We start from the raw sequence: 113,870 nt of genomic DNA, 5'->3' as shown, positions 1-113,870 counted from the left end.
CGGCCGGTCTCCGGGCGGGTCACGGCCGGCGGCGCCGACCTGCTGGCGCTCGCGCCGCACCGGCGGGCCCGGTGGGGGCTGCGCCGCACGTTCCAGCAGGAGCAGGTGGTCGCCGAGCTGAGCGTGGCCGGCAACCTGCGCCTGGCCGCCGACCACCTGGGCGGCCCGGACGAGGGCCTGCTCGCGTTCTGCGGCCTGAGCGACCCCGGACGCCCGGCGGCCGAGCTGACGCTGCCGGAACGGCGGCGGCTCGAACTGGCCCGCGCCCTGGTCGGCACGCCCAGGATCGTGCTGCTCGACGAGCCGGCCGCCGGGCTGTCGGAGGCCGAGTCGCGGTCGCTGGCCGAGGTCGTGACGGCCGTGCCGGACCGGTTCGGGGCGCTCGTGGTGCTCATCGAGCACGACGTGGCCCTGGTCGGCGAGGTCTGCGCCACCACGGCCGTGCTGGACTTCGGCCGGCTGGTCGCGGCCGGCCCGACCGCGGCGGTGCTGGCCGACGAGCGGGTGCGCGCTGCCTACCTGGGGGAGGCGCCGTGAGCCTGGAGGTGCGCGGCCTGCGCGTGCGCAGAGGCGGGCGCGAGGTCCTGCACGACGTGACGCTCGACGTGCCGCCCGGCCGCATCACCGCGCTGCTCGGCGCGAACGGCGCGGGCAAGAGCACGCTCGTGCTCGCCGTGGCCGGGCTGCTGCCGGTCGAGGCGGGCACCGTCACCGCCGACGGCGACGAGCTGACCGGGCTGCGTCCCGAACGGGTCCGGGCGCTGGGCGTGGCCGCCGTGCCCGAGGGTCACCGGGTGCTGCGCTCGCTGAGCGTGGCCGACAACCTGCGGGTGGCCGGCCCCGACCCGGGACCGGCCCTGGCCGCCTTCCCCGAACTGGCCGGGCTGCGCGACCGGCGGGCCGGCACGTTGTCCGGCGGCCAGCAGCAGATGCTCGCCCTGGCCCAGGCCGTCACCGGCGGGCCGCGCTACCTGCTGGTGGACGAGCTGTCCTTCGGCCTGGCCCCCGCCGTGGTGTCCAGGCTCGTCCCCGCCCTGGCCGCGCTCGCCGAGGCCGGCGCCGGGGTGCTGCTCATCGAGCAGTACACCCGGCTCGCCCTGGAGCTGGCCACCCGCGTGCACGTGCTGGACCGGGGCCGGGTCGTCCTGCGCGGCACGCCGGACGAGCTGCGCGGCCGGCTGCGGTCGGCCTATCTGGGAGCGGGCGATGGAGACCTTTGACGTCGTCGTGGTCGGCGCGGGCTCGGCGGGCGCCGCGGTGGCCCGCCGGCTGGCCGACGACGCGGCGCTGCGCGTGCTGCTGCTGGAGGCGGGCGGCCCCGACGTCAACCCCGACATCCATGACCCCGGCGGGGTGTTCCGGCTGTGGGGCGGCCCCGAGGACTACGACTACCGGGTGGCGCCGCAGCGGCGGCTGGGCGGGCGGCGTCCGCACTGGCCGCGCGGGAAGGTGCTGGGCGGCTCGTCCTCGCTCAACGGCATGATCTTCGTCAGGGGCGCGCCGGCCGACTACGACGCCTGGGGGCCCGGCTGGTCGTACCCCGAGGTGTTGCCGTACTTCAAGCGGCTGGAGGACTTCGACCGCGGGCCCGGCGACTACCACGGCGTCGGCGGGCCGGTACGGGTGATCGCCGACTACGCGCCGCACCAGGTCAACGCGGCGATCGTGGCGGCCGCCGTGGAGCAGGGCCTGCCGTTCAACCCCGACTGCAACGGCGAGCGTCCCGACGGCGCCGGGTTCTGCCAGCTCACTATCCGGCACGGCCGCAGGCACAGCACGGCCGACGCCTACCTGCGCCCGCGCTGCGACCGGCCCGTCCTGGAGATCCGCACCGGGGCGCGCGCCCGCCGGCTGCTCCTGCGCGGGCGGCGCTGCGTGGGCGTGGAGTACCGCCAGAACGGCCGCCTGCACCAGGTCGGGGCCGCCGCACAGGTCGTGGTCAGCGCCGGGACCGTCGAGTCGCCGCGCCTGCTCCTGCTGAGCGGCCTCGGCGACGCGGCCGAGCTGCGCCGGCACGGCATCAAGGCGGTGGAGGACCTGCCCGGCGTCGGACGCAACCTGCACGACCACGCGCTCGTCCCGGTGATCGTGGCCGCCCGGCGGCCCGTGCCGCCCGCGATGCCCGGCCTGCAGCCGATGCACAGCCAGCTCTTCTGGCGCAGCCGCCCCGGACTGCCCGGCCCCGACGTGCAGCCGCTGTTCTTCCACATCCCCCTGTACGACGAGGGCATGACCGGCCCGCCGGACGCCTTCACGCTCATGGCCGGGATCGTCCGGCCGGAGAGCAGGGGGCACCTGGCGCTGACCTCGGCCGACCCCGACGCGCCGCTGCACATCGACCCCGCCTACCTGGAGGCGGCCGCCGACCGCGCGTGCATGCGCGCGGCCGTCGAGCTGTGCCGGGAGCTGGCCCACGCCGCCGCCCTGCGCGAATGGGCGGGCGCGGAGCTGTATCCCGGTGACCGCGAACTGTCCGAGCACATAGAGAGGACCTTGGTGACCTACCACCATCAGGTCGGGACCTGCGCCATGGGAACCGTCGTGGACCAGCGGCTCAGAGTCCACGGCATCGACGGGCTGCGCGTCGCCGACGCCTCGGTGATGCCCGCCGTCACGTCAGGGAACACGAACGCGCCCGCCATCATGATCGGCGAGCGGTGCGCGGACATGGTGCGAGAGGAGATCGGCTCATGACCGGCCTGTACATCGGCGGCGCCTGGGGCCCGGCCGCGGACGGCGCGACGTTCGCCACGCTGGACCCGGCGGAGGCCACCGTGATCACCGAGTGCGCCGAGGCCGGCCCCGCCGACGTGGACCGCGCGGTGGCGGCGGCCAGGGCCGCGCTGGACGACCCGGCCTGGGCCGAGATGCCCGCCGCCGCCCGCGCGAGGCTGCTGTGGAAGGTGGCCGACCTGGTGGAGGAGCACGCCGACGAGCTGGCCGAGCTGGAGACCAGGGACAACGGCCAGCCGCTGGCGGTGGCGCGGAACGTGACCGTCCCCGGCACCGCCGAACATTTCCGATATTTCGCGGGATGGTGTACGAAAATCGAGGGCTCGGTGTTGCCCGTCTCGTACCCCGACACCCTGCACTACACCCGGCGCGAGCCGGTCGGCGTGTGCGCGCTCATCACTCCGTGGAACTTCCCGCTGATGATCGCCGCCTGGAAGCTCGCCCCCGCCCTGGCCTGCGGCAACACGGTGATCGTCAAGCCCGCCGAGCAGACCCCGCTGACCACGGTCCGGCTGGTGGAGCTGATGGCGCTGGCCGGGTTCCCGCCCGGCGTGGTCAACCTGCTGACCGGCGGCCCGGAGACCGGCGCGGCGCTGGCCGGGCACGCGGGCGTGGACAAGATCTCCTTCACCGGCTCGACGGCGGTCGGCCGCTCGCTCGTGCACGCCAGCGCGGACAACCTCAAGCGCCTGACGCTGGAGCTCGGCGGCAAGACCCCGAGCATCATCGCGGCCGACGCCGACATCGACGCCGCGGTGGCGGGCAACGTCCAGGGCGCGCTGTTCAACAGCGGCCAGGTCTGCGCCGCGTACTCGCGCTTCTACGTCGACCGCAAGCGCGTCGACGAGTTCACCTCGAAGATGGCCGCCGCGGCCGACGCGCTCAAGGTCGGACCCGGCCTCGACCCGGCCACCGACCTCGGCCCGCTGATCAGCGAGGACCACCTGATGGCCGTGGACGCCCACGTCCGCAGCGCGCTGTACGATGGCGCGCAACTCGTCACCGGCGGCAGGCGCGCCGAGGGCCCCGGCTTCTTCTACCGCCCGACCGTGTTCGCCGAGGTGACCGACGCCATGGCCGTGGCCCGCGAGGAGGTGTTCGGGCCCGTCATCCCGGTGCTGGCCTACGACGACCCCGACGAGATCGCCGGCCGCGCCAACGGACTGGAGTACGGCCTGGCCGCCTCCATCTGGACCAACGACCTGTCGACCGCCCACCGCCTGGCCGCCCGGATCCGGGCGGGAGCCGTGTTCATCAACATGATCCATGTGCCCGACGCCGCCACCACGTGGGGCGGCTACAAGGCCAGCGGGTGGGGGAGGGAGATGGGCCCGTACGCCATCGACGCCTACACCGAGGTCAAGGGCGTCTGGACGCACCTGGGGAGGGTGTGATGGGAGAGCTCGTCCTGGCAGCCAAGATCACGCATGTGCCGTCGATCTGGCTGTCGATCCAGCCGGGCAGGCACTTCGGCATCCGGCGGCCCGCCGAGCTGGCGCTCACCGAGGTGGGCAGGCGGGCGCGGGAGCTGGGGGTGGACACGTACCTGATCGCCGACACCCACTGGATGAACAGCATCGGCTTCCACCTCAACGGCAAGGAGCGCCACCGCGGCTCCTACGCCAGCCACGAGCTGCCGCACTTCATCCACGACCTGGAGTACGACTATCCGGGCGACCCAGAGCTGGCCGAGCTGATCCGCGCCGAGATCGCCGCCGGTGGGCAGAAGGCGCTCGTGCACACCTACCGCGACCTGGGCCTGGAGTACGCGACGCTGGTGCCGATGCACTTCATGAACGAGGACTCCGGCGTGCGGGTGCTGCCGATCGGCTGCAACATCTACTCCTCGATCGACGAGAACCGGCGCATCGGCGAGGCGCTGCTGCGCGGCATCCGGCAGAGCGGCCGCCGGGTCGCCTTCCTGGCCAGCGGCTCGCTCTCGCATGCCTTCCCCTCCAACGAGACCGCCGAGTCGCTGCTCAACGAGGTCAGCAGCCCGCTCAACCGGAAGATCGACATGGCCGTGCTGGACATGTGGGTCGAAGGACGCATCGGCGAGTTCCTGGACATGTTGCCCGACTACAACGTGCGCTGCGCGGGGGAGGGCGCGATGGCGGACACGGCGATGTTGTTCGGGCTGCTGGGGTGGCGGTCGTACAAGGAGCGGGGGGAGCAGTTGTGCCCGTACTTCGGCTCGACGGGAACCGGGCAGGTGGTCGTGGACTTCCCCGTGCCCGCGTACGATAAGATCTAAAATCATATGTGAAATAGGACAGACGGAGGTTCTGGATGGCGGGGCTGATCTCCCGGTGGGCCGTCCCCCGCTCCTCCGGAGCCCCGCGCGGACGGGCCGTCCGCGCGGGGGACCAGGCGCCGCGCGTGCTCGTGGTCGGGCAAGATGAGGGGATGACAGCGGGCGTCCAGCGTATCGTCGAGGTGACTCCGGGGGCGGAGCCGGTGAGGGCTCCGGGCGGTCGCGTCGAAGCGCCGGCGGGCGCGGGCTTCCGCGACGCCATCATGAAGGTCCTGCAGAGGTGATGGTGAGCAGCACGAGAAAACCGGCCCAGGCCAAGCGGCCCAAGGGCTCCAAGGCCGAGATCAGCTACGACCTGCTGCGGGCCCGCATCCTCGACGGCACGTACGGCCCCGGCTACCGGCTGGTCATGGACCAGCTCGCCCGGGAGACCGGCGTCAGCACGATCCCGCTGCGCGAGGCCGTGCGCAGGCTGCAGTCCGACGGGCTGGTCGAGGTCGTGCGCAACATCGGCGCCCGGGTCGCCGTCTTCGACTCGGTGCAGGTCGAGCACACCCTCAACGTGCTGGCCCGGCTGGAGGGCTACGCCACGGCCATCTGCGCGCCGCACATGGACGCGGCCAAGATCCAGGAGTCGCGGGAGATCAACGAGCGGATGAAGGAGGCGCTGGAGGAGTTCGACCCCACCTCCTTCACCGCGCTCAACCGCGAGTTCCACTTCTCCCTCTACCGCCACTGCCCCGACGAGCACCTCAACGCCCTGCTGGAGTCGGAGTGGGCGCGGCTCGACCACATGCGCCGCTCCAGCTTCACGTACGTGCCGGGGCGGGCGCGCAGGTCGGTGGAGGAGCACGACCACCTGCTGAGCCTGATCGAGGGCGACGCCGAGGCCGAGGTGATCGAGCAGGCGGCCCGCAACCACAAGATCGCCACCGCCGCCGCCCTGCACACCGCCCAGGTCTCCCGGCAACACTGACCTCCCGGCAGCGCTGCCGTCCTGCGGCGGTGCTGGGGGGCGCCGGGGCAGGGGTTCAGGTCGATCAGGGCTTCAGGGGGCTTCAGGTCGGGTCAGGGTTACAGAGGGCTTCGGGTCAGGGCTCCAGGGTGAAGAGCGTCCACTCCTCGCCCTGGGCCAGCCCGGCGAGCTCGCGGCCGCACTCCCGCAGCGCCTGCGGGCCCGAGGTGATGTGCTGGGCGCCGGCGTGGGCGTCCCGGAACAGGCGCTGGAGCAGGCCGTCGCGCAGCGCCGTCGTGCCGCCCGAGGCGTAGGCGAACCCGGCGACCTCGGTGAGCGTCGAGGTGGCGTGGTTGAGCGCGAGCCGCACCATCGTCTCCTGACGGGTGGACAGCGTGCCGCCCGCGTCCAGGGTGCGTTCGACGTCGTCCCACGTCTCGCGGACCAGGGCGCGCGCCGCCCGCAGGGCCGCCTCGGCGCGGGCGAAACCGGTGTGGAAGGCGTCGCTGACGGCGAGCTGACCCGGACGTCCGGCGCGGGCCGCGACGTGCCGGCCCAGCTCGTCCAGCAGGCGGCGGCCGAGGCCGAGCGCCCAGGCGGAATGGGCGATCAGCGCCTGGTCCAGCAGGCCCAGCCGGTAGATCGCGCCGCCGCGCAGGGGCTCCCGCTGGGCGAACGGATGCGTGCGCGACTCCGGCACGAAGACGCCGTCGATGGCGTAGTCGAGGCTGCCGGTGGCGCGCAGGCCCAGGACGTCCCAGTTGCCGAGCAGCTCGGCGTCCTCGACGGGGGTGATGAAGATGCGCTCCTCGCCGGTGCCCTCCACGACGCCCAGGCTGTGCACGTACTGGGCGTGCGGCATGGCCGAGGCGAAGCCCCAGCGGCCGGTCAGCCGGAAGCCGCCGTCCTCGCGCACGGCGGTGCCCGGCCGGGTGCCCTGGCCCGCGAACAGCGGCGTGCGTGGGCCGCCGAAGATGTGCTCGACGGCGTCGTCGCCCAGGTAGGCGCCCGCCGTGCCGTTCTCCAGCGTGGTGGCCATGACCACCCAGCCGGTCGAGGCGTCGGCGTAGGTCAGCTCCTCGAAGAGGGCGAGCAGCTCCGACGGCGACAACTCCGAGCCGCCCAGCGGGGCGGGCAGCCAGATGCCGAACAGCCCGGCCTGGTGCAGGGCGGCCACGACGGGGTCGGTCAGCCGGCCCAGCGCCTCGGCCTCGGCCGCCTCGCTCTCGATCAGCGGGCGCAGGTCGCGGGCGCGGTCCAGGTGGGTGGGGCCGGCTGAGTGCAGTCGCGGCTTGTCGCTCATGTCCCGGTGCTCCTGTTCGTGATCGTCGGCGGTCCTTCCTCCGTCAGATCACGTCCCCGCCCGGTTGTCCACCCCGCGCCGGAAATCCCGGTCCCGCACCCGGATGAGGGGCTGGCTTTGCATGAACATGCGTTGCAATGCATAATCTTCTTCTATGTCCAAGGTTCTCACCTCCCTGCCCACCGGCGAGCGGGTCGGCATCGCCTTCTCCGGCGGTCTCGACACCTCGGTGGCCGTCGCGTGGATGCGCGACAAGGGCGCCGTCCCGTGCACCTACACCGCCGACATCGGCCAGTACGACGAGCCCGACATCGCCTCGGTGCCCAGCCGCGCGCTGGCCTACGGGGCCGAGCTCGCGCGCCTGGTCGACTGCCGCGCCGCGCTGGTCGAGGAGGGCCTGGCCGCGCTCACCTGCGGCGCGTTCCACATCCGCTCGGGCGGCCGGGCCTACTTCAACACCACGCCGCTCGGCCGCGCCGTCACCGGGACCCTGCTGGTGCGGGCCATGCTCGAGGACGAGGTGCAGATCTGGGGCGACGGCTCCACGTTCAAGGGCAACGACATCGAGCGGTTCTACCGCTACGGCCTGCTGGCCAACCCCCACCTGCGCATCTACAAGCCGTGGCTCGACGCCGACTTCGTCTCCGAGCTCGGTGGGCGCAAGGAGATGTCGGAGTGGCTGCTCGCGCACGGGCTGCCCTACCGCGACAGCACCGAGAAGGCGTACTCGACCGACGCCAACATCTGGGGCGCCACCCACGAGGCCAAGACCCTCGAACACCTCGACACCGGCATCGAGACCGTCGAGCCGATCATGGGCGTGCGCTTCTGGGACCCCGAGGTCGAGATCCTCCCCGAGGACGTCACCATCGGCTTCGACCAGGGCCGCCCGGTCACGATCAACGGCAAGGAGTTCGGCTCCCCGGTCGACCTGGTCATGGAGGCCAACGCGATCGGCGGCCGGCACGGCCTGGGCATGTCCGACCAGATCGAGAACCGCATCATCGAGGCCAAGAGCCGCGGCATCTACGAGGCCCCCGGCATGGCGCTGCTGCACGCCGCCTACGAGCGCCTGGTCAACGCCATCCACAACGAGGACACCCTGGCCACGTACCACAACGAGGGCCGGCGGCTCGGCCGGCTCATGTACGAGGGCCGCTGGCTCGACCCGCAGGCGCTCATGCTGCGCGAGTCGCTGCAGCGCTGGGTCGGCACGGCGGTCACCGGCGAGGTCACCCTGAGGCTGCGCCGCGGCGAGGACTACTCGATCCTCGACACCACCGGCCCGGCCTTCAGCTACCACCCCGACAAGCTGTCGATGGAGCGCACCGAGGACTCCGCGTTCGGCCCGGTCGACCGCATCGGCCAGCTCACCATGCGCAACCTGGACATCGCCGACTCGCGCGCCAAGCTGGAGCAGTACGCCACGCTCGGCATGGTCGGCACCACCCACCCGGCGCTCATCGGCGCCGCGCAGGCGGCCTCGACCGGCCTCATCGGCGCGATGCCGCAGGGCGGCGCGGAGGCCATCGCCTCGCGCGGCGAGGTCTCCGAGGACGACGAACTGCTCGACCGCGCCGCCATGGAACTCGGCACCGACTGACCCTCCGCGGGCCGTCCCCGGGCCGTCCCCGGGCCGTCCACGCGGCCCGGGACCTCGCTCCGGCTGTGCTACCCGCCCGGCCCCGCCCCGCCCGGCCCCGCCCCGGCCGGTCCCGCCCCGGCCGGGCCACCCGCGAGGGGCGGGGTCAGCCGAAGTCCGGCCGGGGGGCGCGCGGAGCGCTCGCGGCCGTCTCGGCGAAGACGGTCTCCTCGGTGAAGACGGTCGCCTCTGCGTAGACGGTCGCCTCTGCGTAGACGGTCGCCTCTGCGTAGACGGTCGGCTCGGCGTAGGCGGCCGCCTGCTCCGGCACCGCCGGCGGCGGCAGCTCCATGAGCGCCTGGATCGCGGACCTGCGCTTGTCCAGGCCCGCTTCGTCGATGCTGATCCGCCGCCGGTTCCGGCTCTTGTCTTCGGTCATGCTCGGCAACCGTAGTGAGCCGCACGTCAACGCGGGGCAACGGCACCGTCTTGTTTGGGCGCGGCCGCCCCGGCCGGACGGCGCCGCGACCTGGTCTGTTCCGGTTTTCCGCCATCGAGGTCGGCGGCCGGGCCCCATGGTGGCCCGCCCTCCTGCTGCCTAGCGTTGACCCTCGTGATCAGTCTGAAGGGTTTGACCAAGCGGTACGGCGACCGGACGGCGGTGGACGACCTGTCGCTGGAGCTGAGACCCGGCGCGGTGACCGGGTTCCTCGGGCCCAACGGCGCCGGGAAGTCCACCACGATGCGGCTCGTCCTCGGGCTCGACCGGCCCTCGGCGGGCACGGCGCTCGTCGGCGGCGTGCCGTACCACCGGATCAGGAACCCGCTGCGGACGGTCGGCGCGCTGCTCGACGCGCGGGCGCTGCACCCCGGGCGCAGCGGGCGGGCGCACCTGACCGCGCTGGCCCGCAGCAACGGCATCCCCGTGCGGCGGGTGGACGAGGTGCTGGAGAGCGTCGGCATGGCCGGGGCGGCGAACCGCCGGGCCGGGGCGCTCTCGCTCGGCATGAGCCAGCGGCTCGGCATCGCCGCCGCGCTGCTCGGCGACCCGGCGGTGCTGCTGTTCGACGAGCCCGTCAACGGGCTCGACCCCGACGGCGTGCGGTGGGTGCGCCGGCTCATGCGGTCGCTGGCCGCCGAGGGCCGCACGGTGTTCGTCTCCAGCCATCTGATGAGCGAGATGCAGCTCACCGCCGACCACCTGGTGGTGATCGGCAAGGGCCGGCTGATCGCCGACGCGCCCCTGGCCGAGGTCATCGGGCGCAGCTCGCTGACGGCCGTGCTGGCCCGCACCCCGCACGCCGGGGAGCTGGCCGGACGCCTGCGCGCCGCCGGGATCGCCGCCGAGCGCGTCGCCGAGAACGAGGTCGTCGCCACCGGCGCGCCCGTCGAGCGGGTGGGCGACCTGGCCTACGAGGCCGGGATCAGGCTGCACGGCCTGCGCACCCGGGAGGCGTCCCTGGAGCAGGCCTATCAGGAGCTGACGGAGAGCAGCGTGGAGTACGGGACGACGCGCGGGACGGCGCACGGGACGGCGCACGGGACGGCGCACGGGACGACGGAGGCGGGCGCGTGACGGCGGCGTTGTGGCAGGCGGCACGGGCCGAGTGGGGCAAGTTGTGGTCGGTCCGGTCCACGTGGTGGTGCCTGGCCGGCGCGGCGGCGCTCATGGTGCTGACCGCCGTGGCCCTGGCAGCCGCCGCGGCCACCGACGCGGTCCGCGAGGGGGCGCCCGGCGCGCGGGTGACGGCGAGCGAGTCCGTGGTGTCGGCCACGTCGTTCGTGCAGTTCGCGCTGGTCGCCCTGGCCATGCTGGCGATCACGTCGGAGTACTCCTCGGGCGGCATCAGGGTCACGCTGCAGGCCACGCCGGTGCGCGGGCTCGTGCTGGCCGCCAAGGCGCTGGTGGTGGCGCCGGTGATGTTCGCCGCCGGGGTGCTGTCGGGGGCGGTGGCGACGGCGGCGGTCTACGTGGTGCTGCAGGCCGACGTGTTCGGCGGGCTGGTCGTGCTGCCGTTCGGGGAGGCCGTGCGGGACGTGGCGGGCGCGGGCGCGTTCTTCGCCCTGGTGGCGGTGACGACGCTGGGCGCCGGGGCCGCGATGCGCAGCGCGGCGGGCACGCTGACCGTGGTGTTCATGCTGCTCCTCGGCCTGCCGCTGGTGCTGCTGATGACCGGGAGCCAGGCGGCGCTGGACTTCTCGCTGCGCACGCCGACGTTCGCCGGGCTGGCGTTCATGGGCAGCGAGGACAACCTGACCGGCGGGCCCGTCCCGTACTCGGCGGGGGAGGGCCTGGCCTGGCTGCTGGGCTGGGCGGCGGCGGCGCTGGCGGCGGGCTACGCCGTGCTGCGCCGCCGCGACGCCTAGACTTCGGGCCCGTGTCGGACAACTTCGGGCCCATGCCAGGCAACCAGGAGAACACCGGCAGCCGGGCGGTCAAGGCGTTCGAGCCCATGCCGGGCAACCAGGAGAACGCCGGCAGCCGGGCGGTCAAGGCGCTGGCCGGGGTGCTGGCGGGCATGGCGCTCGGCGCGGTCGAGCTGGCCTTCCTCTGCCTGGCCTGGCCCGCCATCCTGGTCCCGGCCGCGCGCCCCCTGGCCCGGCGCGGCGCGGCTCGGCTCATGGCGCTCGAACGCGCCCGGCTGACCCGGTGGTTCGGCCACCCCGCCCCCACCCGCGACGGCGGCTACGCCTACCTCGCCGCCCGCGCCGCCCTGGGCGTGCTCGGCGGGTACGGCTGCGCCGTCGCCCTGTTCGTCGGCGGCCTGCTGCTGGGCGGCGGGGCGTGGGACCTGATCGTGGGCGGCTCGGACCCCGTCCCCGTCGAGCTGCCGGGCGTGCGGATCGTCACCACCGGCGGCATGCTGGGCCTGACCGGCGGCGTGGCGCTGCTGACGGTGACCGCGCTGCTCGCCCTGGCCGCCGGCGTGCTCGAACGCCGCCTGGCCGCCCACTTCCTCGGCCCCGGCGGCCGGGAGCTCATGCGCCGCCGCATCGCCGAGCTGACCGCCACCCGCTCGGGCATCGTCCGGGCCGTGGACGACGAGCGCCGCCGGATCGAACGCGACCTGCACGACGGCGTCCAGCAGCGCGGCGTGGCCCTGGCCATGCTGCTCGGCCGGGCCAGGCACGGCCACGACCACGAACGGACCGCCGAGCTGGTCGACCAGGCCTACGCCGAGTCCCGCCGCCTCCTGGACGAGCTGCGCAGCGTCGCCTGGCGCATCTACCCCACCGCCCTGGACGAGCTGGGCATCGAGGCCGCGCTGGCCGGGGTCGCCGAACGCGCCGCGGTGCCGGTCACCGTCCACTACGGATTGTCGGCCCGGCCCGCCACGGAGATCGAGACCGCCCTGTACTTCGTGACCAGGGAGGCGATCACCAACGCGGTCAAGCACGCCCGCGCCCATGACATCCTGGTCGTCGTGGCCGAGGACGAACGGACGGTGAGCGTGGCGATCTCCGACGACGGCGGGGGCGGCGCCGATCCCGCGGGCGGCGGCCTGTCCGGGCTGGCCCGCCGGGTCCTGGCGCTCGACGGCGCGTTCACCGTGGACAGCCCGCCCGGCGGCCCCACGAAGATCGTTGCCACGCTGCCCAAGGAGCCGCCGTGCGGCTGATCCTGGCCGACGACTCCGTGCTGCTGCGCGAGGGCCTGACCCGGCTGCTCGCCGAGGCCGGGCACGAGGTCGTCGCGGCCGTGGGCGACGCGCCCGCGCTGCTGGCCGCCGTCGCCGATCACCGGCCCGACGTGGCGGTGATCGACGTGCGCATGCCGCCCGGCCACAAGGACGAGGGGCTGCGGGCGGCCCTGGAGATCCGCGCGCGCCGGCCCGAGGTGGGCGTGCTCGTCCTGTCCCAGTACGTCGAGCCCCACTACGCCGCCACCCTGCTGGCCGGGCCCGCCGAAGGGCTCGGCTACCTGCTGAAGGACCGGGTCTCGGAGGTGGCCGACTTCCTCGACTCGCTCGAGCGCGTACGCGCCGGCGGCACCGCCTTCGACCCCGAGGTGGTGCGGCGGCTGCTGGCCCGCACCAGCCGCGCCGACCCGCTGAGCCGGCTCAGCCCGCGCGAGTCGGAGGTGCTGGCGCACCTGGCCCAGGGGCTGGTCAACGCGGCCATCGCCGAGCGCCTGCACGTCTCGGCGTCCACCGTGGAGAAGCACGTCAACGCCATCATGGACAAGCTCGACCTGCCGCGCGACACCGGCTACAGCAGGCGGGTGCTGGCGATCCTGCGCTACCTGGAGGGCTGACCCGGGCCGGCGCTCACACGTCGATCACGCGGGGCAGCGCCGGCGGGTTCGGCCGCGGCCGCCACTCGCGCGGGTAGCCGAGCGAGACCTCGATGAACGGCACGCCGTCGTGGTGGGTCAGCCGCGGGATGTGCAGGTGGCCGTACACGACGGCGGCGGCGTCGTATTCGCGGTGCCAGCGGGCGGTGCGCTCGGTGCCGCACCACTGCGCGAACTCCGGATGGGTGAGCACCCGCGTCGGCTCGCGGACCAGCGGATAGTGGTTGACCAGCACGGTCGGCAGCCCCGCGGGCCGGGCGGCCAGCCGCGCCTCGGTGTACTCGACCCGGGCCGCGCACCAGGCGTCCCTGCCGGGGTGGGGGTCGGGGTGGAGCATGACCTCGTCGGTGCAGACGATCCCCGCGTCGTAGGCCGTGCGCAGGGCCTCCTCCTTGGTCGTCGCGCCCTCCGGACGCCAGGTGTAGTCGTACAGGACGAACAGCGGCGCCACCGTGACCGGGCCGCGCGCCCCCTCCCACACCGGGTACGGGTCCTCCGGCGTGAGCACGCCGAGATCGCGGCAGAGCTCCACCAGGTACCGGTAGCGCTCCTCGCCGCGCAGCCGCACCGGGTCGCGGGCCGGCGTCCACAGCTCGTGGTTGCCGGGCGCCCAGACCACCCTCGCGAACCGGTCGGCCAGCAGCCGCAACGCCCAGCCGATGTCCGTCGTCAGCTCGCCGACGTCGCCCGCGACGAGCAGCCAGTCGCCGTCCGACCCGGGGCGCAGCTCCTCGACGAACGCGCGGTTGTCGGGATGGTGCACGTGCAGGTCGCTGACGGCGAGCAGGCGGGGAGCGGTGATCACGTCTCGGATCGTACGCCGCCCGCGCCGCGACGTGGCGCGCGGTCCGCCGCGCAGGTTGATCATCGTGGCGGCGGGTAGGTACGTCACCTGCCCGCACCAGGAAGAGGACCGCCATGACGACCGCGCCGACCCTCGTGCTCTCCGACGGCCGCGCCATGCCGCGCCTGGGCCTCGGCACCTGGCCGATGGACGACCGCCAGGCCCGCCAGGCCGTCGGCCACGCCCTCTCGCTCGGCTACCGGCTGATCGACACCGCCGCCAGCTACGGCAACGAGCGCGGCGTGGGCGCGGCGGTCGCCGAGTCGGACGTGCCGCGCGAGGAGCTGTTCGTCACCACGAAGCTGCGCGGCGCCCAGCACGGCTACGACCTGGCGCTGCGCGGATTCGAGGAGAGCCGGTCCCGCCTCGGCCTCGACTACGTCGACCTCTACCTCATCCACTGGCCGCTGCCCGGCCACGGGCTGTTCGTCGACACCTGGAAGGCGTTCGTCCGGCTGCGGGAGGAGGGGCTGGCCCGCTCGATCGGCGTCTCCAACTTCACCCCTGAGCAGATCGAGCGGGTGGTCGACGCGAGCGGCGTGTGGCCCGCGGTCAACCAGGTCGAGCTGCATCCTGGCTTCCCCCAGCCCGGCCTGCTCGCCTGGCTCACCGGGCACGGCGTGGCGACCGAGTCGTGGAGCCCGCTCGGCGCCGGCGGCAAGCTGCTCGACGACCCGGCCGTCACCGAGGTCGCCGCCGCGCACGACCGCACCCCCGCGCAGGTCGTGCTCCGCTGGCACGTGCAGCTCGGCGCGGTGCCGATCCCCAAGTCGGCCGACCCCGGGCGGATGCGCCACAACCTGGAGGTCTTCGACTTCGAGCTGTCGCCCGAGGAGATGGCGCGCATCTCGGCCCTGGGCGGCGGCGGCAGCCGCCTCGGCGGCGACCCTGACCACCACGTGGAGCTGTAAACCCCAAGAGTGCCCCCCCGACGCGCCCCCGCGAGCGGCCCCGTCAGCGTTCGTAGACGATCCTGCCGTCCACCATCGTCATCGCGACCGGCACCTCGGGCAGGTCGGCCGGGTGCGCGTCCAGCAGGCTGTCGTCGAGCACGCACAGGTCGGCGACCTTGCCCGGCTCCAGCGAGCCCTTCCACGACTCCGCGCCCTCCTGCCAGGCCGGGGTGCTGGTGTAGGCGCGCAGCGCCTGGTCCAGGGCGAGCCGCTGGTCGCGCGCGCCCTCGACGGCCCACCGGGTGGCGGCCGCGGCCACGCCGTGCCGCCAGTCGGGGGTGAGCATGGGGGCGTCGGAGCTGAGGCTGAGCCGTACGCCGGCGGCCAGCGCGTCCCGCACCGGCCAGGCGTGCCCGAGCGCGGCCTGGCCCAGGGCGTCGCGCAGCATGGGGGAGGCGGCGGCGGCGATGCCCGGCTGGGTGGTCAGGCCGATGCCGGCCGCGGCCATCGTCTTGAGGGTGTCCGGATGCAGGACGTCGCCGTGGACGAGGTAGTGGCGTCGCCCGGGGGCTCCGGCCAGGGCGCGCGTGACCGTCCTGGTCGCGCGGCTGCCGGTGGCGTGCACCGCGACCTGGTGCCCGGCCGCGGCGGCGGTCTCGATCATGGTCGTCAGGGCGGTCTCGCGTTCGTCCTCCGAGTCGCCCTCGACCAGCGGGGCGCCGTGCGTGCCGTCCTCGTACGGCTCGTCGCTCCAGGCCGTGCGCATCGGCGGGATGCCGTCGGCGAAGATCTTCACCCCGGTCACCTTGAACCAGCCCGGCACCTCGGCGGGCGGCGTCAGGTCGCGCAGCCCGGCGACCAGGTCGGGCAGTGAGCTGCGCCCGTCCACCTCGGCGAACAGCAGCAGCGCGCTCACCCGCGCCTTGAGCTCGCCCCGCGCGGCCATCCCGGCGTACTCGCGCAGGACCTCGACGCCGAAGCGCCCGCCGCCGTCGTGCTCGCACGGGCCGAGGCCGGGCTCGGTGTAGCTGGTGATGCCCAGGGAGGCCAGCAGGTCGCCGGCGCGCAGGATCGCCGCCCGCCGCTCCTCCTGCTTGCCCAGCCGGGAGTCGGGGACGAGGTCGGCCGTGCCGGTCAGCCGGTCCAGCAGGAGGTCGGGCCAGCGCAGGCCGAGCCACGCGCCGTGCAGGTGGCTGTCGTTGATGCCGGGCAGCACCGATCTGCCGCGCAGGCGCACGACCCGCGTCCCCGGGCCCACCATGGCCTGGACCTGCAGTGGAGTGCCGACCCTGACGATGCGTCCGTCCTTGATCGCGATGCCGGACGCGAGATGGCCGGCCGCGTTCATCGTGTGGACGACGCCGCCGGTCATGACCAGATCCGCCGACCTGTTGTCAGCCGCAGATTTCATATCCGCTCCGCTCTGGACACTCTCATTTCCATCCGCATAACGTACATGGAATCAGATACGATTTCGTGCCGGGAGGTGACGATGCCTCTACCTTTCGAGGCACGGCGCATCATCGATCGGGCCCCTCGCGGACCGGCGCACGCGCCGCCGGCCGCCGCGGCCGACGACCGCCGCCGGAGCCGCTGATGGGCGCTCCCGCGGACGACGTCCTCGACGTACGGGGCCTCAGCGTCTCCAGGGGAGAGGTGCCCGTCGTGCACGAGGTCAGCCTCGGCGTCGCGCCCGGCACGGTCACCGTGCTGCTCGGCGCGAACGGCGCCGGCAAGACCACCCTGCTCGACGGCATCGCGGGCCTGGCCCCCGCCGCCGCCGGCACGGTCGCCCTCGCAGGCACGCCGCTGACCGGCCTGCCCACCTACCGCCGCGCCCAGGCCGGACTCGGGTACGCCGAGCAGGCCCGCACCGTGTTCCGCACGCTCACGCTGGAGCAGAACCTGCTGGTCTCCGGCGACGGCGACCCGGCCATGGTCTACGACATCTTCCCCGAGCTGGACCGCAGGCGCACCCTGCCGGCCGCCAACCTGTCCGGCGGCGAGCAGCAGATGCTCGTCATCGGCCGGGCGCTGATCGCCGGGCCCAAGGTCGTCCTCATCGACGAGATGTCGCTCGGGCTCGCGCCGGTCGTGGTCCGCCGCCTGATGGGCTCGGTGCGGGAGCTGGCCGAGCGGGGCATCGGGGTGCTGCTCGTCGAGCAGTTCGCCAACCTGGCGCTGGAGATCGGCGCCCGCGCGTACGTGCTGCGCAAGGGCCGGGTGGTCTTCGAGGGCCCGTGCGAGGAGCTGCGCGGGGCGCAGGACCGGCTGCACAAGTTCTACTTCGGCGCCGTCACCGACGACGGCCTCGCCCGGGCGGCCGGCACGGAAGGCGGGAGCTGATGAACACGCTGCTGAAGACCTGGGGTCCGGGGCTGGGGCTGGCCGTCGCGGCGTGCGCGGTGCTGCCCTGGGTGCTGCCGCCGTACTGGATCTACCTGGCGGTCGCGGCCGTGGTCAGCGGCGTGCTCATGCAGAGCTACGGCGTGATCGTCGGGCGGGCCGGGGTCATGTCGTTGTGCCAGATGTCGTTCGCGGCGATCGGGGCCTGGGTGGTGCTGCGGCTGAACCTGGCCGACGCGCCCGGCGGCTTCCTGCTGTGGCTGGTGCTCGGCGGCCTGGCGGCCGTGCCGGTGGGCGTCGCGATCGGGCTGCCCGCGCTGCGCATCCGGGGCGTCAACCTGGCCGTCGTCACGCTCGGCTTCGCCGTCTCCACCGACATCGTGCTGAACGCCAACCAGTTCCCCGGCACGACCGAGCTGAAGACGCTCGTCCGGCCGGAGCCCTTCTCCTCCGACGCGGCGTACTTCGTGCTGGCCATGGCCGTGTTCGTGCTGATCGCGATCGGCCTGGCGCTGGTCAACCGGACCAGGATCGGGCGGTCGTGGCTGGAGCTGCGGCACTCCGAGCGGGCGGCGGCGGCGCACGGCATCTCCGTGGCCCGCAGCAAGCTCACGGCCTTCGCCATCAGCGCGTTCATCGCCGGCATCGGGGGCGGGCTGATGGCGGGGCAGCTCGGCCTCGTCGTCTCCGGCAATTTCGCGATGATGCAGTCGCTGGCGTTGTTCGCGGTCGCCGTGCTCATCGGGCCGCACAACACCGAGGGCGCCGTCCTGGGCGGCATCTTCGGCGCGGTCATGGCCACGGTCCTGGAGAAGCTGCGCCTGCCGCAGGACCTCGGCGGCATCCTGTTCGGCGTCATGGCGATCTTCGCCCTGCGCAGCGGGGTCAGCCAGACCGACTTCACCCGCGCCCGCCGGCGCGAACGGGCCGCCCGCCCCCTGCTGGAGGCCGCGTCCGCCGCGCCCGCCGCGGAGCCGGCCCCGGTTCCCCCGGCGGCGGGCGAGGGGAACGTGCTGGAGATCCGCGGGCTGAGCGTGCGGTTCGGCCAGGTCGTCGCCCTGGACGGGGTGGACCTGACCGTGCCCGCCCTCGGCGTCTCCGGCCTGATCGGCCCGAACGGCGCCGGCAAGTCCACGCTGATCTCCGCGGTCACCGGCTTCGCCGCCCGCTACGAGGGTTCCGTCGTGCTCGCCGGGCAGCCACTGGACCGGCTCAGCCCGAGCGTCAGGGCCCGGCGCGGGCTGCGCCGCACGTTCCAGACCACCGCCATCGCCCCGGAGCTGACGCAGGAGGAGTACCTGGCGATCGTCGCCGGGCGGCGCCTGCCCAGGCAGGAGACGGAGGAGGTGTTGCGCTTCTTCGGCTGCCCGCCCGGCGAGGTGCCGGTCTCGATCCTCGACGCGGGCACCAGAAGGCTGCTCGACGTCGCCGCCGCGATCGCCGCCAGGCCGAAGGTCGCGCTGCTCGACGAGCCGGCCGCCGGCCAGTCCGCCGCCGAGTCGCTGCGGCTCGGCCGCCGCCTGGCCCAGGTCCCGGCCCGCTTCGGCGTGTCGATCCTGCTGGTGGAGCACGACATGGATCTCGTACGAGCCGCCTGCGGCCAGGTCACGGTGCTGGACTTCGGGCACGTGATCGCCTCGGGTCCGACGCTCGACGTGTTGGACGCACCGGCCGTCAGGGCCGCCTACCTCGGCACCGTCTTGGAGGAGACATCGTGAAACGCGTACTCGTGGCCCTGCCCGTCCTCGGCCTGCTGACCGCTCTGACGGCCTGCTCGGGCGGCTCGGGCACCGACGGGCCCATCAAGGTCGGGGCCGTCAACGGCGTCACCGGCCTGTTCCAGACCCCCGAGGTGCCGCAGGCGGTCAAGGCCGTCTTCGAGGAGGTCAACAAGGCCGGCGGGATCAACGGCCGCAAGATCGAGCTGATCAGCAAGGACGACGCGATGAACCCGCAGCGCTCCACGGAGGCGGCGCGCGAGCTGATCGACTCCGAGGAGGTCGTGGCGTTCGTCGGCTCCTCCAGCGCCGTGGACTGCGGGCTCAACCGCGCCACCTACAGCAAGGCCCAGATCGTCTCGATCCCGGCCGTGGGCGTGGACCCGGCCTGCTTCACCAGCCCGAACATCGCGCCGGTCAACCCCGGCCCGTTCAAGCTGCTGACCGCGATGCTCTACTACGCCTCCGAGACGCTCAAGCACGACAAGGTGTGCCTGGCCTTCACCGTGCTGCCCGGCAGCGGCGGCGGCATCGACGCGGCCATCAAGGAGTGGAGCGACATCACCGGCAAGACGCTGACCGTCAAGGACACCTCGGTGGGGCAGGGAGACCCGACGCCGTACCTGGTCAAGCTCAAGAGCGGCGGCTGCCAGGCGGTCGTCTACAACGCCCAGGTCGGGCCCTGGTTCGCCCAGGCCAAGACCCAGGGCATGCAGGACGTCGACTTCATCCTCATGGCCAACGCCTACACCGACGCCAACGCCGCCCTCATCCCGGCCGGCATGAAGGCCCAGGCGGGCACCGAGTGGCAGCCGTACACCGACGAGACGCTGCCGGGCAACGAGCGGTGGGCGAAGATCGTCAACGACAACAAGATCCAGAAGACCGCGTTCAGCCAGGGCGGGGTGATGGCAGCCGACGTGTTCGTCCAGGTCCTCAAGACGATCAAGGGGGACATCACCCGGGAGTCGGTGACCAAGGCGTTCAAGTCGATGCAGCCCATCACCTACCCCATGGTCGGCACGCCCTGGGTGTTCGGCCCCGGCCAGACGCACAACCCCATCGAGGGCAGCCGCTTCGTCAAGGCCGAGAACGGCAAGTGGACGGTGCTGCCCGAGGGCTTCATCGTCCCGAAGCGGAACGGCTGATGCTCGACTCCGTGGTCGCGGGCCTGACCAGCGGCGGCGTGTACGCGCTGCTCGGGCTCTGCGTCGTCCTGACCTACCGGCTCGTCGCGGTGGTGAACTTCGCGATGGCGGCCGTGGGCGCGATGGGCGCCTTCGTCATGGTCACCCTCACCGACGCCGGCCTGGACGTCTGGCTCGCGCTCCCGCTCGGGGCGCTGGCCGGCGGCCTGGTCTCGGCGCTGCTCGGCCTCGGCCTGGTGCGCTGGTTCGGCGAGCACGACCTGCGCACGAAGGCGGCCGTCACCGTGGCGGTGTTCGTCGCGCTGATGTCGGTCGGGCTGCGGCTGTTCGGCAACAACACCAGCGGCGCGCGGCGCTTCCCGCAGCCGTTCGACGCGCCCGCCTTCACCGTGGGCGAGGTGGTCGTGCCGCAGGCGGTGCTGGTGTCGTTGTCGTTCGCGGTGCTCATCACGGTCGGCGTGGGGCTGCTGCTCGGGCGCACCCGGGTGGGGCTGCGGCTCCAGGCGCTGTCGGAACGACCGGCCACCGCGCAGGTCGTCGGCATCCCCGCGCCCCGGCTCGCGCTGGCCGTCTGGGTGGCGATCGGCGCGGTCAGCACCCTGGTCATCGTCCTGGTCGCGCCGCGGCTCGGCGGCGACTTCTCCACGCTGGGCAACCTGGTCACGACCGCGCTGGCGGTGGCCATGGTGGGGGCGTTCAGCAGCCTGTGGCTGACGCTGGCCGGCGGGCTGCTGCTGGGCTGCCTGGAAGGGGTGACGGCCTCGCTGGAGGCGGTCCAGCAGTACCGCGGGGTGCTGCCGTTCCTGGTGATGGTGGCGTTGTTGTGGTGGCGCAGCCGCCACCAGGTCTGGGACTCGGAGGCCAACGTATGACGGTCAAGGTCCCCCAGCGCCAGATCGGCGCGCACGGCCCCGAGGCGTCGGTGTTGTCGCTGGGGTCCTGGCACACCTACGACCGGATGGACTTCGGCGCGGCCGTCGAGCTGCTGCGGCACGCCGTCGAGATCGGCGTCAACCTGTTCGACGTGGGCGTCTACGGCCTGCCCGGGCAGCGGCCGGTCTTCACCGACGTGCTCTTCTCGGCCATGGTCAGGGCCGCCGGCCTGGCCCGCGAGGACTACCTGCTCTCGGTCAAGCTCTGGCTGGACGACTACCCCGGGCGTCCGCTGCGCGACCAGCTCGAACGCGCGCTGCTGCGGGCCGGCACCGACCACGCCGACCTGGCCGTGGTCGGCGACGTGCACCGGGACGACCTCGACCTGCGCCGGCTGGCCCGCGAGCTGGCCGCGCTGGAGGCCGAGGGGCTGCTCGGCTGCTGGGGCGTCAACAACTGGTCGGCCACCTCGATCCTGACCATCCGCAACCACGCCCGCGACCTCGGCTCGCCGGGGCCGCAACTGGCCCAGCTCAAGTACAACCCGTGCCGCCGCTCGATCCCGGAAGGGGTGCCGTTCTCCGAGGTGTTCGACGCCGGCGTCTCGCTGCAGGCCAGCGACGTGCTCGAAGGCGGGCTGCTGGCGGGGAAGGACAGGCCCGCCCGGCCGGTCTTCCCCGACCCCGGCGGCGTGCGCGCGCGGGCCGCGACGGCCGCCGCCGGGCTGGCCGAGGTGGCGGCCGGGCTGGACGCGACGCCCGCGCAGGTGTGCGTGGCGTTCTGCCTCACCCATCCGGCGGTGGCCAGCGTGCTGTTCGGCGTCACGAGCACGGCCCAGCTCGCCGACAACGCGGGCGCGCTCGCCCTGCTCGACCGGGTCGGCGCGGCCCGGCTGCGCGAGCTGGCCGCGCCGTTCTGGGCCGACGCCGACACGGTGGACCCCGAAGGCCCCTGACGGCCTCCCGGCCACCGCGGCCGGGAGACCGGCCGTGCCGGCTCAGCGGGGGGCCTGGACCAGCCCCGCCCCCAGGTCCGCGGTGTCGGCGTCCGGGACGAACACGTCCGTCGCGGCGGTCAGCAGCAACCGGCCGGTGACCGCCGCGGCCCGCGCGCGGTCGCTGCTCGCCCGCAGCTCCTGCCACCACAGCGCCGCCGCCCCGGCCACGTGCGGCGCGGCCATGCTGGTGCCGCTCTTGCTGGTCAGCCCGCCGCCGGTACGGGCCGAGACCACGTCCACGCCCGGCGCGCACACCTGCGGGAAGGTGTTGGAGAAGCGCGCGACCCCCAGCCGCCCGGACGGCAGCCGCTGCACCGCGCCCACGGCCATCATGCCCTCGGCGGCCGACGGCAGCTCCGGCCCGACCTCGAAGTCCGGCCGCAGCTCCCGGTGGCTGGCGTTCCCCGTGGCCGCGACGACGATCGTGCCGGCCCCGAACGCCGCCCTGGCCGCGATCATCCGCATCAGCGAGTCGTAGAGCCGCAACGTGGCCCGGTACGACTCCAGCGCGATCGACGTGGCCAGGAACTGCGGCAGCCCGCGCTCCTCCAGCTGGCGCATGGCGGCCGGGAAGTCGATGCCGAGCGACATGGTGATGACGTCGGCGTCGTTCCCCAGCGCCCAGAGCAGGCCCTTGACCGTCTCGGCGGTCGAGCCCTTGCCGTCGTCGCCGAGCACCTTGCCGATCAGCGCCCGTTCGACGCCGGGCGCGACGCCGATGCGCATGCCGTCGACCGGGCGGCCGAAGACGGTGCCGGCGCAGTGGGTGCCGTGGCCGACCTTGTCGCCCCGGCCGGACCCGGTGAAGTCCTCCTCCACCAGCGTCATCCCGGTGAAGGCCGGGTGCGTGGCGTCGATGCCGGTGTCGAGGACGGCGACCACCGTCCCCGCCCCCGTACGGCTGGAGGCGTCGGCGCCCAGCGCCCGCACCCCCCACGTGACCTGCGCGCCCGCCTCCGCCTCCGGCGGCGGGGCCTCGACGTCCTCGGGCGCGCCCGGGACGGTGGTCGGCATCGGCCGGGCGACCGCGGTCACCGACGGGTCCCGCGCGAGGTCGGCCACCTCGCGCTTGCCGAGCCCGGTGACCTCGACGTGCGGCTCGCTCGGCGGCTCGGCCACGGCGGCGGCCCGCTCGAACGGCGCGGCCATGCGGGTCCTGCTCAGATCACGCAACACGATGAACTGGTCGGCCATCGTCTTCCCCTCCCGGGAGTAGCCCACCCCTGTGATGTCAGGCGTACTCCTGCCGGGGTCGCCTGGCAACAGCCCGTGCTCGCCGGCCCGCGGCGAGCACGGCCACGATCGCCAGCAGCAGCCAGGCCGAGGTCAGGACGATCAGCCAGGTCCATCCGGCGTGGCCGTAGACGGCGCTGCCGGCCGTGCCGCCGGCGCCGCTGCCGAGGTAGTAGCACAGGGTGTAGATCCCGGCGGCGCGCCCGCGGGCGGCCGGCGGGGCCTGCGCGGCGACCCACGCGTTGGCCACGGCGTGCGCGGCGAAGAACCCGGCGGTCAGCACGGCGAACCCGGTCACGACCGCGGCCAGGGGGCCGAGCGCGGTCAGCGCCGAGCCGGCGGCCGTCACGGCCAGGGCGGCGACCAGGGCCGCCCGGCGTCCCAGGCGGTCGGCCAGCCGGCCGGCGGCGGCCGAGGAGGCGGTGCCGAGTGCGTAGGAGAGGAAGACCAGGGAGGCCGCGGCGGGGGAGAGGGACAGCGGGGGCGCGGACAGCCGGAAGGAGGCGGCGTTGTAGAGGGCGACGAACGCGCCGACGCCCAGCGCCCCCACCGTGTACGGCGCCAGCAGCGCCGTCCCGATCCGGCCGCCGCCCCCGGCCCGTGGGGCGCGTCCTGCGGACTCTGGGGCGGGCGCTGGGGTGGGCTCCGGGGTGGGCGGCGGGGCGGGCTCCGGGGTGGGCAGCGTGCGGGCCGCGTACGCCGAGCAGAGCAGCGACCCGCCGGCCACCACCAGCAGCGCGCCCCGCCACCCCCACGGCCCGGCGGCGAACCCGGCGCCCAGCCGGCCCAGCATCCCGCCCACCGAGTTCCCGGCGATCATCACGCCCACCGCCCCGGCCAGCCTCGTCGCCCCCACCAGATCGGCCAGGTAGGCCGCCCCGACCCCGGCGAACCCGGCGACCGCCACCCCCTGCGCCGCCCGCATCGCCACCAGCACGGGGAACGTCGGCGCCAGCGGCAGCGCCAGCCCGATCAGCGCCGAGGCCAGCACGGACCACACGATCATCCGCCGCCGCCCGACGACCTCCGCCAGCGCGGCCAGCGGCAGCACCGCCACCGCCAGCGCCGCCGTGGCCACGCCGACGGCCAGCGACGCGCCGCCGGGGTCGAGCCGGAAGTCGGCGGCCAGCTGCGGCAGGACGGGCTGCGGCGCGTACAGCAGGGCGAAGGAGGAGACGCCGGCCGCCGCCACGGCCGGACCGGCCCGCCGGGTGCCGACTCGTTGAGCTTCGATGACCGCCACGCCTGGAAACGCTAAGCAAGGCTAATAAATACGTCCAATGCGGAAATAGGCGATAATTCATGCTGTGGTGGATGAATACGAGCTCGTGGACGAGCGGCTGGCCGCCGGGCTGGCTCCCACGCTCGCCCTGCTGGCCGCCGTGGGGGAGACCGGGCACGTCACGCGGGCGGCCGAGCTGCTCGGCATGCCGCAGCCCACCGCCAGCCGCCGCCTGGCCGCGCTGGCCGACCTGGTCGGCGCGCCCCTCGTCGTCCCGTACGGGCGGGGCATCCGCCTGACCAGGGCCGGGCGCGTCCTGGCCGCCGCCTCCGGCCGGGCGCTGGCCACCATGGAGTCGGCCGCCCGCGAGGTGCGCGAGGAGATCGACCCCGGCAGCGGCCGGATCGTGCTCGGATTCCTGCACCTGCTGGGCCGCACGCTCGTCCCCTCGCTCATCCGGGGCTTCCGCGAGCACCACCCGGGCGTGCGGTTCAGCCTGGCGCAGGGCTCGCGCCAGGACATGCTGCGCGCGCTCGCCGAGGGCGAGATCGACCTGGTGTTCGTCGCGCCCCTGCCCGACGGCGACCCGGGTCTGGCCGGGCACCCGCTCGCCGACCAGGAGCTGGTGCTGTCCGTGCCGCCCGGTCACCGGTTCGCCGGACGCGCCCGGGTGCGGCCCGCCGAGCTGGCCGGGGAGGAACTGGTGACGCTCGAACACGGCTACGGCGTCCGCCAGATCACCGACGACCTGTGCGCGGCGGCCGGGTTCACGCCCAGGATCGCCTTCGAGGGGCAGGAGTCGGAGACCGTGCGCGGCCTGGTGGCGGCCGGGCTCGGCGTGGCCGTGCTGCCCCGTCTGACGCCCGCCGAGGGCGTCGTGCAGATCCCGCTGTCGCCCCCGGTGTTCCGGACGATCGGCGCGTGCTGGCCCGCCGGAGCCCGGCTCACGCCCGCCGTGCGCGCCTTCCTGGACCACGTGCGCTCCGGCGCGGCCGACGTCGGCCCGGGGTTGCGGCCCTGCCGACACCCGTCCTCGCAGAAGTAGTTGACGGCTCATCGATTCTCTATGGAGGATTCAGCTGCACACGCCCTTCTGCGGATGGGGACGACCATGCCTGCCGAGTCGTTCAACGCCGGCGTCCATCTCACCGACCGCCTGGTCGAGGCCGGGCACGGCGACCGCGTCGCCGTCGCCGGGCCGCTGGGCGCCATGACCTACGCCCAGCTCGCCACGCACGTCGCCGAGCTGGCCGGCGGGCTGCGGGTGATGGGCGTGCGGCCGGAGGAGCGCGTGCTGCTCGTCCTGCCCGACCGGCCCGAGACGCTGATCACGATCCTGGCCGTGCTGCGGATGGGCGCGGTCGCCGTCCCCGCGCCGGCCCTGTACGACGGGGCCGAGCTGGGCGCGCTGATCCGCGACTCCAGGGCGCGGGTCGTGGTCTCCGCGCCCGAGTTCGAGCCGGCCGTGCAGGAGGCGCTGCTGTCGGCGCCCGAGGTCGTGGCGCTCGTGCTCACCGACGCGAGCCAGGCCCCCGGCCACGTCGCGCGCATCGCCACCGCGACCGGAGCGGGCCCGGCGGCGGCGGTCGAGCCCGGCGTGCCGGTCTGCCTGTGGTCGGACGTGCTGGAGGCCGGCCGGGGCGCGACCGGCTCGTACGACACCTGGCCCGACTCGCCCGCGCTGTGGCTCTACACCGCCGGCACCACCGGCGCGCCCAAGGCGGCCATGCACCGCCACGGCGCGCTGCGCGACGTCCACGAGGGGTTCGGGCGGCAGGTGCTCGGCGTGCGCCCCGAGGACAGGTTCCTGTCGGCGGCCCGGCTGTCCTCCGCCAACGGGCTCGGCAACTCCCTGATCCTCCCGCTCGCCGCCGGCGCGACCACGATCCTCGACCCCGCCGCGCCCACCCCGGCCGGCGTGGCCGAACGCCTGCTGGCCGAGCGTCCCACCCTGTTCTTCGCCGGCCCGTCGTGCTACGCCGCGCTGCTGGCCGCCGAGGCCCCGAAGGACGCCTTCGCCTCCGTCCGCCTGGCCGTCTCCGCGGGCGAGGCGCTGCCCGCCGAGCTCCACCGCCGCTTCACCGGCCGCTTCGGCGTGGATCTCATCGACGGCCTGGGCTCGGCCGAGTCGCTGCACGTCTTCCTCTCCGGCCGTCCGGGCCGGGCCCGCCCCGCCGGCTCGGGCGCCGTCGTGCCCGGCTACGAGGTGCGCCTCCTGGACGACTCGGGCGCGCCCGTCCCCGACGGCGAGCCCGGCCACCTGTACGTGCGCGGCGACTCGATCGCCACCGGCTACTGGTGCCGCACCGCCGCCACCCGCCAGGCGTTCCAGGGCGAGTGGCTGCGCACCGGCGACACCTGCGCCCGCGACGCCGACGGCTCCTACCGCTTCCTGGGCCGCTCCGCCGACCTCATCAGGACGGGCGACGCCTGGACGTCACCCCTGGAGGCCGAGGCCCGGCTGCTGGAGCACCCCTCGGTCGCCGAGTGCGCGGTGGTCGCCCACGCCGGCGCTGACGGGCCGGAGCGGCCGGTCGCCTGCGTGGTGCCCAGGCCGGGCCGCCCGATCGACGCGGGCGAGCTGATCGCGTTCTGCCGCGCGGGCCTGGCCGCCGCCCGGTGCCCGCACGAGGTGCTGGTCCTGGACGAGCTGCCGAGGACGGCGACGGGCACGATCCAGCGCGCGGTGCTCCGGCAACTGGCCGCCGACCTGCTCGGCAAGTGACCGGACGCCGGGGGCTCAGAAGGCGTCGCGCAGCTCGCGCTTGAGCACCTTGCCCGAGGCGTTCTTCGGCAGCGCGTCCACGAACACCACGTTCTTGGGCGTCTTGAAGGCGGCCAGCCGCTCGCGCAGGAACGCGTTGAGCTCGGCGGCGGTCAGCCCCGCGCCCTCGCGCAGCACCACGGCGGCCGTCACGGCCTCGATCCACCGCTCGTCCGGGACGCCGAACACGGCCGCCTCGGCGACCGCGGGATGCTGGTAGATGACCTCCTCCACCTCGCGGCTCGCCACGTTCTCGCCGCCGGACTTGATCATGTCCTTCTTCCGGTCGACCACCGACAGGTAGCCGTCGGCGTCCATGACGCCGAGGTCGCCGCTGTGGAACCAGCCGCCGCGGAACGCCTCGGCGGTCTTGTCCGGGTCGTTCCAGTAGCCGAGCATGGCGTGCGGGCTGCGGTGGACGATCTCGCCGACCACGCCCGGCGCGACCGGCCGGTCCTCGTCGTCGACGATCCTGGTCTCGACGTTGAGCGCGGGCCGCCCGGCCGAGCCCAGCCGGGTCAGCTGCTCCTCGGGGCGCAGGATGGTGGCCAGCGGCGCCATCTCCGTCTGGCCGTAGAAGTTGAACAGGCGCACGTCCGGCAGCCGGGCCGAGATCTCCTTCAGCACCTCGACCGGCATGATCGAGGCGCCGTAGTAGCCCTTGCGCAGCGAGGACAGGTCACGGCGGTCGAAGTCGGGGTGGCGCAGCAGGGCGATCCAGACCGTGGGCGGGCAGAACAGCTTGGTCGCGCGTTCGCCCTCGATGGTGGCCAGGATCGAGGCCGGGTCGGCGCCCGGCAGGATCAGGTTGGTGGCGCCCAGATAGATGCCGGGCGTCAGGAAGCAGTGGAGCTGGGCGCAGTGGTAGAGGGGCAGCGCGTGCACCTCGACGTCGTCGGAGCTCATCTCGCCGTCGACGACGCAGCTCACGTACTGGGCCAGCAGGCTGCCGCTGGACAGCGTGGCGCCCTTGGGCCGGGACTCGGTGCCGCTGGTGTACATGAGCTGGATCGGGTCGTCGGCGGCGATCTCCACCTGCGGCTCGGCGTCGTCGCCGCGCCAGGTGGAGAAGGACTCCCAGCCCTCGGCCGCGCCGATCACGCCGCGCACCCGGACCGCGGGCCCGGCCGCGGCCTCGGCCACCGGCAGCAGCGCCTCCTCCGCCAGCATCCCGGTCGCCCCGGAGTGCTCCAGGATGTAGGCCACCTCGCGCGGCCCGAGCATGAAGTTGATCGGCACGGAGATCGCGCCCAGCCGGGCCAGCGCGAAGTAGGCCACCACGAACGCGTGGTTGTTATGGCTGAACAGGGCGAACCGGTCGCCCTTGGCCACGCCCCGCGCCGCCAGCGCGTTGGCCGTGCGGTTGACCTCCAGGTCGAGATCGGCGTAGCTCTGCCGCACGTTGCCGTAGATCACGGCGGTCTTGGCGGGGAACCTGGCGGCCGAGCGCCGCAGGAGGTCGCCGATCGTGTGCTGGCGCGTGGTCATGCTGGGCACCCCCATGCCGAATGATGTTCGGCGATCGTACCCGACGAAGGAGGCGCCCGCCGACCCCCGGCGGGCGCCTCCTCGGGCTCACCCCGGCTGGGTGACGCCGTTGACCTTCAGCGTGTACGGCGCGTACTGCTGGACCTGCTCGGTCGGCTCGTCATAGGCCACGATCGCGACCACCGACGGGAAGACCGCGAACGGCGCGAGCTGCAGCCGGTTGAGGCTGATCGAGCCCTTGCCGTCGAACTGGGCCTGCAGCACCACCGAGTGCTTCTCGTCCAGGCCGACCAGACGCACGTTCCAGTTGCTGACCGGCGTCGGGGAGATCTCGGTCGGGGAGTCGAACGGCTCCAGGCTGGCGCCGTCGCTCACCGCCGTCGCGCCCACCGTGACGTCGTCGATCTTCCAGCCGCCCTCGTTGACCCCGCCGTCGCTGACGTACTGGAAGCCGACGAGGATCTCCTTGCCCGCGTAGGCGGACAGGCTGTAGCTGTGCGGCTGGAAGCCGGTGGTGGTGCCGTTGACGGCCGGGCCGAGCGGGCCGGCCACCGTCTTGTCACCGGGGATCGCGGTGTAGGTCTTGCCGCCGTCGGCGGAGACGATCACGTAGCCGTAGTCGAAGCCGGACTCCGCGCCGTACTTGGCGAGGAAGCGCAGCGTCGGGTCGGCGGCCGGGACCGTCACCTTGGTCACCGCGGCGACGTTGAGGTTGCTGGCGTTGCCCGACCACAGCACCGGGTTGCCCGCGCGGTCGGGGTCGTCGGAGACGACGGTCCAGGCCAGCGGGATCGGCGGCAGCGTCTTGGCGCCCTGGAAGGACAGCGAGGTCGGCGCCGCGCCGCCCGGCTTGCGGATCTGCACGTAGTCGGCGCCGTTCGGAGCCGCCCCCGGGGTGTTGTACGCGGCCGGGTTGGCGAGGTTGACCGTGGAGTTCAGGCTCGCGGTCGTCACCCGCTTCTTCGGCACGCCCAGCACCACGCCGCGGCTGCCGACGACCTTGTCCACCAGCACCATCGTCTGGTAGTCGTGCAGCACCTGGTACAGGTCCGTGCTGCCGAGCGCCGCCTTCACGCTGGCCAGGCCCTGCAGGGAGCCGTCACGGTGCAGCTTGGACAGGAAGTCCGCGCCGTACCGGTCGTACAGGAACAGCATGAACGAGTAGGCGTTGCCGTAGTCGGCCAGCACCGCGTCCGGGTTGCCGCCGTCGCCCCACAGGTTGAGCGAGTTCTGCGGGCCGCCGCAGTTGCGCGGGTTCGGGTTGTACGGCGTCTGGACGATGCCGAAGCCCTGGAAGCAGTTGATGTGGTTGTCGAAGCCCTTCTCGAACACCGTCGCCTTGGGGTTGCCGTAACCCGTCACCGAGATGGCGAAGTCCGACAGGCCCTCGTTCATCCAGGTGGTCTCCAGCGGGTCGGTGTAGTAGTGCAGCAGGTGCTGCCACTCGTGGGCGAAGACGCCCTCGTACTGGAAGGGCCGGGCCGAGCGCGAGGTGCACACGTCGGAGGTCGGGTTGTCCGGCGGGTTCGCGCCGGTCCTGTGCAGCCAGTCGAACGCGTCGATCGTCATCACGTTGCGGTCGAGCAGCTCGTTGTACTGGGAGGAGAAGAAGCCCGCGATGTACGTGGTCGCGGCCGGGAAGGTGTAGTAGTTGTCGTCCCGGACGTTGTCGATCAGCGTCACCGTGCGGTCGCCGGCGCCGGTGTAGACGCCGCCGTTGCCGTTGGCGTCGGGGCCGAGCACGGCGTTCGTGCCGTCCCGGTCCGGCGGCGTGCTGAAGGTCGCGGTCTCCTTCGGGAACATGTTCGTGTCGAACTGCTGCACCAGGTTCGTGACCTGGGCGTCGGTGATCTCCGTCGTCCCGGGCACCTGCATCCGGCAGTCGCCGGCCGGGAAGGCCAGGTCGTTGGCGACCCAGACCTCGATCTTGTCGCCGACGCCGCGCAGCGTGTAGTCCTTGCGGTACAGGCGGCCGTTGTAGTCGTCCGTGGCCAGCCACTGCCGTACGGTGCCGACCGGCGGCGTCTCGGCGGCGGCCTTGGCCGTGGCCTTGCGGGCCTCGTATTTCGCGGGGACCTTGACGGGCTTGCCGTCGAGGGTGAAGTCCTTGCGGGTGAGCTCCTTGACGTCGCTCGGCGGCGCAGCCGTGGCGGCCGCCTGCGGGGACTCGGCCGACGCGGGTATCGCGGTCAGCGTGGGCAGTAAGAGAAGTGCGGCAGCGATTCCGATGATTCGGGTGCGCGCCATTGAACCCCCTAGGTATGGGTGTTGCCCGGATGGAACAGGGGTGACATCCGGTAATTACCGGAACCGAATTAGCGCGCGCAATGGGGGCATTTGCCAACAAAATGCGGTGGAATTGGCGATCAAACCAGAACGGCCAGCCGCCGGTACGACTCCAGCCGCCGTTCCAGGTCGTAGGTGTTCATCGTGACCAGCACCTCGTCGGCGCCGGTGGCCTCAACCAGCGAGCCCAGCGCGACCGCCACCTCCGGCGCGGTGCCGTGGATCTGGCCCTTCAGCGCCTCGGCCAGCAGCGCCCGCTCCCGCCCGGTCAGCTCCAGCCGGGCGATCTCCTCGGCCGGCACCAGCGGCGGGAACGCGCCGCTGGTGCGCGAGCGCGCCGTGGACCACGCCTCGGGCAGCTGGAGTTGCGCCGCCTCCTCGCGCGTCGCCCCGACCGCGACGCTGACCGCCGCCATCACGTACGGCCGCGCCGCCCACTCCGAGGGCCGGAACCCCGCCCGGTAGCGCGCCGCCGCCTCCACCGCCCGCGGCCCGGCCCCGATCACCATGGGCAGCCCGAGCTCCGCCGCGAGCTCCGCCCCCGCCCCCATGGCCAGCACGAACACCTGCGGGCGCAGCCCCTCGGCCGGGACGGCGTGCACGCCCGGATACGCCCGCTGCCCGCCGGTGAAGTACCCCAGCAACTCGCCGACCTGGTCGCCGAACCCGTCCGCGGCCTCCTTGCCCTGGCCGAGCGCCCGCCGGACGCCGCCGGTGAACCCCACCGACCGCCCGAGCCCCATGTCGATCCGCCCGGGATGGAGCGACTCCAGCACCCCGAACTGCTCGGCCACCACCAGCGGCCGGTGGTTGGGCAACATCACGCCGCCGGTGCCCACCCGGATCCAGCCGGTCGCCGCCGCGACGGCCGCGGCCAGCACGGTCGGCGCCGCCCCCGCCACGCCGGGCACGCTGTGGTGCTCGGCCACCCAGAACCGGTGGTAGCCCAGCTCCTCGGCCTGCCGGGCGAACGCGACGGTGTCCCGCAGCGCGGTGGCCGCGTCGGAGCCCCGGCGCAGGAGCGAACGGTCGAGAATCGAGTACAGGGTCACGCCTGCGTGCAACACCGCACGCCCCGGGATCAATCCAGCGGGTCCCACGGGACGGCGTCGTAGCAGGCGAGCAGCCGGGCCAGCGTGGGGCCGTCCTGGCGCAGCGGGACGCCGTCGACCTCGCCGACCGGCACCACGCCGTGGGAGTTGCACAGGAACACCAGGTCGAAGCCCGGCAGGTCGGCGACCCGCAGCGGGCGGCGCTCCTGGGGCATGTCGATGCCCTCCAGCAGGCCCATGGCGGTGCCGCGCAGCATCGGCGCGTCCGGCCACACCAGGCGGCCGCCGGACCAGCAGCCGACGTTCGTGATCGCGCCCTCGCTGATCAGGCCGCCGGCGGTGGTCAGCAGCGCCTCGTCGAAGCCCAGGGGCGCGACGGTCCGCCGCAGGTGCGCCTGGGCGAACCCGGCCGCCTTCTTGATGTGCGGCAGGTAACGCTGGTAGACGACCGCCGTGACACGCTGCGGGCGGGCGGAGACCTCGGTGGGCGGGGCGGCGGTGGCCACGACGCGCGGGCGGCCGTCGTGCTCGACGACGTAGACCCGCACGCCCGCGTCGCGCAGGTCGTCGCCGAGCACCGCCCTGATCGAGCCGAGCACGGCCGCCGGGTCGAGCCGGGCGCCGAACAGCTCCAGGTTGGCCGCCGCCAGCCGCTCCAGGTGCAGGGCCAGGCCGCGGGTGCGCCGGTCTCTGACCTGCATGGCGGTGAAGTGCCCGTAGCGGGCCTCCAGCGCGAAGCGCGCGTCGGCGTCCACCGGCCTGCCCTCGACCACCGCTCGTACGATCATGCGTCCAGCATGTCCTGTCCACCGGCCCCCGCGCGCATGATCGTGAAGGGCGCCAGCTCGCCGAGCCCGCGCACCGACAGCCGGTCGACCGCGCGCAGCAGGAACGCCCGGTCGCCCTCCAGCTCCTCGGCCATCTCGGGGTCGGCCAGGATCGTTCCCGGCAGGGAGAGCGCGGTGAGCCGGCTGGCCAGGTTGACGGTGGTGCCGAACACGTCGCCCATGCGCCAGATCACCGGCCCGGCGGCCAGGCCCACCCGCAGCTCGGGCATGTCCCGGCCGCGATGGGTCTCCACCAGGCGCAGCGCGATCTCGGCCGCCACGTGCGACTTGTCGGCCACGAACAGCACCGAGTCGCCGAGCGTCTTGACCACCCGCCCGCCCGAGGACGTCACGACGTCGGCCGAGCGACCCTCGAACCTGTCGACCAGCCGGGCCAGCTCGGTCGCCGTGATCTGCCGGCTGAGCCGGGTGAAGGCCACCAGGTCGGCGAACCCCACCGCCATGCGCACGGCGCTCATGTCCTGGTCGGCCAGCCGGCCGGCGGCGGCGGCGAGCTGCCGCTGCCAGGCGTAGACCAGCAGCCGGGCCAGGTCGGGCACCACCCGCTCGGCCCGCCGCCGCCAGGCCCGCGGGCGTTCGGCCAGCGGCACGCCGGCCTGGTCGAGCGCCTCGGCGCCCAGCTCGGCCTGCGACTCGGCGAGCCGGGCCGTCGCCCGCCCGATCGAGCGGGCCATCAGCAGCATGTGCTCCTCGTCGTAGGCGCCGGAGCTGACCATCGAGAGCATGGTGCGCAGCGCCTCGACGTCGGAGTCGGTGAACTCGACCGCGTCGTCGGCCACGTTGGCGAACCCCAGCGCCCGCCACAACCGGCGCGCCCGGTAGACCGGGACCCCGGCCATGTGGGCCACCTGGTGGCTGGTGTAGCGGCGCGGCGCGCGCAGGAACGCCTCCGCCACCCCGTCCCCGTCCTCGCGTGACACGCGTGCAACATAACACCCCTGTGGCGGGCGTCACTCCAGGAGGGCGCGCAGGGCGGGCCGCTCGGCGTCGGGCAGGTGGACGGCGTAGTAGTCGTACATGGACCGGCGCAGCAGGCGCGCGGCCGAGGCCCCGTCGCCGGCCCGCACGGCGGCCAGCACCTCCTCGTGGTGCCGGATGCTGCGCCGCATCAGCGACTCGCGGTCGGGCGCGTCGGCGATCTTCCCGGCGATCAGCCCCAGCACGACCGAGCGGACCACGTCGGTGCAGACCCGGATCAGCGTGTTGCCGCTGGCCGCCACGATGACGTCGTGGAAGGCCACGTCGGCCGCGCTGAAGGCGTCGTGGTCGGAGACGTCGTGGTCGGAGGCGGCGGCTGAGGCGGCGGCGGCGCGCATGCCCGCGATGGCCGCCTCCATCTCGGCGAGCTGCTCCTCGGTGCGCAGCCGCGCGGCCAGCAGCACGGCCGAGGAGTCGAGCACCATCCTGAACTGCACCAGCTCGGCCAGCGACAGCTCGGCCACCCGCGCCAGCGTGGTCATCGACTTGTGTAAGGCGGCGGGGGAGAACGGCAGCACCTCCGCGCCGTTGGGATCGCCCGGCCGGGACCGCACCAGGCCGCGCGCCTGCAGCACGCGCAGCGCCTCCCGCACCGTGGAGCGCCCGACCGAGAACTGCACCATCAGCTCACGCTCGCTCGGCAGCCGCGCCCCCGGGCCGAGAGCCCCGCTCTCGATGGCCTCCTCGACCTGTTCCACGACCCGCTCGTAAGCGCGTACGGCCCGCACCGGCTCGAACCGTGCACCCATGGGAAGCCCCCTTGACCCGAGCCGTCACGGACTGGCAATGTGCGTAGCCTACTGGTCAGACCAGTGCACTAGCCAGGAGGCTGTAAGACATGAGGCGAATCGGAATCTGGATCGCCGTGGGCGGTCTCCTGCTGGTCACAGCCGCCTGTGGCGGCGGTTCCGGCTCGGGCGGTTCCGGCACCGGAGGCACCCCCAAGGCCCAGTCCCTGTCCGTCGGGTTCGTGGCCGAGCCGGCCAACCTCGACTTCACCGCCACCGAGGGCGCGGCCATCCCGCAGGCGTTGCTGGTCAACGTCTACGAGGGCCTGGTCAAGCTCGACCAGGACGGTTCGATCAAGCCGCTGCTGGCCGAGAAGTGGTCGGTCTCCGACGACCGGAAGACCTACACCTTCACCCTGCGCAAGGGCGTCACGTTCAGCAGCGGGGCGCCGTTCACGGCCGACGACGTGGTGTTCTCGCTCGACCGGGTCAGGAGCGACTGGAAGCTCAAGATCAAGGCCCAGCTCGACGTCATCGACAAGGTGGCCAAGACCGACGACGCCACCGCCGTCGTCACCCTCAAGCGGCCGAGCAACGGCTTCCTCTACGCCATGGCCACCCGCCTCGGCGCCATGTTCAGCCGCACCGGCGTGGCCGACCTGGCCAACAAGCCCGTGGGCACCGGGCCGTACACGCTGGGGGCGTGGAAGCGCGGCGAGTCGATCCAGCTCGCCGCCAACCCCTCCTACTGGGGCGCCAAGCCGGCGCTGTCGGCGATCACGCTGAAGTACTTCAAGGACGCCACGGCGATGAACAACGCGCTGCTGACCGGCGGCATCGACGTCATCTCCGCCGTGCAGGCCCCCGAGTCGCTGCAGCAGTTCGCCGATCCGAACCGGTTCCAGACGGTCGAGGGCACCACCAACGGCGAGGTCGTGCTGTCGATGAACAACGCCCGGCCGCCGTTCGACGACGTCAAGGCCCGCCAGGCAGTCCGGTACGCGATCGACCACAAGGCGCTGCTGGACACCGCGTGGGCCGGGCGCGGCCAGCTCATCGGCTCGATGGTGCCGCCCACCGACCCCTGGTACGAGGACCGCACCGGCGACTACCCCCACGACCCGGCCAAGGCCAAGGAACTGCTGGGCGGCAAGACGCTGACCGTCAAGATGCGCATCCCCAACCTGCCGTACGCGGTGGCCAGCGCGCAGGTCGTGAAGTCGCAGCTGGCCCAGGTGGGCATCACGGCCGACATCGAGCCGCTGGAGTTCCCGGCCCGCTGGCTGGACGTGGTGTTCAAGCAGGGCGACTACGACCTGTCCATCATCAACCACGTCGAGCCCCGCGACATGGGGATTTTTGCCGATAAATCGTATTACTTCCACTACGACAATCCCGAGTTCGGCAAACTCCTCGCCTCCGCCGACGCCGGCACCGAGCAGCAGCAGACCGACGACCTGAAGAAGGCCGCCAAGCTGCTCTCCGACGACGCCGCCGCCGACTGGCTCTTCCTGTTCCCCAACCTGATCGTGGCGAAGAAGGGCGTCACCGGGCTGCCGAAGAACGCCATCGCGGAGTCCTTCGACTTCACCGGTCTCGCCAAGCAGTGACGCTCTACCTGCTCAAACGGCTGGCGGTGCTGATCGTGAGCGCCGCCGTCGCCGCCGTCGCGGTGTTCGCGTTCATGGCGCTGCTGCCCGGCGACCCGGCCGAGATCGCGCTCGGCGTCAACGCCACCCCCGACGCGGTCGCCGCGCTGCGCCGGCAGTTCGGCACCGACCGCCCGCCGGCCGTGCAGTTCCTCGACTGGGCCGGCGGGCTGGCCCACGGCGACTTCGGCGTCTCCTACGTCACCAGCTCGCCCATCGGCCCGCAGATCGGCGAGCGGCTCGGCGTGACGGCCGTGCTGGTGCTGGGCGGCATGGTGCTGGCGCTGGCCGTCGCGGTGCCGCTCGGCACGTTCGCCGCCGTCCATCACCGCAACCCGCTCGGCGCGGCGATCAGCGCGGCCAGCCAGCTCGGCATCGCCGTCCCCGCCTTTCTCGCCGGCATCCTGCTGGTGTTCGTGTTCGCGGTGAAGGCGCAGGCGCTGCCCTCCGGCGGGTACGTCCCGATCGCCGACAGCCCGCAGGAGTGGCTGCGCTCGCTGCTGCTGCCGTGGTTGTCGCTCGGGCTCGTCCAGGGCGCCGTGCTCACCCGTTACGTGCGCAGCGCCGTCCTCGACGTCATGCGCGAGGACTACCTGCGCACCGCCCGCGCCAAGGGCCGCGGCAGCACCGGCACCCTGTGGCGGCACGGCCTGCGCAACGCCTCGATCCCCGTGGTCACCGTGCTCGGCCTGCAACTGGCCACCCTGCTGGTCGGCGCGGTCGTCGTCGAGCGGGTCTTCGTCCTGCCCGGGCTCGGCGACCTGCTGCTCAACGGCGTCGCCGGGCGCGACCTGCTGCTCGTCCAGGGGGTGGTGATGGTGCTGGTGGCCGCCGTCCTGCTGATCAACTTCGTGGTGGACGTCGCCTACCGCCTGCTCGACCCGAGGCTGCGATGAGGGGCCGCGCGAACGCCGCGCTGCTGATCGGCGGCGCGCTGGTCGGGCTGGTGACGCTGGCCGCGCTGGTCTCGTTCGTCTGGACGCCGCACGACCCGACCCTCGTCGACGCCGCCCGCAAGCTGCGCGACCCCGGCGGCGGCTACCTGCTGGGCGCCGACAAGTTCGGCCGCGACACCCTCAGCCAGCTCATGGTCGGCGCGCGCACCACCCTCTACGTCGGCGTGGTGGCCGTCGGGATCGCCGCCGTCCTCGGCGTGCCGCTCGGCGTGGTCGCCGGGATGACGCCGCGCGGCTGGCTGTCGGAGCTGATCATGCGGGTCAACGACCTGGTGTTCGCCTTCCCCGCGCTGCTGCTGGCCGTCATGCTGGGCGCGGTCTACGGCGCCGGCACGCTCACCGCGATGATCGCGATCGGGGTGGCCACCGTGCCCGCGTTCGCGCGGGTGGCCCGCGCCGCGACGCTCCAGGTCATGGTGACCGACTACGTCCTGGCCGCGCGGGCCGCGGGCCGCCGCCGGGGCGCGATCGCCGTGCGGCACGTGCTGCCGAACATCGGGTCCGTGCTGATCGTGCAGGCGTCGGTGTCGTTCGCCATCGCGATCCTGGCCGAGGCGGCGCTGTCGTTCCTCGGGTTCGGCACCCGGCCGCCGACCCCGTCCTGGGGGCGGATGTTGCAGGAGTCGCAGGAGCTGCTCTTCTCCACCCCGCGTCTGGCGCTGTGGCCGGGCCTGGCGATCGCGCTCGCCGTCCTCGGGTTCAACCTGCTCGGCGACGGGCTGCGCGACCACCTCGATCCGAAGCTCAGGAGGGTCCGTGCTGACGGTTGAGGGGCTTTCCGTACGGGCCGGCGAGGTGGGGCTCGTGCACGACGTGTCGTTCTCGATCGGGCCCGGCGAGCGGGTCGGGCTGATCGGCGAGTCCGGGTCCGGCAAGTCGCTGACCGCGCTGTCGCTCATGGGCCTGCTGCCCGAGGGCGTCACCGCCGCCGGCACGGCCAGGCTCGGGGAGCGCGACCTGGTCGGCGTGCCCGAGAAGCGGCTGAAGGACCTGCGCGGGCGCGAGCTGTCGATGGTCTTCCAGGAGCCGATGACCGCGCTCAACCCGCTCATGCGCGTCGGCGCGCAGGTCGCCGAGGCCATGACCCTGCACGGCGTCGCCCGCGCCGAGGCCGGGCGGCGCGCGCTCGCCCTGCTGGAGCGCGTCCGGCTGCCCGAACCCGGGCAGATCGCCCGTGCCTATCCCCACCAGCTCTCCGGCGGCCAGCGGCAGCGCGTCATGCTCGCCATCGCCCTGGCCAACGAGCCGGGGCTGCTCGTCTGCGACGAGCCGACCACCGCGCTCGACGTCACCGTGCAGAAACAGATGCTGGAGCTGATCGCCGAGGTCGCCCCCGCGCTGCTGTTCATCACCCACGACCTGGCGGTGGTGGCCTCCGTCTGCGAGCGGGTGATCGTCATGTACGGCGGCCGCGTCGTCGAGACCGGGCCCATCCGCGAGGTCTTCACCCGCCCCCGCCACCGCTACACCGAGGGCCTGCTGGCCGCCTCCCGGCTCACGCCGCGCGGCACCAGGCTCCCGACGATCAAGGGCAGCGTGCCGCCCGCGGGCGCCTTCCCCGAGGGCTGCGTGTTCCGCAACCGCTGCCCGCACGCCACCCCGCGGTGCGAGACCCCGCCGGCGCTGACAGGAGACGGCCATGCCCACGCATGCTGGCACCCCACAGAATGAGCCGCAGAACGAGCCGCAGAACGAGCCGCAGAACGAGCCGCAGAACGAGCCGCAGTTTGAGCCCACGGGCGACGTGCTGATCGAGGCGCGCCGGCTCAGCCGCGTCTACCACCGCCCGCGCACCTCGCTCACCAGGCCGGGCGCGCCCGTCCACGCCCTGCGGGAGGTGTCGCTGACCGTCCGCCGGGGCGAGCGGTTCGGCATCGTCGGCGAGTCCGGCTCCGGCAAGTCGACGCTGCTGCGCCTGCTGTGCGGTCTCGACCGGCCCACCGCCGGGTCCGTCGTCTTCGACGGGCGGGAGATCACCGGCCTGCCGGAGCGGCGGCTGCGCTTCCTGCGGGAGAACCTGCAGATCGTCTTCCAGGACCCGATGAGCTCGCTCGACCCGCGCATGCGCGTGCGCGACCTGGTGGCCGAGCCGCTGGTCGCGCTCGGCCTGCCGGTCGGCGGGCGGGTGCCGGAGCTGCTGGAGGAGGTCGGCCTGCCCGCCTCGGCCGCCGACCGCTACCCCCACCAGTTCTCCGGCGGTCAGCGGCAGCGCATCGCCATCGCCCGCGCGCTCGCGCCCCGGCCGAAGGTGCTGGTCGCCGACGAGCCCGTCAGCGCCCTCGACGTGTCCGTCCGCGGCCAGATCCTCAACCTGCTCGCCGACCTGGTGGACGAGCTGGGCCTCACGCTCGTGTTCGTCTCGCACGACCTGTCGGTGGTCCGGCACGTGTGCGAGACGGTGGCCGTCATGAGCGGCGGCGAGATCGTCGAGACCGGCCCGGTGGACGACGTCTGGGCCGCGCCGCGCCACCCGTACACGCGTGACCTGCTGCAGGCCGTACCGACCCTGGAGGGATTGTTGTGATCGAGGTCGACGAGCGGGGAGTCGTGGAGTTCACGCAGGCCCTGGTGCGCATCCCCAGCACCAACGACCCCGCGCGCGGGCGCACCGAGCGGCCCGCCGCCGAGCTGGTCGAGGCCAGGATGCGCGAGTGGGGCTGGGAGCCGGTCGTGAGCGAGGCCGCCGCCGGGCGGCCCAACGTCGTCGCGGTGGTCGAGGGCGGCGGCGGCGACGGGCCGACGCTGATGTTCGAGGGCCACACCGACGTCGTGACCGAGGGCGACCTGTCCACCTGGACCGTCGACCCGTTCGGCGGCGAGATCCGCGACGGGCGGTTGTGGGGCCGGGGCAGCGCCGACATGAAGTCCGGCCTGGCCGCCACCCTCTACGCCACCCGCGCGCTCCAGCTGGCCGGCCCGTTCCCCGGCCGGATCAAGGTGTGCGCGCTGGCCGACGAGGAGGGCCTGATGATCGGCGCCCACCACTTCGTCGCCTCCGGGCTGGCCGACGGCGTGGACGGCGCGATCGTCGCCGAGCCCGAGGCCGGGGAGATCTGCGCGGTGGCCAAGGGCGCGCTGCGGCTGCGCGTCGACCTGACCGGCAAGATGGCCCACGGCGCGATGCCGCAGCACGGCCGCAACCCCGTCCAGGGGGTCGGCACGCTGCTGGTCGCCCTGCGCTCCCTCCAGCGGGAGCTCCAGGAACGGCATCCGGCCCACGAGCACCTCGGCGAGGTGTACGTCACCCCGACCGTGGTCCGGGCCGGCAGCGAGGAGCAGGTCAACGTCATCCCCGCCACCGCGTCCCTCTTCGTGGACGTGCGCACGATCCCCGGCCTGGAGCACAAGGTCGTGGCCGACCGGGTGGCCGCCCTCGCCGCGGCCGAGGACGGGATCGAGGCGTCGGTGTCGGTCCTGGTGGACCGGCCGCCGGTGGACGTCCCGGTGACCGACCCGGTGGTGGCCGCGCTGGCGGCGGCCCACCGTACGGTGACGGGCGAGGAGCCCGTCTACGGCGGTGTGCCGGGCTCGACGGACGGGACCGTGCTCACCCACTGGGGCGGCGTCCCCTCCGTCGTGTACGGCCCCGGCGGAAAGTGGATCGCCCACCAGGCGGACGAGTACGTCGAGGTCGCCGAGATCGTCCGGTGCACCCGGGTGTTCGCCGAGGCGGCGCGGCGCTTCCTGCACCGGGACTTCTGATGCTCGCCGAACCCGCCCCCGGGATGCGTCCCGGGCCGACGAACTCGCTGGTGGACGTCGCCGGGCTGCGCGTCGGGCACGCGCACCGCGTGGGCGGCGGCTACCGCACGGGCACGACCGTGGTGCTGGCGCCGCCGGAGGGCGTGATGGCCGGCGTCGACGTGCGCGGCGCCGCTCCCGGCACCCGCGAGACCGAGTTGCTGGATCCGCGCAACCTGGTCGAGCGCGTGCACGCCGTCGTGTTGTCGGGCGGCAGCGCGTACGGGCTGAGCGCGGCGTGCGGGGTGATGGACGGGCTGGCCGACGCGGGCGTCGGGTTCCCGGTGGCGGGTGGCGTGGTGCCCATCGTCCCGGCGGCCGTCATCTACGACCTCGGGCGCGGCGGCGACTTCCGCGCCACCCCCGACGCCGCCCTCGGCGCCGCCGCCTACGCCGCCGCCTACGCCGCCGCCCGCGCCCCGGCGCACGAACCGCCCTTCCCCGCGCCCCCGCCCCGCCGCGGCGGCAGCGCGGACGCCTCCTCCCCGGAGACGGCCGCCCGCCACGGCGGCGCCTCCCACTACGGCGGAGAGGCCCGGTACGGTGGCGCGGGCCGGTACGTCACCGCGGCCCAGCACCTCACCGCGCCCCCCACGGCCAGCGGGTCCATCGGGGCCGGGGCCGGAGCGATGGCGGGCGGCCTGGCCGGCGGCGTCGGGACGGCCAGCGCCGTCCTGCCCGGCGGCGTCACCGTGGCCGCCCTGGCCGTCGTCAACGCCGCCGGATCCGTGCTCGACCCCGCGGGCGCCACCCTCGCCGGCGTCCGCTACGGCCTGCCGGGCGAGTTCGGCCACCTGCGCCGCCCGGACCCCGCCGAGGCCGGGGCGTGGCAGCCGGACAAGGTCACCTCGTTCAACACCACCATCGGCGTGGTGGCCACCGACCTCACCCTCACCAAGGCCCAGTGCGGCAAGCTGGCCGGGGTGGCCCACGACGGCCTGGCCAGAGCCATCCGGCCGGCCCACACCATGGTCGACGGCGACACCGTCTTCGGCCTGGCCGCCTGCGCACGCCCGGCCCCCGGCCCCGACGGGCTCCAGGACGTCCTGGCCGCCGCGGCCGACGTGTTCAGCCGGGCGGTGGCCCACGCCATGCTCGCCGCCACCGGCCGCGAGGGCGCGCCCGCGTACCTCGACGTGTTCCCGAGCGTCCTAGGGGGAGACAGATGACCTGGCCGGACGGCCTGCCCATCGGAGACGGATGGGCCGCCACCGAGGACACCACCGAGGTGATCTTCCCCTACGACGGCTCGGTGGTGGCCCGCGCCCCGCTGGGCACCCCCGCCCACGCCGCCCGCGCCCTGGAGGCGGCGCTGGCCGTCGCGCCCGCCATGGCCGCGCTGCCCTCGCACGCCCGCCGCGCCGCGCTCACGGCCGCGCACGACGCGCTCGCCGCCCGCCGCGAGGAGTTCGAGCACCTGCTGGTCCTGGAGACCGGCAAGCCGCTGGTCGACTGCCGGGTGGAGGTGGCCAGGACGCTGCTCACCCTAGCCACGGCCGCCGAGGAGGTCGCCCGGGTGCACGGCGAGACCGTCCCGCTGGACCTGCTGCCGTCGGGGGAGGGGCTGATCGGGTTCTGGACGCGGCGGCCGATCGGCGTCGTCGTCGGGATCACCGGCTACAACTACCCGCTGCTCCTGGCCGCCCACAAGATCGCCCCGGCGGTCGCGGCCGGCTGCCCGGTGATCGTCAAGCCCGCCCCGGCGACGCCGCTGGCCACGCTCCGGCTGGTGCACCTGCTGCGCGAGGGCGGCCTGCCGCCCGCCGGCGTCCAGCTCGTCACCGGGGACGTCGAGGTCGGCCGCACGCTGGTCGAGGACCGGCGGATCGGCGCGGTGTCCTTCACCGGCTCGGCCGCCGCCGGGCACGCCATCGCCCGCGCCGCCGCCCCCACCAAGGTGCTGCTCGAACTCGGCTCCAACGCCGCCCTCGTGGTCGCCGCCGACGCCGACCTGGCGGCCGCCGCCGACGCCGTCGTGCGCGGCGGTTACTACGCCTCCGGGCAGGCGTGCATCGCCGTGCAGCGGGTGCTGGTGGAGGAGCCCGTACGGGAGGAGTTCCTGGCGCTGCTGGCCGCCCGCGTCAAGGACGTCGCCGTCGGCGACCCGCGCCTGCCCGGGACCCGCGTGGCCCCGCTGATCGACCCCGCCGCCACCGACCGCGTCCTCGCGTGGATCGCCGACTCGGGCGCCGAGGTGGTCGCCGGCGGCGTGCGCGAGGGACGGGCGATCGCGCCGACCGTGCTGTCCGGCGTGCCCGACGGCGCCGCCGCGTGGGACGAGGAGATCTTCGGCCCGGTGGTGTGCGTCCGCGGGGTGCCGGACCTCGACGCCGCCTTCGAGGCCGTCAACCGCTCCCGGTACGGCCTGCACGCCGCCGTCTACACCCGCTCGCTGGCCACCGCCTTCGCCGCGATCGAACGCATCCAGACCGGCGGCGTGGTGGTGAACGAGGTGCCCGGCTTCCGCGCCGACAACATGCCGTACGGCGGCGTCAAGGACTCGGGCAGCGGCCGCGAGGGCCCGCGCTTCGCCATGGAGGAAATGACGGTGACCAGAATGGCGATCATCCGCCCCTGACGGCCGCTGTAGGGTGGCGCCAGACTGCGAGGGGGCGCCTGCCTTGGCTGAACGAGCGGACGAGCCGGTGGTTGTCCCGCGGGCGCGCGGCAGCAGGGCCCTCGCGGTGCTCGCCGCCCTCCTGGCCGTCGCCCTGGCGTGCGCGGGCACGGCCTGGTGGCGCCAGCACGGGCAGGCGCGGGACCGGGAGCGCGTCGCGCTGGCCCACCGGCTCGCGCTGCACGCCGCCGAGCTGCGCGGGGACGATCCGGTCAAGGCTCGCGACCTCGGCCTGGCCGCTGTAGGCCTGCACGCCGACGACCGGACCCGCGCGGGGCTGACCGACACCCTCCTGCTGTCGCGCAGGGACGACCTCTGGCTCCGCGACGTCGGCGGCGCCCGGCACGCCGAGCTGAGCGGCGACGGGCGCGTCGGCCTGGTCGCCGGGGACGGGAAGGCCGAGGTCTGGCGGCTCGGCTCCGGGAGATCGGTCATGCTGGACGGCCCCGAGGGCGTGATGGCGGCGCCGGCGCTGTCCCACGACGGCCGCACCGCTCTGACCGCCGTCGCCGACGGCGCCACGACCGTGTGGGACCTCACCGATCCCGCCCACCCGGCCCGGCGGGCGACGTTGCGGGGCGTGGCGGGGAAGAGGTCGCTCGACGACGTCCAGGCGGTGGCGGTGAGCCGGGACGGCCGGGTCGCCGCGGTCGCCGACTTCGCCGGGAACCTGCTGGTGTGGGACCTGACCGTACGCGACCACCCGGTCCGGCGCTCGGTCACGGCCGTCCACGACTCCCCGACGGAGGACCTCGACCTCAGCGGCGACGGCAGGACGGCGGTCACCACGTCGCAGGACGGCCCGGTGACGATCTGGAACCTGGCGGATCCGGCGCACCCGGTGAAGGCCGCCGAGCTGACCCCGGCGATCTACACCGGCACGGCCGCCGCCCTGAGCGGCGACGGACGCGTCCTCGTCGTCGCGCGGCGCGACCCGGGGGCCGACTGGCGGAGCCAGGCGGAGGTCTGGACGCTCGGCGACCCGGCCCGTCCGGCCCTGACCGCCGTCATCGGGATGCCTCCGGCGGACATGCTCGACGTGGCCCTCACGCCGGACGGCGGCACCGCCCTCCTGGCGGGCTCCAACGGCAACGGATCGCTCTGGGATCTATCCGTGCCTTCCCGGCCGGTCCGGCTGGCCGGGCTGCGCGGGTACCCGTCGGAGGTGCGGGGGGTGGCGTTGAGCGACGGCGCCCGCAGCGCCCTGCTGGCCGCCCCCGAGAGCACCACCTTCTCCCTCTGGGACCTGCACGACCTGCGGCAGGTGGCCACCGGCCCCGAGCGCGACCTGTGCGCCCACGGCACGCGGACCTTGAGCAGGGCGGACTGGGACCGCTACACCGACGGCGCGGACCCGTCGGACTACGGCGGCGGCGCCGGCGGCGGCGAGGTGAGCCTCTGCTCCCTCCGATGAGGGTAACGGTTTGACCAGATGTCTTTACCTTGCCGCAGCGGTCGCGTTGGATGGCGCGCATGGTGGAGATCACGCGCAGAACGGTGTTCAAGGCAGGTGCGGCAAGCGCTTTCCTTGCGGGCGGCGTCCCGGGGACGGCGGCCCTGGCGGCGTCCGGACCGGCCATGGAGGGATCGGCCACGGAGGGATCGGCCACGGAGGGGCTGGAGCAGCGGGCCATGGCGATGGACCCGCCGGTGTTCCTGCTGGAGAGCGCGGTCCCGCCGCACTTCGCCGCCGGGCCCGGCTCCACGTTGTCGATCAGCGACCGGGTCGCCGTGTGCGGGACGCGGTCGCTGCGCTGGGAGCACGCGGCCCGCGACGTGATCACCGTGCGGGCCCCGCTGCGGTGGGCGCCCGACCCCTACCGGCTCGGCGACGACCAGGCGTGGCAGGGGCTGGTGGACGCGTTCTGCGTGTGGGTGCACAACGCCGAGCCGGTGGACGACGTGCTGCGGTTCGAGTTCGGGCGGGGCGAGCGCACCGACCTGTGGTTCGAGTTCCGGCTCGGGTTCAGCGGGTGGCGTACGGCGTGGGTGCGGTACGCCTACGACATGCAGGGCAGGCCCCACCCCGACATGGACACCCTGCGGATCGTCGCCCCGCGCAGGGCCGGGACCCTGTACCTGGACCAGCTCATGCTCAACGTGCCGCTGCGTCCCGACGCCCCCTGCCGCGACCACCAGCTCCCCGACAGCGCCCCCGAGGGCGACGAGTACGACAACCAGCACTGGCAGGCCCTCCACCGCTTCGACCGGCTGCTGGCCACCGTCGAGCCCGACCTGTCGCCGCCGTCCGCCGCCGAGCTGGCCTCGCTGCGCGCCCTGCGCACCCGTTACCACGACGAGTACCTGACCGCCCAGGTCAAGCCGGACGTGCCGGGGCTGACGGCCCAGGTCGCCGCCCTGGAGGGCCGCCCCACGCACGCCTACCAGTCGCAGATCTATCCGGCCGCGATCGCCGCCGAGCTCAAGGCGTTCGTGAACCCGGTCACGCTGCGCGCCTGCACCGACCTGATGAAGACGATCGCCCAGGCGCACCAGGCCGCTCCCGCCGAACGCCCGGCGCTGGCCGCCCTCTACCTGCGCATGGTCGCCCACCTGCGGGAACAGGGCTGGACGAAGGGCAGCTGCCAGGGCACGATCCACCACCTCGGCTACGACGTCCGCGGCCTGTACGACTCCGTCTACCTCATGCGGGAGGCCCTGCGCGAGGCGGGGGAGTTGGAGCGGGTACGAGCGGACCTGGAATGGCTGAGCGGACTAGGCCGGATCTTCCGCGGTTTCGGCTTCCGGATGGCCCGGGGCAGCATGATGGACCTGTACAACACCACCGTCCGCGGCATGCTGGCGGCCGTGCTGCTGCGCGACGGCGAGGCGCAGCAGGTGGCGTACCTGCGGGCGCTGCGCGACTGGCTCAACGCCACCCTGCTGCCCACCGACGGCATCCAGGACGGCATCAAGGTCGACGGCACCGCCTTCCACCACGTCGGCTTCTTCCCCGACTACGTCCGCGACGGCTTCGCCGGGCTCGCGCCGCTGGTCTACGTCCTGCATGGCGGCTCGTTCGCGATCTCGCCCGAGGCGTTCGGCTGGCTGCGCAAGGCGCTGCTCACACAGCGCGTCTACGCCAACAAGCATCACTGGCCGATCTCGATCAGCGGCCGCAACCCCAGCGGCGCGACCGCGCTGTCGATCGTCCCGTTCGAGTGGCTGGCCCCGATCGACGACGAGATCGCCGCCGCCTTCCTGCGCCTGCTGCCCGGCAGCCCGACGCCGCGGCAGAAGGAGCTCGCGGCCCGGCTCGCCGCGCGCGGCATCACCCCGGAACCGGCCCCGACCGGCGCCTGGGCGCTCAACTACGCGGCGCTCGCCGTGCACCGCCGCGACGAATGGCAGATCACCGTACGCGGGCACAACCGCTACCTGTGGAGCACCGAGATCTACGTCGGCGCCAACTGGTACGGCCGCTACAACACCTACGGCCAGATCCAGGTCCTGCACCGCGGCGACCCCGTCACCAACCAGGACAGCGGCTACGCCCAGCCCGGCTGGGACTGGAACCGCCGTCCCGGCACCACGGTCATCCACAAACCGCTCGACCAGCTCAAGGGCGACCTGACCGGGGCGATCGAGGAGATGCTCCTCACCGACTCCCGTTTCGCCGGAGCCTGCACCATCGACGGACGCAACGCCCTGTTCGCCATGGACCTGCACGGACACCCCAAGTACGACGGCACCCACCGGGCCCGCAAGTCGGTGTTCCTGTTCGACGACCGCGTCGTGGCCCTGGGCACCGGCATCACCAACGACGACACCGCGGACGAGACGGAGACCACCCTCTTCCAGACCCGGCTGCCGGACAGGAACGCGCCCACCGTGGTGGACGGCGCCGCGGTCACGGCCTTCCCCCACCAGGCGCTCGACGGCGGCCCGCGCTGGCTGCTCGACGACAAGGGCATCGGCTACTACCTGGCGTCCGGGCAGAGAGTGGCCCTGACCCGCTCGGCCCAGACCTCCCGCAACAACGCCACGGAAGAGCCCACCAGCGGAGACTTCGCCACAGCCTGGATCAGGCACGGCGCCGCACCCCGGAACGGGACGTACGAGTACGCGATGGTGGTGAACACCACGGCCGAGCGCATGGCCGGCTTCGCCGCCGCGATGGAGGACGCGGCGAGCGCCCCCTACCGGGTGCTGCGCGCCGACACGGCGGCCCACGTCGTACGGGATCGCGACACCGGCATCACCGGGTACGCGGTGTTCGAGCGCACCCGTCTGGAAGGTCTGGTCCGCGAGGTCGACACGCCTTCGATGCTGCTCGTCCGTACGGAGGGGGAGACGCTGGTGATCGCGGCATGCGATCCGGACCTGCGCCTGTACGGCGGCATCGACCACGACCAGTACGAGAAGGGCCGCTACGTCGGGCACTACAGCCCGTGGTCGCGGCCCTGGCTGGCCGGCCCGAGCCACCCGCACCGCATGAGGGTGACCCTGGACGGGCGGTGGCGGGCGGACGCCGGCCAGCCGTGCCGGGCCAGGATCACCGGGCCGCGCACGGTCCTGGAGTTCGAGACCGTGCACGGCCAGCCGGTGCAGGTGCGGCTGAGCCCCGCGACCTGACCCGGGCGGGGGCGGGGGCGCCCCCGCCCGGAGATCACGCCCGTGACCGCGACGACCGCCGTCCCGATCGGACCGTTCACGTCCCGGTCAGCCGGTTCGGCGTCTCGAGTCGCACGGTTCGTGTCCTGGTCAGCCGGTTCGGCGTCTCCAGTCGCACGGTTCGTGTCCTGGTCAGCCGGTTCGGCGTCTCCAGTCGCACGGTTCGCGTTCCGGTCAGCCGGTTCGCGTCCCGGTCACGGGGTGGGATGGTGCACGCCCGGTCAGCGGGTGTGCCGGTCGAGTTCCGCGCGGATCTCGCGCAGGTGGTGCCGGACCGCGGGGGCGCCGTCGCGCGCCAGGTCCCGCACCCAGCCGGAGTGGCCGTCCCGCAGCTCGCGCCTGATCAGCGTGAGCGTCTGCTCGTGCGCCCCGGCCTCCAGGCGCAGCCACGCCCGGTCGAACCGGTGACCGGAACGGCGGGCGAGCACCGCGTCCAGGCCGTCGCGCTGGGCGGCGCTCGGCGCGTCAGGAAGGCTGACGCGCAGCCGGTGCGCGACCTCGCGCAGCCGGGCGTCGAGCTCACGGTGGTCACGGATCAGCCGCCAGGCGATCTCGCGCACGTCCTTGTCGTGCGACCTGCGGAGCGCGGCCTTCCCGGCCGCGATCTCGGCGAGATTGCCGCGGTGCGCCTGCCGCAGATACGCCCGGTCCTGGGCCGAGGCGTGGAACGCCTGGACGGACGGGGCGGCTGCGGCGCCGGGCGCGGCCACCGGCCGGACGGTGGTGGCGGCCTGGGCCGCGGCGGGTGCCGTGGCGGACACGGTCAACGCCAGCACGGCCGCGATTCCCGCGGGTGCTAAGTGGCTCCGTGCTGTTCTCATGGGTCCCTCCCTTCATTGGGACCCGTGCCCGCTGCCCCATCCGGTCGGGAGTATTCGTGTCAATTGGGCGGATCGAAACGGCCGTCCACGGCGGTCCAGCCGCCGTCCACGTACAACACCGAGCCCGTCACGAAGCTCGCCGCGTCGCCGGCCAGGTAGACCACCGCGCCGGCCATCTCGGGCGCGGTGGCCCACCGGCCGAGGGCGCTCTTGGCGGCGTACGCGGCGTACCAGTCGGGGTTGTCCTTGATCTGCCTGGTCAGCGGGGTCTCCACGACGCCGGGCGCGATCGCGTTGACGCGCACGCCGTGCGGGCCGAACTCGGCCGCCGCCGTCCGCAGCAACTGCACCAGCCCCGCCTTCGTGGCCGAGTAGACGCCCTGCCCCGGCTCGGTCACCGACGCCCGGATCGACGCGAACCCGATGATCGACCCACGCCCGCGCCGCACCATCCCGGCGCCGAACGCCCGCACCACGTCGAACGAGGCCCGCAGGTTCAGCCCCACCACCCGGTCGAACTCCTCGCCGGTGTAGTCGAGCAGCCGCTTGCGCACGTTCGTCGCCGCCGTGAACACCAGCACGTCGGCCGGCTCCTCCGCGGCGGCCGCCCGGACGGCGTCGGCGTCCAGCACGTCGAGCAGCCGGGCCGTGCCCCCGCATCCGGCGGCGGTCTCCTGCGCGGCGGCCAGGTCCCGGTCCGCGCACACCACGGACGCCCCATGCGCGGCCAGGGCGAACGCCGACTCCCTGCCGATCCCGCTGCCGGCCCCGATCACCACGGCCCGCCGCCCGTCGAGGCGGAACAGCGCGTCATATCCCGTCATGCTGAGAAACACTAGCGACTGGTCAGACCAGTACACCAGGTTCTCCAGCTCCCGACCGCCCGCCCCGCGCCGCCCGTTCCGAGCCGGGCCGCCCGCCCCGCGCCGCCCGTTCCGAGCCGGGCCGCCCGCGCCAGCCGCCCCGCGCCAGCCGCCCCGCGCCGGCCGCCCGGGATCCCGGTGTGTGGGGGCGCACGGCAGCAGGCCCGGAACTGTCGGCGGCGCCTGCCAGGATGCGACCCATGACGACCATCGCCGGCTTCTGGGACGCCGCCGCCGACTCCTTCGACGACGAGGCCGACCACGGGCTCCGCGACCCCGAGGTCAGGGCCGCCTGGGCGGCACGACTGGCCGAATGGGTGCCCGCCGGGCCGCTCGACGTGCTCGACCTGGGGTGCGGCACGGGCTCGTTGTCATTGCTGCTGACCGTCCGGGGCCATCGCCTGACCGCCGTCGACGTGGCTCCGCGCATGGTCGAACGCGCCCGGGCCAAGCTGGCCGCCACCGGCGCCACGGTGCTGACGGGAGACGCGGCCGACCCGCCCGTCGGCGACCGCCGATTCGACGTCGTGCTGGCCCGCCACCTGCTGTGGACCATCCCCGATCCGGCGGCGGCGCTGGCCCGCTGGGTGTCGCTGCTGCGCCCCGGCGGCCGGCTGGTACTGGTGGAGGGCCGCTGGCAGACCTCCGGCGGGCAGTCCGACTACGTGCCGGGTGAGCACTTCCCGTGGATGGGCGGCGTCACCGCCGACAATCTGACCACGGCCCTCCGCCCCCTGGTCGGCGACCTCCGGGTGCATTCCCTGCCCGACCCGGCCCTGTGGGGCAAGGAGATCACCGACGAGCGCTACGCGGTGGTGGCCACGCTCTGAGAACACAGGCCCCCCGGCATCTCTGAGCACAGGCCCGCCGGGCATCTGGACGGCGCCGGCCGCCTGGCCCCGGCTCTCGGCTGAAGCCTGACCGTCGCCACCGCTGGGCGGGCGCCATTCCACCGACCCATAGGGGGTGCGGCGGTGAGGCGGCCGTACGATGGGCCCTTTCATGGGGGAAAGGGCGGGCGCGGTGGTGGGCAGGACGTTCGAGATCGCCGGTGAGCTGCGAGTACGCCGCCTCGGCTACGGCACCGCCCAGCTCACCGGCCCCGGCTACTGGGGCCCGCGCCTGACGCCCGGCGACGCGGTCACGCTGCTGCGCCTGGCCGTCGACCGCGGCGTCACGCTCATCGACACCGCCGACAACTACGGCCCGGACATCGCCGAGGAGCTGATCGCCCAGGCTCTCCATCCGTACCCTGGCGACCTGGTGCTGGCCACCAAGGGCGGCGTGATCCGCACCGGGCCGGACAGGTGGCACGCGGCCGGACGCCCCGAGGATCTGCGCGCCATGTGCGAGGCGAGCCTGCGCCGTCTGCGCACCGACACCGTCGACCTGTACCAGCTCCACCGCATCGACCCGGCGGTGCCCCTCGCCGACCAGCTCGGCACGCTGGCCGAACTGCGCGAAGAGGGCAAGATCCGGCACATCGGACTCGACACCGTCACCCTGGAGCAGCTCGACGAGGCGCTGACCGTCCTGCGGCCGGCGTCGGTGCAGAACCGGTTCAACGTGCTTGACCGGGAGTCGGAGCCGGTGCTGGCGCGGTGCCAGGAACTGGGCATCGCGTTCCTGCCGTGGTTCCCCCTCGGGAACGGCTCCCTCGCCGCGGGGGCCGGTACGGGCACGATGATCGAACGGGTGGCCGCCCGGCACGGCGCGACGTCCGGGCAGGTGGCGCTGGCGTGGCTGCTGCACCGCTCCCCGGTCCTCCTGCCCACGCCCGGCACCGGCTCGGCCGCCCACCTTGAGGAGAACCTGGCCGCCGCCGACCTCACCCTGACCGACGAGGACACGCGCACCCTGGACGCCTTCACGCCCTGATCCGCCGCGCCGACGAACTCCCTCCCGCTCGCCCCAAGCCCGGACCAGGCCCCTCCGCTCCTTCCTACTCCTCCGCCGCCCTCCGCCGTCATCGGCCGCCCTCCGCCGCTTTCCGCTGTCTTCGGCGGCCCTCGGCCACACTCCGCCGCTACGAGTGCACGACCAGGCGGCGTTCGAGGCCGCCCTGAACGCGTTCAAAAGACAGGAGTAGGGTCGGCAGAGTGAAGACCGTGATTCCCGGAGGAACCGGGCAGGTCGGCGAGATTCTCCGCCGGGCACTGACCTCCGCCGGCCACGAGGTCGTGGTGCTGACCCGCAGGCCGTCCCGGAAGGGCGAGGTCGCCTGGGACGGCGAGACCCTGGGCGCGTGGGCGCGCGAGATCGACGGCAGCGACCTCGTGGTCAACCTGGCCGGGCGGAGCGTGAACTGCCGTTACACCCCCGCCAACCTGCGGGCCATGATGGACTCGCGGGTGCGCTCCACCCGGGTCGTCGGCCGGGCGATCGCTGCCGCCGCACGTCCGCCCCGGGTCTGGCTGCAGATGAGCACCGCCACCGTCTACGCACACCGCTTCGACGCCCCCAACGACGAGGCGACCGGCCTGATCGGCGGCGAGGAGCCCGGCGTCCCGGGTTACTGGCGCTACAGCGTCGAGATCGCCCAGGCGTGGGAGCGGGAGCTGGAGCGGGCCGAGACCCCGCACACGCGCAAGGTCGCCCTGCGCACCGCCATGGTGATGAGCCCCGACCGCGGCGGCGTCTTCGACGTGCTGCTGCGCATGACCCGGCTCGGCCTCGGGGGGCCGCTGGTGGGCGGCGCCCAGTACGTGTCCTGGATCCACGACCGCGACCTCGTCCGCGCGGTCGAGTTCCTGGCCGGGCGGGACGACCTGAGCGGACCGGTCAACCTGGCCGCGCCCGAGCCGCTGCCGCAGGCCGCGTTCATGCGGACGCTGCGGTCCGTCCGGGGCGTGCCGGTGGGCCTGCCCGCGACGCGGTGGATGGCCGAGCTCGGCGCGTACGCGCTGCGGTCCGACACCGAGCTGCTGCTCAAGAGCCGCCGGGTCGTCCCGGGGCGGCTGCTGGAGGCGGGTTTCGCCTTCGAGTATCCGCGGTGGCGGCCGGCCGCCGAGGACCTCGTCCGGAGGGTGCGTCGCGGGAGGTGAGCGCGCCGGACGCCGCGCGGCGGCGGGCGAGCATCCTTGCGCGAATATCGTAAGGTGCCTTACGGTTTTCCTCATGATCAATTACAGCGAGATGGAGGACAGGCTGGGCGTGCCCATCGGGGTCGAGGAGGCGCGGTCCCGCTGGGGGGCACTGGTGGGCGCGGCGGGCGAGGGGCAGATCACGCTGATCACGCGGGAGCGCTGGGAGTGGGCCGCGCTGGTGCCGCTGTCCAAGGTCCCCGGAATGCTGACCGGTTTGCCCGTGGTGTCGTTGTCCACGGCCAAGGCCAAGCTGGGGGAGCTCGTCCGGCAGGTCTCGGAGCCGTACGACGACAGCCCCGTGCTCCTTGCCCGGCACCGGACGCCGGTCGCCGCGCTGATCGCGGCCACCCGCCTGCTCGGCCCCGGCTCCGCCGAATGGGCGGCGCCGCAGCGGGCGGCCGACGTGGAGGCGCTGCTGCGCGACGGCTGCACGGTCACCCTGAGCCGTCATCCGACCGGGTCCGGCGTGATCGCCGTCGCACGTGACGGCGACGGCGGCGAAGTGGCCGTCGGCACCGGCGACACCGTCGAACAGGCCCTCCGCACCCTGGGCTGAACCTTCCCCGCCGGAGGTGCCGACCCCACCCCCTCCGCTCCCGACCTCTCCGCTCCCGATCCCTCCGCCCTCACGTGCCGACGCACGGACGTGCGAACGGACCGGCGAACGGCTGCGGGAACGGCCGCCAGAACCGGCGGAGGGTGCGGGCTGAGTGGGGGCGGACGGCGGGCGGCTGGTCGCCGTCGCGCCTACCTGCGCCTCGCGCCCGCACCCCCACCCGCGCTTTCGCCTGTGGCCGTACGTTTCTCGGCCGGGATCTTGACAATCGCTCGGGCGGACTCTTTCCTAGAGGGGGATTCTAGAAAGAGTGGGCGCATGAACGTTCAGTCGGTCCGGTGTGACTGAGTCCGAGGCCGTCGCAGCGGTGCCCGCGGCCGGGGCGGCGACGGAGGACGAAGCCGCGCAGTTGCGGTACGCCTGGCGGGCCGTCTCGGTCACCAGCCTCGGCATGTTCCTGACCGGGCTCAACTCCAGCTCGCTCAACGTCGCCCTGCCCGCCGTCGTCGCGCACTTCCACGTCGGCGCCTTCCTGGCCAGTTGGGTGCTGCTCGCCTACATGCTGGTCAGCTCGGTCGGGCTGGTGGTGTTCGGGCGGGTGGCCGACCTGTTCGGCAGGCGCGGCACGTACTTGCTGGGGTTCGTGGTGTTCACCGTCGCGAGCCTGGCGGCCGGGTTCGCGCCCTCGATCGAGGTGCTGCTGGCGGCCCGGGTCGCCCAGGCGTGCGGCTCGGCCATGATCCTGGCCAACAGCTCGGCCATCCTGGCCGGCGCCTTCCCGCCGGCCCGGCTGGGCCGTGGCATGGCCGTCTACATGGCCATCATCTCCGTGGCGGGGCTCGTGGGGCCGTCGTTCGGCGGGTTCCTTGCCGGCGCGGCGGGCTGGCGGTGGATCTTCTGGTTCAACGTGCCCGTCGGGGTCGCGGCCATCGTCTGGGGCGCGGTCACTCTCCGCCTGGTGCCTAGAGGTCCGCGCGAGCGGCTGGACGTGCCGGGGATCGTCCTGCTGTTCACCTGGCTGAGCGGCCTGCTGCTGGCCCTGTCGCAGGGCAGCTCGCTCGGCTGGCTGAGCCCGTGGGTGGTGGCGGGCGGGGTGGCGTTCGCGGCGGCGGCCCCGGTGTTCGCGCTGGTCCAGTGGCGCAGCCGGACGCCGCTGCTCGATCTGCGGCTGTTCGGCGACCGCGGCTTCGCGCTGGCGAACGTGGCCGCCGTGCTCAACTCGCTCGGGCAGTTCTCGATCGTGCTGGTCATCTCGCTGTTCCTGCAGTCCACCCGGCAGTTCGAGCCCGCGCAGGCCGGGCTCGCCGTGCTGCCCGTCTCGGCCGCCTCGGCCCTGACCTCGCTGGTCGCCGGGGCGTTGACCGGACGCTTCCACCCGCGCACGGTGGCGGTGGCCGGCTCGGCGGTGAGCGCGGCGGGCATGGCGGTCATGCTGGCCGCGCTGGACCCGTCCGTGCCCTACGTCTGGCTCGGGACGGCGCTCGGGCTCGTGGGCGCGGGCAGCGGGCTGTTCATCACCGCCAACACCACCGCGATCATGATGGACGCGCCGCAGGACCGGCTCGGTGTGGTCAACGGTGTACGGCTCATGCTGGTCAACGTCTCGACCGTGATCAGCACCGCCATGTCGCTGGCCATCGTCGCCGCGTCCGTGCCGGCCGCCGAGCGGCACCTGGTGTACGCCGCCGACCCCGCCCGGCTGTCCGCCGTGGCCGGTGTGCTGCAGGACGGTTACCGGCTGGCGGTGGGCGTCCTGCTGGTGCTGGCCGTGGCAGCCACCGTGGTCACGGCGGTGAGCCGGACGGGGGCGCGCCGGGCGGCGTAATAGCCGGGGGGGGGTGAGGTGGCGTCGGCGGAAACTGGAGTTCCATGTTGCGCCGCATTTGACGATGAGTGAGGAAATATGGTCATCTCGTGACCATTGTTTCTGATGGGATGAGTTAGACGGGTTCGGGGGAACGCTTCATGCCGCACGCCCTTCTGCGCGTGCTCGCTTCGACGTCCATCGCGGTCACCGCACTGGCGGGCCCGCCCGCCGCAGCCTCCGGTCATGCCTCGGCTGCGCGCGTCGTCCAGGCGTCGACGGGTGGTCGGGTGATGGCGCGGGAGGTGCCCGCGGTTCCGGAGCCGCCGCCTGCGGTGGTGCGGGTCCCGTCGGGGCCGTCGCCCGCCGTGCGGCCCATGGGGAAGGGGCCGGTGGGGCCGGAACGGCTGGAGATCACCACGCCCGCCGGGACGGGTCTCGCCGACGCCGTTGCTGCCCAGGCCGCTCGGCGGCAGGAACGGCAGGGGCTCGGCCGGCGGGCTCCCGACCCCGCCGCCCTCCTGCCCGACACGACCGGCGCCGCCCCGCTGACCCTCCTGCGCCCGCCCCCGTCCGTCACCAGAGCCCTGGACGCCCTGCGCCTGGCCACCCGCCCCCCGCTCCGCCCGCAGGGAGGCCGCACAATCCGTCCCCAGGGAGGCCGCGCAATCCGCCCCCAGGGAGGCCGCGCGGCCGGTGGGGCTTTGCCGAGGAGGCAAGGGATGACGTATCGGTTGTGTGTGGTGGGGGTGGAGCGGGCGGTGGCGTGTTCGGCGCGCCGGCCCGTCGCCGTGCCGGTCGCCGCGGACGTCACCGGCGACGGCCTCCCCGACCTGGCGGCCGACCTGGTGCCCGCCGCGAACCCCGTGAACGGGGGCATCGGGCTCGGGTTCGCCGTCAGGAGCCTGTCCGGCAAGAGGGTCAGGGCGCTGGTCTGGGCCGAGTACGACGGCAGGGTGACCGTCGGGTTCGACGGCCTGCGCGGCGGCGCCTCACTGTCGGTGCTCGACCGCGGGACGTTCACCATGGACCCGGACGGCCGGACGGTGAGGGCGAACGTCACCCGCGAGGACCCGGGACCGTCCGCCGTCACCCTGGCGGGGCTGACCGGACGCGCGGCGGTGAGCCTGCGCCAGACCCCCGCCACCGAACGGCTCACCGCCGAGGCCACCCTCAACCCACCCACCCCGTCCGCCACCACCAAGCCCTCCAAGCCGGCCGCCATCACCTCGAAGCCCGCCGAACCGGACGCCACCTCTCCGGCGGTCGAGCTGGACGTCACCGCCTCCCGTCCGGCCAGGCTGGACGCGGTCGCCGTCTCCCCGGGCCGCTACACGCAGGCCGTACTGGACCGCATGCCCACCCGCGCCCACGTGCGCCTGTCCGGCGGACGGATGCGCTTCACCGCCCGCGCCCCGATCACCCGCGCCGAGCTGCACGACCACCTCTACCGCGACGGCCGCCTGGCCACGGCGGCCGGCGCCGAGCTGCGCGAGGTGCCCCGCTCCTTCACCGCCGCCCACCTGTCGTCCGGCGGCAGGCAGACCCTGACCGTCGAGTCGTCCGGGCCCGCGCGGGCGGGCTCGGCCAAGGTGCTCCACTACGACCGCGCCGCGTCCAGGACGGTGCTGCGCGCCGAGCTGAGCGGTCTGCCGGCCCGAATCCGGTTGGACGCCGACCCGGCCGCGCACCGCGTCACGCAGACGGCCAGCTCGCCGATCGGCCGCATCGCCGTGGTCCTGCAACGCGGCGGCGGCGCGATCTCCAGCCCCGCCGGCGGCCACGTCACCCTGGTCAGGAACGGCGACGCCACCGGGGTGTCGGCGCTGCTGTCCGGCGTGTCGGGGTTCGACGTCACCTACGGCGGCGCGCCGCACGCCCACCTGACGGCCAGGGCGAGCGGCCGGCCCTTCGTGGTGGCCGGCCTCGACGGGAGACGCCTGGCACGACTGGAGATCTCCAACACGCCCGCCGAGGCCGACCTGTCCCTCGACCCCGCCGCCGGGACGGCCGTCTACCGGGCCGGCGGCGTGATCGACCGGCTCCGGGCGGCCTACGCCGATGTCCGGAGCGGGCCGACGATCGACGGCACGGTCCGCGGGGTGCGTGGGGACGTCAGGACCGCGTGGACGCTGGGCGAACGCTCGACGGTCGAGGTCGCCACGTCCGGCCGGCTCCGCGACCTCCGCCTCTACGCGGCCAGGCCGTACGTCACCACCCTCGACGGCGCCTCGGCCGGGGACGACGTGCGGGTGGCGGTGGAAGGGGCGCCGAAGCGGGCCGAACTGGCCGCCGACACCGCGGCCGGGACCCTCGCCTGGACCGCGAGCGCCCCCGTGGCCAAGGTGTCGGCGCTGGCCAGGATCAGGACGGACGGCCGGGTGCTCAGGGCCGCCGCCGACGTGACCGGCGTCCCGGCCCGCTTCGAGGCCGCCTGGAAGGGCGGCGTCTACCGCTTCCGCGGGCTGTCCGGCCCGGTGGGGTCGGCGGCCCTGGCCGTCGCCAACCACGACGGCGCCACGTCCCCGAACGGCCCGCACCTGGCCGCCCACTACGACCGGGCCGGCGGCGACCTGGACGCGAGCGTGCTGGTCAAGGGCCTGTCGCGGGTCGAGCTCAGCCCGTCCGGCCAGGGGTTCCTGGCCCAGTTTCGCGCCGCCCGGCAGCGGCTCGCCATGGACGCCGACATCGTCCTGGGGGACGTGCGCTTCGGCGTCCTCGGCAGGGTGGGGCCGGTGCCGGGCGACCTGACCGTCGCCGCCACGCCCGAGGGCAGGCTCACCTACTCCGGCTCCCGGCTCGGCGTGACCGCCCGCGCCTGGCTCGGCAGGACCGCCGCGCTGGCCCGCATGCGTCCCGCGCCCGCCGTCGAGGGCGGCCTGTCGCTGGTGGACGGCGGCTGCCCGGCCGGGGGCTGCGGGCCGGGCCCGTTCTGCACGGCGGGACGCGGCTGCTACGGCCTGCAGGGCTACCTCGACGTCACCGGCCTGCCCGGCCAGGTGACGATCGACCCGGCGGGCGGCACGTTCGCCTTCTCCGGCTTCGCGCCCAGGCGCCGGACCCTCGCCCTCCACCTGGACAGCAGCGTGCTCGCGCCGGTCCCGATCAGGGCGCGGGCCACGCTGACCCGGCTGCCGCCGAGGATCACCCGGTTGTCCCTGGGCCCGCTGGACGCCGGGCACGTCGCCTACCGCGTCGAGCCGCCGGCCACGCTCGGCGCGCTCGACGTGCGGGCCGAGGCGGGCGGGCTGCGCGGCCACGTCGCCCTCGACCCGGTGCCGGCCGCCGTGGACGTGCAGGGCGCGTACGGGGCCAGGACCCGGATCCGGGTACGGAACTCCGCGCCGGTCGACCGCCTGACCGCCGAGGTCACCCTGCCCGGCCGGGGCAGCGGCGGGCTGCGGCTGACCGACGTCCCGGCGGCGCTCGGCCTGGACGCCGACGCCTCCGCCGCCGGGCTGAGCGTCCCCGCGCTCACCTACCGGGGCGGCACGAGCACCCTGGACGGCCGGCTGGCCGTGGACGGCCGTCTGGTGGACCCGTCCGGGCGGCTCGGCGGCGTCTCGCTCGCGGTCGAGGACCTGGCCGCCGACACGACGATCCGCCTCAATCCCGACCAGTCGCTCGACCTGGTCTCGAAACCCGGGCCGACGGCCCGGATCGCCGTGGGCGCCGGGTTGCGCGTGGGCCCGGTCCAGCGGCAGCCGATCGCCGTGTCCAAGGAGGTCCCGTACACCTCGGGGTTCCTCACCTACCAGGTCGGCGGGGACTTCGCGCTCGCCGCGAGCGCGGTGCGGGAGGTGTCGCTGGCGGTCCGGCGGGTGTCCTGGTTGCGGGTACGGCCGGGGCGCATCCCGTTCGGGCTCAAGGCGCCGGCCGCGGCCGGGTTCCTCGCGCCCGGCTTCGAGGGCGCCTACGACCGCCTCCGCCTGGCCGCCAAGGGCGTGGACCTGCGGCCGGACGTCTCCCTGCGGGTCAGGCTGAGCAGGAGGATCGGTCCGGACGCCTTCACCGGCTCCCTGCGGCTCACCCGGGCCACCTCGCTCGCCCTGCGCCGCTACGACCAGCGCATGCGCCGCATCGGCGCCCGCCAGGAGATCGCCGCCGCCGGGATCGGGCTCGCCTGCCTCACCGTGGACGCCAAACCCGGCTTCGCCTCCGGCGGCAGGGGCGGCTCGATCACCCTGCGCGGCTCGGACGGCCCGCAGATGGTGTCCTTCCTCGACCCGGGCGGGCAGGCCCCGGACTACGCGGTGGACCTGCTGACCCACTTCATGTCGCCGTTCCCGGACGCCGGCTGGAAGGTGACGGCGGCCACGGCCGGCTCCTGCGCCCGCCCCGGCCGCCCGGAGCCCCGGACGCGGGACCGCTGAGCCGGCTTCACCACGGGCCCCGGTAGCCGGGCGGGGGCGTGACGCCCTCGTACGCCGGCACCGCCCGGCCCGCCAGGAACGCCCGCAGCGTCGCCAGGTACGCCCCCCGCCCCTCGGCGTAGGCGAGCCCGGCGCCGGGGATCGCCCGCCGGACGTCGGTGGCCGCCGACCAGCTCTCCCCGTCGCACGGCCCCTTGACCACCAGGACGGGAGCCGTCACCCGGGCCAGCCCGTCCCGCATCCCAGGCGGTGACGGCCGGTCCACCAGCCGCGCATACCCGCCCGAACCGTCCGACCGGGTCAGGGGCGGCTTCCCGGCGGGCCGGTCCTGCGGGCAGACGGCGGACGCCTCTGCGCGGGCGTCGAGCTCGGCGTCGCCGGCGAACGCGTGCGCCGCCGCCGGTTCGACCCGCAGCAGCGTGTGGACCGCCAGCATCCTGGGGCTGGGCGGGCCGTCGTCCAGCAGCGTCGCGGCACGGGCCCGGTCGAGGCCGGCGGGGGAGGCGAGCACCGCCCTGGACACCGCGTCCGGATGGGCGGACAGGTAGGCCGCCGCGAGCCGGGCGCCCTCGCCGCGAGCGACCAGGTTCAGGCGTCGGGCGCCGATCGCCTGCCGCACCTGCTCCAGGTCCGCCACGTCGCGCCCCACCCCGTACGCGGCCGGGTCCGCCAGCCGCGCCGAACGTCCGGAGCCCACCCGGTCGTAGACGTACACCTCGTGGCCGTCGGCGGCCAGCCGCCGGTAGAACGCCGGATCGGCGGCCAGGTCCGCCAGGCCGGCCGCGCCGGACAGGAAGACCACCGGCTCCGGCCGGGTGACCCGCTTCGGCGCGACCCGTGCGTACGCCAGCCGCGACCCCGTCGGCAGGCGCCACTCGCGCTGCCCGGCCACCGGCGACAGGGCCGCGGCCGGCGCGGGCGGCGGGGTCAGCGTCGCGTCCGCGACCCGCCAGACCACCGCCACCTCCACGGCCAGGATCAGCGCCGCCCGTGACCACCGCCCCCAGGTCGCCCGCGGCCGGGGCACGCACAGCAGCAGCCCGAGGTAGAACACCGCGGCGAACACCGCCAGGCCGGTCACCGCGAACATCGCGGGCCGCGCGCCCACCATCGCCGTCCCGGCCAGCGCGGCCAGCCCGGCGACGGGCGACAGCGCGAGCACCGCGGCGCCCGCCACCATCCCGGCGAAAGACCTCACAAAGGGGACGTTAGCCCCCGACGGGGGAGGGGAGCGAGCGGCCCAGGCGGATGCGCACCCGGTCGCCGGTGCGCAGCGTCTCCCGCACGGTCCACACCCGCTCGTCGATGACGGTGCCGTTCGTGGTCATGTATCCGCCGACCCTGAGCACCGGACGTCCCGAGGCGTCGCCGAGGAGCTGGGCGCGCGACTCGGAGTCGTCGGTGAACAGCACGAGGAAGTCCTCGGCGTCCGCGGGGGCCTCCAGCACCAGGCCGGGGTAGAGATGGGAGGAGGGAACCTCGATCACGTATTCGATCACGCGACCTCCCCTACCCCGTACGCGGGCTTTCAGCTTCCGCCGGCGGAGGATAGCGCTTACCTGGGCTGATGAGGTGAAATATCAGGGTTGCCTACAGCTTGGAGTCCCCCGTGTCCTTGTTCGACCTCCCGATCGAGCAGTTGCGCGCCTACCTCCCCGACCGCGACGAACCCGCCGACTTCGACGACTTCTGGTCCCGTACGCTGGCCGAGGCCGAGGCGTTCGACCCGGCCGCCGAGTTCGTGCCCTACGACCTGCCGCTGAGCGGCGTCGACGTCTACGACGTGTCGTTCGCCGGGTGGGGCGGTCACCGGATCGGCGGCTGGTTCATCCTGCCGCGCGGCGTTCGGGAGCCGGTGCCGTGCGTGATGCACTACATCGGTTACGGCGGCGGGCGCGGGTTCCCGAAGGACCACCTGCTGTGGCCCGCGGCCGGCTACGCGGTGTTCGTGATGGAGACCCGGGGACACGGCGGCGCGAGCCCCACCAGCCCCGGCACGACCGGCGACCCGCACGGCAGCGCCAATGTCCAGGCGCCGGGCATGATGACGCGCGGCATCCTCGACCCCGAGGACTACTACTACCGGCGCGTGTTCACCGACGCGGCCAGGGCGGTCGACGTGGCCGCGGCCCACCCGGCGGTGGACGCCGGGCGCATCGTGGTCTCCGGCGGCAGCCAGGGCGGCGCGATCGCGCAGGCCACGGCCGCCCTGCGCCCGTCGGTGCGGGCCGCGCTGGTGGACGTGCCGTTCCTGACGCACTTCCGGCGGGCTGTGGAGATCACCGACCGGGATCCGTACCAGGAGCTGGTGCGCTTCCTGGCCTCCCGGCGGGAAGGCGCCGACCAGGTGTTCCGCACGCTGTCGTACTTCGACGGCGTCAACTTCGCCGCCCGCGGCCGGGTGCCCGCGCTGTACTCGGTCGCGCTCATGGACTACGTCTGCCCGCCCTCCACGGTCTTCGCCGCCTACAACCACTGGCAGGGGCCGAAGGAGATCACCGTCTGGCCCTGGAACGGGCACGAGGGCGGGTCCGGCTACCAGGCCGAGGAGCAGGTCCGCTACCTGCACAAGCTCCTGGCCGGCTGACCCGGGTACGGGGCCGCCGTACCGGCGTGATCACCGGTACGGCGGCTGCCCGTCACACCGCCTGCGGGGTCACCATGAACGACACGCTCCCCTGCGCGTCGGCCCCGGCGTCGAGGGACTTGTCGTCCAGCACGGTCGCGGCCACGGGATCGAGGTAGACCCGCGCGCCCTCGGTCTCCACCACCTCGTCGGCCGGCTCAGGGGCCGTGGCCAGGGAGAGGGTGAGCGAGTTCGCGCCCTCGCCCTGGGACGAGATGCGGATCCCGCCCTGGGCGGGTTCCGGCGCGGACGCGGTCAGGTCGCGGATCGCCTGGGCTGCGTTGGCTGTCAGGGTGAGCACTACGGCTCCTCCAAACGGTCGACGTACAGAAGTTGCCTGCCATTCCCCTCATCCCGGAGCCCAACCCTCCTTGGCGTTTTCTTTACCGTGAATCCCCGGCCGGTGGACAATCGCGGCATGGACGCCGTCCGGCTGAGGCAGGCCATGGTCGCGGGCCTGCGCGAGCGCCAGGAGATCGCCGACGACGTGGCGGACGCGCTGCTCGCGGTGCCGCGCCACCTGTTCCTGCCCGGCGTCGACCCCCGCACCGCCTACCGCGACGTGCCGATCGTCACCCGGCGGGACGAGCACGGGCTGCCGGTCAGCTCGTCGTCGCAGCCGTCCGTCATGGCGACCATGCTGGGGCAGCTCGGTGTGGAGCCCGGCCATCGGGTGCTGGAGATCGGCGCGGGCACCGGCTACAACGCGGCGCTGCTGGCGCGCCTGGCCGGGCCCGAGGGGCGGGTGGTGAGCCTCGACCTCGACGCCGGCGTCGTGCGGGACGCCCGGCGCAACCTGGCGGTCGCCGGATTCCCGCAGGTCGAGGTGGTGTGCGCGGACGGGGTCGAGGGGTTCGCCGCGGCGGCGCCGTACGACCGGGTGATCGCCACCGTCGGCGTGTGGGACCTGGCTCCCGCCTGGCTCGACCAGCTCGCGCCGGGCGGGCGGCTGGTGGTGCCGCTCGACCTGCGCGGGGTGCAGGTCTCGGTGGCGCTGGAACGTACGGGCGGCCATTGGGCCGGACGTACGGTGGCGCCCTGCGGGTTCATGCGCCTGCGGGGGCCGTCCGCCGGGCCGGAGTCGGTGGTCGTGCTGCGCCGCGACCCCGACCTGTGGCTGGCGCTCCCGGTGGCGCGCGAGCTGGGAGACCTCGTGACCGCCCTGGAAACCGCCCCCACGAACGTCGCCGTCACCTCGCCCGACCCCCTCCCGCAACCGCCCCCGACGGCGGACCCGACGGCAGGACGGGACCCGCTCACGACGACAATCCCGCCAGCGGGACGGGACCCGCTCGCGGAGGCGGGCACGCCAGCGGGACGGGATCCGCTCGCGGAGGCGGGCACGCCAGCGGGACGGGATCCGCTCGCGGAGGCGGGCGCCGACGTGGCGTTGTGGCTGGCGCTGCACGAGCCGCGCTGGTGCATGCTCGGCGGCAACCGGTACGGCGGCTACGGCGGCACCTTCGGCCTCACCGACGGCTCCGCCATCGCCGTACTCGCCTCCAGCGCCTCCCAGGCCTCCGGTCCGTCCGGGCGGAACCCCGACGCCTCCGGTCCGTCCGTGCGGAACGCGGACGCCGCCGATCCGGCGGCCGCGGCGGGTGGTCCGGGGCGCGCCGAACTGGTGGCCGAAGGGTACGGGCCGGGCGGCACGGCGCTGGCCGAGGAACTGGCGGCGCACGTCAGGGCATGGGCCGCCGCGGGCCGCCCCCGCACCACCGACCTACGCCTCACCGCCTACCGCAACCCAGCCCCGGAAAGCGCGGCCCCGGAGGGCCTTGCCTTCGACAGGCCTGTGGCCGAGGGCCGGGCCGTCCGGGGCCCGGGACGGGAGTTCGTCATCGTGAAGCGGCACACCACGCTGGTGCTGGGGTTCGGTTAGACGACCCACTTCCCGTCGAGCATGAGGTCGCGCCCGGCGAGCTCGTTGACCTCGCGCCACGCCTGCACCAGCACCGGCGTGACCCAGAAGTACGTGTACGGGCCACGCGACACCCGCGGGTCGAACCCGGTCTTCACCGCGAACGCGTCGCCGACGTCGCCGGGGATCGTGGCGGCCGGCTGCGCGGTCACGGTGCCGTGGATGAGGACGACGTCCCTGGTCAGGCCCAGGCCGAGGCGCACGGTGCCGCCGTCGAGCAGGTTGCGGGCCGTGGGCGTGGCGTCGGCGGTGGAGAGCAGGAGGCGGTGCCCGTCCCACAGGAACGACAGCGGCGTCATGTACGGGCCGCCGTCGCCCGCCGTGGCCACCCAGACGTCGACGTCGTGTTCGAGCCGGTCGAGCGTGTCCCGCTTGCGCTGCTCCGGTGATCGGGCCGGTGGCGTCATCCTTCTCCTCGCACTCTTCGGCGGCCGGGTCGGCCGCGGCACGTCCGTCAACATGATGACGGCTCCCGGCGGCGGCCCGCGACTCCCGCCCAGGGGGTGCGACGCGGCGCGCCTGAGGGGGAAGTCGTGAGCGTCTGGTTACTCTCTGTGTCGGAGAAGTGTCACCATGTCATAGGAAACCTCATGCGTACTCGTCTGACCATGCTGCTGGCCGCCGCGGCCGTCGTCGCCCTGTCCGGGTGCGGCGAAAGCGCCACCACCAACACCGCGGGGCTGGCGCCGCGGACCGACGCTCAGCCGTCCGAGCAGGACAGGACCTGGATGGCGGCCATCCACCAGGGGAACCTGGCCGAGATCGAGGCGGGCCGCCTGGCCGAGAAGAAGGGCGCCACCGACCAGGTCAAGTCGATCGGCCGGATGCTCGTCGACGACCACACCCAGTTCGACAAGAAGGTGACCGAGACCGCGAGCCAGCTCGCCATCCAGCTGCCCGCCGCGCCGAACTCCGCCCAGGCCGCCCTGGCCAAGCGCCTGCAGGACGCCAAGGGCAAGGAGTTCGACAAGGAGTTCGTCGTCGGCATGGTCAAGGCCCACAAGACGGCGATCGAGGCCACCAAGGAGGAGATCTCCAAGGGCTCCTCGCCGGCGGTGGTGGCGCTGGCCAAGTCCGCGTCCCCGACGCTGCAGGAGCACCTCAAGGCGCTGAAGAAGGCGCAGGAAGACTACTGACGGGGGCGTCGGCGATGCCCGACGGCGCGGGCGCTCCGCCCGCGCTCGACTCCTTCGCCCGCGTCGCGGCGCGCGTGCTGGCCGGGCTCCGGCACGGCCGCGCGCTGCACCGGCGCGGGCTGCTCCTGGCGGGCACGCTGACGGTCGAGGCGGCGCCGCTGGGGGAGCCGGGCGAGCACGAGGTGCGGGCCCGGCTGTCCAAGGGGCTGTCCCTGCCGGGCCGGCTGCCCGACGTGCTGGGGCTGGCCGTGCGCCTGCCGAACGGGGTGGACCTGCTGCTGTCCACCGGCGCGGGTCCTGTGCCGGTGCCACGCCGCACCTTCACGTCGGGGCCGTACTCCAGCCTCACGGCGTACGTGTACGGAACCGGCCGGTACCGGCTGGTCGCCCGGCCGGAGGGGGAGCGCGTGCCCGCCGATCCCGCGCTGCTGCCCGGCGCGCTGGCCCGCGGCCCGCTGCTGTTCCACCTGTGGGCGGGCGGTCGCTACCTGGCCCGCCTGCGCCTGCACACCGCGCTGCCCGGTGCGGACCTGACCTTCGACCCCGTGCTCAACAGCGCCCCCTGCCTGCGTCCGGCCGGATGGACGGCCAGGCTGCGGCGGGCCGCCTACGCGGGCTCCCGGGAGGGCCGCGGCGTGCCTCCGCCGTAGGCCTGTCCATGGCAAAGACTGGCCGACCCATGTGTGCAAATGCGACTCTCTGGGGTATTTGTCCTTTTTGAACCAGGACGAACAATCGGGGGGATCGTCGTGGCTATGCAAACAGAGATCCGGAGCCTGCTCGAGTGCCATGTGATCGGGTCGGACGGACAGTCGATCGGCAAGGTGGGCCAGGTCTACCTCAGTGACCGCACCGGCGAGCCGGAGTGGGTGACCGTGCGCACGGGGTTCTTCGGCATGAAGCAGACCTTCGTGCCGCTGGCCAACGCCCGCCGTTCCGGGGACGAGATCAGGGTCCCCTTCGACAAGGAGATGATCAAGGGCGCGCCCAACATCGACGTGGACGGCCGCCTGTCGCTGGAGGAGGAGGCCGAGCTCTACCGGTACTACGGCATGCAGCCGTCCACCATCCCGTCCCAGCGCTCGCCCGCCGCGGGGGAGCGGCAGGCCGAGCGGGCCACCGGAGAGCCCCGCACGGCCGGGGAACGCGGCATGCGTCCGGGCATGACCGGCCAGCCGCCGACCGGCCAGGCAGGCGCGATGGGCCAGCCGGGGCAGCCGGGCCGGATGCGCGGCCGGGACGTCGGCGACCGCGACATCGACATGACCACGTCCGAGGAGCAGCTCCACATCGGCAAGGAGAGCCGCGAGAGCGGGCACGTCCGGCTGCGCAAGTACGTCGAGACCGAGAACGTCCAGGAGAGGGTGCCGCTCGCGCACGAGGAGGTCGTGATCGAGCGCGAGCCCATCAGGGACGGCGAGCCCGGCACGTACGAGATCGGCGAGGACGAGCAGCAGATCACCCTGCACGAGGAGCGGCCGGTGATCGGCAAGGAGACCAGGCCGGTCGAGCACATCCGCGTGCACAAGGAGCGCGTCGAGCACGAGGAGACCGTCGAGGGCCAGGTCAGGAGGGAACGCCTGGAGGTCGACGAGGACGGCGACGCGCGCGAGCACACCCGCAACCGCAACCGCGGGGACGACCTCCCGCCCAAGCGGTAGGAGACCGCACCCGGTCCCACGCGGGGGCGCCCACGCGCCCCCGCCTCACCACGCCCGCATGCGGGGGCGCCCGGCAGTCAGGACGCGCCGTCGGCCTGACCGGCGTTCAGAGGAACCGACTCGTGGCCGGCGTTCAGAGGAACCGACTCATGGCCGGCGTTCAGGGGAACCGGCTCGTGGCCGGCGTCCGAGGGAACCGGCCCCTGCCTGGCGTCCGGGGGGACCGACCAGCTGGGGCGGGCGTTGAGGGTGGCCGGCTCGAAGCCCGCGAGCTGCTTGTAGTGCAGCGCGATCTTCTCCAGCGTGTCCCTGGGGATGACCTCCTCGATGTCGGCGAACCCGTCGGGGGCGCGTTCGTGCACCAGCCTCAGGACGACCTCGGGCCCGTCCTCGCGGTTGGCCAGCACGATCCGGTTCGTGACCGGCCGCCGCCGGCTCTCGTAGAACTCCAGGCCCTGGCCGGTGGCCAGCGCGTGGGCCAGCACGCGGGCGTCGATGACGGCCTGCGTGCCGCCGTTGGACCCCGTCGGGTACATCGGGTGCGCGGCGTCGCCCATCAGCGTCACCGTCCCCGACGACCAGTACGGCAACGGGTCGCGGTCCACCAGCGGGTACTCGTACGCCTTGTCGGCCGAGGCGATGAGACCGGGGATGTCGAGGGCGTCGGAGCGCACGTCGGCCACGTGGTGCAGGAACTTGCCGATCTCCACCTCCCGGTTCCAGTCGCCCCTCGGGACGGTCTCGGGGGCCCGGTGCTGGATGGCCCAGTTGACGAGCTGCGTGCCGTCCGGGTCCGGCGGCGCGATGGGGTAGATGACGATCTTCTGGGTACCGTCGCCTGCCATGATCATGGATCGGCCGGTCAGGAACGGCCGGGCGCGCGACGTGCCGCGCCACAACACGTGACCGCCCCACAACGGCTCGCCCTCGCCGGGGAACAGCGCGGCCCGGACGCCGGAGCGGATGCCGTCGGCGCCGACGAGCAGGTCGGCGTCGTGGTCGAGGCCGGTGACGGGGGAGCCGGTCACCACGGCGTCCGGGCCGAGCCGCTCGCGTACGGCGTCGAGGAGCAGGAGCTGCAGCCGGCCGCGGTGGATCGAGTACTGGGGCCAGGCGTGGCCCGCGGCCCGGCCGCGCGGCTCGGTCCAGATGCGCTGCCCGCGCCGGGTGACGAAGGTCAGGTCGGCCGTCTCGACGCCGACGCGGGCCAGCCGGTCGCCCAGGCCGAGCTCGATGAGCTCGCGCACGGCGTGCGGCAGCAGGTTGATGCCCACGCCGAGCGGCCGGATCTCCTTGACGGCCTCGTGCACGGTCACGTCCGTGATGCCGGCCGCGTGCAGGCTGAGGGCGGCGGTGAGCCCGGCGATGCCCGCCCCGGCGATGACCACCCGCTTCGGACGCCGTCCCGCGAGGCCCGTCATGAGGAGCCGCCGGGAAGGAGCAGGGCCGAGACGTCGAACGGCGCCTCCAGGTAGCCGTTGCCCTTGAACTCCAGCATGACGTCGGCCACCCGCTGCAACCGGGCCTTCTCGACGGTGGTGGAGTAGCCGCCCAGCGTCATCAGGTCGGCCGTCGCCTTGTCGATCTTCGTGTACTTGAGCAGCGCGGCCTTGGCCTGGGCCGGGTCGGCGATCGCCACGTCCACCGCCTTGCGCAGGCCGCGCTGGAAGGCGGCCACCGTGCGCGGATTGTCGGCCGCGAAGCCCTCGGTGGTCAGGTAACCGGCCATCGGGAAGTCGGCGGTCGCGCCGGTGAACAGGTCCGACAGGCTGCGCGCCCCGCTGGTGGCGGCCGCGGTCTGCCAGAACGGCTCGGGCAGCACGGCGGCGTCCACGTCGCCGTTGGCCAGGGCGCCGGCCATCTGCGGGAAGGGCCGTTCGACGAAGGTGATGTCGGCGGGCGCCACGCCGGCGGGCTTGAGCAGCGCGCTCACGGCCAGGGTGGCGACGTTGCCGAGGGTGTTGACGCCGACCTTCCTGCCCTTGAGGTCGGCCAGCCTTGTGACGGGCGAGTCCTTGCGCGTCATGAGGACGAAGTTGCCAGGCTTGGCCGCGTAGGCGTCGCCGACGACCTTCAACCGGCCCACGCCGCGCGCGGCGGCCAGGATCGCCGAGACGTAGTTGCTGTGCAGGACGTCGAGCTTGCCGCTGATCAGGTCGGGCATCGCGGCGGCCCCGCCCTGGATCACGACGGGCTTGACGGTCAGCCCCTCCGCCGCGAAGAACCCCTTGTCGATGGCGATCTGCACGGGCGCGACCTCGGGAAGGGCCAGCATGCCGAGGTTCAGCACGGCCTTCTCCGGCCCGCCGGACGACGGCCGGGGATCCGCCCCGCCGCATCCGGTCATCGCCAGGGCGAGGGCGACCGCCGCGAGTAACAGACGCATGAAAACGCTCCCAGAGAGTCGAGTTCGCGAACAAAAGCGTGCCGGGGAAAAGGAACAGCCGTCCGGCAATCTTCCGCATTCCCGGGCGGCTTCATTCGGTCGCGCCATAATGCGCCACCAACCGGCGTTCCAGAACCAGGAAAACCTGATTGAGCAGATAACCCAGAACGCCGAGCACGGTGACGGCCGCCCACATGCCCGGCAGGTCGAAGGAACGCTGCGCGGCGCGCAACCGGAAACCGACGCCGTCGGTGGCGAAGAACTCGGCGATCACCATGAGGATGAGCGCGAGCGACAGGCTGAGCCGCAGCCCGGCCAGGATCTTCGGGGCCGCCGCGGGCAGCACGACCCGCAGCAGGCGCTGCCCGGCCGACAGCCTGAAGACCTGCGCGGTGTCCAGGTGGAGCCGGTCCACGTTGCGGGCGCCGTCGGCGGCGTTAAGAAGCACCGGCCAGACGATGCCGCACGCGATGGCCGCGACCTGCATGAGCGTGCCGGTCGAGAACAGCGCCAGGAACACCGGCAGCAGCGCGGGCGGCGGCAGCGCCCGGCAGAACTGCACCGCCGGGTCCACGAACCTGGACAGCAGCGGCGAGCGGCCCATGGCGACCCCGGCCGCCACGCCCGCGACGCCGGCCAGCACCCAGCCGGTCAGCAGCCGGCCCAGGCTGTGGGAGAGGTCGTCCAGGGCCGTCCGGGTGATCCACAGCTCGCGCAGGCGCAGCGCGATCGTGGACGGCGGCGGGAAGTAGGGGTTGCCCGCCGCCCTGGTGGCCAGCTCCCAGAGGGCCACGACGACGGGCACGGCCCACAGCCGGGCCACGGATCTGATCATCGTGCCGCTCCCGTCAGCGTCGTGTGCCAGCGCAGCAGCCGGCGGAAGGCGTGGGCGAGCAGGGCGTTGGTGAGCAGGCCGAGCGCGCCGGCCCACAGGGTGGCGGCGATGGTCAGCCGCAGGCCGTCCGGGCTGCTCTCGGCCACGATGATGAAGTGGCCGATGCCGCCGGCGCCGGCCAGCAGCTCGGTGCTGACGGCCAGGATCAGGGCGATGGCCGCGGCCACCCGCACGCCGGTCGCCACGAAGGGGGCCGCGCTCGGCAGGCTGACCCGCCACAGGACGGCCCGCGGGCCGAAGCCGAAGGCCCGCATCGTCTCCTTGGCCAGCGGGTCGACCTCGCGCAGCCCGTACATGGTGTTGAGCAGGACGGGCCAGGTCGCGGCGTACACGATCATCGCGACCTCGGTCTCCAGCCGGCCGGTGAAGACGAACGCGGCCAGCGGGATGAGCGCCACCGAGGGGATGGGCCGCAGGAACTCCAGGACGGGACGCAGGGCCCGCTCGACCGGCGGCAGGCTGCCCAGCAGCAGCCCGGCGGGCACGGCCACCGCCACGGCGGTCAGCAGCCCGAGCGCCCACGCGCCGCAGGTGGCCAGCACGTCGGCCAGGAACGCGGGGTCGGCGGCGAGCCCGGCGGCGGTGGCCAGGACCGCCGAGGCGAGCGGCAGCTCCAGCTGGGAGACGAGCCCGAGGCGGCCGGCCGCCTCGGCGGCGCACAGCAGCGCGACGGTGCCCGTCACGCCGCACACGACGGCGTTGTCGAAGGGGCGGGAGGGGATCAGGCGCACGGCGACGCCTCGGCGCCGGGGGAATGGGGCGGCAATTTATCGGCTCTCCGGAACATCGGTCCGGCCATTCGTCACCGCGGCAGGCCGGAAGGCGGGCAGAGCGGAACGGAAGTCACAGTAACCGAGCCGCGCCTTTCTGCCCGGCCGGGAAAACTCCGGTCACGAGAAGTCCGCCGGGTCCGGCGTCACATTCCGTGAACTCCCGCCATTTCGGCCCGCCGGATCATGCGCATTTTCCGGCCGGGTTCAGCGTCCGTAGAGTTCGAGTTCGTTGAGCATGCTGCAGGAGTCGCCGATCTCGGCGTCGCAGTCGTCCGTCGGCTCGGTGACGATCATGACGTGCGGGCCGGTGCGGGCCACCGTGTGGTAGCGCATGGCGTAGTCGGTCCGGTCCTCGACCGTGACGACGGGCTCGCCCCAGGAGCGGCCGTCGGCGGAGACGTACACGCGGGCGCCGGCCGGGTACCCGGGGCGCAGGCTGAGGCCGATCCGGTTGATCGCGTATGGGCGGTCGAGGTGCAGGACGTACCGGCCGGGGCCGGCGGCGACGGCGCTGGACCAGTAGTCGGTGCTGCCGTCGAAGGCGGCCGCCGGGCCGGTGCGCGGCCGGCCGGGGCGGGTCCACCGCAAGTCGGTCTCGACCGTGAGCGCGCCGCGGCGGTACAGGGCGGCCAGGTCGAGCAGGTCGGGGCCGGGGGGCGTGACGGTGAACAGCCGGCGCTTGATCGCGTACCAGCCGCCGTTCTCGAACTTGCCGTGGGCCGGGCAGGCCGTCTCGTTGAGCAGCCCGTCGGGGCGCACCCCGGGCAGCTTGCAGTTGTCGAACACCTGGATCAGCCGGTGCGGGCCGACCGCGGCCACGGCGGTGTAGCCCGAGGAGCCGTGCACGTCCCGCACGCCGTCGCTGTTGCGGTACGTCACCGTCTGCTGCCGCCACTCCTCGCCGATCCCGTCGGGGGCGATGGCCAGCCAGTTGTGCGGACGCCCGGCGCTGAGCACGAGCACGCCGTCCGGCATCAGCAGCAGCCGCGGCGCCACGCCGCGCACCAGGCAGTCCTGGCCGTCGATGCGCAGCGGCCGGACCGGCGACCAGGTGCGGCCGCCGTCGGAGGAGCGGCTCTGGTGCAGCGTGGACGGCGGCTCGCCGTCCCGGCGCAGCACCGCCAGCAGGGAGCCGTCGAGCGTCTGGGCCAGGGCGGCCTCGTTGTAGACGAACGGGCCCTGGGGCGGCGCGATCACGCCGCGCCTGGCGAACGTGCGGCCGCCGTCGTCGCTGGCGAACACCTCCGGCTGGTAGGACTCGGTGTCGCCCTGGCGGATGTAGGCCGTGAACAGGATCGTGCCGTCGGCGAGCTGGATCGGCAGGCCGTGCGCGGCCCCGCCGGAGGCGGCGGCGTCGGGGGAGGAGACCGTGGCGTCCCAGCGCACCCAGCTCTCGTCGCGGGCCGAGGCGGAGGCCGAGGCGGCGGACAGCACGCCCAGCTTGGCGGTGCCCGGCCCGGAGCGCCGCAGGTAGTACTCCAGGGCCAGCAGCCGGCCGTCGCGCAGCTCGATCGGCGCCTCCCGCAGCGGCGTGGGGTTGCTCGGGCCGAACGTGACGCCGCCGTCGTCGGAGGTCGCCGACTCGCTGGAGAGGGTGACGACCTTGTCCACGTTGGTGGCGTAGGTGACCAGCAGCTTCCTGACCGGAGCGCCGTCGCGGCCCACCGTGTCCAGCGCCGCCACGCTCGGGAACCCGGCGAAGTCGAGCCGCTGCTCCGACGACGGCTCGCGCTCGGCCGGCGTCGGGTACGGGTAAATCCACCGCGGTGAGACATCAGTGTCGATCAGGTAAGGCCCCTCCGGAACCGACTTGCCGGTGAACTCCGGCAGACGGCAGAACGTCTCGCCGGCGTGCGTGACCCCATGGGCCGCGGGCAGCCCGGCGGCCAGGAACACCGCCGCCAGCGCGGCTCTGGGCATCGCCACCGGGGACTCCTTCCTCTTGTGGCCGCTCGCGGGCGGCCGCCTCGCGACGGGCGAGGCCATGCCTTGTCTCTGCCCCCTCCGGCCCCTTGTTTCACCTGCGTCCCAGGGTTGCCAAGCGTGGATCCGATAGGTATTCGTTAAGTGTCAGTTGACAGCGACGGGCCGCGACCCGAGGATCAGAGCTGCAGGATTAAGTGTCAATTTACGTAGGAGGGACCTTCGGGTCTGGAGGTGGCCTCAGATGAGCATCGAGCCCAGGGCGCGAGTCGCCCCCGAGCGCGTGCCGCCGGTCTGGGCGGCGGACCCGGCGCCGGTGGCGCCGGAGACGGCGGCGCAGCAGAAGGTCGTCCAGCGCATCTGCGCCAGGGTGGCCCCCGAAGGGGTCGAGGTCGGCGTCGGCGAGCTGCCTCCCGGCGGCCTGCAGGTGTGGATCGACGCCCCCGTCCACGTCGACCCCCGCGAGGCCTGGGTGCTCCACCACCGCATGGCCCGCGAGGTCAGCCTCGTCGGCTGGCACTGCGAGGCCGACAGCGACCGGCTGCTGGTGCTCGGCTGGAGCGCCGCCTGCCTGCACAACCGCATCAGGCTGCTGCAGAGCGGGCTGAAGCGCCTGTCCGACTTCGAGCACACCGCGCAGCGGGCCGTGCAACTGGAGGGCGAGGACCCGCGCGGCCGCACCGCGGCCGACGTCGCCGCCGCGACCCGCGCCGCCGTCGAGCGGCGGCTGCGCTGGCCGGCCCGGCTGGCCGAGCTCGACGGGTTCGACCGCAGCTCCGGCCTGGCCCACCTGCAACTTCTCCTGGCCCAGGTGGTCGGGCTGGAGTCGAAGGTGGCCGCGGCCTGCGAAGAGCACCTGATCATGGCCCGCGCCCTGGCGTGGTCCGTGTGCGAGCACTACGCCGCCCACGGCGACCTGCCCAGGGCGCAGCGCGAGGTGCTGGCCGAGACCCGCCGGTGGGTGCACGCCAGCTCCATCATCCGCGGCACGGCCGCCGTACGCCCGGCCGGGACGCCCCGTCCGCACATGGGGCTGACCGAGCGCCGGATCGCCGCCAGCGTCATCAACCACGGCGTGCCGAGGGCGACCCCCACGGCCGTCATCCCCCGCTCCGGCCACCAGGAGGGCACGTGACGACCCGCGTGCCGCTCCCCGGACGGCAGCACGCACAACCCGTACGAACCCTGTAGGAGAGCTCCCGTCATGCGAACCCCACCGCATCTGCCCGCGCTCGTCCGGCACGAGTCGTCCGACACCGAACGCACCCGCGCCCGCCGCCACCCCTACGGCCCGCACGACGTGCCCATGCAGGCCGCGCCGCGCGGCTCACTCGACTTCCCCGCCCCCGCCGCCGTCCCGCCCGCGCCCTACGAGGCGTTCACCGAGCAGCGGCTGCGTGAGATCAGGGAGATGTCCACCCAGGCCATCGGCTCCATCGACGACCTCCTCCAGCACACCGCCTGACGTGATATCGCATCCCCCGAGGAGAGCCATGCAGGGACTATCGCGAGTGGATCTGCGGCCGCGTGACGTGGGCGCCCACCGACCGCGTTCGCTGGCGGGCACCGAGACCCCGCACACCCTGGACGAGGTACGCGCCCTCGTCCGCCGGGCCATGGTGAGCAAGAGCCGCCTGTACCCGGTCAGCACCGGCAGGAACTGGGGCATGGGCTCCGCGCTGCCGGTCACCGAGGACAACGTCGTCGTCGACCTCAGTCAGATGAACCGCATCCGCGGCCTCGACCTGGAGGCCGGCTACGCCGTCATCGAGCCCGGCGTGACCCAGGCCCAGCTCGCCGAGGCGCTGCGGGACACGCCGTGGATGCTCAACGTCACCGCCTCCTGCGCCGACACCTCGGTCATCGGCAACGCGCTCGAACGCGGCGACGGCTGCTTCCGCTCCCGGGTCCAGGACGTGGCCGGCATCGAGGCCGTGCTCGCCGACGGCAGCGTGATCACCACCGGCGGGCTCGACCCCACCGGCGTCTACCACGGCCGGGTCGCCGGGCCCGACCTGACCGCCGCGTTCGTCCAGCACAACCTGGGCGTCGTCACCGCCATGGCCGTCTCGCTGGTGCCGCGCCCGGAGACGATCGGGCTCGTGCACGCGCGCATCCGGCGCAACCAGGTGGGCGCCGCGATCGGCGCGATGACCGGGTTCCTGCGCCGCGGCAACCCGGCAGGCGGGCTCATGCGGCTGCGCGAGCTGGCCCTCGCGCCCAACCGCGACGGCGGCTGGCTGCTGCCGGCCGGCGTGGACACCGGCAGGTTCACCGTGCTCGGGCCGCTGCTCGGCACCGGCGCCACCGTCGAGCTGGCCGAGGAGATGCTGCGCAAGGCGCTCATCGAGGTCGAGGGCGGCGAGACGCTGCGGGTGCTCGACGCCGCCGCCGTCGGCCCCGACGACCCGCTCTACACCAGGGCGCTCACCGCCCAGGGCATCCCGACCTGCCAGGGCGTGCGCAACGCGCTCGGCGTCACCTCCTGCGACCAGATCGACGCCGGCGGCATGGGCTTCCTCGTGCTGCTGCCGCTGATGCCGCTGCACGCCAGGAAGACCGAGCGCATCCTCGACGCCCTGCAGACCGCGGTCGACAACCACGGCATCGCCCTGATGGTGGAGTGGAACCTGGTCAGCCCGCACATGGCCAACGCCGTCATCCAGATCTTCTTCGACCGGGCCGACGCCGACGCCGCCCACCGCGCCCACCAGCTGCGCAACGACGCGAGCTGCCTGCTGCGCGGCCACGGCTGCGCCATCTACCGCTCCGACATCGACCACGCCGCCGCCGACGTCTGGTCCGAGACCAGCACCGCCAGCCTCGGCATGCTCCACCGGCTCAAGACCGCTCTCGACCCGGACGGCCTGCTCTCTCCCGGCCGTTACGGCGCCTGACCCCCCGAACCACCCCGCGCCGGTCGCACCCACCGCAGTGTGCCGGCCGGCGGGGAACCTGAGGCTTTCTTGCGAGGAGGACCGAGTGCGTGAGACACCAGTGGCCGTCAGAGCAACCGGCGTGACCCGCCGTCACGCCGTGATGCTGCGGCTGGTCGGCGCGGGCGTGATGCTGACCGTGATGGCCGACACCACGGCCACCACCCTGGCCGTCGGCGTGCTGCGTTACACCCCCGCGGGCGCCGGCATGCCGCTGGGCGACCTGGTCTGGCTGACCAGCGCCGCCTTCATCCCGATCGCGGCGCTGCTGGCCACGGCCGGCCGCTGGGCCGACCTGTTCGGCCGCCGCCGGGTGCTGGCGTTCGGGCTGGTGGTCTTCGTGGCCGGCGGGGTCGCCACCGTCGCCGCGTCGTCCTGGTCGTTCGTGCTGGCCGCGCGGGCGGTGCAGGGCGCGGGCGCGGCGGCGATGATCCCGGCCAGCCTCGGGCTGCTGCTCGGCGAGCTGCCCGAGTCGCAGCGCCGGGGCGCGATCGCGCTGTGGAGCTCGGCCTCCGGGCTCGGCTGCCTGCTCATGCAGGCCGGCGGCGGCTGGCTGGCCGCCACCGTCGACTGGCGCGCCCTGTTCGTGCCCGACGTCGTCATCGGCGTCGCGCTGCTGATCGCCTGCGCCGCGCTCCCGTCCGGCAGGCGTGCCGCGGCCAAGGGCGTGCCGGACGTGCTCGGCGCCTGGCTGCTGGCCGCCGGGATCGCGGTGATCGTGCTGGCCATCTCCAAGGCCATGGCCTGGGGCCTGGACGTCGTGTGGCTGGCCGTCGCGGCCCTGGCGCTGCTCGGCGGCGCGCTGGCCCAGGCCAGGCACCACCGCCTGCCCGCCATCGACCTGGCGTTGTGGCGGCAGCGCAAGTTCGTCTGGGGCTGGCTGGCCACCTGGTTCTTCGGCGCCCTGTCCTACGGGCTGCTCACCGTGCAGCCGCTGTACCTGCTGCACCTCGGCTACCCCATGCTGGAGGTGGCGATGTGGCTGACGCCCACCTCGGTGGCCGTCGTCGTCACCAGCTACCTGGCCGGCAAGCTGCTCAAGCACATCGGCGCGTACGGCCTGATCTACGCCGGCTCCCTGCTCTGCGGCGGCGCGTGCGTGCTCGTGCTCACCCAGTCCGGGCCGACGGTGTGGGGCCTGATCGCCAGCGTCGTGGTCGGCATGGGCGTCGGCGCGCTGGCGCCCGGCACCTCCGTGGCCACCACCCTGGCCGCCCGCCCCAGCCAGTACGCCTCCGCCGTCGGCGCGGCCACCATGGCGCGCATGGTCGGCGGGGCCGTCGGCATCGCCGTGGTGTCCCTCGTCATCGACCACCCGTTCATCCTGACCGGCCCGCTGGCCGGGCTGGCCGGCGCGCTCGCCATGTGCGTGGCCATCTCGGTGTTCATCGGGGCCATCGCACTCACGAAGATCACCCGGCTGCGGACCGACCCGGGCGACGACATGATCAAGGTGCCGCGCCGGCTGCTGCTGGAGCTGCGCATGACCCTCGCCACCGTCGCGGCGGAGGCCGACGCGCTGCTGCCTGTCGAGACCCGCACGACCCCCAGGGATCACATCCCGAGGCCCCGGGCGGCAGAGAGCTCGGAGACCTACGGAACCACGCACGTCTAGTTCAACCTCAAGAAGGGCTCTCGTCATGGCAACCACCTCGTGCGACGTGGCCATCGTCGGCGCCGGGCTCGGCGGCTGTTTCCTCGCACTGCTGCTGCGCCGCCGCGGGCAGCGCGTCGTCGTCATCGAGCAGGGACCTTCGATCCCCAGCGCGGGCGCCGACTTCCTCAAGCCCCCCGGCCTGCGGGTGCTGGCCCGCCACGGGCTGGCCGAGCTCGTCGAGCGCCACGGCCTGCGGCGCGACCTCATCCGCTACTACCACGACGGCGAGCCGATCAGGGAGTGCCGCTTCCCCGACGGGGGCTTCCTCATCCGCCCCTACCGCGAGCTGGTCGAGCTCATCTACGCCTGCTGCGCGATGGAGGGCGTCGAGTTCTGCTTCGACGCCGCCATCGAGCACGTCGAGCGCGACGGCGACCGCGTCGAGCTGCTGACGCTGTCCGACGGCAGCCGGCTGCGCGCCGACGTGGTCGTGGGCGCCGACGGCACGAAGTCGGCCGTGCGCCGGGCGCTCGACATCGACCAGGTCACCATGCCCTACGACCGGCTGCTGATGCGGGTGGCCACCGTGCCGCTGAGCGCCAGCGTCGCCCGGCTCAACCGGCTCTACTTCAGCTCCGGCGGCTGGCTCGCCTACCTCTACCCGCTCGACAGGGACCAGGCCAGGGTGTTCGTCGGCCTGCCCCCCGAGCAGGACGACGAGGTCTTCGGCCGGGGCGCCGCCGGCCTGCCCGACATGCTGAAGGGCTTCGTCACCGACAGCACCGACGCCTTCGCCTCCCTGCAGGCGGCCGCCTGGCAGCCGATCAGGGTCTCGTCGCTGCGGGTGGGGGCCTACCACCGGGGCAACGCCGCGCTGCTCGGCTCGGCCGCCTTCGCCTGCCATCCCATGACCGGCATGGGCATGAGCTACACCCTGTACGACGCCGAGATCCTGGCCGACGTCATCTCCGCGGCCGGCGGCGACCTGCCGCTCCTCGACAAGCTGCTCCAGGCCCGCTACGAGCCGCGCCGGCAGGCGCACCGGCAGCTCATCGACTACGGCGACGCCCTGGCCGCCACGTTCCACGACCGGCGGGCGTACCTGCGGGCCTTCCGCGCCGACCTGCACATCTACGGCGACGAGGCGGCCCCCCGCCCCGCTCCCGCGCTGCAGCCGATCTGACCCCGCCGCCCTCCGGAAGGCCCCGGCGCCCCCGCCTCAGAGACGTACGGGCGGGGCCGCCGGGCCCCGGTAGGGCAGGGTCTGGCTGTAGACGATGTTGGTCGTGGTGCTGCCGAACCGGGCCAGCTCGTCGATGACGCGTTCGAGGTGGGGCATCGAGCCGGCCGCCACCTTCAGCGTGTAGCAGTCCTCGCCGGTGGTGCGCAGGCATTCCAGGATCTCCGGGCGCTCGCCGAGCAGGCGGCGCAGCGGCTCGTGCCGGCTGCCGGGATACTTCAGGCGCACCACGGCCAGCACGCCGAACCCGACCTTGCCCAGGTCGACCTCCGCCCGGTAGCCGGCGATGACGCCCAGCGCCTCCAGCCGCCTGACCCGCTCGGTCGTCGCCGAGGCGCTGAGGTTGACCCGGCGGCCCAGCTCGGTCAGCGGCAGGCGGCCCTCCCGTTGCAGCTCCGCCAGGATCGCCCAGTCGGTGTCGTCGAGATCCTCGGCCATCCGGCGAATATACCGGCAGATCCACGGCGATCCCCGCCGTACACCGTGAGCGTGGCCTTCAGCCCGGCGGGACGGCCTGGATAACCTTCGGTGTCATGAGAATCGGCGTGAACGTACCGAACTTCGGGCCCGGCACCGACCCGGCCACACTGCGGCGGTGGGCGCAGACCGTCGAGGGCCTCGGCTACGACCTGCTGATGATCTCCGACCACGTCGCGATCACGCCTGACGTCGCCGCGCAGTACCCGGGGCCCTTCTACGAGCCGTTCACCACGCTCTCCTGGCTGGCCGGGATCACCACGCGGGTCAGGCTCGGCACCTCGGTGCTCATCGTGCCGTACCGGCATCCGCTGGTGATGGCCCGGATGGCGGCCAACCTCGACCGGTTCAGCGGCGGCCGGCTGGTGCTCGGCGTGGGCATCGGCTGGGCGCGGCAGGAGTTCGACGCGCTCGGGGTGCCGTTCGAGCGGCGCGGCCGGCTGACCGACGACCACCTGCTGGCCATGCGCGCCGCCTGGTCCGCCGCCGACGACTACCGCGCCGGGCCCATCCCGTTCTGGGTCGGCGGCAACGGCGAGGCCGGGCTGCGCCGCGCCGTACGGCTCGGCCAGGCGTGGCACCCCCTGCGCAACACCCTGCCCTGGCTGCGCGAGGCCGCCGGGCGGCTGGCGGACGTCGCCGGCGAGCTCGGCCGCCCCGTGCCCGCGTTCGCGCCCCGCATCCTGCTGCGGCTGACCGCCGAGCCGGTCACCGGCCCCGGCCGCCACGCCGGGGAGGGCACCCTCGACCAGGTCCTGGCCGACCTCGACGCGCTGCGCCAGCTGGGCGCCGACACCGTCGTGCTCGACCCGTTCGCCGGCGACCCCGCCGAGACGCTGCACCCCCAGACCGCCTGGCACGCGCTCGCCGCCGTGGCCGGCCACTGGGACCTCGAATCCCGCGACCCGTCCAAGGAGGACGACGATGACCCCCGATGACGAGACCCTGCTGCGCCGCGCCATCGAGCTGGCCGCCCGCGCCCGCGCGAACGGCGAGGCCCCCTTCGGCTCGCTGCTGGCCGGCCCCGGCGGCGAGGTGCTGGCCGAGGAGCACAACACGGTCCTCGGCGACCGCGACATCTCCGCCCACCCGGAGCTGAAGCTGGCCCGCTGGGCCGCCCGCGAGCTGACCCCGGAGGTCGCGGCGGCCACCACCATGTACACCAGCTGCCAGCCGTGCGGCATGTGCGCCGGCGCCATCGAGCGCTCCGGCCTCGGCCGCGTGGTGTACGCCCTGTCGAACGAGCAGCTCGCCGGCCTCAAAAGCGGCCCCGGCTGGCCGCACGTCCCGCAGGAGGGCCCGGCCCTGTACGCCGAGGCCAGCGCGCCGCTGGAGGGCTACTACCGCTGACCCGCCCGGCCGCCGGCCGGGGGCCGCCGATGGTAGGGCCTGCACCACCATCAGGACGGGTGACAGCGGGGGTCCGCCGCGAGGCCGCCGCCGCGATGCTGAGGAGTGATCACGCCCGCTCACCAGCATCGGAGAGAACCTTGACCGTGGTGGAAACCCCTCGCGCAGCGCCCCGGGGGAGCGACTTCGCGCACCTGTCGCGCCGCATCGCCCAGGCGGGGCTGATGGAGCGGCGGCCCGCCTACTACGCGATCAGGATCGGCCTGGTGGCCGCCCTGTTCGCCGGAGGGTGGACGCTGTTCGCCGCGGTCGGCGACTCCTGGTGGCAGCTCGGCGTCGCGGCGCTGCTGGCCGTCGCCTTCGCCCAGGTCACGCTGCTGGCCCACGACCTGGCGCACGGCCAGGTGTTCCGGTCGCGGCGGCGCAGCAGGATCGCCGGGCTGGTGGTCGGCAACCTGACCGTCGGGCTCAGCTACGGCTGGTGGATGGACAAGCACACCCGCCACCACGCCAACCCCAACCACGAGGACCACGACCCCGACGTCGCGCCCGACATCCTCATCTGGTCGCGGCGGCAGGCCGAGGCCAGCCGCGGCCTGCCCCGCTTCATCGGCCGGTGGCAGGCGTTCCTGTTCTTCCCCCTGCTCACCCTCGAGGGCCTGAACCTGAAGGTGGCCGGCTTCCGCGCCCTGCGCAGGGTGAAGGGCGGACGCACCGAGGGGCTGCTGCTCGTCGCGCACAACCTGGCCTACCTGGCGGGGGTGTTCGCGGTGCTGCCGCCCGGCAAGGCGCTCGCCTTCCTCGCCGTGCACCAGGCCTGCTACGGCGTGTACCTGGGCTGCACGTTCGCGCCCAACCACAAGGGCATGCCGGTGCTCACCGCCGAGGACTCCCTGGACTTCCTCCGCCGCCAGGTGCTGACCTCCAGGAACGTGCGCGGCGGCCGGCTGATGAACGTCGCGCTCGGCGGGCTCAACTACCAGATCGAGCACCACCTGTTCCCCGGCATGCCCTCGGCCAACCTGCGCCGCGCCCGGCCCCTCGTCCGCGAGTACTGCCGCGAGCTCGGCGTCGAGTACGCCGAGTGCGGGCTCGTCGAGTCGTGGGCCCAGGCGATGCGGCACCTGCACGAGGTCGGGGCGCCGCTGCGCGCCCCTCAGGACGTGACCACCAGCTCCATGCCCTCCTGATCCTCCCGGATCTCATGACCGGCCGCGGCCAGGACCATCCGCAGCGCGAGCAGCACCGCGGTGCGGATGGTCGCGTACTTCACCAGGCGGGCCGCGGTGTCCGTGCCGGCCGGACCCCAGACGACCACCACCCCGCGGGACGGATCGAGCCAGACGGTGAGCCCCCCGTCGACCGGCGGCAGGGACGGTTCGACGTCGAAACCCGCGTCGGTCAACTCCTGCCGGACCACCAGTTCCAGATCCGGCCCGTCGCCTCGGGCGAAGTCCATCAGAATCCGCTGCCCTGGCACGGACACGCCGAACGCGCCGCCTGGTAAGTGTGGCGGTTGTGTAAGGATGGCGGCTGTGACCGCCGCGTCAGTCTGGCTGCGTCTGTCGCGGGCCGTCGTGTTCGCGACGGTCTGCGACTTCGTGTCCGCGGCGGGGCACCTGCTGGCCGGTGGCGGGGCCGTCCCGCTCTGGGGCGGCGCGCTCGGGGTGCTGGCCGCCCTCGCCGCCGCGCTCACGATCAACGGCCGCGAGCGCGGCATCGCGGCGATCCTGGCCGCCACCACGCTCACCCAGCTCGTGCTGCACCAGCTCTTCGAACACCTCGCGCCCGCCACGGGCGCCGCCGCCGCGCACGGCCACCCCGCGCCCGCCATGGCGCTGGTCCACCTCACCGTGGCCGCGCTGACGGCGTGGTGGCTGCACCGCGGCGAGCGCGCGCTGTGGCTCATGATCCGCCTGTCCGCCGCGCCGCCCCCGATCCTCGGACCGCTGCCGCTCGGGCCGGTCGAGGTGCCGAGCGAGCCGCGCCGCCCCGGCGGGCGCGCTCCGGCGTACGCCGACGTCCCCACTCCGATGGGCAGGACCGCCTGCCGCACGGTCACCCGGCGAGGACCACCCCGGCGGCTGCGCCGCCGCTGAAGTGCCGCGTCCGGTCCAGGACGCGTCCCCGTCCTCGCTCTTCTGTGCCCTTCTGTGCCCGGACGGCGCCCCGGCGCCGGTCCGGCCGTCCGCATCCGGAGTTCCCATGAAGCCCTCCTGGTCCTTCCGCCTGGCCGCGCTCGCCTGCGCGGCCCTCCTGGCGCTGCTGCCGTCCACCGCGGCGCTCGCCCACGACACGCTCAAGAGCAGCTCACCGGCCAAGAACGCGCAGTTGTCCGCGATCGAGCGGATCGAGCTGGAGTTCAACGCCCACGTCCAGTTCCCCTTCGTCGTGCTGCACGACGCGGCGGGCAAGGCCGTCGAGGTCGGCAAGCCCCGCGTCGAGGGGCCCAAGGTGGTCGCCGACGTGCCCCGGCAGCCCGCGCCCGGTTCGTACGTGATCGCCTGGCGTGTCGTCTCCTCGGACGGACATCCGATCGAGGGCGAAATCCCGTTCGTCATGAAAGGATCTATTTCTCAACCGGCAGCGGCGCCCTCGCCCGTCGAGGAACGGCCCGCCGCGACGGGCGTCCCCGGCTGGATCTGGGGCGGGCTGGCGGTGCTCGTCGTGCTGGGCGCGGTCCTCCTGATCAGGGGCGCGCGCCGCGGCCCTGACCAGGAGGACGTGGATGCTGGTTGAGCGGGCCAGGGAGCTCGCGCGGCAGTGGGTGCTCGACGAGGGCGCCCGCCTGCCCGGGTTCGAGGGGGCGTTCCTGACCGGGTCCGCGCTGTGGGCGGCCCCGGGCACGGAGCTGGGCCCCACGTCCGACGTGGACGTGATGGTGCTCGCCGACCCGCCGCCCGCGATCGGCAAGTTCCGCTACGAGGGCGTCCTGCTGGAGGTCTCCGGCATCGCCCGCATCGGCTCCACCCACGAGGTGCTGAGCGACTACCACCTGGCCGGCAGCTTCCACCTGCCCAGCGTGCTGGCCGACCCGACCGGGCGGCTCGGCGAGATCCAGCGCCTGGTGGCCCGTGACTTCGCCGAGCGGCCCTGGATCATCGCCCGCTGCACGCAGGCGATGGACCGGGTGCGCGGCTGGATCAACTCCATGGACGAGAACGCGCCCGTCCCCGAGCAGGTGGCGTCCTGGCTGTTCGGCACCGGCGTGACCACGCACGTCCTGCTGGTCGCCGGGCTGCGCAACCCGACCGTGCGCCGCCGGTACGCCGCCGTGCGCGAGCTGCTGGCCGGGCACGGCCGGCTCGACTGGCACGAGCACCTGCTCGAACTGCTGGGCTGCGCGCGGATGACCCGGCAGCGGGTGGAGCGGCACCTGGCGGCCCTGGAGGCGGTCTTCGACGCGACGGCCGGGCTGGAGGCGCCCTCCTACCGCTTCACCTCCGACATCACGCCGCAGGCGCGTCCGGTCGCCATCGACGGCAGCCGCGAGCTCGTCGCCGCCGGGCTGCACCGGGAGGCGGTGTTCTGGCTGGTCGCCACGTACGCGCGCTGCCTGGACAAACGCGCCGCCGCAGGGGCGCCGGCCGGGTACGAGGAGGGCTTCCAGGAGCTGCTGGCCGACCTCGGCGCCGAGACGTTCGCCGACCGGCGCCGCCGCGGCGACCACGTGCTGGCCGCCCTGCCCAGCCTGTGGCAGACGGCCATGGCACTGTGCTGACGGGCCCGGGGGCGCCCGCCTCAGGTCCGGCGCAGCGAGCGGGTCAGACCGGCGGCGATCGTCGTGGCCAGTACCCACCCGGCCATGATGAGCCCCCATGCCAGCCACTGCGCGCCGCCCTGCGGGTTGTAGGCCTTCTCCTGCCCGAGGTCGATGATCGGCAGCAGCAGGTCGAGGGTGTAGACCAGCGCGTGGAACGGCGGCGCCTCACCCGGCTTCAGCGGCGGCGGCACGTCGAGCCCGAACACGACCGTGCCCGCGGCCAGCAGCGCGGCCAGCCAGGCCGCCGCGCGCAGGGGGCGGAAGCCGTAGCCGACGGTGGCGTCCTGGAGGTGGCCCCAGAAACGGGCGTACCAGGGAAGCGTGGCGCGGCGTTGCCGCTGGCCGGCCAGCAGCGTCTCGCGGGCGTCGGCGTCGCCGCCGAGCCGCCGGTACATCGCGGCCAGCTGCTCGTAGGCGCCCGGCAGGTAGCCGTCGGGGTCGGCACGCAGCCAGCGCAGCCGCCGCGCGGCCGGCAGCATGGGGTCGAGCACCTCGTACGACAGCCCGTCCATGCGCATCGCCCGCGGCCAGCCGGCGGGGTCGTCACGCAGGACGCCGATCCGCGCGTACCGTAACTCCACCACCCCCTCGACCGGCGCGGCCGTGCGCAGCGCCAGCTCGCGGGCCTCCAGCCGCCAGCACTTCAGCGCCACCTCGCCGGGCGCGGCCAGGGTGGCGCCGTCGAGGCACAGGCGGCTGCCGACCTGGGCGCTGGTCAGCCTGATCCGGCCGCGGGCGGAGAAGCCGTCGCAGAGGTTGAGCACCTTGCCCACCGACAGGCCGTTGGCCGACAGCGCGGCCCCGCCGGGGTTGACCAGGGTCGCGCCCTCGAAGTGCGCCGGGCCGGTGACCGTGGCGTCGAGCAGGCTGAACTCGCCCTCGGTGCGCAGCCCCCGCCAGGCCAGCAGCGAGCCGTTCACGGTGAGGCCGTCGGCGGCGACCACCACGCCGCCAGGGGCGCTCAGCCGCGCGCCCTCCAGGCCGAGGGTGCCGCCGATGACCGAGCGGTTGAGGCGCACCTGCCCCTCGGCCGTCAGCCCGGCCAGGAAGAGCCCCGCCTCGGCGTTGAGCCCGGTGGCGCGCAGCGCGAGCCCGCCCGGCCGCCGGATGCGCGAGCCGCGTAACGTGAGCGGGCCGGACACGCGGGCGAAGCGCAGGCTGACCTCGCCGTCGGCCTCCATGTCCCGCGCGAACAGCCCGACCTGGACGATCACGTTGGACGCCTCCAGGGCCGTGCCGCCCGGCGCGTCGAGGCGGGCGCCGTCCAGCTCGACCGCGCCGCCGATCCGGGCCGAGGCCAGGACGAGCGTGCCGTGGCAGGCGAAGCCGTCCTGGGCGCGCAGGTGGCCGGCCACGTCGAGGTGCTCGCCGTTGAGCGCCGTGCCCGCCGGATGGCTCAGGCGGGCGCAGTTGAGCACGAGATTCCCGCTGATCCGGCCGCCGGGCAGCCGCAGCTCGCCGGTGACGTGGCTGCCCGCCAGCCGCAGGTTGCCCTCGACCTGGACGTTCGAGGCGGTCAGGCCGGGCAGCAGCGAGCCGCTGAAGCTGAGGAAGCGGGTGCGGGCGTGGTAGAGGTCGGGGGCGGCGTCGAAGGCGCAGCCCTGGAAGGTGACGGGGAAGGGGAGCTCGGCGAACGCCAGGTTGAGCGCGCCGGTGATGCGCGCCCCGGCCAGGATCAGCCGCGGCTGGGCGGCGGGCTCGTCGAACCCGCCGAGCAGCAGCCCGGCCAGCACCTCGCCCCGGACCGTGCGGCCGGCGTCCCAGGACGCGGCCACGACGGGGTCGTCGCCGGCGGGGTCGCCGGTGCGCAGGTCGACGGCGCGGCCGTGGGCGAGCGCGGCGGCCACGGCCCGCTCGGCGTCGTTGAGATCGGCGATCGGCACACCGCCATCATCGCCGACCCCGCCTCACGCGCGGACCTCAAGGCCCGGCGCCTCAGGAGCGGACCTCCAGGCCCGGCGCCTCACGCGCGGACCTCAAGGCCCGGCGCCTCAGGAGCGGAGCTCCATGACCCGGGGCCTCAGGAGCGGACCTCCAGGCCCAGCGCCTCGGCGATGACCGTGGCCTGGAAGGGGTCGATGACCGCCTTCTTGAGCGTGACCGTGTGCGGGTCGAGCGTGCTCAGGTCGCTGCCGCGCAGGTCGCAGCCGGTGAGGTCGGCGCCGTGCAGCCAGGCCCCCGACAGGTCGGCCCGGCGCAGCTCGGCCCCGGCGAGCCGGGCCCCGGTCAGGTCGGCCTCGCGCAGCCGGACGCCGTGGAAGGCGCTGCCGCGCAGGTCGGCGCCGGGCAGCCCGGTGTAGGACCAGTCGCCGCCGTCGACCTTCAGCAGCCCGAAGGTGCAGCCGTCGAACATGCTGCCGGTCAGCTTGCACCCCCTGAACGTGGCGTCGAACAGGGAGCACCGGCTGAACAGGCAGTTGAGGAAGCGCGCGTCCTCGTGGGTGGAGACGTTGAGCCGCACGTTCCGGAACGTGCACTCCTCGAACGAGGCCCCCTGGTCGACCAGCTCGGTCAGGTCGACGCCCTGGAACAGGACCCGGTGGAAGGTCTCACCGGCGATCTCCGTCCTGTCCCAGTCGTCGGCGTGGATCGTCGTCTCGATCGGGGGCGCGGGCACCCCGTGCTTACGGTCGGCCATGCGAACAAACTAGCGGATCACGCCTTGTTCGCGATGGCCGTGATGAGCGGCTGGACGAGCTTGGCCGCCAGCGGCCCGAACGCCGCCAGGATCAGCACGTACGCCGCCGCCAGGGCCCCGAGGTCGGGATGGGCCCCGGCGCCCACCGCCAGGCCCGCGATGACGATGTTGAACTCGCCGCGCGGGATGAGGGCGATGCCCGCCCGTGCCTGACCGGCCTTGCCGATGCCCGCCCGTCTGGCCGCGTACGCGCCCGTCAGGAGCTTGGTCACCATGCTCACCAGCGCCAGCAGCGCGGCCAGCCCCGCCACCGGCAGGATCTTCGCCGGGTCGGTCTGGAACCCGAAGAAGACGAAGAACACCGCCGCGAACAGGTCGCGCAGCGGCGCGAGCAGCGCCTGCGCGTCGTGCGCGAGCTGCCCCGACAGCGCGATCCCGACCAGGAACGCGCCGACCGCCGCCGAGACCTGCAGCTGCTGGGCCAGCCCGGCCACCAGCAGCGCCAGCCCGACCACCTTCAGCAGCAGCACCTCGGAGTTGGGGCTCGACACGAACGCCTCGATGAAGCGCCCGAAGCGCAGCGCCACGACGAGCACGACGCTCACCGTGCCGAGCGCGATGCCGACCGAGATCGCCCCGCTGACCAGGCTCAGGCCGGCCAGCAACGTGGTGAGGACCGGCAGGTAGACCGCCATGGTCAGGTCCTCGAACACCAGCAGGGACAACACCGTCGGCGTCTCCCTGTTACCGATCCAGCCCAGATCGGACAGCACCTTGGCGGTGATGCCGGAGGAGGTGGCGTAGGTGACGCCCGCCATGGCCACCGCCGCGACCGGCCCCCAGCCCAGCAGCAAGGCGCAGATAGCGCCGGGGGCGGCGTTCAGCACGAGGTCGACGATGCCGGCCCGCGCGTTGCTCGTGAGGCTGGTGACCAGTTCGTCGGCGTTGTACTCCAGACCGAGCGTCAGCAGCAGCAGGACGACGCCCAGCTCCGCGCCGACCGAGATGAACTCCTCGCTGGTCGCCAGCGGCAGCACGCCGCCCGTGCCGAACGCCAGACCGGCGATCAGGTAGAGCGGGATGGGGGAGATGCCGCCGCGCAGCGCGAGCGCGCCCAGAACCCCCAGACCCAGAAGAACAGCACCGAACTCGAGAAAGATGACTGCGGTTTCGTGCACCCGCGGTTACCCGTCAGCCAGGATGCCGGCGACTTCCGCGGTGCTGTCCGCGCTCCCCACCACGACCACGACGTCGCCCTCGCGGAAGACGAAGTCGGGGCCGGGGCTGGCGAACACCTGGCCGCCGCGGACCACGGCGACGATCGAGGCGCTGGTACGGGTCCTGACCCGGGCCTCGCCCATGGTGCGCCCGGCGTAGGGGGAGCCGGACGGGATGGGGAGCTGGACGCTGACCAGGCCCTCGACCTGCTGGTGCAGCTGGTTGAGCCGCTGCACGATGCGGGGGGCGCCGAGGAGCTCGGCCAGGGCGTCGGCCTCCTCGTCGTTCAGCTTGACCGTCTGACAGGCGCGGTCGGGGTCGTCCTTGTCGTAGATCACCAGGTCGCGACGGCCGGTGCGGTGCGAGACGATGCCTACCCGCTGGCCGGCGCGGGTGGTGAAGTCGTGCCGAAGCCCGATCCCCGGCAACGCTGTCTGCTCTACCTCCACCTATCCCACCCATCCCAAAAAATACGCATATTTCTGGACAACACTACCAACGGTCTTCGCCCGCTTGACCTCCTCGTATCCCGCCGTTGCACGCCGTCCGGTGCCCGCCGGCCGCCCGCCGCGTCCCCCGCCCGGCCCGCGCGGGAACGGTCCGCGCGGGAACGGTCCGCGCGGGAACGGGCGGCGCGGGCGGGACGCGGGTGGGAAAATGCCGGGGACGTTGCCGCGGGAGAGGCGAGACGAAGCGATGCCGACCACTTCCCCCATCCGGCTGCTGCTCGTGGAGGACCACGCGATGGTGGCCGAGGCCATCGGCCAGGCGCTCGGCCGGGCGCCGGGCATCGAGGTCGTGGCGCAGGCGGGCACGGTCGCCGCCGCCCTCGCCGAGGCCGCCCACCGCCGGCCCGACGTCGTGGTGCTCGACCGGCGGCTGCCCGACGGCGACGGCGTCGAGGCGATCGGCCGGTTCGCGGCGGTCGCGCCCGCGGCCCGGGTGCTGGTGCTGACCGGGGAGGCCACCGCCTCCGTCGCCGCGCGGGTGGTGGCGGCGGGCGGGGCGGGCCTGCTGGTGAAGTCGTCCAGGCTGGAGGAGCTGGAGTCGGCGGTGCGCGAGGTGGCCGCCGGCGGCGTGGTGTTCACGCCCGGCCTGCTGCCCGGCGTGCTCGACCGGCTGACCGGCCGGGTGCGCAGCCCGGGTGCCGCGCTGACCGCGCGCGAGCGCGAGACGCTGCGGCTGCTGGCCGAAGGGGCGAGCACGGAGGAGATCGGCACGCGGCTCGGCGTGGCCCGCAACACCGCGCGCAACCACGTCCAGCACGTCCTGGAGAAGCTCGGGGCCCGGTCCAAGCTGGAGGCCGTGGCCGTCGCACGCCGGGAAGGGCTGCTCGACTGACGCAGACGCACCAGACGGCGTCCCTCATCCGTACCGGAAGAGGTGGTTCCGCTGCGTCTCGTGATCAGTCCTGTACTGCCCGACAGTAGGAGGATGGGCAGTTTCGCTGCGCCGTACCAGGTGGACACCCAGCTCCCGGAAGAGATGGGCAGCATCACCGCGGCCCGTCAGAGAGCACGTGAGGTGCTGGCCGAGTGCGGCTATCGCGGACGCCGCGAGGACGTCCTGCTCGTGGTCTCCGAGCTGGTGACCAACGCGCTCGTCCACGGCGACGGCCCGCCCGCCTTACGCATCCGCTGCACCCCCTCCCACGTGCGGATCGAGGTGCGCGACCACGGCCCCCGCCTGCCCGTGCCGCGCGAGCCCGGACCGGACAACGGCTGGGGCCTGCGCGTCATCGAGCTGCTGTCCACGAGCTGGGGCGTCTCCCGCCCCGATGGGAACGGAGCCGAGGGCGACGGAGAAGGCGGCAAGGTGGTGTGGTGCGAGCTGGCGCCCCACGTCGTCGCGCTGGCCCAGGAGCGCTCCAGGGCGTGATCGAGTTTCGGTCTTCCGCCGGGCCGTGCGAAGCTGCAGTATGCCCGGTCAAGACAGGCAGTCAGAGGACATCCAGCTGCTCGTCCGCAGCGTCGTCGACTACTCGATCTGTCTCCTCGACCCCGCGGGCCATGTGACCAGCTGGAACGCCGGCGCCGAGCGCATCAAGGGCTACCGGGCCGAGGAGATCATCGGCCGCCACTTCTCGGTGTTCTACCCGCCCGAGGACGTCGCGGCCGGTCGTCCGGAACAACTGCTGGGCCGTGCGGCGGCGGCCGGCCGGGTGGCCGACGAGGGCTGGCGCGTCCGCAAGGACGGCGCCCGCTTCTGGGCGCGCGTGATCATCACCGCCCTGCGCGACGAGCGGGGCCTGCTGCGCGGGTTCGGCAAGGTCACCGGCGACCTGACCGAGCGCCGCCTGGCCGAGCAGGCGATGCGCGACAGCGAGGAGCGCTTCCGCCTGCTGGTCCAGAACGTCGTCGACTACGCCATCTTCATGCTCGACGCCCAGGGCCGGATCGTCAGCTGGAACGCCGGCGCCGAGCGCATCAAGGGCTACCGGGCCGAGGAGATCATCGGCCGCCACTTCTCGGTCTTCTACCCGCCCGAGGACGTCGCGGCCGGCAAGCCCGCCATGGAGCTGGAGGTCGCCGTCGCCGACGGCCGGTGGGAGGAGGAGGGCTGGCGCGTCCGCAAGGACGGCACCAGGTTCTGGGCCAGCGTGGTCATCACCGCCCTGTACGACGAGCGCGGCGAGCTGCGCGGGTTCGGCAAGGTCACCCGCGACCTGACCGAGCGCCGCAACGTGGCCCGCGCCCTCGACGAACGCGGCATGCTGCTGGCCCACCTGGTCCGCGCCCAGGAGGTCGAACGCCGGCGCATCGCCTACGACGTGCACGACGACACGATCCAGTCCATGGTCGCCGTCGGCATGCGCCTGCGCGCGATGGAGAGCGGCCTCGGCGGTGAGCAGGCCGCCGAGGTGCGCGGCATCGGCGAGGCCGTCGAGGCGGCCGTCGCCCGTCTGCGCGACCTGACCTTCGAGCTGCGCCCGCCGGCTCTCGACGAGGAGGGCCTGGTCGAGGGCCTGGCCGGCTACCTGCGGCAGGTGACGGCCGGCACCGGGCTGTCGTTCGAGATCGACCACCGCCTCGACGCCGACCCGCCGCCCGAGGCCGCCGTCACCATCTTCCGGATCTGCCAGGAGGCGATCACGAACGTGCGCAAGCACGCCCGCGCCACCTCGATCAGGCTCTCGCTGGTCTCGCTCGACCGCGGCGTGCACGTACGCGTCGCCGACGACGGCACCGGGCTGCCGCCGGGCGCGGAGGGGCCGCTGCGCCACTTCGGGCTGATCGAGATGCGCGAACGCGCCGAGATCGCGGGCGGCTGGTGGAGCCTGACCGACCGGCCGGGGGCCGGGACCACCGTGGACTTCTGGGTGCCGGCCGTCCCGCACGCCTGACTGTCGCTCACCGGCGGGGGAGCACCTCCAGGGCCTGGCGGGCGATCTCCCACTCCTCGTCCGTGGGCACGACCAGCACCGCCACCTCCGCGCCCGGCGGCGAGACCGCCCGCTCCCCGGCCGGGCCGGCCGCGTTCAGCGCGGGGTCCACGGTGATCCCGAGCCGGTCGAGCCCGGCCAGGGACTCCGCGCGGGTGGCCGCGTCGTGCTCGCCGACGCCGCCGGTGAACACGATCGCGTCCAGGCGGCCCAGCAGGGCGTAGTACGCGCCGACGTACTTGCGGATGCGCCGGGTGTAGACCTCCAGGGCCAGCCGGGCCTCCTCGTCGCCGCGGGCCCGCACCTCGCGCATGTCGAGCGTCCCGGCCAGGGCGCGCAGGCCGCCCTCGTGGCTGAGCGCGCGCTCCACCTCCTCGCCGCCCATGCCGCGCACCCGCGCCAGGTAGCCGGCGATCGCGGGGTCCACGTCGCCGGAACGGGTGCCCATCACCAGCCCCTCCAGCGGGGTCAGCCCCATGGAGGTGTCCACGCTGCGCCCGCCGGACATCGCCGTCGCGCTGGCGCCGTTGCCCAGGTGCAGCACGACGAGGTCGAGGCCGGCCAGGTCGCGGCCGAGGAGGGCGGCGGCGCGGCGGGAGACGTAGGCGCAGGAGGTGCCGTGGAAGCCGTAGCGCCGCACGCCGAGCTCCCGCCAGGCCCGCGGCACCGCGTACGTGTACGCCTGCGGCGGCAGCGTGAGCTGGAACGCCGTGTCGAACACCGCCACCTGCGGCACCCCGGGGAACGCCGCCCGCGCCACCCGGATCCCCGCCAGGTTCACCGGGTTGTGCAGCGGCGCGAGCGGCGCCAGCTCCTCGATCGCGGCGATCACCTCGTCGTCCACGAGCGCCGGGCCGGTGAAGCGGGTGCCGCCGTGCACGACCCGGTGCCCGACGGCGACCGGCTCCAGCCCCGGCCCGGCCCGCTGGAACGCCTCCAGCATCGCGGCCAGCCCCTCGGCGTGCCCGGGGAACCGCTCCTCCCGCACGTACGGCGGCCCGCCGCCGGCGTGGTGCGTCAGCCGCCCGCGCTCCTCGCCGATGCGCTCCACCAGCCCGCGCGCCGGACGCTCGCGGGTGCGCACGTCCACCAGCTCGTACTTGATGGAGGAGGAGCCGGTGTTCAGGACGAGAATTCGGCCGGCCATGTCCACGACCTGATCTCCGCCGGGTCCTCTCCGTGCTCCCTGGTGTGGGCGCGGGCCCGCAGCCGCGCGTCGCTCATCCGCTGACGCAGGTGCGCGGCCTTGGAGCCGAGCCCCGGCACCCGGTCGATGACGTCGATGACCAGGTGGTAGCGGTCGATGTCGTTGAGCATGGCCATGTCGAACGGCGTGGTCGTGGTGCCCTCCTCCTTGTAGCCGCGCACGTGCATGTTGGCGTGCCCGGTGCGGCGGTAGGCGAGCTGGTGGATGAGCGAGGGGTAGCCGTGGAAGTTGAAGATGATCGGCCGGTCCACGGTGAACAGCGTGTCGAACTCGGCGTCCGGCATGCCGTGCGGATGCTCCGACCGCGGCTGCAGCCGCATCAGGTCCACCACGTTGACGACGCGCACCTTCAGCTCCGGCAGGTGCTCGCGCAGCAGCGCCGCGGCGGCCAGCGTCTCCTGGGTCGGCACGTCGCCCGCGCAGGCCAGCACCACGTCCGGCTCGCTGCCCTGGTCGGTGGAGGCCCACGGCAGGATGCCCAGGCCGCGCGTGTTGTGCGCGATCGCCTCCTCCATCGTGAACAGGTCCAGCACCGGCTGCTTGCCCGCCACGATCACGTTGACGTAGTCGCGCGAGCGCAAGCAGTGGTCGGCCACCGACAGCAGGGTGTTGGCGTCCGGCGGCAGGTAGACCCGCACCACCGACGCCTTCTTGTTGACGACCACGTCCAGGAAGCCGGGGTCCTGGTGGCTGAAGCCGTTGTGGTCCTGCCGCCACACGTGCGACGACAGCAGGTACGTCAGCGACGCCACCGGCCGCCGCCACGAGATCTTCTGCGACGACTCCAGCCACTTGGCGTGCTGGTTGAACATGGCGTCGATGATGTGGATGAACGCCTCGTAGCAGTTGAACAGGCCGTGCCGGCCGGTCAGCAGGTAGCCCTCCAACCAGCCCTGGCACAGGTGCTCGCTCAGCACCTCCATCACCCGGCCGCCGGGGGCCAGGTTCTCGTCCGTGGGCAGTAGCTCGGCCTCCCACGCCCGGTCGGTGACCTCGAACACGTCCTGCAGCCGGTTGGAGGCGGTCTCGTCGGGGCCCATCAGCCGGAAGTTGCGCGGGTTGCCGGCGATCACGTCGCGCAGGAACCCGCCGAGCACCCGCGTCGGCTCGGTCAGCTGCGCGGCCGGGGACTTGACCTCGACGGCGTGCCGGCGGAAGTCCGGCAGCCGCAGCGGCTGCAGCAGCTCGCCGCCGTTGGCGTGCGGGTTGGCGCTCATCCGCAGCGGCCCCCGCGGCACCGTCGCCAGCACCTCCTCGACCGGCCTGCCGTCGGAGCCGAACAGCTCCTGCGGCCGGTACGAGCGCATCCACTCCTCCAGCATCGCCAGGTGCGCCGGGTTCTCCCGGACCCCGGCCAGCGGCACCTGGTGGGCCCGCCAGGTGCCCTCGACCGGCTTGCCGTCCACCTCGCGCGGGCCGGTCCAGCCCTTCGGCGTGCGCAGGACGATCATCGGCAGCCGCCGGTCCTGGCCGCCCTTGTACTCGGCCAGCTCGTCGAAGACGGTGTCGAGGGTGGCGGCCATCTCCTCGTGCGAGGGGCCGACCAGGTGGGGGCGGTAGCCGTACCCCTCCATGAGCTTGAGCAGGTCCTGCTCGGGGATGCGGGCCAGCACGGTGGGGTTGGCGATCTTGTAGCCGTTCAGGTGCAGGATGGGGAGCACGACGCCGTCGCGCCGGGGGTCGAGGAACTTGTTGGAGTGCCAGCTCGCGGCCAGCGGGCCGGTCTCGGCCTCGCCGTCGCCGATGACGCAGGCCACCACCAGTCCGGGGTTGTCGAACGCGGCGCCGTAGGCGTGGGCGAGGGAGTAGCCCAGCTCGCCGCCCTCGTGGATGGAGCCGGGCGTCTCGGGCGCGACGTGGCTGGGGATGCCGCCGGGGAAGGAGAACTGGCGGAACAGCCGCCGCATGCCCGCGACGTCCTGCGAGACGTCCGGATATCGCTCGGTGTAGGAGCCCTCCAGCCAGGCGTGCGCCACGGCGGCGGGCCCGCCGTGGCCGGGACCGGCGATGTAGATCATGTCCTGGTCGCGTTCGGAGATCACCCGGTTGAGGTGGGCGAAGCAGAAGTTGAGCCCCGGGGTGGTGCCCCAATGGCCTAGCAGGCGCGGCTTGATGTGCTCGGGGCGCAGCGGCTCGGTCAGCAACGGGTTGTCCAGCAGGTAGATCTGCCCGACGGACAGGTAGTTGGCCGCCCGCCAGTACGCGTCTATGTGGTCCATGCCCCTGCCCATTCCTCCGCAGGCGGTGCTGAATCCCCGGGCTGCCGATAATGTGCCGTCACATGGCGCTGCGCAGTTCCCGCTGGTACTCCGGTGACGACAGGAACTCCTACATCCACCGGGCCTGGATGCGCCGCGGCCTGCCGCGCGAGGCGTTCGAGGGCGAGCGGCCGCACATCGCGATCGCCAACAGCGCCTCCGACCTCGCGCCGTGCAACTCCCACCTCGACGAGGTCGCCCGCAGCGTCATGGACGGCGTGTGGGCGGCCGGCGGCGTGCCGCTCGACCTGCCCGTCCTGTCGCTGGGCGAGACGAACGTGCGCCCCACCGCCATGCTCTGGCGCAACCTGGCCGCCATGGCCGCGGAGGAGCTGCTGCGGGCCAACCCGATCGACGGCGTGGTGCTGCTCGGCGGCTGCGACAAGACCGTCCCCGCGCTGCTCATGGCCGCCGCCTCGGTCGACCTGCCGGCGCTCGTCGTGCCCGGCGGGCCCATGCTGACCGGGCACTTCCGCGGCGTGCCGCTCGGCTGCGGCACCGACGTGTGGCGGCTCAGCGAGGAGGTGCGGGCCGGCACGCTCTCCCGCGAGGCGTTCCTCGCCTCGGAGTCGTCCATGATCCGCAGCCGCGGCCACTGCAACACGATGGGCACCGCCTCCACCATGGCCTGCATGGCCGAGGCGCTCGGCATGACCCTGCCCGGCACGGCCGGCACCCCGGCCCCCGACAGCCGCCTGCTGGAACGCGCGCACGACAGCGGCCGGCTGGCCGTCGAGCTGGTACGCGCGGGCCGCCGCCCCAGCCACGTCATGACCAGGGCCTCCTTCCTCAACGCCATCGTGACGCTGGCCGCGATCGGCGGCTCCACCAACGCGGTCGTGCACCTGCTGGCCATCGCCGGGCGGCTCGGCGTCGAGCTGAGCCTCGACGACTTCGACCGGGCCGGCTCGGGCGTGCCGCTGCTGGCCGACCTCCAGCCCGCCGGCCGTCACCTGATGGACGACCTGTTCCGGGCGGGCGGCCTGGCCGCCCTGCTGCGGGAGGTCGAGGACCTGCTCGACCCCGCGGCGATCACCGTCACCGGCAGGCCGCTGGTCGAGCACCTGGCCGGCGCGGAGATCTGGGACGACACCGTGATCCGGCGGCGCTCCGACCCGCTGCTGCCCGACGCGGGCATCGCCGTGCTGCGCGGCAACCTCGCGCCCGACGGCGCCGTGATCAAGCCCGCGGCCGCCTCGCCGGAGCTGCTGCGCCACCGCGGCAGGGCGATCGTCTTCGACGGCGTCGAGGACGCCCGCGCCCGGCTCGACTCGCCCGGCCTCGATGTGGATGAGACCTCGGTGCTGGTGCTGCGCGGCTGCGGCCCCAGGGGCTACCCGGGCATGCCGGAGGTCGGCAACCTGCCGCTGCCGCGCAAGCTGCTGGCCAGGGGCGTGCGCGACATGGTGCGGGTCAGCGACGCCCGGATGAGCGGCACCGCGTACGGCACGGTCGTCCTGCACGCCTCGCCCGAGGCGGCGGCAGGCGGCCCGTTGTCGCGGGTGCGCACCGGCGACCCGATCGTGCTGGACGTGGCCGCCAGGAGGCTCGACGTCGACGTCCCGGAGGCCGAGCTGGCCGCCAGGGAGCCGGTCGTGACCGGTCACGCCCGGCCGGCCCGCGGCTGGGAGCGCCTGTACGTCGACCACGTCACCCAGGCACACCTCGGCGCTGACCTCGACTTCCTGACGGGCTCCTCCGGCGACGCGCCCGGCCGGGAGTCCCACTGAAAGCAAAGAGTGCCCGGCGCCGTGCGCGGAATCTTCCCCGTGGGGTACGGGGTTCCCTGACGGGAGCCCGGCTCAGCGGATCTCCCGCGAGTGCGGGACGATGTGATCAGGTTTGACGACGTATGAGGAGGAAGCGGTGAACGGCGACATCAGCCAGAGCCAGGAGTGGGCGGCTCTGGGCAAGCATCACGAGGAGCTGGCGGGAAAGCAGCTTCGTGAGCTGTTCGCGGAGGACCCGGGCAGGGCCGGGCGGATGACGGTGAGCGCCGGGGACCTCTACCTCGACTACGCCAAGCACCGCGCCACCCAGGAGACGATCGACCTGCTGGTGGCCCTGGCCGAGCGGGCGGGCCTGCGCGAGCGCATCGCCGCGATGTTCGGCGGCGAGCACATCAACGTGAGCGAGGACCGCGCCGTCCTGCACGTCGCGCTGCGCATGCGGGAGAACGCCAAGCTGGTCGTCGACGGCCAGGACGTCGTGGCCGACGTGCACGCGGTGCTGGACAAGATGAGCGCCTTCGCCGACCGCGTCAGGTCCAAGGAGTGGAAGGGCGCCACCGGCCAGCCGATCAGGACCGTGGTCAACATCGGCATCGGCGGCTCCGACCTCGGCCCGGCCATGGCCTACGAGGCGCTGCGCGACTACGTGGACGCCGGCGTCGAGGCCAGGTTCGTCTCCAACATCGACCCCGCCGACATCCTGGGCAACCTGCGCGACCTCGACCCGGCCACCACGCTGTTCGTGGTCGCCTCCAAGACCTTCACCACGCTGGAGACGCTGACCAACGCCAGGGTCGCCCGGTCCTGGCTGGTCGAGGCGCTCGGCGAGGACGCGGTCGCCAAGCACTTCGTGGCCGTCTCCACCAACGCCGGGAAGGTCGCCGAGTTCGGCATCGACACCGACAACATGTTCGGCTTCTGGGACTGGGTGGGCGGCCGCTACTCCTTCGACGGCGCCATCGGCCTGTCGCTGATGATCGCCGTCGGGCCGGAGCGGTTCCGCGAGATGTTGTCCGGCTTCCACAGCATGGACCAGCACTTCCGCACCGCGCCCTTCAACGCCAACATGCCGGTCCTGATGGCCCTGCTCGGCATCTGGTACACCGACTTCTTCGGCGCCGAGACCCGCGCCGTGCTGCCCTACAGCCAGCGGCTGCACCGCTTCCCGGCCTACCTCCAGCAGCTCACCATGGAGTCCAACGGCAAGTCGGTGCGCGCCGACGGCAGCCCGGTGACCGTCCCCACCGGCGAGATCTTCTGGGGCGAGCCGGGCACCAACGGCCAGCACGCCTTCTACCAGCTCCTGCACCAGGGCACCCGGCTCGTCCCGGCCGACTTCATCGGCTTCGCCGAGCCGTTCGAGGACCGCGAGGGCATGCACGACCAGCTCACCGCCAACCTGCTGGCCCAGACCAGCGCGCTGGCCTTCGGCAAGACCGCCGAGGAGATCGCGGGCGAGGGCACGCCACCGGAGATCGTGCCGCACAAGGTGATGCCGGGCAACCGGCCCACCTCGACGATCCTGGCGACCAAGCTCACGCCGTCCACGCTGGGCCAGCTCGTCGCGCTCTACGAGCACATCGTGTTCGTCGAGGGCACGATCTGGGGCGTCGACTCCTTCGACCAGTGGGGCGTCGAGCTGGGCAAGAAGATGGCGCTCGACGTGGCGCCCGCGCTCACCTCCGACGAGCCGCCGCAGACCTTCCCCGACTCCTCGACCGAACAACTCGTGCGCAGGTACCGCGAGCTGCGCGGAAGGCGGGCCTAGAGATGGGGCGGGCGGGCGCGCTGGTCCTGTTCGGCGTCACGGGCGACCTCGCGCGCAAGATGCTGCTCCCGGCGCTCTACCACCTGACCGCCGACGGCAGGCTCGACCTGCCGATCATCGGCGTCGCCAAGACCGACATGGACCTCGACGCGCTGCGCGAGCACGCCCGCGAGGCGTGCGGCGGCGTCCAGGACGCGGCGTTCGAGAAGCTGGCCGGCAACCTGCGGCTGGTGGCGGGCGACTACCGCGACCCCGGGACGTTCGCGAAGTTGCGGCAGGAGGTCGAGGGCAAGGGGTTCCTCGTCCACTACCTGGCGGTGCCGCCCGCCCTGTTCTCGGTCGTCGCCGAGGGGCTGGCCGGCGCCGGGCTGAACCACGAGGCCAGGCTCGTGGTGGAGAAGCCGTTCGGGCACGACCTCGACTCCGCGCGCAGGCTCAACGACGAGCTGCTGAAGTACTTCGACGAGGACCACCTGCGGCGGGTCGACCACTTCCTGGGCAAGGAGCCGGTCGAGGACCTCATGGTGTTCCGGTTCGCCAACATGCTGCTGGAACCCCTGTGGAACCGGAACTACGTGCGCAGCGTGCAGATCACCATGGCCGAGGACTTCGACGTCGCCGACCGCGGCGGCTTCTACGACGCCAACGGCACGGTCCGCGACGTGGTCCAGAACCACCTGCTGCAACTGCTGGCCATCCTGGCGATGGACCCGCCGCCGTCCATGGACGCCCGCGCCCAGCTCGACGAGAAGTGGCGGGTGCTGCGCGCGGTCCAGGCCGTCGACCCGGCCCACGTCGTGCGCGGCCAGTACGACGGCTACCTCGACACCCCCGGCGTCCGGCCCGGCTCCACCACCGAGACGTTCGTCGCCATGCGGCTCTACATCGACAGCTGGCGGTGGGCGGGCGTGCCCTGGTGCATCCGTTCCGGCAAGGCGCTGCCCACCACCGACCTGGAGATCGTGGCCGAGCTGCGCAAGCCGCCGGTGACGATGTTCCGCGGCGGCGACGTGCCGCCGGGGCCCAACCTCATCAGGTTCCGGCTGCAGCCCGACGCCGGGGTGACCTTCGACGTGCTGGCCAAGGAGCCGGGCCGGCAGCGGACGATCCCGGTGCCGGTGAGCGTCGACTTCACCAAGGTGCTCGGGCCGATGGAGGCCGCCTACGAGCGCATCCTGACCGACGCCGTCAGCGGCGATCCGCGGCGGTTCGCCCGGTTCGACCTGGTGGAGGAGTCGTGGCGGATCGTGGGCCGGCTGCTCGACCTGCCCGACCAGCCGCTGCCGTACCAGAAGGGCACCTGGGGGCCGGAACCGGCGGAGAGGATCCCGCCGGGCGGCTGGCACGAGATCTCCACCACGTTCGACTAGCGGCCGATCCGGGTGAACGATGGGCCCATGGACATCAAGGAGCTGTTGGAGCAGTCGAAGGACGCCGTCACCGTCAGGCGCGTCTTCGGTGAGCCGATCCACCACGGCGACGTCCTGGTCATCCCCGTCGCCCGGGTCGCCCAGGGCGGCGGGGCCGGTCAGGGGCAGGGCCGGGACGAGAAGGGCGAGGAGATCGGCAGCGGCGGCGGTGGCGGCTTCGGCTACAGCGCCACCCCCGCCGGGGTGTTCGTCGTCAAGGACGGCGACGTGCAGTGGCGTCCGGCCGTCGACGTCAACCGGATCGTGCTCGGCGGCCAGATCGTCGGCCTCGCCCTGGTGCTGACGATCCGGACCATCTTCAAGAAGTGGCGTCGCGGGAAGTAACCGGGGCACATCATCTGACGTGCTCATCGATCTGCTCGACGCGGGGCTGCCCGGCCACGAGGCGCTGCTGCCCGGCTCCAACCTGCCGGTGCGGGTCGCCCCGCTGGGCGGCGGCACGTCGCTGGTCCGCTTCCCGCCCCGGTGGAGCCGTCCCGGCCGCGGCCACTACCTGGCGGGGGAGGAGTTCGTGCTGCTGGAGGGCGAGCTTCGGGTGTCGGGGGTGGCGTACCTGCCGGGGGAGCACGCCTGGCTGCCCGCCGGCGCCCTGCGCCACTCCGGCGCGGCGCCGGCGGGGGCGCTGGTGTGCACGTTCTTCGCCGGTGAGCCGACCTGGGTGTCCAGCGACCTGGACGAGCCCGACGGGCCCAGCCTGCGCACCCCGCTGGCGAGCGTCGTCGTCCCCGAAGGCGGGCTGCCGCTCACGTCGCACTCCGTCCTGCTGGACACGCCCGTCCCGCTCGACCACCCGGCCGAGATGATCACGGTGCCGAGCTGGACGTGGGAGCGGTCCACCTTGATCCCCGAGGGCCGGGTGCTCGTAAGGTGGACGCCATGATGACCTCTTTGACGCAGTTCGTGGGGTTCGGCGCCCTGGTGATGGTCGGGGCGATGTCGCCCGGCCCCGACTTCGCGGTCGTGGTGCGCCGCTCGGCGGTGTCCGGCCGGTGGCACGGCATGGCCGCGGCGGCCGGGATCGCCATGGGCGTGGCCGTCTGGGTGATGGCCGCCGGCACTGGCGTGGCCGCGCTGCTGGCGGCCTCGGCCACGGCCTTCACCGTGGTCAAGGTCGTCGGCGCCGCCTACCTGCTCTACCTGGGGGTCAAGGCGCTGCGCGCGGCCCTGCGCAAGGGCGGCCCGCTCGACCTCGGCCTGCCCGCCCCCGCCGACCGCGGCCCGTGGGCGGCCTTCGCCGAAGGGCTGCTGACCAACGTGCTCAACCCCAAGGCCGCGCTGTTCTTCGTGGCCCTGGTGCCGCACTTCGTGAGCGAGGGGGCCGCGTTCGGCGACACGCTGCTGCTGTCGGCGGTCGCGCTGGCCGGCACGATGGTCTGGTTCCTCACGGTGGCGAACGTGGTGAGCACGCTGCGCCGGGTGTTCGCCCGGCCCGGCGTGCGCAAGGCCGTGGACGGGCTGACCGGCGCCGCGCTCATCGGCCTCGGCGTCAACCTGGCCGTCGCCGGCCGCCCCTGAGCGGCCCCTCGACGGCCCGGCCACGAGCGCTGCGCGAGCCCGTCAGGAGACGGCCCGGCCTGAGCGGTGCGCCGGCGTCAGGAGACGGCCCGGCCATGAGCGGTGCGCCGGCGTCAGGAGACGGCGACGCCGAGCAGGTGCCCGAGGCCGAAGGTGACGGCGGCGGCGGCCGCGCCCAGCCCGAGCTGGCGCAGGCCGCCCAGCCACCACGGCCGCGCGGTCATCACGGCCACCGCCGCGCCGAACCCGAACAGCGCCACCATGCTCAGCGCCAGCGCCAGGAACAACCCCGACGCCCCGAACAGGAACGGCGCCAGCGGCACCAGCGCCCCCGCCGCGAAGGCGAGGAACGACGAGCCGGCCGCCAGGTAGGGCGAGGGCAGGTCGTCGGGGTCGACGCCCAGCTCCTCGCGCACGTGCACGCGCAACGCCTGCTCGGGATCGGCCGACAGCCCTTCGGCGACCCGGCGGGCCAGGTCGGCGTCCAGGCCGCGGGACCGGTACAGGGCGGCCAGCTCGGCCCGCTCGCCGTCGGGGTTGCGGGCCAGCTCGCGCCGCTCCACGGCGATCTCGGCGCGCATCAGCTCGGTCTGGGACCGCACCGACGTGTACTCGCCCGCCGCCATCGAGCACGCCCCCGCGACCAGGCCGGCGAACCCGGCGAGCACCGCGCCGCGCCCGGCGCCCGCGGCGCCCACGACGCCGGCGATGAGCGCCACGTTGGAGACCAGGCCGTCCATCGCCCCGAACACCGCCGGGCGCAACCAGCCGCCGGTGACGTCACGGTGGCTGTGGTGCTTCTCAGGAGAGTAGGGCCGGGCAAGCTCGATCGTCATGACAATCCTCCCCTTAGTGGCAGTTCGTCACGGAATCTAGGCCCTTCCGGCATGATCCGCAACGAAGGGGAGGCTAGCCTGATCTGCGGTTTTCCCGCCGCGTCACCGCGCGTGCACGCGCGACCACAGGCCCGGGGGCGGGAACGCGAACGTCCCCCCGGAACCCGCGGCGCGCGGGAGCCGGAGGGACGCGGACGGGGTCAGGCGTGCGCCGGGCTGACGGGAGCCGGCTCAGCGGGATCGGGGTGAGCGGAACCGGGCTGAGCGGACCGGGCGGCCTTGGGGCCGTTGACGATCGCGTCGCAGTCGGCGATCGCGTCCGCCAGCAGCCTGCGCAGCAGCGCGTCGGGGTCCTTGATGCACGCCTGGACGATGCCGACCACGGCGAGCTGCACCGCGTTGGGCGCCGCGTACCGGCGGAAGCCCTTCTCGGTGATCTTGGCGGCCCGGCTGAAGCGCCTGGCCTGCTCGGCCGCGTGCGGCACCTGCTCCATCGCCCTGCGGCTCAGCTCGCTCAACCGGCCGGACGGCGCGCCGTCGAGCCTGGCCAGCATCTCCTCGGCCGCCAGCACCGACACCGCGAGCGCGAGCTGGCGCTCGGCGGCGGCGACGGGCAGGGCCGTGGTCGCGCAGCGCAGCGCGATGTGGGCGTCGATCCGCAGGTCGTCGCCGGCCAGCCCGATGATGGACGGCACGAGCCCGACCAGTTGGGCGCGGCTCTCGTCGCCGGTGTTGTCGTTGACCAGGCGGGCGAGTGCGGCCAGCAGCGGATGGGTGCAGGCCGGGTGGTCGCTCCACCGCTCGCCGGCCAGGTAGGACGCCAGTTCCATGAAACAGGCGCCGCGCTTCGGGTTGCGATGCCTGCCGCGGGACAGGACCGGCATGTGATCAAGGTGATTGTCCACGGGGTGCTCCATGCTCCACGCGATCGCCGTCCAGCCAGTTTGCGCTGTCGGGCGCGTCAAAGCCAGTGATCGGGCATCTTCCACAGGAATGGTTCCCTCAGGCGATGCGATCATTCCTCAACCGCTATTCATGGTTATGGCACCAAAGAATTTAATTTATGAGGAATTTTCGGCATTTATGACGAAAACCGCGGCCGTGCGGGCCGGTACCGTCAGCGTGCCGGCCGCCGGGTCGTAGGACGACCGCCTGACCACCTCGTCCGCCGACGCCGCCTGCACCGGGTGCAGCGCCACCCGGCGGCCCGGCGGCACTCCCGGCGCCCGCGTGCAGGGCGACGGGGTGGGGTTGAGCACCACGACCACCGCGTCCCACCGCGGGTCCAGCCCCGCGGTGTCCACCCGCATCACGATCACGCCCTCGCCGCCGGCCGCGAACGACAGCCGCCGCCGCACCTCCTCGGCCGTGCCCAGCGCGAACGCCGGCGTCGAGGCCCTGATGCGCAGCAGCTCCCCGAACGCCGCCCGCGCCGCCCCAATGGCCGCGCAGCCGGGACGCAGCGCCGGGTCCGCCAGCAGCGGCCGGGCGTACGGCCAGGCCGCCTCGTTGTCCGCCCGCGGCGGCAGGCCCGCGCCGAACCCGTTGCCCGCCGAGCAGTCCCACAGCAGCCGGTTGAACCAGTCGCCGGAGTCGTAGGAGTTGCGGTCGAGCGACTTCGAGCGCAGCCGCTCGCTGCCCGCGTGCACGAACGCCGCCCCCTGCCCCAGCAGCACCGTGGCCAGCGACAGCACCTGCATGCGCACCCGGTCGGCCATCGGCGTGCCCGCGGGCAGCTTGTAGGCCAGCGCGTCGAACAGCGTCTCGTTGTCGTGCGCGTCCACGTACGACACGACGTCGTCCGGGCGGGCGGCGTAACCGGCGGCGGCGCCGTTGTGCACGACCTCCCGGCCCGCGCGGCCCGAGGGCAGCACGTAGTCGCGCAGGCCGCCGGTCAGGCCCAGCATGACCAGCTCGGTGCAGTGGCGCAGGCGCTCGCGCTGCTGCTCCTCCGAGCCGTTGACGGGCGCGCCGTTGGGCGCGCCGGCCAGGCCGGAGCCGTACCCCTGCACGCGCGGGTCGGCGTCGAACGGGCCGCCGCCGCGCACCGCGTCCCGCAGCCGGTCGTCGAACGTGCCGATGCCGGTGCCGGCCATGTTGGCCTGCGTGGCCTGCTCGAACCTGGCGTCGCCGGCCACCTCGCCGAAGCTCCAGCCCTCGCCGTACAGGATGATCGAGCGGCCGTCCACGCCGTCGCGCTCGGGGGTGAGCGCGTCGAGCGCGGCGCGCACGGCCAGGATGTTGGCCTTCGGGTGGTGGCCCATGAGGTCGAAGCGGAAGCCGTCCACCTTGTACTGCCTGGCCCAGGTGCGCACCGAGTCGACCACGAGCCGGCCCATCATGGCGTGCTCGGGCGCGGTGTTGGCACAGCAGGTGGAGGTGGCCAGGGAGCCGTCCTCCAGCAGACGGTGGTAGTAGCCGGGCACGATCGGGTCCAGCACGTCCGCCGAGTGGGTGTGGTTGTAGACCACGTCCATGACCACGCGCAGCCCGGCCTCGTTGAGCGCGGCGACCATGGCGCGGAACTCCCTGATCCGCTCGTCCGGGTCGGTCGCGTACGAGCCCTCCGGGACGGTGTAGTGCAGCGGGTCGTAGCCCCAGTTGTAGGAGTCGCGGTCCGCGGTGAGCGCCACGATCTCCTGCTGCCGTTCGGAGTCGGGCGGCAGGGCGGCCAGGTCGCAGCCGGGCTCGGTCCGGTCCGACCGGCGCTCGGGGATCGTGGCCACGTCGAACACCGGCAGCAGGTGCACGTGGGTGAGGCCGTCCGCGGCCAGCGCGCGCAGCTCGCGCATGCCGTCGCCGTCGTGGCCGAAGGCCGCGTACGTGCCGCGCAGCTCCTCGGGCACGGTGGCGTCGGAGGCGGAGAAGTCGCGTACGTGCAGCTCGTAGACGACCGCGCGGTCCAGCGGGACGGGGGCGGGCTTGGCCAGGCGGTCCCAGCCGGGCGGCTTGAGCGCGGGGTCGTCCAGGCTCACCAGCCTGCTGCGGACCCCGTCGGGCGCGGTGGCCAGGCTGTAGGGGTCGGTGACCTCCCTCGTGACGACGCGGCCCGCGGCGGGGGAGTAGACGGTGACGCGGTAGGTGTAGTCCTTGCCGTACCAGGTGGGCAGGCCGCGGATCGACCACACGCCGGTCTCCTCGTCCAGCCGCATCGCGTGCAGGCGGCCGCCGAGCGCCAGCTCCACCCGCCGTGCGGTGGGCGCCCAGAGGGCCAGCCGGGGCAGCAGCCGTCCCGACGGCCCGAGCCCGGCGCGCACGGCCCCGGCGTAGACGTCGTCGAGCACGCCCGGGATCTGCACGCCGGTCGCCGCGGCCAGCGCGCCGGAGCCGTCGTGGGCCACGGCCACCACCTGACCGCGCAGCGCCTCCTTCACCCGCCCGGCGTCCTCGGGGCGCAGCTTGAGCGCGGTGCCGCCGGCCAGGTGCGGCCACGCCCGCCGCCGGACGTCGTCCAGCGCGCCCGGCGTGAGCGGGACGGTCGCGGCATGGCCGGTCAGCCGGCCGTCGTGGCAGCCGATGCCGCCCGCCGGGGCGCAGGCCAGCGCGTGCGTCAGCGACGGATCCACCGTCCAGACGACCGTCTCCCTGTCGATCCAGTGGGCCCGCGCCTCGCCGTCGCCGATCGCGGTCACGTAGATCATGGTGCCCGCCCGGCGGCGGCCCATGCGAGGACGCCGCGCCGGGCGGCGGCCCTAGCTCTCGGTGACGTCGGTGCCGTCGGGCATCAGCATGGCCGTGCAGGCGTATGCGACGTCCGCCCGGCCGTGGCCGGCGAAGGAGCACGCCTTGGCGGCGACGTTGCCGCCCGGGCTGAAGGCCATCGGCGACTCCAGCCATCCCCGGGTGCGCTCGCCTGCCGCGAAGAAGCGGGTGGCGTCCTTCCTGTCGGGCTCCGTCCAGGGCTGGAGATAGAAGACGTCGTTCTGCGGCTGCACGCGTGCCCACAGGGTCTGGCAGGTGCGGCTCCAGCGCAGCTCCAGGATCATCCGCCCGGCGGCGACCGTCCGCACGGCGGTGCCGCCCGGGACGGTGACGGCGTCCTTGTCGCAGCCGGTGACGCTCGCGTCCTTCTTGTCGCAGTTCTCGCGGCTCGGGGTCGCGGCGCAGCCCTGGCGTTCCTTGGCGGCCTCCTGGTAGGCGACCGTGCCGGCGAAGGTCACCACCGCCGCCAGCACCGCCGCGAGCACCGCGAACCAGCCGTTGATCCGCGCGGAGCGGATCTGGTCGCCCGGTCCCGATGAATGTTGTTGCGGCAGCGTCGTCGTCATGATGCCTCGCTTCGGTGCCCTCGCTTCAGATGTACGCCCACTTAGCCCCCGATGTGCGGAAATGCGGCTTTCCCCACCGGGCTCTAGCCGTCAGGAGAGGGCCGAAGAACCCGCCCGCGTTCGCGTGACCGTGCCATTACTTTGCGTAATCGGTGACTTTGCGTGATCCTGAACTCATGGACGGATTCCTGGACCCCACCTGCGGAGGCATGACCGAACTACGTGTGCACGGCGTCTCCGGCACCCCGCCGGCGAGCATCCTCAACCATCCCCACCCCCGCCAGATCGCCGGCGACGCCACCACCGGCTTCTACCGCCGCTGGTGGCCCGGCGGCCGGCCCGACGGCGAGCAGGACGACCTGCTCGGCATCCGCCACCGCGAGGCCTACGCCTGGGGCGGCCTCACCTCGGGCGGCAGGACCATCGCCCTCTGGCTGCTCCTGCTGCCGTTCTCCCTGGCCAACCTGTCCTACTTCATGCTTCCCAGGCCCCCGGCCGGCGCCCGCCTGCGGCACGTGGCCGAGGCGGCGCAGCGGCTGTTCGCGCTGCTGCTCACCGGCACCCTCGTGGGCGCGGTCACCCGGGCGAGCGTCGACCTCGTCGGCTGGCAGTGCACCGCGGCCGGCCGGGCCTGCGCCCGCGAGAGCGCGCCCGGCTGGGTCCACTGGATGAGCGAGTTGTGGGGCGCCGAGCCGTCGCGGCGGCTGGCCGTCGCCGCGCTGGCGCCGTTCGCGGTGGTCGTGCTGCTGTGGTGGCTGGCGCGGCGCACCTGGGAGCGCGACGAGCAGACCGGTCTGCCGCCCGACGGCGACTCGCGTCCCGGGCCGTTGCTGGCCCGGCCGCGGTTGTGGCACGGCGGCGCGCCCGTGTGGCGGTTGCGGGCCGTGCACGTCGCCTTCGCGCTGGGGTCGATCGGCCTGGCCGTGTCGGCGCCGTTCGTGGGCGACCCGCGGGGGCTGGCACTGACGGCCGCCAACGCCGCCGTCCAGGTCGCCGCCGCCGTGCTGGCGGCGCTGCCCGGCATCGCCAGGCGGCTGGCGCCGGGCGAGGCGGTCCCGCCCTGGCTCACCCGCGCGTGCCGGGCGCTGCGGGTGGCCGGGCCGCTGGCCTTCGTGGCCACGATCGCCGCCGCCCTGGCCGGGATGTCGCCCGCGCTGCCGGGGCGGCAGCTGCCCGGCATCGGTGTTGGAGCGTTCCAGTTCGCGCTGACGGTCGGTCTCGGGCTGTTCATCCTGGTGGCGACGTTCCTCCTGGCCCGCATGGACCGGCCGGCCGAGACGGGCGACCCGATCGAGCGGCGGGCGATGTGCGGCATGGCGGCCTGGTTCACGCTGATGGTGGCGGCCGGCAGCGCCAACGTGCTCGCCCTCGGCCTGCTGTTCTGGACCGCCACGTTCTTCGGCGTGCCCGCCTCGGTCGCCGAGCCCGGTCCGGTCGACCGCAGGCTCTACCTCGACGACCCGGTCTGGTGGACGGCCGCGCTCGTGCCGCTGCTGGTGATCGGCTTCGTCGCCGTGGCGGCCGAGCTGTGGCTGGCCCGCGGGTCGGCCGCCGCCGCGCTCACCCCGAAGCTGACCCCCTACTACGGCGCCTACGACCGGGACGTGGCCGGCAAGTGGGCGCTGGCCACGCTCACCGACCGCGCCGGGCTCGTGCTGGCCGTGCTCACCGGCATCGGCGTGGCCGGTTCCGGCGCGGTGACCGTGATCTACCGGTTCCACCTGTTCGCCCCGGTGGGCGGGCTGGCCGGGCTGCTGGCCTCGATCGGGAGCTGGGCCATGACGGCGATCGTCGTGGGCCTGGTCCTGCTGGGCCGCCGCACCTACAGCGACACGCGGCTGCGCCGCACGGTCGGCATCCTGTGGGACGTCTCGACCTTCTGGCCCAGGGCCATCCACCCGCTGGCGCCGCCCTGCTACACCGAGCGGGTGATCCCCGAGCTGCTCGCCCGGGTCAAGACCCTGACCAGGACCGCCGGCGACGAGGTGGTGCTGTCCGGGCACAGCCAGGGCAGCGTGCTCACCGCCGCGCTCGTCCTCCAGGTACGGCCCGAACTGCGGCCCCGCGTCCGGCTGCTCACCCACGGCTCGCCGCTGCGCCGCCTGTACGCCGCCTTCTTCCCCGCCTACTTCGGCACCCCCGGCCTGTCGGCGATGCGCGACGCCGTGCGCTGGACGAACCTGTACCGGCTGAGCGACCCCATCGGCGGGCCGGTCTTCCGCCGGGTCGACCCGTTCGGGCCGCGTCCGGCGGGCGAGGGGGAGCAGACCGTCGACCGGTTCTGCTGGGACCCGCTCCAGCCGGGGCCGGGCGAGCCGCTGCCCGAGGCGCGCTGGCACTCCGACTACTGGCTCGACCCCGTCTACGAGGAGACCCTGGCCCGGCTCACCAGGTCAGATGGAGTTCCTCGGGCGCGCGGTGGATGAGCGTGGCGGCCATCACGACGTCCTCGCGGGCCAGCCGGAGGCCGGGCAGCTCGGCCACCAGCAGCTCCAGCGTCACCCGGAGCTGCTCGCGGGCCAGGAACGCGCCGGGGCAGCCGTGCACGCCGTGGCCGAACGCCAGGTGGCGGGCGCGCGGCCGGGTGATGTCGAAGACGTCGGGCCGCTCGTGCACCGCCTCGTCGCGGCCGGCCGAGGCGAAGGAGACGAAGACCGTCGAGCCCTCGTCCAAGGGCGTGCCGCCCAGGCTGAGCGGCCTGGTGACGCGGCGGCGGAAGCCCTGGACGGGCGCCTCGTACCGGGCGGCCTCCTCGATCGCGGCCGGGATCAGCTCGGCCGGGCTCGCGCACAGCAGCTCCCACTGGCGGCGGTCGCGCAGCAGGCGGTGCACGACCGAGCCGAGCAGCGCGGTCGTGGTGAGATGCCCGGCGAGCATGACGTTCTCCACGTTGGAGGCGATCTCGTCGCGCTGGACTGCCGTCGGCTCGCCGGGGCCGGGCGCCAGGCCGCGCACCACCTCGCCGGTCAGGTCGCCGGATCCGCCTGAACGGGCGGCGTGGGCGGCCAGCAGGCGCCGCAGCGCGGCCACGTCGCGGGCGGCGGCGATCTGCTCGTCCTCGGGCATCGGGGTGAACAGCAGGTCCTCGGCCCGGGAGCCGCCCCTGATCGCGATGGGCACGTCGGCCGGGGGAAGGCCCAGCAGGTGGCCGATCACCGCGGCGGGCAGCGGCCTGGCGTAGCGGGACATCCACTCGCCCCCGCCCGCCTCGGCGAACGCGGTGACCAGGCCGGCGGCCGTGGCGGTGACGAACGGCAGGGCGGCGGCCACCCGGGCGGGCGACAGGCCGCGGGTGAGCGGCCTGCGGTAGCGCCGGTGCGCCTCGCCGTCGGTGCTCAGGACCACGGGCGCGCCGCCCGGAACCCTGGCCAGTTCGGCGAAGGCCCGCGGGCTCGGGATCACGTCGGGCCGCAGGGCGCCTTGGGAGGAGAAGTCGTCCGGCCTGGACAGCACCTCGCGCACGTCGTCGTGCCGCGCCACCAGCCAGGCGTCCAGCTCCTCGACGAAGGTGAGCCCGGGGGCGGCGCGGGCGCGGGCGTAGAGCGGGTACGGGTCGCGGTAGAGCGCCTGTCGATCCACGCGTCCCATCGTCCGGCGCGGCCCGGGACGCCACAAGATCTGAAATTTTCTTTTAGTTCACTCCGAAGTCTTGAAACTTATATCCACGAACGATTGAGTTCGGTCGTGCAGACCCTCCGTTTCCTGGCCGCCGCCGCGCTCGTGTTAGGGCCGGTGGCCCTGAGCGCGCCCGCGCAGGCCGACCCCGCCCCGCCCGCCGAGGACGCGCTGAAGGCGTCCTCCTACCCGCCGCCCTCCACGCTGATCAGCCAGGCCACCGCCGGGCAGCCCCGGCTGGAGACGGCCAAGAGGACCCGGCCGGTCGCGCCGGGCCTCTCGCTGACCTCGTTCGACACCTACGACGCGCAGGGCTGGCTGCGCGCCGACGCGCTGACCGCCGACCTCGGCGGCGGCAAGGGCGCGCCCAGGGCCGACTACGTCTTCTCCGGCGAGGTGACCAAGACCGAGCCGCTGTCCGGCCCCGCCGGTCGCTCCCGCGCCGTGGCGGCGGTCAACGGCGACTTCTTCGACATCAACAACTCCGGCGCCGCCCAGGGCATCGGCGTGCAGGACGGCACGCTGGTCCAGTCGCCGGCCGCCGGGCACGACAACGCGGTCGCCGTCACCGGCGAGGGCGTCGGGCGGGTGCTCAAGATGTACTTCGAGGGCACCGCCACCCCCTCCGGCGGCGCGCCGATCGCGCTCACCCAGTTCAACCAGATGGTGCAGAACGGCGGCGTCGGCCTGTTCACGCCGCTGTGGGGCTCCTACAGCCGGGCCCGCGCCGTCGAGGGCGCCGCCACGGTCGCCGAGGTCGTGCTGGTGGACGGCGTGGTCACCGAGGTGCGCAACGCCGCCGGCACCGGGCCCATCCCCGCCGGCACCACGATCCTGCTCGGCCGGGACGCCGGCGCCGCCGCGCTGTCGGCCCTGAAGGCCGGCGACCGCGTGGACGTGAAGTACCAGCCGAAGGCGTCGGACGGCGCCGCCGTCAAGGCGGCCGTCGGCGGCAACTACGTCCTGGTCAAGGACGGCGTCGTGCAGAACAGCGGCGACCCGGCCGCGCACCCGCGCACCGCCGTGGGCTTCTCCGCCGACGGCAGGAAGATGTACCTGCTGACCGTGGACGGCCGCCAGGCCGACAGCCGCGGCGTCACGCTCAACGAGCTGGCCGCCATGATGGTGGACCTGGGCGCGGCCGACGCGCTCAACCTCGACGGCGGCGGCTCCTCCACCCTGCTGGCGCGCGAGCCCGGCTCGGCGCAGGTCCAGGTGGAGAACAGCCCCTCCGACGGCGGCGAGCGCCACGTGCCCAACGGCCTGGCGCTGTACGCGCCCGAGGGCAGCGGCAAGCTCAAGGGCTTCTGGCTGGAGACGGCGAGCGACCCGGCCAAGGCGCCCGGCGTCGGCCCGGTCGCGGGCGGCCGTCCCGACCGCGTCTTCCCGGGCCTCACCAGGCGGCTGACCGCCGCCGGCTACGACGAGACGTACGGCCCCGCGGCCGGCACGCCGTCCTGGCGGGCCAACCCGGCCGTGCACGGCGTGATCAGGAACGGCCGGTTCCACGCCCTGGTGCCCGGCCAGACCACGGTCACCGCCGCGCGCGGCGGCGCCAAGGGCACGATCGACCTGACCGTGCTCCAGCCGCTGCAGCGGCTCGGCGCCACGGCCGACCGGCTCGGCATCGCGGGCGCCGGCGGCAGCGCCGCCTTCGGCGTCGTCGGCTACGACCACAATGGCAACTCCGCGCCCATCGAGCCGGACGACCTCACGCTCGACTACGACCGGAACCTGTTCGAGGTCACCCCGGCCGAGCACGGCTACTTCACCGTCAAGGCCCGGCAGGCCACCGGCTCCGGGCTGATCACCGCCAAGGTCGGCAAGGTCACCACGGCCGTGCCGGTGACGGTCGGCTTCGAGTCCAAGCCGGTCGCCGACTTCGAGGACGCGGCCAAGTGGACCTTCGCCGCCGCCCGCGCCACCGGGTCGCTGTCGGCCGCGCCGGGCCAGAGCGGCGGCGGGCTCAAGCTGTCCTACGACTTCACCACCTCGACCGCCACCCGGGCCGCCTACGCCGGCCCGCCGCAGCAGATCGTGGTGGACGGGCAGCCGCAGGCGTTCGGGTTGTGGATCAACTCCACCGGCAAGGGGGAGTGGCCCAGCCTGGAGTTCTACGACGCGCTCGGCCAGTCGCAGATCCTGCGCGGGCCGTACCTGACGTGGACCGGCTGGCAGTACGTCGAGTTCCCGGTGCCCGCCGGGGTCAACTACCCGCTCAAGCTCCGGCGCTTCTACGTGGCCGAGACCAGGGCCGACGCCAAGTACACCAACGACATCCTGATCGACGGCCTGGTGGCCAAGGTGCCGCCGTCGATCACCGCGCCGGCCGTGCCCAAGGTCGCCGACCCGGTGGTCAAGGCGGACGTGGCCAAGGCGCCCTGGCGGTTCGCGGTCATGTCGGACGCCCAGTTCGTGGCCAGGAACCCCGACAGCGACATCGTCAGGAACGCCCGCCGCACGCTCAAGGAGATCAAGGCCGCCAAGCCCGACTTCCTGCTGATCAACGGCGACCTGGTGGACGAGGCGTCGCCGGAGGACTTCGCGCTGGCGAAGAAGATCCTCGACGAGGAGCTGGGCGGAGAGCTGAAATATCACTACATCCCCGGCAACCATGAGGTCATGGGCGGCAAGATCGACAACTTCAAGGCCGTCTTCGGCGACACCTACGGCACCTTCGACCACAAGGGCACCCGCTTCGTCACCCTGGACACCTCCCGCCTGAACCTGCGCGGCGGCGGCTACGACCAGGTCGCGATGCTCCGCTCCGAGCTCGACAAGGCGGCCAAGGACGCCTCCGTCGGATCGGTCGCCGTGCTGTTCCACGTGCCGCCGCGCGACCCCACGCCGGGCAAGGGCAGCCAGCTCGGCGACCGGAAGGAGGCCGCGCTGGTCGAGGGCTGGCTGGCCGCCTTCCAACGCGACACCGGCAAGGGCGCGGCCTTCATCGGCGGGCACGTGGGCACGTTCAACGCCTCGCGCGTGGACGCGGTGCCGTACTTCATCAACGGCAACTCCGGCAAGAACCCGGCCACCGCCCCCGAGGACGGCGGCTTCACCGGCTGGTCGCTGTGGGGCGTGGACCCCGTGACGCCCGCCGAGGCCGAGCACGTGCGGCGCAACTGGTTCACCGACGCGCCCGACTGGATCGGCACGCAGGTGCGGCCGCACGTGGACGAGCTGACGCTGACCGCGCCCGCGACCGTCGCCGTCGGCGCGCCCGCGCCGGTCACGGCGGCGATCCGGCAGGACGACCGGGCCGTCCCGGCCGCCTACCCGGTCTCGGTCACCTGGTCCGGCTCGCCCAACCTGCACGTCGGCACCCGCCAGACGGCCAAGCCGTGGCACGTGGCGGTGCTCGACCCGGGCACCGGCACGATCACCGCCCTGCGGGCGGGACAGGTGACGGTCGCGGTCACCGTCAGCGGGGTCACCCGCCAGGCGACCGTGGCGCTCACCGCCAAGGCCGCCGCCTGAGGCCCCCGGCCGGGGAGGAAGCGCCCTCCCCGGCCGAAACCCTCTCAGATACCGAAATATCGGGATGAAGGGTTAAGAATCTAGGCAGTCATGGGATTCCCCCTCCTTCCTCCGGATAGCACTCCTGACGTGCGGGGACCTGCCCCCGCGAGGCGCGGGACCGGGGGAAGGACTGGGGGTTCGTCGGTGAACGCATGGACCTTCGAGGGACAACCCGGCGCGCTG

99 protein-coding genes (2 of these 99 cut by a window edge) are annotated in these 113,870 nt (G+C 73.8%); 63 read left to right on the top strand and 36 right to left on the bottom strand.

The window, feature by feature from the left end; translation table 11 throughout:
* The 6 genes from ACFYYW_RS22675 to ACFYYW_RS22650 all read left to right on the top strand — a co-directional run.
* Positions 1–537, top strand: the 3' portion of a protein-coding gene (locus ACFYYW_RS22675; protein WP_352328227.1) for an ATP-binding cassette domain-containing protein. 153 nt of this gene lie to the left of the window's left edge; the window shows 537 of its 690 coding nt (coding positions 154–690); its start codon lies off the left edge, out of view; it ends in the stop codon at positions 535–537.
* Entirely contained in the window at positions 534–1,220 is a 687-nt protein-coding gene (locus ACFYYW_RS22670; RefSeq protein WP_364417040.1) for an ATP-binding cassette domain-containing protein, read from the top strand. Before ACFYYW_RS22675 ends, ACFYYW_RS22670 begins: the two co-directional genes overlap by 4 nt.
* A complete protein-coding gene (locus ACFYYW_RS22665; protein WP_387651125.1) occupies positions 1,207–2,694 on the top strand; it encodes a GMC family oxidoreductase in 1,488 nt (495 codons plus the stop codon). Before ACFYYW_RS22670 ends, ACFYYW_RS22665 begins: the two co-directional genes overlap by 14 nt.
* Positions 2,691–4,127 carry an aldehyde dehydrogenase family protein gene (locus ACFYYW_RS22660; protein ID WP_352330958.1) on the top strand — a complete coding sequence of 479 codons (1,437 nt, stop codon included), beginning with the start codon at positions 2,691–2,693 and terminating at the stop codon, positions 4,125–4,127. Before ACFYYW_RS22665 ends, ACFYYW_RS22660 begins: the two co-directional genes overlap by 4 nt.
* Positions 4,127–4,987, top strand: a complete 861-nt coding sequence (gene hpaD, locus ACFYYW_RS22655) for a 3,4-dihydroxyphenylacetate 2,3-dioxygenase (RefSeq protein ID WP_387651122.1) — start codon at positions 4,127–4,129, stop codon at positions 4,985–4,987. Before ACFYYW_RS22660 ends, hpaD begins: the two co-directional genes overlap by 1 nt.
* Before the next feature lie 283 nt (positions 4,988–5,270).
* Positions 5,271–5,963 carry a GntR family transcriptional regulator gene (locus tag ACFYYW_RS22650; protein ID WP_364390575.1) on the top strand — a complete coding sequence of 231 codons (693 nt, stop codon included), beginning with the start codon at positions 5,271–5,273 and terminating at the stop codon, positions 5,961–5,963.
* A 115-nt stretch (positions 5,964–6,078) separates the two neighbouring features.
* Here ACFYYW_RS22650 and ACFYYW_RS22645 read toward each other — a convergent pair whose 3' ends face one another.
* Positions 6,079–7,245 (bottom strand): acyl-CoA dehydrogenase family protein, encoded by a 1,167-nt coding sequence (locus tag ACFYYW_RS22645; RefSeq protein ID WP_387651119.1) that lies wholly within the window; start codon positions 7,243–7,245, stop codon positions 6,079–6,081.
* A gap of 154 nt (positions 7,246–7,399) precedes the next feature.
* Here ACFYYW_RS22645 and argG point away from each other — a divergent pair, with 154 nt between their 5' ends.
* Positions 7,400–8,848 carry an argininosuccinate synthase gene (gene argG, locus ACFYYW_RS22640; protein ID WP_364390527.1) on the top strand — a complete coding sequence of 483 codons (1,449 nt, stop codon included), beginning with the start codon at positions 7,400–7,402 and terminating at the stop codon, positions 8,846–8,848.
* A 145-nt stretch (positions 8,849–8,993) separates the two neighbouring features.
* Here the strand turns inward: argG and ACFYYW_RS22635 are convergent, their stop codons facing one another.
* The gene (locus tag ACFYYW_RS22635; RefSeq protein ID WP_387651116.1) at positions 8,994–9,266 is read right to left on the bottom strand and encodes a hypothetical protein; all 273 of its coding nucleotides are present in this window, start codon (positions 9,264–9,266) and stop codon (positions 8,994–8,996) included.
* 174 nt (positions 9,267–9,440) lie between these two features.
* Here ACFYYW_RS22635 and ACFYYW_RS22630 point away from each other — a divergent pair, with 174 nt between their 5' ends.
* From ACFYYW_RS22630 to ACFYYW_RS22615, 4 genes are read left to right on the top strand one after another with little or no spacing between them, the layout of a single operon-like run.
* The gene (locus ACFYYW_RS22630; protein ID WP_387651114.1) at positions 9,441–10,403 is read left to right on the top strand and encodes an ATP-binding cassette domain-containing protein; all 963 of its coding nucleotides are present in this window, start codon (positions 9,441–9,443) and stop codon (positions 10,401–10,403) included.
* Complete coding sequence (locus ACFYYW_RS22625) at positions 10,400–11,194, top strand: ABC transporter permease (protein WP_387651112.1); 795 nt, start codon at positions 10,400–10,402, stop codon at positions 11,192–11,194. Before ACFYYW_RS22630 ends, ACFYYW_RS22625 begins: the two co-directional genes overlap by 4 nt.
* 11 nt (positions 11,195–11,205) lie before the next feature.
* Positions 11,206–12,447 carry a sensor histidine kinase gene (locus tag ACFYYW_RS22620; protein WP_387651110.1) on the top strand — a complete coding sequence of 414 codons (1,242 nt, stop codon included), beginning with the start codon at positions 11,206–11,208 and terminating at the stop codon, positions 12,445–12,447.
* The gene (locus tag ACFYYW_RS22615) at positions 12,438–13,082 is read left to right on the top strand and encodes a response regulator transcription factor (RefSeq protein WP_352327515.1); all 645 of its coding nucleotides are present in this window, start codon (positions 12,438–12,440) and stop codon (positions 13,080–13,082) included. Before ACFYYW_RS22620 ends, ACFYYW_RS22615 begins: the two co-directional genes overlap by 10 nt.
* Before the next feature lie 13 nt (positions 13,083–13,095).
* Here the strand turns inward: ACFYYW_RS22615 and ACFYYW_RS22610 are convergent, their stop codons facing one another.
* A complete protein-coding gene (locus ACFYYW_RS22610) occupies positions 13,096–14,013 on the bottom strand; it encodes a metallophosphoesterase family protein (protein WP_387651107.1) in 918 nt (305 codons plus the stop codon).
* A 26-nt stretch (positions 14,014–14,039) separates the two neighbouring features.
* On the opposite strand from ACFYYW_RS22610, the gene ACFYYW_RS22605 reads away from it, so the two are divergent.
* Positions 14,040–14,876 (top strand): aldo/keto reductase, encoded by an 837-nt coding sequence (locus ACFYYW_RS22605; RefSeq protein ID WP_387651104.1) that lies wholly within the window; start codon positions 14,040–14,042, stop codon positions 14,874–14,876.
* A gap of 43 nt (positions 14,877–14,919) precedes the next feature.
* Here the strand turns inward: ACFYYW_RS22605 and ACFYYW_RS22600 are convergent, their stop codons facing one another.
* Positions 14,920–16,269: an amidohydrolase gene (locus ACFYYW_RS22600; RefSeq protein ID WP_387651101.1), complete on the bottom strand. Its 1,350-nt coding sequence runs from the start codon at positions 16,267–16,269 to the stop codon at positions 14,920–14,922.
* Positions 16,270–16,454: 185 nt separating this feature from the next.
* On the opposite strand from ACFYYW_RS22600, the gene ACFYYW_RS22595 reads away from it, so the two are divergent.
* Genes ACFYYW_RS22595 through ACFYYW_RS22575 form a run of 5 tightly spaced genes read left to right on the top strand, consistent with a single transcriptional unit; the run spans position 16,455 to position 21,898 of the window.
* Complete coding sequence (locus ACFYYW_RS22595; RefSeq protein ID WP_387651099.1) at positions 16,455–17,204, top strand: ABC transporter ATP-binding protein; 750 nt, start codon at positions 16,455–16,457, stop codon at positions 17,202–17,204.
* Complete coding sequence (locus ACFYYW_RS22590) at positions 17,204–18,922, top strand: ATP-binding cassette domain-containing protein (protein ID WP_387651097.1); 1,719 nt, start codon at positions 17,204–17,206, stop codon at positions 18,920–18,922. The genes ACFYYW_RS22595 and ACFYYW_RS22590 overlap by 1 nt, the downstream gene beginning before the upstream one ends.
* Entirely contained in the window at positions 18,919–20,070 is a 1,152-nt protein-coding gene (locus ACFYYW_RS22585; protein ID WP_352327510.1) for an ABC transporter substrate-binding protein, read from the top strand. Before ACFYYW_RS22590 ends, ACFYYW_RS22585 begins: the two co-directional genes overlap by 4 nt.
* Positions 20,070–20,942, top strand: coding sequence for a branched-chain amino acid ABC transporter permease (locus ACFYYW_RS22580; protein WP_352327509.1), 873 nt, complete (start codon positions 20,070–20,072; stop codon positions 20,940–20,942). The genes ACFYYW_RS22585 and ACFYYW_RS22580 overlap by 1 nt, the downstream gene beginning before the upstream one ends.
* Positions 20,939–21,898, top strand: a complete 960-nt coding sequence (locus ACFYYW_RS22575; RefSeq protein WP_387651093.1) for an aldo/keto reductase — start codon at positions 20,939–20,941, stop codon at positions 21,896–21,898. The genes ACFYYW_RS22580 and ACFYYW_RS22575 overlap by 4 nt, the downstream gene beginning before the upstream one ends.
* A gap of 42 nt (positions 21,899–21,940) precedes the next feature.
* Here ACFYYW_RS22575 and ACFYYW_RS22570 read toward each other — a convergent pair whose 3' ends face one another.
* Complete coding sequence (locus ACFYYW_RS22570; RefSeq protein WP_387651090.1) at positions 21,941–23,134, bottom strand: S8 family serine peptidase; 1,194 nt, start codon at positions 23,132–23,134, stop codon at positions 21,941–21,943.
* Positions 23,135–23,171: 37 nt separating this feature from the next.
* Complete coding sequence (locus ACFYYW_RS22565; protein WP_387651088.1) at positions 23,172–24,416, bottom strand: MFS transporter; 1,245 nt, start codon at positions 24,414–24,416, stop codon at positions 23,172–23,174.
* Positions 24,417–24,480: 64 nt separating this feature from the next.
* Here ACFYYW_RS22565 and ACFYYW_RS22560 point away from each other — a divergent pair, with 64 nt between their 5' ends.
* Complete coding sequence (locus ACFYYW_RS22560; protein WP_352330530.1) at positions 24,481–25,440, top strand: LysR substrate-binding domain-containing protein; 960 nt, start codon at positions 24,481–24,483, stop codon at positions 25,438–25,440.
* A gap of 66 nt (positions 25,441–25,506) precedes the next feature.
* Positions 25,507–27,120, top strand: a complete 1,614-nt coding sequence (locus ACFYYW_RS22555) for a benzoate-CoA ligase family protein (RefSeq protein ID WP_387651085.1) — start codon at positions 25,507–25,509, stop codon at positions 27,118–27,120.
* Between the two features lie 15 nt (positions 27,121–27,135).
* Here the strand turns inward: ACFYYW_RS22555 and ACFYYW_RS22550 are convergent, their stop codons facing one another.
* The 6 genes from ACFYYW_RS22550 to ACFYYW_RS22525 form a co-directional block, all read right to left on the bottom strand.
* Positions 27,136–28,647: an acyl-CoA synthetase gene (locus ACFYYW_RS22550; RefSeq protein ID WP_364390516.1), complete on the bottom strand. Its 1,512-nt coding sequence runs from the start codon at positions 28,645–28,647 to the stop codon at positions 27,136–27,138.
* 87 nt (positions 28,648–28,734) lie between these two features.
* Positions 28,735–30,894 (bottom strand): choice-of-anchor J domain-containing protein, encoded by a 2,160-nt coding sequence (locus ACFYYW_RS22545; protein ID WP_387651083.1) that lies wholly within the window; start codon positions 30,892–30,894, stop codon positions 28,735–28,737.
* A 119-nt stretch (positions 30,895–31,013) separates the two neighbouring features.
* Positions 31,014–32,000, bottom strand: coding sequence for an LLM class flavin-dependent oxidoreductase (locus tag ACFYYW_RS22540; protein WP_387651080.1), 987 nt, complete (start codon positions 31,998–32,000; stop codon positions 31,014–31,016).
* Between the two features lie 14 nt (positions 32,001–32,014).
* Positions 32,015–32,773, bottom strand: a complete 759-nt coding sequence (locus ACFYYW_RS22535; protein WP_387651078.1) for an aminotransferase class IV — start codon at positions 32,771–32,773, stop codon at positions 32,015–32,017.
* Positions 32,770–33,753, bottom strand: coding sequence for an adenylate/guanylate cyclase domain-containing protein (locus tag ACFYYW_RS22530; protein ID WP_358286184.1), 984 nt, complete (start codon positions 33,751–33,753; stop codon positions 32,770–32,772). The genes ACFYYW_RS22535 and ACFYYW_RS22530 overlap by 4 nt, the downstream gene beginning before the upstream one ends.
* Positions 33,754–33,783: 30 nt before the next feature.
* Positions 33,784–34,560: a FadR/GntR family transcriptional regulator gene (locus ACFYYW_RS22525; protein ID WP_387651074.1), complete on the bottom strand. Its 777-nt coding sequence runs from the start codon at positions 34,558–34,560 to the stop codon at positions 33,784–33,786.
* A gap of 89 nt (positions 34,561–34,649) precedes the next feature.
* Between ACFYYW_RS22525 and ACFYYW_RS22520 the strand changes: the two genes are divergently transcribed.
* The 10 genes from ACFYYW_RS22520 to ACFYYW_RS22475 all read left to right on the top strand — a co-directional run bounded on the left by ACFYYW_RS22520 (position 34,650) and on the right by ACFYYW_RS22475 (position 48,077).
* A complete protein-coding gene (locus tag ACFYYW_RS22520) occupies positions 34,650–36,149 on the top strand; it encodes an ABC transporter substrate-binding protein (RefSeq protein ID WP_387651072.1) in 1,500 nt (499 codons plus the stop codon).
* A complete protein-coding gene (locus ACFYYW_RS22515) occupies positions 36,146–37,084 on the top strand; it encodes an ABC transporter permease (protein ID WP_387651069.1) in 939 nt (312 codons plus the stop codon). Before ACFYYW_RS22520 ends, ACFYYW_RS22515 begins: the two co-directional genes overlap by 4 nt.
* A complete protein-coding gene (locus ACFYYW_RS22510; RefSeq protein WP_352328785.1) occupies positions 37,081–37,914 on the top strand; it encodes an ABC transporter permease in 834 nt (277 codons plus the stop codon). Before ACFYYW_RS22515 ends, ACFYYW_RS22510 begins: the two co-directional genes overlap by 4 nt.
* Entirely contained in the window at positions 37,901–38,815 is a 915-nt protein-coding gene (locus tag ACFYYW_RS22505) for an ABC transporter ATP-binding protein (RefSeq protein ID WP_387651065.1), read from the top strand. Before ACFYYW_RS22510 ends, ACFYYW_RS22505 begins: the two co-directional genes overlap by 14 nt.
* Positions 38,784–39,668 carry an ATP-binding cassette domain-containing protein gene (locus ACFYYW_RS22500; protein WP_387651062.1) on the top strand — a complete coding sequence of 295 codons (885 nt, stop codon included), beginning with the start codon at positions 38,784–38,786 and terminating at the stop codon, positions 39,666–39,668. The genes ACFYYW_RS22505 and ACFYYW_RS22500 overlap by 32 nt, the downstream gene beginning before the upstream one ends.
* Positions 39,665–40,846: a M20 family metallopeptidase gene (locus tag ACFYYW_RS22495; protein WP_387651059.1), complete on the top strand. Its 1,182-nt coding sequence runs from the start codon at positions 39,665–39,667 to the stop codon at positions 40,844–40,846. Before ACFYYW_RS22500 ends, ACFYYW_RS22495 begins: the two co-directional genes overlap by 4 nt.
* Positions 40,846–42,054, top strand: a complete 1,209-nt coding sequence (locus tag ACFYYW_RS22490; RefSeq protein ID WP_387651057.1) for a P1 family peptidase — start codon at positions 40,846–40,848, stop codon at positions 42,052–42,054. The genes ACFYYW_RS22495 and ACFYYW_RS22490 overlap by 1 nt, the downstream gene beginning before the upstream one ends.
* Entirely contained in the window at positions 42,051–43,463 is a 1,413-nt protein-coding gene (locus tag ACFYYW_RS22485) for an aldehyde dehydrogenase family protein (RefSeq protein ID WP_387651055.1), read from the top strand. Before ACFYYW_RS22490 ends, ACFYYW_RS22485 begins: the two co-directional genes overlap by 4 nt.
* A 43-nt stretch (positions 43,464–43,506) precedes the next feature.
* Positions 43,507–44,916: a WD40 repeat domain-containing protein gene (locus tag ACFYYW_RS22480; protein WP_387651052.1), complete on the top strand. Its 1,410-nt coding sequence runs from the start codon at positions 43,507–43,509 to the stop codon at positions 44,914–44,916.
* Between the two features lie 164 nt (positions 44,917–45,080).
* The gene (locus tag ACFYYW_RS22475; RefSeq protein ID WP_387651049.1) at positions 45,081–48,077 is read left to right on the top strand and encodes a chondroitinase family polysaccharide lyase; all 2,997 of its coding nucleotides are present in this window, start codon (positions 45,081–45,083) and stop codon (positions 48,075–48,077) included.
* Positions 48,078–48,337: 260 nt separating this feature from the next.
* On the opposite strand, the gene ACFYYW_RS22470 is transcribed toward ACFYYW_RS22475, so the two are convergent.
* On the bottom strand, positions 48,338–48,892 hold the full coding sequence (locus ACFYYW_RS22470) for a DUF4142 domain-containing protein (RefSeq protein WP_387651048.1): 555 nt from the start codon (positions 48,890–48,892) through the stop codon (positions 48,338–48,340).
* A gap of 104 nt (positions 48,893–48,996) precedes the next feature.
* Positions 48,997–49,761, bottom strand: a complete 765-nt coding sequence (locus tag ACFYYW_RS22465) for an SDR family NAD(P)-dependent oxidoreductase (RefSeq protein WP_387651047.1) — start codon at positions 49,759–49,761, stop codon at positions 48,997–48,999.
* A gap of 239 nt (positions 49,762–50,000) precedes the next feature.
* Between ACFYYW_RS22465 and ACFYYW_RS22460 the strand changes: the two genes are divergently transcribed.
* From ACFYYW_RS22460 to ACFYYW_RS22435, 6 genes are all read left to right on the top strand, one after another.
* Positions 50,001–50,630: a class I SAM-dependent methyltransferase gene (locus ACFYYW_RS22460; RefSeq protein ID WP_387651045.1), complete on the top strand. Its 630-nt coding sequence runs from the start codon at positions 50,001–50,003 to the stop codon at positions 50,628–50,630.
* Positions 50,631–50,802: 172 nt separating this feature from the next.
* Positions 50,803–51,678 (top strand): aldo/keto reductase, encoded by an 876-nt coding sequence (locus ACFYYW_RS22455; protein WP_387651043.1) that lies wholly within the window; start codon positions 50,803–50,805, stop codon positions 51,676–51,678.
* 221 nt (positions 51,679–51,899) lie between these two features.
* Entirely contained in the window at positions 51,900–52,844 is a 945-nt protein-coding gene (locus tag ACFYYW_RS22450) for a TIGR01777 family oxidoreductase (protein ID WP_387651041.1), read from the top strand.
* Between the two features lie 73 nt (positions 52,845–52,917).
* The gene (locus ACFYYW_RS22445) at positions 52,918–53,442 is read left to right on the top strand and encodes a type II toxin-antitoxin system prevent-host-death family antitoxin (protein ID WP_352329330.1); all 525 of its coding nucleotides are present in this window, start codon (positions 52,918–52,920) and stop codon (positions 53,440–53,442) included.
* A gap of 340 nt (positions 53,443–53,782) precedes the next feature.
* A complete protein-coding gene (locus ACFYYW_RS22440; RefSeq protein WP_387651039.1) occupies positions 53,783–55,267 on the top strand; it encodes a DHA2 family efflux MFS transporter permease subunit in 1,485 nt (494 codons plus the stop codon).
* Positions 55,268–55,968: 701 nt separating this feature from the next.
* Positions 55,969–59,619 (top strand): hypothetical protein, encoded by a 3,651-nt coding sequence (locus tag ACFYYW_RS22435; protein ID WP_387651037.1) that lies wholly within the window; start codon positions 55,969–55,971, stop codon positions 59,617–59,619.
* A 7-nt stretch (positions 59,620–59,626) separates the two neighbouring features.
* Here ACFYYW_RS22435 and ACFYYW_RS22430 read toward each other — a convergent pair whose 3' ends face one another.
* Both ACFYYW_RS22430 and ACFYYW_RS22425 read right to left on the bottom strand, forming a co-directional pair.
* Positions 59,627–60,817, bottom strand: a complete 1,191-nt coding sequence (locus ACFYYW_RS22430; RefSeq protein ID WP_387651035.1) for an alpha/beta hydrolase — start codon at positions 60,815–60,817, stop codon at positions 59,627–59,629.
* Positions 60,818–60,827: 10 nt separating this feature from the next.
* Positions 60,828–61,118, bottom strand: coding sequence for a hypothetical protein (locus tag ACFYYW_RS22425; RefSeq protein ID WP_352327977.1), 291 nt, complete (start codon positions 61,116–61,118; stop codon positions 60,828–60,830).
* Positions 61,119–61,228: 110 nt separating this feature from the next.
* Between ACFYYW_RS22425 and ACFYYW_RS22420 the strand changes: the two genes are divergently transcribed.
* Complete coding sequence (locus ACFYYW_RS22420) at positions 61,229–62,206, top strand: alpha/beta fold hydrolase (RefSeq protein ID WP_352327978.1); 978 nt, start codon at positions 61,229–61,231, stop codon at positions 62,204–62,206.
* A gap of 52 nt (positions 62,207–62,258) precedes the next feature.
* Here ACFYYW_RS22420 and ACFYYW_RS22415 read toward each other — a convergent pair whose 3' ends face one another.
* Entirely contained in the window at positions 62,259–62,546 is a 288-nt protein-coding gene (locus ACFYYW_RS22415) for an iron-sulfur cluster biosynthesis family protein (RefSeq protein WP_352327979.1), read from the bottom strand.
* 117 nt (positions 62,547–62,663) lie between these two features.
* Here ACFYYW_RS22415 and ACFYYW_RS22410 point away from each other — a divergent pair, with 117 nt between their 5' ends.
* Positions 62,664–64,127, top strand: a complete 1,464-nt coding sequence (locus tag ACFYYW_RS22410) for a methyltransferase domain-containing protein (protein WP_387651032.1) — start codon at positions 62,664–62,666, stop codon at positions 64,125–64,127.
* Here ACFYYW_RS22410 and ACFYYW_RS22405 read toward each other — a convergent pair.
* Entirely contained in the window at positions 64,124–64,573 is a 450-nt protein-coding gene (locus ACFYYW_RS22405; protein ID WP_387651030.1) for a pyridoxamine 5'-phosphate oxidase family protein, read from the bottom strand. The two genes, ACFYYW_RS22410 and ACFYYW_RS22405, sit on opposite strands and share 4 nt — an antisense overlap.
* Before the next feature lie 183 nt (positions 64,574–64,756).
* On the opposite strand from ACFYYW_RS22405, the gene ACFYYW_RS22400 reads away from it, so the two are divergent.
* From ACFYYW_RS22400 to ACFYYW_RS22390, 3 genes are all read left to right on the top strand, one after another.
* Positions 64,757–65,302 carry a DUF4142 domain-containing protein gene (locus ACFYYW_RS22400; RefSeq protein WP_352327982.1) on the top strand — a complete coding sequence of 182 codons (546 nt, stop codon included), beginning with the start codon at positions 64,757–64,759 and terminating at the stop codon, positions 65,300–65,302.
* Positions 65,303–65,316: 14 nt separating this feature from the next.
* Positions 65,317–65,952: a hypothetical protein gene (locus ACFYYW_RS22395; protein ID WP_387651029.1), complete on the top strand. Its 636-nt coding sequence runs from the start codon at positions 65,317–65,319 to the stop codon at positions 65,950–65,952.
* A 105-nt stretch (positions 65,953–66,057) separates the two neighbouring features.
* A complete protein-coding gene (locus tag ACFYYW_RS22390) occupies positions 66,058–66,963 on the top strand; it encodes a DUF2382 domain-containing protein (RefSeq protein ID WP_387651027.1) in 906 nt (301 codons plus the stop codon).
* Between the two features lie 77 nt (positions 66,964–67,040).
* On the opposite strand, the gene ACFYYW_RS22385 is transcribed toward ACFYYW_RS22390, so the two are convergent.
* The 5 genes from ACFYYW_RS22385 to ACFYYW_RS22365 form a co-directional block, all read right to left on the bottom strand.
* The gene (locus ACFYYW_RS22385; protein ID WP_387651026.1) at positions 67,041–68,384 is read right to left on the bottom strand and encodes a flavin-dependent oxidoreductase; all 1,344 of its coding nucleotides are present in this window, start codon (positions 68,382–68,384) and stop codon (positions 67,041–67,043) included.
* On the bottom strand, positions 68,381–69,349 hold the full coding sequence (locus ACFYYW_RS22380; RefSeq protein ID WP_387651024.1) for an ABC transporter substrate-binding protein: 969 nt from the start codon (positions 69,347–69,349) through the stop codon (positions 68,381–68,383). Before ACFYYW_RS22380 ends, ACFYYW_RS22385 begins: the two co-directional genes overlap by 4 nt.
* Before the next feature lie 91 nt (positions 69,350–69,440).
* The gene (locus ACFYYW_RS22375; protein ID WP_387651022.1) at positions 69,441–70,184 is read right to left on the bottom strand and encodes an ABC transporter permease; all 744 of its coding nucleotides are present in this window, start codon (positions 70,182–70,184) and stop codon (positions 69,441–69,443) included.
* Positions 70,181–70,975 (bottom strand): ABC transporter permease, encoded by a 795-nt coding sequence (locus ACFYYW_RS22370; protein ID WP_387651021.1) that lies wholly within the window; start codon positions 70,973–70,975, stop codon positions 70,181–70,183. Before ACFYYW_RS22370 ends, ACFYYW_RS22375 begins: the two co-directional genes overlap by 4 nt.
* Positions 70,976–71,221: 246 nt before the next feature.
* Positions 71,222–72,937: an exo-alpha-sialidase gene (locus ACFYYW_RS22365; RefSeq protein ID WP_387651269.1), complete on the bottom strand. Its 1,716-nt coding sequence runs from the start codon at positions 72,935–72,937 to the stop codon at positions 71,222–71,224.
* 247 nt (positions 72,938–73,184) lie between these two features.
* Between ACFYYW_RS22365 and ACFYYW_RS22360 the strand changes: the two genes are divergently transcribed.
* The 5 genes from ACFYYW_RS22360 (at position 73,185) to ACFYYW_RS22340 (ending at position 78,656) form a co-directional block, all read left to right on the top strand.
* The gene (locus tag ACFYYW_RS22360; RefSeq protein ID WP_387651019.1) at positions 73,185–74,075 is read left to right on the top strand and encodes a hypothetical protein; all 891 of its coding nucleotides are present in this window, start codon (positions 73,185–73,187) and stop codon (positions 74,073–74,075) included.
* A 69-nt stretch (positions 74,076–74,144) separates the two neighbouring features.
* On the top strand, positions 74,145–74,405 hold the full coding sequence (locus tag ACFYYW_RS22355; RefSeq protein WP_387651017.1) for a hypothetical protein: 261 nt from the start codon (positions 74,145–74,147) through the stop codon (positions 74,403–74,405).
* 46 nt (positions 74,406–74,451) lie between these two features.
* Positions 74,452–75,837 (top strand): FAD-binding oxidoreductase, encoded by a 1,386-nt coding sequence (locus ACFYYW_RS22350; RefSeq protein WP_387651015.1) that lies wholly within the window; start codon positions 74,452–74,454, stop codon positions 75,835–75,837.
* A gap of 85 nt (positions 75,838–75,922) precedes the next feature.
* On the top strand, positions 75,923–77,491 hold the full coding sequence (locus tag ACFYYW_RS22345) for an MFS transporter (protein WP_352328236.1): 1,569 nt from the start codon (positions 75,923–75,925) through the stop codon (positions 77,489–77,491).
* Positions 77,492–77,516: 25 nt separating this feature from the next.
* Positions 77,517–78,656 carry an FAD-dependent oxidoreductase gene (locus ACFYYW_RS22340; RefSeq protein ID WP_387651013.1) on the top strand — a complete coding sequence of 380 codons (1,140 nt, stop codon included), beginning with the start codon at positions 77,517–77,519 and terminating at the stop codon, positions 78,654–78,656.
* 36 nt (positions 78,657–78,692) lie between these two features.
* Here ACFYYW_RS22340 and ACFYYW_RS22335 read toward each other — a convergent pair whose 3' ends face one another.
* Positions 78,693–79,151 carry an Lrp/AsnC family transcriptional regulator gene (locus ACFYYW_RS22335; protein ID WP_352328238.1) on the bottom strand — a complete coding sequence of 153 codons (459 nt, stop codon included), beginning with the start codon at positions 79,149–79,151 and terminating at the stop codon, positions 78,693–78,695.
* 95 nt (positions 79,152–79,246) lie between these two features.
* Here ACFYYW_RS22335 and ACFYYW_RS22330 point away from each other — a divergent pair, with 95 nt between their 5' ends.
* The 3 genes from ACFYYW_RS22330 to ACFYYW_RS22320 all read left to right on the top strand — a co-directional run bounded on the left by ACFYYW_RS22330 (position 79,247) and on the right by ACFYYW_RS22320 (position 81,730).
* Complete coding sequence (locus ACFYYW_RS22330) at positions 79,247–80,128, top strand: LLM class flavin-dependent oxidoreductase (protein WP_352328239.1); 882 nt, start codon at positions 79,247–79,249, stop codon at positions 80,126–80,128.
* Positions 80,115–80,540 (top strand): nucleoside deaminase, encoded by a 426-nt coding sequence (locus tag ACFYYW_RS22325; RefSeq protein WP_387651011.1) that lies wholly within the window; start codon positions 80,115–80,117, stop codon positions 80,538–80,540. Before ACFYYW_RS22330 ends, ACFYYW_RS22325 begins: the two co-directional genes overlap by 14 nt.
* A gap of 224 nt (positions 80,541–80,764) precedes the next feature.
* The gene (locus tag ACFYYW_RS22320; protein WP_387651266.1) at positions 80,765–81,730 is read left to right on the top strand and encodes a fatty acid desaturase family protein; all 966 of its coding nucleotides are present in this window, start codon (positions 80,765–80,767) and stop codon (positions 81,728–81,730) included.
* Here the strand turns inward: ACFYYW_RS22320 and ACFYYW_RS22315 are convergent.
* The gene (locus tag ACFYYW_RS22315) at positions 81,697–81,999 is read right to left on the bottom strand and encodes a hypothetical protein (protein WP_387651009.1); all 303 of its coding nucleotides are present in this window, start codon (positions 81,997–81,999) and stop codon (positions 81,697–81,699) included. The two genes, ACFYYW_RS22320 and ACFYYW_RS22315, sit on opposite strands and share 34 nt — an antisense overlap.
* A 76-nt stretch (positions 82,000–82,075) precedes the next feature.
* Between ACFYYW_RS22315 and ACFYYW_RS22310 the strand changes: the two genes are divergently transcribed.
* The 3 genes from ACFYYW_RS22310 (at position 82,076) to ACFYYW_RS22300 (ending at position 84,261) form a co-directional block, all read left to right on the top strand.
* Positions 82,076–82,639, top strand: a complete 564-nt coding sequence (locus tag ACFYYW_RS22310; RefSeq protein ID WP_387651007.1) for a hypothetical protein — start codon at positions 82,076–82,078, stop codon at positions 82,637–82,639.
* A 106-nt stretch (positions 82,640–82,745) separates the two neighbouring features.
* Positions 82,746–83,279 carry a copper resistance protein CopC gene (locus ACFYYW_RS22305; protein ID WP_387651006.1) on the top strand — a complete coding sequence of 178 codons (534 nt, stop codon included), beginning with the start codon at positions 82,746–82,748 and terminating at the stop codon, positions 83,277–83,279.
* Complete coding sequence (locus ACFYYW_RS22300; RefSeq protein WP_387651004.1) at positions 83,269–84,261, top strand: hypothetical protein; 993 nt, start codon at positions 83,269–83,271, stop codon at positions 84,259–84,261. Before ACFYYW_RS22305 ends, ACFYYW_RS22300 begins: the two co-directional genes overlap by 11 nt.
* 20 nt (positions 84,262–84,281) lie before the next feature.
* On the opposite strand, the gene ACFYYW_RS22295 is transcribed toward ACFYYW_RS22300, so the two are convergent.
* The 4 genes from ACFYYW_RS22295 to ACFYYW_RS22280 form a co-directional block, all read right to left on the bottom strand.
* Positions 84,282–86,186 (bottom strand): hypothetical protein, encoded by a 1,905-nt coding sequence (locus ACFYYW_RS22295; RefSeq protein WP_387651003.1) that lies wholly within the window; start codon positions 86,184–86,186, stop codon positions 84,282–84,284.
* Between the two features lie 137 nt (positions 86,187–86,323).
* On the bottom strand, positions 86,324–86,941 hold the full coding sequence (locus tag ACFYYW_RS22290) for a pentapeptide repeat-containing protein (RefSeq protein ID WP_352329069.1): 618 nt from the start codon (positions 86,939–86,941) through the stop codon (positions 86,324–86,326).
* A 17-nt stretch (positions 86,942–86,958) separates the two neighbouring features.
* Entirely contained in the window at positions 86,959–88,119 is a 1,161-nt protein-coding gene (locus ACFYYW_RS22285; RefSeq protein ID WP_352329071.1) for a cation:proton antiporter, read from the bottom strand.
* 6 nt (positions 88,120–88,125) lie between these two features.
* Positions 88,126–88,608 carry a cation:proton antiporter regulatory subunit gene (locus ACFYYW_RS22280; protein ID WP_352329073.1) on the bottom strand — a complete coding sequence of 161 codons (483 nt, stop codon included), beginning with the start codon at positions 88,606–88,608 and terminating at the stop codon, positions 88,126–88,128.
* A gap of 247 nt (positions 88,609–88,855) precedes the next feature.
* On the opposite strand from ACFYYW_RS22280, the gene ACFYYW_RS22275 reads away from it, so the two are divergent.
* The 3 genes from ACFYYW_RS22275 to ACFYYW_RS22265 all read left to right on the top strand — a co-directional run bounded on the left by ACFYYW_RS22275 (position 88,856) and on the right by ACFYYW_RS22265 (position 91,502).
* The gene (locus ACFYYW_RS22275) at positions 88,856–89,500 is read left to right on the top strand and encodes a response regulator transcription factor (protein ID WP_387651001.1); all 645 of its coding nucleotides are present in this window, start codon (positions 88,856–88,858) and stop codon (positions 89,498–89,500) included.
* A 93-nt stretch (positions 89,501–89,593) separates the two neighbouring features.
* Positions 89,594–90,037, top strand: coding sequence for an ATP-binding protein (locus ACFYYW_RS22270; protein ID WP_387650999.1), 444 nt, complete (start codon positions 89,594–89,596; stop codon positions 90,035–90,037).
* A gap of 40 nt (positions 90,038–90,077) precedes the next feature.
* Positions 90,078–91,502 (top strand): PAS domain S-box protein, encoded by a 1,425-nt coding sequence (locus tag ACFYYW_RS22265; protein WP_387650997.1) that lies wholly within the window; start codon positions 90,078–90,080, stop codon positions 91,500–91,502.
* Positions 91,503–91,509: 7 nt separating this feature from the next.
* Here ACFYYW_RS22265 and ACFYYW_RS22260 read toward each other — a convergent pair whose 3' ends face one another.
* A complete protein-coding gene (locus ACFYYW_RS22260; RefSeq protein ID WP_387650996.1) occupies positions 91,510–92,688 on the bottom strand; it encodes an acetate/propionate family kinase in 1,179 nt (392 codons plus the stop codon).
* The gene (locus tag ACFYYW_RS22255) at positions 92,664–94,967 is read right to left on the bottom strand and encodes a phosphoketolase (RefSeq protein WP_387650995.1); all 2,304 of its coding nucleotides are present in this window, start codon (positions 94,965–94,967) and stop codon (positions 92,664–92,666) included. Before ACFYYW_RS22255 ends, ACFYYW_RS22260 begins: the two co-directional genes overlap by 25 nt.
* A 62-nt stretch (positions 94,968–95,029) precedes the next feature.
* Between ACFYYW_RS22255 and ACFYYW_RS22250 the strand changes: the two genes are divergently transcribed.
* From ACFYYW_RS22250 to ACFYYW_RS22225, 6 genes are all read left to right on the top strand, one after another.
* Complete coding sequence (locus ACFYYW_RS22250; protein ID WP_387650993.1) at positions 95,030–96,736, top strand: IlvD/Edd family dehydratase; 1,707 nt, start codon at positions 95,030–95,032, stop codon at positions 96,734–96,736.
* Positions 96,737–96,872: 136 nt separating this feature from the next.
* On the top strand, positions 96,873–98,504 hold the full coding sequence (gene pgi, locus ACFYYW_RS22245) for a glucose-6-phosphate isomerase (RefSeq protein WP_387650991.1): 1,632 nt from the start codon (positions 96,873–96,875) through the stop codon (positions 98,502–98,504).
* 2 nt (positions 98,505–98,506) lie between these two features.
* Positions 98,507–99,874, top strand: coding sequence for a glucose-6-phosphate dehydrogenase (gene zwf / locus ACFYYW_RS22240; RefSeq protein ID WP_364390482.1), 1,368 nt, complete (start codon positions 98,507–98,509; stop codon positions 99,872–99,874).
* 27 nt (positions 99,875–99,901) lie between these two features.
* Positions 99,902–100,258 (top strand): spore germination protein GerW family protein, encoded by a 357-nt coding sequence (locus ACFYYW_RS22235; protein WP_352331003.1) that lies wholly within the window; start codon positions 99,902–99,904, stop codon positions 100,256–100,258.
* Positions 100,259–100,277: 19 nt separating this feature from the next.
* Positions 100,278–100,814 carry a hypothetical protein gene (locus ACFYYW_RS22230; RefSeq protein WP_352331001.1) on the top strand — a complete coding sequence of 179 codons (537 nt, stop codon included), beginning with the start codon at positions 100,278–100,280 and terminating at the stop codon, positions 100,812–100,814.
* Positions 100,811–101,449: a LysE family translocator gene (locus tag ACFYYW_RS22225; RefSeq protein ID WP_387650989.1), complete on the top strand. Its 639-nt coding sequence runs from the start codon at positions 100,811–100,813 to the stop codon at positions 101,447–101,449. Before ACFYYW_RS22230 ends, ACFYYW_RS22225 begins: the two co-directional genes overlap by 4 nt.
* 113 nt (positions 101,450–101,562) lie before the next feature.
* Here ACFYYW_RS22225 and ACFYYW_RS22220 read toward each other — a convergent pair whose 3' ends face one another.
* The 4 genes from ACFYYW_RS22220 to ACFYYW_RS22205 all read right to left on the bottom strand — a co-directional run bounded on the left by ACFYYW_RS22220 (position 101,563) and on the right by ACFYYW_RS22205 (position 106,553).
* Positions 101,563–102,285, bottom strand: coding sequence for a VIT1/CCC1 transporter family protein (locus tag ACFYYW_RS22220; protein WP_364390481.1), 723 nt, complete (start codon positions 102,283–102,285; stop codon positions 101,563–101,565).
* Between the two features lie 200 nt (positions 102,286–102,485).
* On the bottom strand, positions 102,486–103,190 hold the full coding sequence (locus ACFYYW_RS22215) for a hypothetical protein (RefSeq protein WP_352330432.1): 705 nt from the start codon (positions 103,188–103,190) through the stop codon (positions 102,486–102,488).
* Between the two features lie 156 nt (positions 103,191–103,346).
* Positions 103,347–105,917, bottom strand: a complete 2,571-nt coding sequence (gene pulA / locus ACFYYW_RS22210) for a pullulanase-type alpha-1,6-glucosidase (protein WP_387650986.1) — start codon at positions 105,915–105,917, stop codon at positions 103,347–103,349.
* 60 nt (positions 105,918–105,977) lie between these two features.
* Positions 105,978–106,553, bottom strand: a complete 576-nt coding sequence (locus ACFYYW_RS22205) for a DUF2690 domain-containing protein (RefSeq protein WP_387650984.1) — start codon at positions 106,551–106,553, stop codon at positions 105,978–105,980.
* Between the two features lie 209 nt (positions 106,554–106,762).
* Here ACFYYW_RS22205 and ACFYYW_RS22200 point away from each other — a divergent pair, with 209 nt between their 5' ends.
* Positions 106,763–108,979 carry a hypothetical protein gene (locus ACFYYW_RS22200; RefSeq protein ID WP_387650983.1) on the top strand — a complete coding sequence of 739 codons (2,217 nt, stop codon included), beginning with the start codon at positions 106,763–106,765 and terminating at the stop codon, positions 108,977–108,979.
* On the opposite strand, the gene ACFYYW_RS22195 is transcribed toward ACFYYW_RS22200, so the two are convergent.
* Complete coding sequence (locus tag ACFYYW_RS22195; protein ID WP_387650981.1) at positions 108,939–110,132, bottom strand: cytochrome P450; 1,194 nt, start codon at positions 110,130–110,132, stop codon at positions 108,939–108,941. The two genes, ACFYYW_RS22200 and ACFYYW_RS22195, sit on opposite strands and share 41 nt — an antisense overlap.
* A gap of 105 nt (positions 110,133–110,237) precedes the next feature.
* Here ACFYYW_RS22195 and ACFYYW_RS22190 point away from each other — a divergent pair, with 105 nt between their 5' ends.
* Positions 110,238–113,645 (top strand): phosphodiester glycosidase family protein, encoded by a 3,408-nt coding sequence (locus ACFYYW_RS22190; RefSeq protein ID WP_387650979.1) that lies wholly within the window; start codon positions 110,238–110,240, stop codon positions 113,643–113,645.
* 186 nt (positions 113,646–113,831) lie between these two features.
* On the top strand, positions 113,832–113,870 hold the 5' end (the start) of the coding sequence (locus tag ACFYYW_RS22185) for a glycogen debranching N-terminal domain-containing protein (protein ID WP_387650977.1). 2,139 nt of this gene lie beyond the right edge of the window; the window shows 39 of its 2,178 coding nt (coding positions 1–39); its start codon is at positions 113,832–113,834; its stop codon lies beyond the right edge, outside the window.

Origin of the sequence: Nonomuraea sp. NPDC001831 (assembly GCF_042892035.1) — a bacterium.
Taxonomy (GTDB): domain Bacteria; phylum Actinomycetota; class Actinomycetes; order Streptosporangiales; family Streptosporangiaceae; genus Nonomuraea.
Note: the sequence above shows the minus strand (reverse complement) of the source record. Positions and strands in the feature narration are given on the sequence as shown.

What these genes read in the sequence shown, in the direction of transcription:
- ACFYYW_RS22290 (WP_352329069.1), bottom strand. Translation starts at nt 86,941, where the DNA reads ATGGCCGACCGTAAGCACGGGGTGCCCGCGCCCCCGATCGAGACGACG.
- ACFYYW_RS22275 (WP_387651001.1), top strand. Translation starts at nt 88,856, where the DNA reads ATGCCGACCACTTCCCCCATCCGGCTGCTGCTCGTGGAGGACCACGCG.
- ACFYYW_RS22325 (WP_387651011.1), top strand. Translation starts at nt 80,115, where the DNA reads ATGACCCCCGATGACGAGACCCTGCTGCGCCGCGCCATCGAGCTGGCC.
- ACFYYW_RS22555 (WP_387651085.1), top strand. Translation starts at nt 25,507, where the DNA reads ATGCCTGCCGAGTCGTTCAACGCCGGCGTCCATCTCACCGACCGCCTG.
- ACFYYW_RS22600 (WP_387651101.1), bottom strand. Translation starts at nt 16,269, where the DNA reads ATGAAATCTGCGGCTGACAACAGGTCGGCGGATCTGGTCATGACCGGC.
- ACFYYW_RS22305 (WP_387651006.1), top strand. Translation starts at nt 82,746, where the DNA reads ATGAAGCCCTCCTGGTCCTTCCGCCTGGCCGCGCTCGCCTGCGCGGCC.
- ACFYYW_RS22400 (WP_352327982.1), top strand. Translation starts at nt 64,757, where the DNA reads ATGCGTACTCGTCTGACCATGCTGCTGGCCGCCGCGGCCGTCGTCGCC.
- ACFYYW_RS22225 (WP_387650989.1), top strand. Translation starts at nt 100,811, where the DNA reads ATGATGACCTCTTTGACGCAGTTCGTGGGGTTCGGCGCCCTGGTGATG.
- ACFYYW_RS22510 (WP_352328785.1), top strand. Translation starts at nt 37,081, where the DNA reads ATGAGGGGCCGCGCGAACGCCGCGCTGCTGATCGGCGGCGCGCTGGTC.
- ACFYYW_RS22665 (WP_387651125.1), top strand. Translation starts at nt 1,207, where the DNA reads ATGGAGACCTTTGACGTCGTCGTGGTCGGCGCGGGCTCGGCGGGCGCC.
- ACFYYW_RS22550 (WP_364390516.1), bottom strand. Translation starts at nt 28,647, where the DNA reads ATGACCACGCGCCAGCACACGATCGGCGACCTCCTGCGGCGCTCGGCC.
- ACFYYW_RS22535 (WP_387651078.1), bottom strand. Translation starts at nt 32,773, where the DNA reads ATGATCGTACGAGCGGTGGTCGAGGGCAGGCCGGTGGACGCCGACGCG.
- ACFYYW_RS22635 (WP_387651116.1), bottom strand. Translation starts at nt 9,266, where the DNA reads ATGACCGAAGACAAGAGCCGGAACCGGCGGCGGATCAGCATCGACGAA.
- ACFYYW_RS22485 (WP_387651055.1), top strand. Translation starts at nt 42,051, where the DNA reads ATGACCTGGCCGGACGGCCTGCCCATCGGAGACGGATGGGCCGCCACC.
- ACFYYW_RS22545 (WP_387651083.1), bottom strand. Translation starts at nt 30,894, where the DNA reads ATGGCGCGCACCCGAATCATCGGAATCGCTGCCGCACTTCTCTTACTG.
- ACFYYW_RS22200 (WP_387650983.1), top strand. Translation starts at nt 106,763, where the DNA reads ATGACCGAACTACGTGTGCACGGCGTCTCCGGCACCCCGCCGGCGAGC.
- ACFYYW_RS22405 (WP_387651030.1), bottom strand. Translation starts at nt 64,573, where the DNA reads ATGACGCCACCGGCCCGATCACCGGAGCAGCGCAAGCGGGACACGCTC.
- ACFYYW_RS22590 (WP_387651097.1), top strand. Translation starts at nt 17,204, where the DNA reads ATGAACACGCTGCTGAAGACCTGGGGTCCGGGGCTGGGGCTGGCCGTC.
- ACFYYW_RS22385 (WP_387651026.1), bottom strand. Translation starts at nt 68,384, where the DNA reads ATGACGGGCCTCGCGGGACGGCGTCCGAAGCGGGTGGTCATCGCCGGG.
- ACFYYW_RS22355 (WP_387651017.1), top strand. Translation starts at nt 74,145, where the DNA reads ATGCGAACCCCACCGCATCTGCCCGCGCTCGTCCGGCACGAGTCGTCC.
- ACFYYW_RS22330 (WP_352328239.1), top strand. Translation starts at nt 79,247, where the DNA reads ATGAGAATCGGCGTGAACGTACCGAACTTCGGGCCCGGCACCGACCCG.
- ACFYYW_RS22410 (WP_387651032.1), top strand. Translation starts at nt 62,664, where the DNA reads ATGGACGCCGTCCGGCTGAGGCAGGCCATGGTCGCGGGCCTGCGCGAG.
- ACFYYW_RS22500 (WP_387651062.1), top strand. Translation starts at nt 38,784, where the DNA reads ATGCCCACGCATGCTGGCACCCCACAGAATGAGCCGCAGAACGAGCCG.
- ACFYYW_RS22265 (WP_387650997.1), top strand. Translation starts at nt 90,078, where the DNA reads ATGCCCGGTCAAGACAGGCAGTCAGAGGACATCCAGCTGCTCGTCCGC.
- ACFYYW_RS22475 (WP_387651049.1), top strand. Translation starts at nt 45,081, where the DNA reads ATGGAGGGATCGGCCACGGAGGGATCGGCCACGGAGGGGCTGGAGCAG.
- ACFYYW_RS22465 (WP_387651047.1), bottom strand. Translation starts at nt 49,761, where the DNA reads ATGACGGGATATGACGCGCTGTTCCGCCTCGACGGGCGGCGGGCCGTG.
- ACFYYW_RS22360 (WP_387651019.1), top strand. Translation starts at nt 73,185, where the DNA reads ATGAGCATCGAGCCCAGGGCGCGAGTCGCCCCCGAGCGCGTGCCGCCG.
- ACFYYW_RS22320 (WP_387651266.1), top strand. Translation starts at nt 80,765, where the DNA reads ATGGAGCGGCGGCCCGCCTACTACGCGATCAGGATCGGCCTGGTGGCC.
- ACFYYW_RS22580 (WP_352327509.1), top strand. Translation starts at nt 20,070, where the DNA reads ATGCTCGACTCCGTGGTCGCGGGCCTGACCAGCGGCGGCGTGTACGCG.
- ACFYYW_RS22365 (WP_387651269.1), bottom strand. Translation starts at nt 72,937, where the DNA reads ATGCCCAGAGCCGCGCTGGCGGCGGTGTTCCTGGCCGCCGGGCTGCCC.
- ACFYYW_RS22380 (WP_387651024.1), bottom strand. Translation starts at nt 69,349, where the DNA reads ATGCGTCTGTTACTCGCGGCGGTCGCCCTCGCCCTGGCGATGACCGGA.
- ACFYYW_RS22315 (WP_387651009.1), bottom strand. Translation starts at nt 81,999, where the DNA reads ATGGACTTCGCCCGAGGCGACGGGCCGGATCTGGAACTGGTGGTCCGG.
- ACFYYW_RS22605 (WP_387651104.1), top strand. Translation starts at nt 14,040, where the DNA reads ATGACGACCGCGCCGACCCTCGTGCTCTCCGACGGCCGCGCCATGCCG.
- ACFYYW_RS22235 (WP_352331003.1), top strand. Translation starts at nt 99,902, where the DNA reads ATGGACATCAAGGAGCTGTTGGAGCAGTCGAAGGACGCCGTCACCGTC.
- ACFYYW_RS22255 (WP_387650995.1), bottom strand. Translation starts at nt 94,967, where the DNA reads ATGGACCACATAGACGCGTACTGGCGGGCGGCCAACTACCTGTCCGTC.
- argG (WP_364390527.1), top strand. Translation starts at nt 7,400, where the DNA reads ATGTCCAAGGTTCTCACCTCCCTGCCCACCGGCGAGCGGGTCGGCATC.
- ACFYYW_RS22645 (WP_387651119.1), bottom strand. Translation starts at nt 7,245, where the DNA reads ATGAGCGACAAGCCGCGACTGCACTCAGCCGGCCCCACCCACCTGGAC.
- ACFYYW_RS22650 (WP_364390575.1), top strand. Translation starts at nt 5,271, where the DNA reads ATGGTGAGCAGCACGAGAAAACCGGCCCAGGCCAAGCGGCCCAAGGGC.
- ACFYYW_RS22205 (WP_387650984.1), bottom strand. Translation starts at nt 106,553, where the DNA reads ATGACGACGACGCTGCCGCAACAACATTCATCGGGACCGGGCGACCAG.
- ACFYYW_RS22435 (WP_387651037.1), top strand. Translation starts at nt 55,969, where the DNA reads ATGACGTATCGGTTGTGTGTGGTGGGGGTGGAGCGGGCGGTGGCGTGT.
- ACFYYW_RS22525 (WP_387651074.1), bottom strand. Translation starts at nt 34,560, where the DNA reads ATGGGTGCACGGTTCGAGCCGGTGCGGGCCGTACGCGCTTACGAGCGG.
- ACFYYW_RS22490 (WP_387651057.1), top strand. Translation starts at nt 40,846, where the DNA reads ATGCTCGCCGAACCCGCCCCCGGGATGCGTCCCGGGCCGACGAACTCG.
- zwf (WP_364390482.1), top strand. Translation starts at nt 98,507, where the DNA reads ATGGGGCGGGCGGGCGCGCTGGTCCTGTTCGGCGTCACGGGCGACCTC.
- ACFYYW_RS22660 (WP_352330958.1), top strand. Translation starts at nt 2,691, where the DNA reads ATGACCGGCCTGTACATCGGCGGCGCCTGGGGCCCGGCCGCGGACGGC.
- ACFYYW_RS22340 (WP_387651013.1), top strand. Translation starts at nt 77,517, where the DNA reads ATGGCAACCACCTCGTGCGACGTGGCCATCGTCGGCGCCGGGCTCGGC.
- ACFYYW_RS22595 (WP_387651099.1), top strand. Translation starts at nt 16,455, where the DNA reads ATGGGCGCTCCCGCGGACGACGTCCTCGACGTACGGGGCCTCAGCGTC.
- ACFYYW_RS22300 (WP_387651004.1), top strand. Translation starts at nt 83,269, where the DNA reads ATGCTGGTTGAGCGGGCCAGGGAGCTCGCGCGGCAGTGGGTGCTCGAC.
- ACFYYW_RS22335 (WP_352328238.1), bottom strand. Translation starts at nt 79,151, where the DNA reads ATGGCCGAGGATCTCGACGACACCGACTGGGCGATCCTGGCGGAGCTG.
- ACFYYW_RS22445 (WP_352329330.1), top strand. Translation starts at nt 52,918, where the DNA reads ATGATCAATTACAGCGAGATGGAGGACAGGCTGGGCGTGCCCATCGGG.
- ACFYYW_RS22570 (WP_387651090.1), bottom strand. Translation starts at nt 23,134, where the DNA reads ATGGCCGACCAGTTCATCGTGTTGCGTGATCTGAGCAGGACCCGCATG.
- ACFYYW_RS22455 (WP_387651043.1), top strand. Translation starts at nt 50,803, where the DNA reads ATGGGGGAAAGGGCGGGCGCGGTGGTGGGCAGGACGTTCGAGATCGCC.
- ACFYYW_RS22260 (WP_387650996.1), bottom strand. Translation starts at nt 92,688, where the DNA reads ATGGCCGGCCGAATTCTCGTCCTGAACACCGGCTCCTCCTCCATCAAG.
- ACFYYW_RS22520 (WP_387651072.1), top strand. Translation starts at nt 34,650, where the DNA reads ATGAGGCGAATCGGAATCTGGATCGCCGTGGGCGGTCTCCTGCTGGTC.
- ACFYYW_RS22460 (WP_387651045.1), top strand. Translation starts at nt 50,001, where the DNA reads ATGACGACCATCGCCGGCTTCTGGGACGCCGCCGCCGACTCCTTCGAC.
- ACFYYW_RS22270 (WP_387650999.1), top strand. Translation starts at nt 89,594, where the DNA reads ATGGGCAGTTTCGCTGCGCCGTACCAGGTGGACACCCAGCTCCCGGAA.
- ACFYYW_RS22220 (WP_364390481.1), bottom strand. Translation starts at nt 102,285, where the DNA reads ATGACGATCGAGCTTGCCCGGCCCTACTCTCCTGAGAAGCACCACAGC.
- ACFYYW_RS22395 (WP_387651029.1), top strand. Translation starts at nt 65,317, where the DNA reads ATGCCCGACGGCGCGGGCGCTCCGCCCGCGCTCGACTCCTTCGCCCGC.
- ACFYYW_RS22250 (WP_387650993.1), top strand. Translation starts at nt 95,030, where the DNA reads ATGGCGCTGCGCAGTTCCCGCTGGTACTCCGGTGACGACAGGAACTCC.
- ACFYYW_RS22375 (WP_387651022.1), bottom strand. Translation starts at nt 70,184, where the DNA reads ATGATCAGATCCGTGGCCCGGCTGTGGGCCGTGCCCGTCGTCGTGGCC.
- ACFYYW_RS22390 (WP_387651027.1), top strand. Translation starts at nt 66,058, where the DNA reads ATGCAAACAGAGATCCGGAGCCTGCTCGAGTGCCATGTGATCGGGTCG.
- hpaD (WP_387651122.1), top strand. Translation starts at nt 4,127, where the DNA reads ATGGGAGAGCTCGTCCTGGCAGCCAAGATCACGCATGTGCCGTCGATC.
- ACFYYW_RS22575 (WP_387651093.1), top strand. Translation starts at nt 20,939, where the DNA reads ATGACGGTCAAGGTCCCCCAGCGCCAGATCGGCGCGCACGGCCCCGAG.